Here is a 115,343-nt window from a genome sequence, read left to right as displayed (position 1 = left end):
ACAGTCTTGTTCGCGCCCGATAGCCGCCGGGGAATTGTGATGGGTTCCCTTACGCATAAGGTATGGAAAACAGGGATTCGTATGCAAAGCGAAAAAAGAGGATCAATCGATGGGCTTGATCTGTACGGCGGTGCCGTGAGTGAACTGACTCGCGATTCCCAGCCTCATGGTTATGTGAAGGGAAAGAGAGTTGAATCCCCCCTGGTATTCATCGGATTCTATGAAGACTACCGTGAAGGTCTTGAAGCCTACGGTCAGGCGAATACCTGGATTGAGGCTCAATTACCTTGGGAGGGCGGCGTTCCGATCGGGTGGAACAGCTGGTCCGCGGCCATGAGTGATCTGGACTATGATCTGTATACAGCAACCAGCGATTTTCTAAAAAAAGAAGTACAGCCGCTTGGATTCCAGAATGAGGATACGTTATATATCAACTTTGATGCGTTCTGGGACAACTTCACACCGGAAGAGATGAAGAGCGCACTGGACCGAGTACAGCAAAATGGACATAGAGCGGGAACGTACTGGACCCCATTTGCCTTCTGGGGAGGGCCCGATCAGTTCGGTCAGGTGGTCGAAGGAACGAACGGCACATACACCTATGGAGACATTCTGCTGCGTGACAGTGGAGGCGAGATCCTGCCGGATGTAGACGGTGGTCTGGCTATTGATCCGACACATCCCGGCAATCTGCAAAGGATCGACTGGTTCACCGACAAATTCATCTCGGAAGGTTTCGAATATATCAAACTGGATTTCTTGGCGCATGGCTCGCTGGAAGGACAGCACCACAATCCGGATATTACAACAGGGATTGCGGCTTATCACTATGGCATGTCTTATTTGCAGCATAAGATCTCACCAGAAGTAATCGGACGGCCATTTTTCATAAACTTGTCCATCGCTCCATTATTTCCGTATGCATTTGCCCACAGCCGCCGTATTTCCTGTGATGTCTTCGGTACACTTGCGGATACGGAATATATGCTGAACTCGTTGACACACGGTTGGTGGATGAGCAATACGCTCTATCGCTACAATGATCCGGATCATTCGGTGTTATACAAGAGCTTCAATCAGGAAGCTACTGGCTGGCATGAAGGACGTAGCCGTCTGACCGCTTCAGTTATTGCCGGTACGGTGCTCCTGCTCGGGGATGACTTCCGCAAAGAGGAAGCTGCCGAACGGGCAAGAACTTGGCTTGGTAACACGGATATTTTGAACGTTGCTCGTATGGGCAAAACCTTCCGTCCACTTGAAGGTGATCTGGGGAAGCTTTCTTCTGACGTGTTTGTCCTGGAATCGCCGGAAGAAAAGTGTTTCTATCTCGCCGTCTTCAACTTTGATGCTGCACAGGCTGCGGAGAAATCCATCTCGCTGAAACGGGCCGGGCTAAACGCCAATGCCCTATACAATGTGCAAGATCTGTGGGAAGGCTCACAAGGGGAAACGTCTGGAGGGCTCACGGTCTCACTGGAACCGGCGGAATCCAAAATCTTTAGATTGACTGTGAAGGGAAACTGACTGGGCGAAAAGACAAACCAGAGCTGTGTATCGGTTTTAGGATATAAAAACAAAGTCAAACGCGCGCTTTTGTATCTCACAGATCGCGCGTTTATCTATTTTGGGAACGAGTCTATTTTTAAAGATAATCATTATTGGACTGGAGGACATGATATGAACGATTTTACTTTATGGTATTCAACTCCTGCTGCGGATTGGTCTCAAGGCCTGCCGCTGGGCAATGGTAGGATAGGAGCAGTGGTTATGGCGTCTTCGCATCGTGAGGTGTGGAGTATGAGCGAGGTTACCTACTGGTCAGGACAGATTGACCCGGAGTATCCTCCGGCAGGAGGCAAGGCTGCATTGGAAGAGATGCGCAGCTATTTTTTCTCGGGTGATTATGATGAAGGGGATCGTCTTGCCAAACAGCATCTGCAGCCAAAGAAGCGTAATTTCGGCACCCATCTTGGATTATGTGAAGTTGTTATTGATTTTGAGAAGAGGAATCGGGGTTCTGATGAAGCTGGAAGCTTCCAACGTGAGCTGGATCTGACTCATGCACTGGCTGGGGCGTTCTGGAAAGATGAAGATACCACGATTCGACGTGAAGTTTACGCTTCTCACGCCGATGATATAGTGGCCTCCCGAATTTGGAGCGAAGCTCCTGGTGGCGTATCCTTTACGCTAGGTTTGGAAGGGGGAACGGAATCATTCAAGGTTGCAGCCTTAGATGACAACACGCTTGAATTCCAAGGACAGGCAACGGAAAATGTACATAGTGATGGAACTTGCGGCGTATGGGCCAAGGGCCTGTTAAAGTTGGTTGTATCCGGGGGGACCATCGCTAGGAAAGATGGAAACCGATTGACCGTGACCGGAGCGGATGAGGCTTGGATTTATTTTAGTGTAAGCACGGATTATCGTCGTACAGATTCGGATTGGAAAACAGAGAGCAATTATACGCTGGTGAAAGCTTTAAATAAAGGTTATACCTCACTGAGGGAGGATCATATCCGCGATTACTGTGAGCAATTTGACAAGGTAGATATTCAGCTCGGGGGCAAGGGGAAATCCAGCCTCACTATAGATCAGCGTATTCGTTTGTTGGAACAGAGTGGTGGGGATGAAGATCCGCAGCTGTTCGCCTTGTTTTTCCAATATGGACGGTATCTGACCATCGCGGGATCTCGCGAGAACTCTCCATTGCCACTCCATCTCCAGGGAATCTGGAATGATGGTGAAGCGTGCCGAATGGGCTGGAGCTGTGATTATCACCTTGACGTAAATACTCAGATGAATTATTACCCTACAGAGATTACAAATCTGAGGAAGAGTCATCTTCCGTTATTTCGGTATATTGAGGATCTGGCACAGGCGGGCAGGGAAACGGCTCGTCATGTGTATGGATGCGACGGATGGGTCGCTCATGTCTTCTCCAATGTATGGGGCTTTACGTTGCCTGGATGGGAAACCTCGTGGGGGCTGAACGTTACAGGCGGATTATGGCTGGCTGCACACCTGATTGAGCATTATGAGTACAGTCAGGATCGTGTTTTCCTAGAGAATGTGGCCTATCCTGTACTTAAAGAATCCGCGGCCTTCTACCTGGATTACATGTGTGAGCATCCTCGGAACGGTTGGCTGGTGACGGGTCCTTCCAATTCGCCGGAGAACCATTTCTATCCCGGTAATTCGAGAGAAGGGACACAACAGCTGTCCATGGGAACGACAATGGACCAGATGCTGGTGCGCAGGCTCTTTGAATTTTGTCTTAATTCAATTGAACTTTTGAACAAAGACGAAGAACTCGGACGCAAGGTGGAAGAAGCAATTGGCAAGCTTCCACCTCTACAGATCGGCAAAAAAGGGCAGTTACAGGAGTGGCTTGAGGATTATGAGGAGGCGCAGCCGGAGCATCGGCATTTGTCTCATATTTATGCGCTGTATCCGGACAGTCGGATTACACCTGACCGTACACCGGAACTCAGTGCGGCAGTACGGATAACGTTGGAGAACCGCATGGTCCAGGAAGAGTTGGAGGATGTTGAATTTACAGCTGCTTTGTTTGGACTGGGTTTTGCGAGATTGCATGATGGGGAGACGGCATATAAACACCTCTCACATTTGATCGGCGGCCTGTGCTTCGATAATCTGTTCACCTATTCCAAATCCGGAATTGCTGGAGCAGAGAGTAATATTTTTGTCGTTGATGGAAATTTCGGCGGTACAGCTGTCGTAGCGGAGATGCTGCTGCAAAGTTATGCGGGTGAGATTCACCTTCTACCAGCGCTGCCACAGGCATGGAGCACAGGCTCGATAACCGGGCTGAGAGCAAAAGGGAATGCCGAGGTTGACATCGTCTGGGAGAACGGACAGTTAATTTCTACGAACATTCATACTTTCTCTGCAGGAACGTTCACCATTTGTTGGGGCAAACATAGAACAATCCTTCATGCCGAAGCCGGCGAAAGTTACTATTTCAATAGCGAGCTGCAGTTGGTAAAATAACGATCTATACTTGAAAATAACTTTCATTTATATGGACCATGGTCCCACGGAGGGAAAAACATATAATAGAGACAGAAAGATACAAAGGGAGGGGACGTTGATGTACAGTATTTTTTTGGTAGACGATGAAGAACTGGGACTTGAGATGATGAGGGATTATATCCGTTGGGAAGAGATGGGTATCTATATCATGGGAACGGCGAGTAACGGCAGGGAGGCCTTGGAGAAGATTGAGGCCACCCAGCCTGATATTGTTCTTACCGATGTTCAGATGCCGATCATGAACGGTATTGATCTGGCGAGAAAGATACATGAGAGCTACGACTCGATCCAGGTGATGTTTCTGACCGGACACGATGAATTTCAATATGTAAAATCGGCTATCAACGTAGGGGCCGTGGGATATATGCTAAAACCTTTGGATTTAAATGAAATTGAAAGCGTTGTCAGTAAAGTTAAACAGCGTTGTGACGAAGTTGGAATTAAGAACCGTTCCATGGAGGCGGCCAAAGCCAATATCCTGAAGGAGTTATCTTACGAAAAAAATGAGGATCGTGGTATTGATCTCGCTTTTAGTTTCAGCCGTTTAACCCGGCAACCTGAGACCACCCGATATGCAATGGCCTTGTTTAGTATCGATCCCAAGGAGGCCGAAGGAGAACAGCAAAGTCTGGAGGAATGTACAGGGCGGCTGGTGTCTTTTCTCGATCATTTCTTCAAGGCGAAGAACCTGAAAGCGATCTTTGTGGATTACAAGGAAGGAGAGACCGGTGTATTTATGGAAGCGGCCCAGCAGCCGGGACATTATGCGTGGGAGGATTTGGCTGAGGCTATCCGTAGTTCCCTGGATTTTACGGTGACGGCTGCTGTAGGCGGACAAGAGACCGCGTTATCCCATATTCACTGTCTGTACGAAGAGACACGAACCATCTTGAATGAGCGTTTCTATGAAGGTACAGGCACAATTATTCATGCTGGGACCGTTTCGAATCAGTTTTATACAGAGCATATGCCCCCTTTTGATCAAAAGGAATGGTTCGATTCCATTAACCGACTGGATTTTGAATGGGCGGCACAGAAGCTGCACGGGTATATTGAGGGATTGGCAACACTGAGAGTCAAGAAAAAAATCATCTGCGACTGGTCGATAGATCTCGAGAATGAACTGCTGGAGCAGCTTCATAAACCTGTTCCGAAGCGGGCTGAGCTGTATCATTCCATCTATAATGCACTGACTCTGCATGAGATCGAGGATCTGATTCTCGGTACTGCGGAAGATGCGGTGAGCATGCTGGGCGAGCGGTTTATGGACAAAAATGCAAAATTGATTCACAAGGTCCGTACCCTCATCGATCAGAATTACAATCAGCCGATTACCATCAACAGCCTATCTGATCAGGTCTATTTGTCACCGAACTATTTGAGATCCATTTTTAAGGACAAAACAGGGATGACAATTCACGATTATCTGACACGCATCAGACTGGATAAAGCCAGGGAACTGCTGGCAGACGGCTCGCTCAAGATTCACGATATCGCGCAGACCGTGGGCTATGAGAGTACATCCTATTTTATTTCTCTATTCCTGAAGACACAGGGCGTAACACCCAACGAATACAGGAAAAGTATATGACGATAGAGGCTGTCTGGTAATGATGGTATTGATATGGCAAATGAAAGAGGCTTTCCTGTATGAATAGTAACATTGTGGTATGGAACATCCCCCTCCTCCTTTTTACAATTAGGCATATAGGAAAGGAAGGGGGAGAGAGGGGATTTAACAGCTCTTTATGAAAGCGATTACAGACAATAGCTGTGAACCACTGCAGGAATAGGCATAGGGAGACCTAACTCAATCATTAGAAAATGGAGGCATGTTATGTTGGGACGGATGATGAAAAAAGGATTTGTGTTCTTTATCATTTTTTGCTTGGTAGTTGGCGGGGGCCAGTTCGCCCGAACAGCTCACGCCGATGATATGAATACCTATGAAGCCGAAGCGGAAGGGAATACTTTGCTAGGTAACGCGATGATCTCTGATAGCCCGACGGCTTCAGGCGGCAAAAAGGTCGGAGGCATGTACCAAGGCAGTTCCTTGCAATTTAACAATGTCACTGTAAGTGAAACAGGAAATTATAGAATTTCCGTTTACTACATTTCAGGTGATTCGCGGCCATTCAATATTAGTGCGAACGGCGGGGAGAAGCAATTTGAAGAACCGTCCAAGACAGTCGACTGGGATACGGTGGGAACATATGATGTGACCCTTCCGTTGAACGCTGGAACCAACACCATCCTAATTGATGACAACAACTGGTATTCTCCCGACATCGACAAGATCGTGATCCGCGGTTTGGACAGTGGCCACCCGGGAGAAGGGGGCGGAGACGACTGGAAGAAAAATTTGCATGGTGCAATTATTGAGGCAGAAGCGGCCGACAACATTTTGAAAGGCAATGCCAAGGTGGTAGACAGCAGCATTAGTTCGGGTGGGAAGAAAGTAACCGATCTGAACAAAAACAGTTCACTGCAATTTACGAATATCAACGTACCGGCAGATGGTACATATTTGATCCGAATATCTTATATTTCCGGTGATCAGCGACCTGTTTATATGCAGGTGAACAATGACACGGACGAGATGATTGATCTGCCCAAAACGGCAAGCTGGGACACGATTGGCATGTATGATGTGGAGGTATCTCTTCATAAGGGTGTCAATACCATCACGTTCTCGGATCATGACTGGTACTCCCCTGATTTGGACCGAATTGAAGTGATTCCGTATACAATTAGTTATGAAGCCGAAGATTCGGACAATATGCTGACTGGTGAAGCGCGTGTAACGGACAGCCCAACAGCATCAGGTGGCAAAAAGGTCGGATATCTGAATGGCGGGAGCTCCTTAACGTTCAATAAGATTATAGCCCCGATGACAGGTAATTACCGTGTTACGGTCGCTTATTTTTCCGGTGATCCGCGCAGTTTCTATGTCCGCGCAAATAACGGGGAAGAGCAGTTCCACGACCTGCCCAAAACACCGGATTGGGATACGGTAGGTACGTATGATCTTACACTCCCATTAACTGAAGGCGAGAATACGATTACCTTTTCAGACAACAATGGCTATTCTCCCGATCTGGACCGGATTATCGTAGAGCCTGCGATAGAGACAGAACCCGAAAATCCAGGTGAAGGAGATGACGATCTGGGAACACCGGTTGACTCGCAACGATACGGGGATATTACGGTGACTGATTACACTCATGGTCTCTTGGTATCGAACGGACAATACGAAGTGTCTTATAATACCCAGACTGGATTCGTCGGCTATAGCTGGGCAGAAGGGCAGAAGATGCGGGGGATTTTCAGCAGCATTAAACTTGGTGAGAGCCTTGTGGAAACCAAAGGGTATGAGAGTCATACGAGCGGTGGAGCACCGGTGGAGATTCAGGATGGATTCGGCAAAGGCGTTGAGTTGAACTTTGTTCATACTTCGACTGGCAAACCAACCCTGAAGCAGGTCTATCGGTTTTATGAAGATAAATCGTATTTCCTCAACCGTCTGGACGCCATCAGTGATACAGAGATCCAGAGTAATTACATGTCACCAATTACCGTGAAAAATACGGGTGGTGTGGATATCGGCGTCAGCTCGGATAACCGCGTGCTTACGGTGCCTTTTGACAACGATGCATGGATTCGCTATAAATCTCAAACGATGAACCGGGCGGATACCAGCTACGAGATGACAACGGTATTCAATAACTCGACACGTAACGGTCTGGTGATCGGTTCAGTAACCCATGACACCTGGAAGACCGGTATTGACTGGAAAGGCTCAACTAATCGTCTGAATGAATTTACTGTGTATGGCGGGGCAGCGAGTGACGTTACCCGCGATTCCCAGCCACATGGCAGCCTGTCCGGTACTGAACTGTCCTCACCACTGATTATGGTAGGTGGTTTCAGTGACTACCGCACAGGGCTTGAAGAATACGGTAAAGCCAATGCGATTATCACACCTCCGCTGGCGTTGAATCCAGAGCTGCCACAAGGTGTTCCAGTGGGCTGGAATAGCTGGGGAGCTTATGATAGCGGGCTGTCGTATCAGAATGTAGTGGATATGTCCAATTATTTCAAGAACAATCTTAAGAAGTTCAACAATAACGGCAATGTATTCATTAATATGGATTCCTACTGGGACAATCTAAGTGATGCTGAGCTTGCCCAAGCCGTATCTGTCATTAAGGACAATGGTCAGCATGCAGGCATCTATTGGGGACCATTTGTGTATTGGGGCAACGATATGAGCCAAAAAGTAGATGGTACCAACGGGCAATATACGTATGGTGATATTGTGCTCAAGGATGCTAAGGGGGAACCTCTGCCGACACTGGACGGAGCATATGCACTGGATGTGACACATCCGGGGAGTCAAATGCGCATGAATTATTTTCTGGATAAGTTTAAATCACTTGGATTCACATTCATCAAACTGGATTTCCTAACACACGGCTCACTGGAAGGTCAGCATTATGATACAACCGTGACGACAGGAATCCAGGCTTACAATGAAGGGATGCGTTATGTCGAAGAGCGATTGGATGGGAAAATGTTTATTAGTGCGTCCATTGCACCGATCTTTCCAAGTCAATATGCGCATAGCAGACGGATCTCTTGTGACACCTATGGCAAAATCAATGAGACGGAGTATATGCTCAATTCATTGACCTATGGCTTCTGGCAAAATGGAACGATCTATTCCTATACAGACCCTGATCATTTGGCATTAAGTAGAGCATCAAGCCTGGAGGAAGCCCGCAGCCGGGTAAATTCCGGCGTGATTGCCGGTACAGTAATGCTGGATTCCGATGATGTGAACGATCCGAAGGCACAGGAATACATGACGGCATTGTACAATAACACGGATGTTCTTCAGGTGGCGCTGAAAGGGAAAGTATTCAAACCACTTGAAGGAAATACAAACGCCAACGCCGCAGATACGTTTGTTCTGAAGGACGGCAATGATTATTACCTTGCCGTATTTAATTACAACGCCAATAGTTCAGCAAACAAAACGATCGATCTGGGCCGCGCCGGATTGAATGATTCCAAAACCCTATACTTTAAAAGACTTGTGGACAGGTGAATCTTCGTCAGCCACGGGTTCATGGTCCATCTCGCTGGGTCCAGCTGAATCGAAGTTGGTTAAATTGACCGAAAAAGCAGTCACCCCGGAAAATCCAGGCAACCCAGGCAACCCAAATAACCCAAGCAACCCAGGGAACCCAGGCACTCCTGGCAACAATGGCAATAACAACAATAATATTAGCGGAAACTCCGGCAGCACCGCTGCTGAAGGGAACGATACAGCAACACTGGTCATTACAGCCGATATGCTGAAAGTGGACAGTGGGGCAGGGAAAGCCGTTGTGGACATCAAGGCTGGTACTCAGGAGCTACAATTGTCATCTGCTGTTTTACGCCAGCTCGGCGACCATACACTGGAAGTGAAATCAGGCAAGCTAACCCTGCAAGTACCTGCGAGTTTGTTCCAGCAGCTGTTGAGCAAGCTACCAGCGGGGCAACAGGAAGATCGTACGATTTCCTTGAAAATGGTTCCGCTTGGCAGCAAGGCCAAGGAGGTCGTTGCTGCAGTGGAGTCATCTTCCCGGGCAACGGTTTCCCTTAAGGGTGAAATCTATGAATTTAGCCTTTCAGCAACAACTAAATCTGGTGCAACCGAAACACTCTCTGCGTTTGATCATCCAGTTACGCTAAGTCTGGCAGCGGCTGAAGGCTTCGACCCTTCACAGGGAGGAATATATTATATTAACGAAAATGGGACATTGGAATTTCTCAAATCGGATTACGTGAATGGCGTATTAACAACTAAAGTGAGCCACTTCAGCAAGTATGCCGTTCTGGAACTGAATCGGACGTTTACCGATGTTCCGGCCAATCATTGGGCCAGCTCTGTAATCAGGGAGTTGGCAGCAAAGGGGTATGTCGAAGGCACAAATGAAGATCAATTTGAGCCAAGACGTGCCGTCACTCGCGCTGAATTCACCGCCATGCTCGTTCATTCTCTGGGACTGACCGTAGCGGGGAAAGTACAATTTACAGATATAGCGACAGATGCCTGGTACGCGGAACCCATCTCGATTGCGACCCAAGCCGGTATTGTCAACGGCCGAAGCGCAACCCGTTTCCAGCCGGACGCACGGATTACCCGAGAGGAAATCACGGTGATGCTGATGAAAGCCTATGAGCGGAATGTTGGGAAAGTACGGCCTGTTGGTTCTACAGACATCTTGTTTACAGATATGGCTCAGGTTTCTTCATGGGCAACGGCTTCGGTGAAGGATGCAGCCCGATTGGGACTGGTCCAAGGCCAAAGACAGGGACAGTTTGTGCCTAAAGGGATTGCTTCCCGGGCAGAAGCGGCTCAGGTCATCTATAACCTGATTTTGAAGTAAGCTTTAAGGCTGCGAATTATATCGCAGCCTTATTTTCATAACTTTGAAATGACAGATGATTTCCCCTATGGATTATAAGAATGCGATATGGCTAATGTAACTCCTTCTTCCTACAATAATAAGTATGTTCACAACATACAGCACGAGGGTAACAGGAACTCGAAAGGATGATAAACTTGACGATTCAATATAATGAACAGCTACGGATATTTGCAATACAGACGCAAAATTCGTCCTACATTTTCGGAATTAATGAGAGAGACCATCTCCAGCATCTGTATTGGGGTGACCCCGTTGACATTGAGGACAGCGCTCCGTTGCTCCAACTACAATCCCATAGCTCTTTTGACGCGGAAGTGGAGAGAGAGGTGGAGGAGTACAGCTTCTGGGGAGGTGCATCTTATACAGAGCCATCTCTGAAACTGCGCATGCCTGATGGTGTCCGCGATCTTCAGGTAAGGTATGACCGTCACGAGATCATAGAACAGGATGGCAGACAGACGTTGATAATCACGTTGAAGGATCAGGTGTATGCACTTGAGACGCAGCTGATATATCGGGTCATCCCGGAATTCGATCTGGTGGAGCGTTACGCCAATATCGTAAATACGGGACAGGAGGAAATCGTGCTGGAAAGCATGCAATCCGCAGCCTGGACTTTGCCATATCTCCAAGATTACCGCCTGACGCATATTACGGGGAAATGGTCGGGTGAATTCCAACTGCGCAATACCATTTTGACAGAGGGGAAAAAGGTGCTTGAATCACGGAGAGGTTTTACCGATGGCCATGCCAATCCATGGTTTGCCATAGATGATGGTCTTTCCACAGAAAGCGGCGGTGGGGTATGGTTTGGTGCTCTTGCCTGGAGCGGCAACTGGAAGATTGTTGCGGAGAAGACCCCATTCACGCATGTACGGGTAACAGGTGGCATCCATGATTTTGACAATGAATGGTTGCTGGGTGCGGGCGAAACGTTTGAGACGCCTGTCTTTGTCGGCGGATTCAGCCCAGAAGGCTTTGGCGGAATGAGCCACCGCTTGCATCAGTACCAATACAATTACATACTGCCGCGCAGTGAAATCGGTAAAGTGCTGTACAACTCCTGGGAAGCTACCTATTTCGATGTTAATGCCCAGAACCAAATGGCACTTGCCGAAAGGGCAGCCAAAATGGGTGTGGAACTATTCGTTGTGGATGACGGCTGGTTTGGGCAGCGGCATTCCGACCGTGCGGGGTTGGGCGACTGGAACGTGAATAAGGAGAAGTTCCCGAACGGACTTGTTGAGCTGATTGACCGGGTTCATGGACTTGGGATGGAATTCGGCATATGGGTGGAGCCGGAGTCGGTCAACCCGGATAGTGATCTCTACAGAGCACATCCGGACTGGGTATATCATTTTGAGACACGGGGACGTACGGAGCTTCGTAATCAGCTGCTGTTGAACATTTCCAAGCCGGAGGTAAAGCAATACATTATCGATTTTATGACCGAACTGCTTGGCAACCATGAGATTAAGTTCATTAAATGGGACATGAACCGGACCATCACGGAGCCGGGCATGAAGGGTCACCCCATTAACCGCCAGAAAGAAGTATGGGTAAGGCATGTCCAGAGTCTCTATGATATATGGGCACAGCTGCGAGCCAAGTTCCCGGATGTCGAGTTTGAGACTTGCGCAGGAGGTGGCTCGCGAATTGATCTGGGCATCTTCCGTTATGCCGACCAGTCCTGGCCGAGTGACAATACGGATGCGTTCGACCGCCTGAGCATTCAGGAAGGCTTCTCGTATACGTACGCACCACGTATGATGACCTGTTGGGTAACCGAGTCACCTACAGGAATGAACGGTCGCAACGTCTCGCTGAAGTATCGTTTCCACAGTGCAATGATGGGCACGCTTGGTGTCGGCTCCAATCTGAACGAGTGGAGTGATGAATGGATTGAACAGTCCGGGGAATTCATCGGTCAGTACAAAGCCATTCGCCACCTGGTGCAATTCGGCAGACAATTCCGTCTGACTTCGCTTCGGCATAAGGGGGTTACTGCTGTCCAGTACAGTGATGCTGCCGCAAGTGACCATGTGCTGTTCGCTTTTCTTCACTCGCAGAAGCTGGGTGAACGGTTACCTAGACTCCGTTTGGCAGGCCTTCAGGCTGACAAGACCTATCTCATTGAAGAACTGGGGTTAACGGGCAGTGGCCGTGCGCTGATGAACATCGGGGTGGAGCTGCCTCTGCGCGGCGATTTCGACAGCCTGGTGTATCGTATTCGTGAGCGGGTATAATAGGATGTTGTAGAACGGTTTAAAAGGAGTGCTTTGCAGGCCGATAACGGCTGCATCGCACTCCTTTTTTTATTGGATCTCTTTTTGCGGCAGACGGATCTGTACGGTAGTTCCCATACCTAGTTTGCTATACACTTTAACACCGTAGTATTCACCAAATTTCAGTTTAATCCGCCGATCCACATTTGAAATGCCATAACCCCGTCCTTCTTTCTCTTCAAACAAAGCCCCAAGCTTCTCTCGCCGCATGCCCATTCCGTCGTCTATAACCGATAAGATGATACTATTGTTCTCGATGACACCCTTGATATGGATATTTAGGGGCCGATCCTGATTCCAAAGAGCGTGGATCACTGCATTCTCCACAAAAGGCTGCAGCGCAAGCTTCACGGTCGAGTAGGGCAGGATCGATTGATCTATCGTGTAGATGATGTTCAGCTTGCCCTTAAACCGTATAAGTTGAATGGCATTATAACTCTGGGTCAGTTTCAGCTCCTCATTGATGGTCAGGATGCTCTTTCCTTTGTTCAGGGATATCCGATAAAACTTGGCCAGGTGAAGAACCATATCCTGAATCTGTGGATCCTGATGCTTCACGGCCAGAGAAGAGATCGAACCGAGTGTATTATACAGAAAATGAGGATTGATCTGAGCTTGAAGCAGGTCAAGTTCGGCTTCCTTGCTCTGTAGTTCCTTCTGATAAACTTCGGTAACCAGACTTTTCAACCGAGTTGTCATCTGTTCGAATGCAAAGTGAAGCTGTCCGATCTCATCACTGCCCATTTGCTCCTCATGAGTAGGGTTGAAATCCCCCCGCTCAATTCGCCGAATCATCCGAATTAACGTTCTGATGCGATTGCTAAACAGCGAAGCAGTAATATAGATGAGCAGCAGCGCCACGCCGATGAAGCCCAGAGAAATTTTGATAATAAGCTGAGAGAGGGATTTGGCATCCTTGATAATACTGTCATACGGAAAAATGGACACCGTTCTCCAGCCATTTTTGAGCGTGTTATAGACCGCTAGAGCCTTCACGTCTTGATATGTTGTATCAAATCTGCCTGAAGGCGTCTCGTCAAAATTCTGATGAAGCAATTCGGGCAGGCTTGTATTGATTAACTGTTTGTCCGCTGAAGACAGAATCATACCCTTGTCATTGATAATAAAAATATCTTTGCCACCTGCTTCTTTTTCCATGAGAGAATAGATGACTGACTCGGAAATTTGAAAGACCAGCATCCCGTAGGGGTACTGATTACTATTGTTGTTCAACAGCCGGGCGAGTGTAAACATGGCAGGACCGTTCTCTGTCTGCGGCGTGGAGAGATGAATAATGTTCCCATAGGATTGCTGCAGCTTGTGAAACAGTTCCGTGTCCTGAACTTCGGGTGTGATCGGCCGGATATAATAATTGTCTTTGGGCAGCGACGGATTATCCGAATAAATGAATGCGCTATCAAAATCAGGGTAGGCAGCCATCACAGTGTCGATTCGATTGCCAATGTAATTATAGACATCCAGATAAGATGGATCATCCTGATACTCGTTTGTAAGGTAATTGGCAAGGCGGTTATCCAAATAAATGGAGGCGGAAATGTGTTCGTAGCTATCCAGTTTGTTCTCCAGATTTTTAGTGATCTGAGCCGTTGAGTTCGTCATGTTGATGTAGATCTGCTCAGTAAGCTTCGTTTTGGTTAGCTCATAGGAAAAATAAACCAACAGCATCATCGGAATGATCGTGACTAGAACAAATACCATAAACAGTTTGGAACGAAAACTCAGGTTTACAAAAGGCATGTACATATATCTTCTATAAAATTGGCGCATCCGGAAGCCCTCTCTTGACTGAATATTCGTTGCACAGTTCATCATAGCAGAGTGAATATGGAAATCCAATCCTCACTTTGCACAAAAACATCTTTAAAAAGCGGTATCTTTCGGAGAATTCAACTATGGCGAGTAATCCGTGTCAAATTTATGATTAATAGGAGAGAAGTTGAATCAAGATATGGCCGACCATGCTGCTGTATAGAAAAAGGGAGGGTACTTAATGCATAAGGTAAGCGCTATCAAAACAGTCAGGAGCAATAATCTGATAAGCAGACTAAAAGAGCAAAAATGGTTATTCGTGCTTATGCTTCCTGCCTTCATTGCGACATTGCTATTTTCCTATGGTCCGATGTTTGGACTATATATGGCGTTTACAAATTATCAGCCGGGTGGGGGATCGTTCTTACATCAGTTCTTCCATGCCGAATTTGTAGGTTTCCAGTGGTTTGAGTATTTCTTTACTACAGGGGATTTCTATCGGGTTATGCGTAATACGCTAGCGACAAGCTTGCTGACACTGTTCTTCGGATTTCCTGCGCCAATCATCCTCGCGCTTGTACTGAATGAAGCGAGACAGGGATTTTTCAAACGTTTTGTACAGACGGTTTCTTATCTGCCGCATTTTATCTCATGGGTTATTGCAGCCAACATTGTGATTACGCTGCTGGCTTCGGATGGAATGCTTAACAATATTTTGGTTCTGCTGGGCATTGTCAAAGAACCCGTTGCATTTTTGCAAAATGGTCCTCTGTTCTGGTGGATTATCGCATTGTCGAACATGTGGAAAGAGATGGGGTTCAGTGCCATTATGTATCTGGCCGCAATCGCTTCCATTAATCCGGAGCTCTACGAAGCGGCCAGGGTGGACGGAGCCAGCCGATTCAAGCAAATGTGGCATATAACGCTGCCATCCATGCGCCCTACAATTGTCATATTGGCTATTCTCGCGGTCGGAGGCATTTTGAATGCAGGATTTGAACAGCAATACCTGCTGCAAAATAATACCGTGCTTGAATACTCCGAAGTTATTGATATTTATGCTTACAAATACGGACTACAAAACAGCATGTTCTCTTACGGGGCTGCTGTGGGAATGTTCAAATCCGTTGTCGCCTTCATTCTTGTCCTTATCGTGAACCGGATTTCCAGAAAAGTGAACGACCAGGCGTTGTTCTAACTACAGAAGACAGAGGGGAGCGCTTGTAATGATTCTGAACCGATTCGGGGATCGTATTTTCAAAATTATTGTATATTTCATACTTATTCTCGTATTACTGGTTACATTTCTTCCGTTTTGGAATATACTCGTTCTTTCATTGAACAGCGCGGAGGATACGGTGCGAGGCGGCGTTTATCTGTGGCCCAGAGATCTGACCTTGGACAGCTATCAGCAGATTTTGAAAGATAGCGAGATTTTAAACGGTCTGTGGGTAACCGTCAAACGAACGCTGATTGGCGCACCGCTATCGGTTCTCGTCATTACGATGCTTGCGTATCCGCTAAGTCGGCGGAATCTAATTGGTCGCAAAGGCTGGAACCTGTACTTTATTTTTACCATGTATTTCAGTGGCGGACTGATTCCGTTCTACATGGTGCTTAAGGCGCTGAATATGATCGATACCTTTTCGGTGTTCATTTTGCCAAGTTTGATGAATGTCTTCTATATGATCATTGTCCGTACTTTCATGGAACAGCTACCCCATGAGATTGAAGAATCGGCGAGGGTAGACGGGGCTAACGATCTGACAATTTTCTTCCGAATTGTGATGCCGCTGACAACACCTGTACTTGCAACAGTGGGACTTTTTCAAGCGATAGGGCATTGGAATGCGTGGTTTGATTCCTATGCGTTCACCTATAGTTCGGATCTGAAGACTCTGCAAGCCGTGCTCGTGAAAATATTGAATCAATTTCAGACCGGTGGCATGATTTCGCAAACGCAAATGCTGGCCAACTCGGCCAAACGAAATGCCGTTTCCAGCGATACCATTCGAATGGCTGCTACGATGGTAGCCACATTACCAATCGTGATGGTGTATCCGTTCCTGCAAAAGTATTTTGTTAAAGGTATGACTTTGGGAGCGGTAAAGAGTTAAGCGATTCCATGATCCGGTTGTGGGACGGACTCGTCCTGCGACCTCTCCTGAAAGGGGGTGGGCCAAGATTGTTTTGTAATTGCTCGATCATGCACTTTAGGAATTTATTCATTGGGAGGAATTAGGGTGTCAATGATAAAGACAAAAAAATGGATTACTATGGGTATGACTGCTGCATTAGTCGTTGGTTTGTTAGCGGGATGCTCCTCTAACGATGGGGAGAACAAAACAGCAGGTAAAGATGGGGAACAAGGCCCGATTACGCTGACCTGGTTTGATGGCAATACCAAAGGAGAACCATTTACCGATGCAGTTGCCCAGGAAATCACCAAAAAGACGGGCATAGAGATCTCCATCCAGCAGCCAACAGGTAATCCAACGGAAAAACTGAGCCTGATGCTCGCCAGTGGTGACTATCCGGATGTAGTAGTCATGAGCCGGGGAGATGCTTCCCTCGACAAATACATTTCAAGTGGGGCATTCATTCCACTGGATGAGTTAATTGAGAAATATGGTTCTGATCTGAAAGAAATGTACGGAGATACCTTGACCAAAACACGTAATACAGACGGCAAGAACTACTATCTGGCAAACTGGTATGGACTCGACAGTGATCCGGTCTTCGGTATGCTGATGAGACAGAGCCTGTTGGAAGAGTTCCTTCCGGACAAAGCAGATGGTTCACAGCCCCTCACAACAGACGAATTCGAAGCACTCCTGAAAAATTTCAAAGAGAAATACAATACGATTGATGGCAAAGAGTCCATTCCGATGACGATGAACGGGGAGAACATGGGTGCGAATCTGGGCACATTCAAAGGCATGTGGGGCTTAAAGACGTATTATGACAACAACGGACGTCTGCAATATGATGTCAAGGACCCCAAATATCGCGAGATGCTGTTATACATGAATCGCTTATATAGAGAAGGTCTGATCGAAAAGGAATTTGCGATTAGCAAAACACAGACCTGGATTCAAAAGCTGACGACTGGTGCGGTATTTGCTACCCCAGGTGCATATTGGGACCCGGGGAACGGCAATGCAGCCTTGAAGAAGGATGGCGGGGAAAAGAATCAACTCTTTGCTTACAAAGTTGTTGCTCCAGGTGTAGATCCGGCTCAAACGACGTTTGGCCCAAGAAGTTCGCTTGGATGGGATGCAATCGCCATTACCAAAAACAACAAACACCCGGAAGAAACGATAAAGCTGTTTAATTATCTGGCGAGTGATGAAGGACAGCATCTGCTGCTGTGGGGCAGGGAAGGCGAACAGTACACCATGGTGGATGGCAAGCGACAACCGAAACCTGAATTCCTTCAAAGCTTCAAGGATAATTGGGATGATACGGTGAAGAAAAGCGGCGTTCGCAAATGGTTATGGTTTATCAAAAATGGTCTGGACCCGAACGGACAGCCATATGACATGGCGGTTAAATTCCAACGCAGTGAAGTGGATGAACTGGCCATTAAGAGTCTTGGCGATTCCGTATGGGATACAGCGCAGTATGACAACCTGAATCCGGATGGGGGAACACCTCAAGCTCTGACGGCCCAGAAAGTGAAGGATATTATGGATCAGAGTATTACGAGAGCCATTATTGCCCCAAGTGAGGCCGAAGCCAATTCCGTGTTCGACAAGATGCTGGAGGATATGAAAAAGGCTGGCGATGAGAAAGTGGAAGATATCATCAACGAGAAATATGCTCAGCGTATGGAGCTGTGGTCTTCCAAATAATTGGATATCAACTTATAAATAAATACTTATGTCAAAAACCTAATTTTTTAAAAACCCGTTAATCTGTATGAGATTAACGGGTTTTTGTTGGGATCAAAATGATGGGGGGCGGCAGATATTTAAAAATACATCAGAGAATTATGTAAGGGAAATCTCTCTTTTCGGTTTATCTTCATGCAGTAGTAATATTGCAGAAACTGGTGGTCAAAGATCAACTTTCTCTTACAAATCAATGGAGGACACATGAGTCCTCCATTGAATTTACTTGGAGATGAAAATTCAAGTTTTGTGATTCCGTGGGAGTAATAGAAGAGTTTATTCTATTTTGAAATGACCGTAAGTAACCTTTGACCTCATTCACTCTACTGAGTATCGTTTGGAAGTTCATCATTGAGTTTCTGGTAACCAAGTCCCCATGTTTCCATAGAAAATATAATTGGCTTAAGTGAATTTCCTAATTCACTGATCTCCGGGATACTTTTACGAAGTTCTCTCCGAATCGTTGAGTTCCCTTCAAGAGATCCCTCACAACCAATAACTTCCACTTATTACCTATCAATCCAACTGTCGTTGCGACAGGACACAACGGCAACTCTTTTTTTGAAATCACTCCATTAGCCTCCATATAGTTACTATTAGGTTCCTATATAACAAAAAGGTGCCTACTTTCAAAACCAATTTATTGTTTATATCATAGTTCTGTCGATGAAAAAAGCAAATGAGATAAATGAAAGGAGGAGGGGGTGTGCAAGAAAGTTTATGGATGCAGTTGAGTGACTATTTTTCGAATCATATGTTAACGTTCTTGAATTCTTGGAGACAGCATGTAGAGATCAGTTTATTAGCATTGATGGGTTCCACACTGATCGGAATTACTTAGGTACCTGTTGCTTCCTATCATGGGTACTGGAATTAGGCCGGCCCTTGTCGCTCTGATTATTTATGTCTCTACTAGAATCTGCACAAGGTGTAGGGATGTCTGAACGACAAATCAGATGGAAAATCCAAAGTGGAGATAAAATTTAATTGAGGGCAGATGCTTATGAAAATAGAAAGGGGTTTAAATATGACGATTACAGAAAACAAACAATTGATGTATCGTTTCACGAACTTCATTAATACGGCATGCAAAGAACTTGCTGAAGAATTGATTGCTCCAGATGCTGTTTTTTATGTACCTACGCAAAAAGAACCAATGAATGGTCCCAGTCGGTTTTCCACCAACACAAAAAAATCGAAGTAAATGCAATGAATTTTTATCGGATCTCTAATGGCCAAATTAGTGAAGAGTATGGTCAACCCGATATGCTTGGCTTGCTTCAACAAATAGGGGCAATTCCAAAAGCATAGAAACCGACCTTATTCCAACTTTAGTAGGATTTAAGGTCGGTTTGTTCGTTTAAGTGAAGGGACACTACTAATAATGTAATAAGAAAACTCAATATTTCGTGGCGAGACATTGGTTTTAACAAATCCTTTACTAATCCTAACTGTCAATAATGCTCTTGATATTTTTAATTGTTGCAAAGTGCATTGCTTCATGGTAAATCAGAAAACCCAGTAATTGTTCTACATTTGTAAAGGTAAGTCCTGTAGAAGACTTGTAATGAGGATTGATTTCTTCTTTCAATTTGCTTAAAAGTACCGATTCAACCCTTTCAATTTGTTCAGTTAACAAGTCGATTATTTGAGACAACGTTGGAGGCTCTATATTCCATTCAGACGGTTTAGTTCCTGGTTCAAACAACTTACTAAAATTAGCAGGATATTTGGTTTCTTGCCCAGTAAGTTGGAAAGCGAACTTCTCATGTATAACATACATGTGGCCTAGATTCCATTTTATATTGTTTTTCAAACCTGTTGGAATTATTTCCGAGGCAGAGTCATTTATATTCCTCACATAATCAATTGCCTGACGGCGAACAAATCCCAATTGTTTTGCGACAAAATTGCTCATGATATTGCCCTCCGATAAAGTCGCTAATGAAATCGTTAAGAAAAAATCACTTGTTTTTTGGGGTGAAGAAATTCCGCCAGTTTAACACTTTTGTGTCAGTGACCAGAGTTGCTTTTAGATACATAAGTTGAGACTCGTTGTGACAGATTTGCCAACGTACGTTCAAAATAGGATTCATCATTAAGTGCTCTACTCAGAATTAATCCCCCTTGAATACTAGCAATTGTTTCCTCTGAAATTTGGTCAGCAGTCTCTTTAGAGATACCTGTTTGAACTAGTGCCGCGCTTAGGGCTTCAATCCATCTTATAAAATATTGCCGAATAACAGCAGCGAATCGATCTCTTGTCTCGTCCAAAGCGAATGCACCAATAAGGCATATACGCTGACCAGATTGAAAATAAGTATCGACCTCTTGCCACATATGATCAATGGCTACCCGGGCTTCATTCTTTTCGAGCGGTTCAAAAATGTTTTTGATAAACCATTGATCAATATGAGCAAGAATTTCAGCAGCCATCTCTTCTTTTCCACCCGGAAAGAAATAATATAAGCTTCCTTTAGATAGACGCGTACGGGCTGTAATTTTACTCAAAGTTGCACCCTCATAACCTAATTCACGAAATACCTCAGTAACGAGAGGGATGACATCAGATTTTTCAAAAACAGTGCGCGTCATAGGTTTAACTCACTAAGGCTTGGATGTTCAGTAGGGCGCGTACCGAGAGGCCAATGAAATTTGCGTTCTTCTTCCTTAATCGGCATGTCATTAATCGAAGCAAATCTACGTTGCATTAAGCCGTCATCAGCGAATTCCCAATTCTCGTTCCCATACGATCTGAACCAATTGCCACTATCATCATGCCATTCATATGCAAATCTTACTGCAATACGATTATCCGTATATGACCAAAGTTCCTTAATAAGGCGATAGTCCAGCTCTTTAGCCCATTTTCTAGTTAGTAAAGAGACAATTTCTTGGCGGCCTGTTATAAATTCGCTCCGATTTCTCCAATAACAATCCTCAGTATACACAAGTGCGACCCGCTGAGGGTCTCGGCTATTCCAGCTGTCTTCTGCCATACGAGTTTTTTGGATTGCTGTCTCAAGAGTAAATGGGGGAGTTAGAGTGTTCATTCATTTTTCCTCACTTTCTATACCGTTTGCACTAATATAAACCGATCGGTTTATAAATGCAAGTTTACATCCCAGATTCAATACAAATATCGAATCGGTTCAGATTCATAATGTACCAAGTAATCTTATGCATAGTGGCTCTTTCTGTGTATTACCATTGATCAAGAGGGTGTTCATTCTTCATATGCATATCCTATGAAACAATGAAAGACAGAACGTCTCCTCTATAGGAGACGTTCTACTTTTTCTCTCATTTTATTCTTTTAGCTAAAATCATCAGTCGAACTTAATTTAACCTTGCAAAAATTCGATCAATGCTGCATTAAATTGTTCGGAATGGGTCGCATTAAATCCGTGTGGTCCACCTTCGACAACGACCAGACGGCTGCCAGGGATGGATTCATGAGTACGTTGTCCACTCACCTCCAAAGGCACGATGGCATCTGAATCGCCATGGATAACCAGTGTTGGGATGTTGAACTTCTCCAGATCCTGACGGAAATCAGTAAGGGCAAAGGCCGCAATACAATCCAATGTGCCTTTTGGTGAAGCCAGAGCTGCAATATCACGGTTATAGATACGGAATGGTTCGCTCACGAGGTCTGTACGGTCTCCAGCAGCGAAAAAGTTGTTTGTGAAACCATCCAGGAAAGCTAAACGATCCGCTTTTACCCCGTTTTGGAATTCTGCAATCGTTGCATCATCCAATCCTCCTTGAGGATTGTTTTCGGTTATATAGAGATAGGGAGGAACCGCTCCCGCAAATACGGCTCTAGAAACGCGTTCTGTCCCGTAGGTCCCCACATAACGTGCAACTTCTCCGCCACCCATGGAGAATCCGACTAATGTGGCATCACGCAGATCAAGGTGCAGTATCAATTTATGCAAATCCGAAGCAAATGAATCATAGTCATAACCATCCCAAGGTTGAGAAGACTGACCGAATCCACGACGGTCATATGTGATAACACGGTAGCCTGCTTCAATTAGGGCAGGAACTTGCTTCTCCCAGGATCGCCCACTCAAAGGCCAGCCATGAATCAGAATAATTGGTTTTCCCGTACCACGATCTTCATAATACAGTTCAATTGGTTGTTCATTCTCAGCGCCTACATTTACTTTAGCCATGGAAAATACCTCCATTAGTTGTTATATTTTTGTTTAGACAGAAGCTATAAGCTCAGAAACATGAATGGGGGCTTGTTCATGGATCGCCTCACTCTCTATACTGTTTGTATCAGTATAAACCGATCAGTTTATACTTGCAAGTTCATATCCTAGCGTGGGTACTTAGTTAATCATCGACATATTCCTTTGAAAAGCGCGAAAGGTTGATGACGAATATTTGAATCTATGGGAAATGAGCATTTTGGAAAGAGATTGGCTAACACAAAGAAAGTAATTAAATGCTAAAAACCGTAATTAGCGGTTGTCGAATCCCACCCAAGATTATCAGCATTGTCAGCCTACTTCACAAGATGAACAAAAGAGAATTTAAAATGAGAAAACTCGTTTTATTTTTGCACGCATCGCTTGACGGTTTTGTAGGAAGGCCGAACGGTGAAATGGGAGTTTGGCTGGTTTCCTACGATGCTGATTTGGAGAAGCATGCGAAAGGAATTCTGAGTTCTGCCGACACTGTCATTAATCTGGCGCAATTGATCAGGGAGCGCAGGAGTATTCGTAAATGTAACTCTACGCCAGTGGATCAGGAGTTAGTTATTGAATTACTTCGTAAGGCTATTCAGCTTCAACCATTTGTTGAGGTTGGCTCGTGGCGTGTAGTATACGCCGGAACTCCTGAATCATCTAAACGGCTGGTGGACTGTATGATGCAACAGATATCACAGAGCAAGCTGGGGAAGCTGATCCCTGGAAAACTAATGGAGGTTTTTATAAAGAGATTAACCGATATTCCCGCGCATGTCATTGTTATGTCCAATGTCCGTACGGATCGACTGACCAATAGTCGGAAAAGAACGCCAGCCCAGCAGAAGTGGACCATATTGCGTGGGCAGAATACATAGGAGAGGGGGATGTAAAAATGAAATTGTCAGATCTGGAAGGAGTCATGGACGGTCCCAGTGAGTTTTTGGATCGAAAGGTATTAAACTGAATGAGCAGAGTTATCATGAAGTATGTAACGCCGATACCATTTTTCCAAAAGAACTATTAAAAGAAATACAGAAATATATCCACGGTAACATGGTTTACGTCCCAACACCTGAAGGCCAACGGAAGAAGTGGAGATGCGCTCGTGTGACTTATGTACATTCTTCTTTTCTGTTCGATATAATTGATTCAAAACACTAGTTAAGAACTGCGCTTAATTAAAAAATAGAGGAGTACTTATGAAAGAAGAAATTATAAAAAAATATTTCTTTATGTGGGTAAGTAGAGATTTTACGTTTTTAGATACGTATTTTTCTGATGATATTATCTACCGCGAATGTTATGGAGCAATGTATGTGGGTATAGAGGAAGTCCATTTGTGGATCAAAAAAATGTTACTGAAGCAAGTTGTCTTAGAATGGAAGATAAAAAATATTCATCAAGTAAATGAAACCTTATTTTTTGTAGAGTGGTATTTTGAAGCAAAAGAAAAACAACTTTATTCATTTGATGGTATATCAATGATTAGATTTGATGGAAATAAAATCCGATTAATAGAAGAGTATGAAGCTAAACATGAAACTTTTAGACCATGTAAGGTTGATTAAAGATGTCGAGGGACAAGAACATGTGCCTTTTTCAGATTAGATATATATCTAATTAATTAAGAGTGCATAACTTCGGCAAGCGCTTCCGCTACTTCCGGGGAAGGGGGAATAATCACTATGTTTATTTGCGTATTTTTTTACTTTTTGTCCTCCACATGTGTACAAAGAATAAAAAAGATGCTACATTGAAATTAGTCTAAACCCCTTTATAACAAGGTTTTCCGCAGAATGACATGTCTCCTGTACAAGGACAAACGTATATCAAGGAGGGAATCGAATGTCAAGTCAAGCATTGGACCAATTTTTAAGTTCAAACATCGAAGATCTAAAGACTAAAGGTCTATATAACTTTATCGATACACTGCAGGGTGCAAATGGTCCTGTTATTCGTATTGACGGAAAGTCCCTAATCAATTTGTCTTCTAATAACTATCTGGGATTGGCAACAGATTACCGCTTGATTGATGCTTCAGTTAAGGCGGCGCAGACATACGGGGCAGGGGCAGGGGCTGTGAGAACAATTAATGGCACGATGGATCTTCATATTGAGCTTGAAGAAAAACTGGCCCGTTTCAAAAAAACGGAAGCCGTTATCGTGTATCAATCGGGATTCAACTGTAATATGGCTGCTATATCCGCAGTAATGGACCAACATGATGCGATTTTGTCCGATGAGCTGAATCACGCTTCAATTATTGATGGCTGCCGCCTGTCGAGAGCCAAGGTGATTCGCTTTAAGCATTCGGATATGAATGATTTAAGACAGCAGGCAAAAGAGGCCAAGGAATCCGGTCAGTACCGTAAAATTATGGTCATCACCGACGGGGTTTTCTCCATGGATGGTGATATAGCAAAGCTGCCCGAAATCGTGAAAATAGCAGAAGAATTCGATCTGATTACTTATGTGGATGATGCCCACGGTTCGGGCGTTCTCGGAGCAGGTGCAGGAACCGTGAAGCATTTTGAATTGTCCGACCGCATTGACTTTCAAATCGGTACTCTTTCCAAGGCGATCGGCGTTGTCGGCGGTTATGTGGCGGGTAAAAAACAACTGATCGAATGGTTGAAGCTGAGAAGCCGTCCGTTTCTGTTCTCGACATCGCTACCTCCGGCTGCAATCGCTTCCTGTAGCGCTTCTATCGACATTTTTATGAATGACAAAGAACTGATCGAGAAGCTATGGGAGAACGGCAATCATTTGAAAAATGGCTTGAGCCGGCTTGGATATGATGTAGGCCAAAGCGAAACGCCGATCACACCTTGTATCATTGGCGATGAAGTAACCACCCAACAGTTCAGCCAACGGCTCTATGAAGAAGGCGTTTACGCCAAGGCAATCCTGTTTCCTACGGTCCCGAAAGGAACTGGAAGAATACGCAACATGCCGACAGCTGCCCATACCAAGGAGATGCTCGACCAAGTGATCTCTGTTTATGAGAAAGTTGGCAAGGAAATGAAGCTGATTTAGTGCATTCGCGGGAGTATATTTCGGGAGGAATGTCTTATGAACAAGATTTTGGTGACCGGAGCACTGGGCCAAATCGGTTCAGAGTTAGTTGTTAAATTACGTGAGATTTATGGTGCGGATTACGTCGTTGCTACGGATCTCAGGTCATCAGCCCACGAAATTACCCGATCCGGACCATTCGAGCTGCTGGACGTGACGAATGATAAGGCGATGTTCGAAATCGCCAAGCGGTACGAAGTGGATACCATCATGCATTTGGCTGCGCTGCTGTCGGCTACCGCAGAGGAGAAACCCCTGCTTGCCTGGAATTTGAATATGGGCGGATTGATGAATGCACTTGAAGTATCCAGAGAGCTCGGTTGCCAATTGTTCACTCCAAGCTCCATTGGATCTTTTGGCCCTACGACTCCGAAATACAATACCCCGCAGGATACGATCCAGCGGCCCAATACGATGTACGGCGTGAACAAAGTGTCCGGCGAACTGCTTTGTGATTATTATTTTCACAAGTACGGCCTGGATACTAGGGGGCTGCGATTCCCGGGATTGATATCTTATATGACGCCTCCCGGCGGAGGAACGACCGATTACGCAGTGGAAATTTATTACGCAGCCGTGACGGTTGGCCGGTATACATCTTATATCGCCAAAGACACAAACATGGACATGATGTATATGCCGGATGCCCTAAACGCTATCATCGATTTAATGGAAGCGGATTCTTCCCGGTTGATGCACCGAAACTCATTTAATGTCACCGCAATGAGCGTGGATCCGGAGGCGATCGCTGCAGCAATTCGAGAGGAGTTTCCCGGCTTTATCCTCGATTATGACGTTGATCCGAAGAGACAGGCGATAGCCGATAGCTGGCCGCATTCCATTGATGCGACGGCAGCAAAAACAGAATGGGGATTTCATGCCCGCTACGACTTGAAGGCTATGACGAAGGATATGCTTTCACAGCTAAGCGAGAGACAAATGCTTCGCAAAGCTTAAATTTATTATAAATTTACTGTGCAAACCGAGTAGAAATACAAAAGAATCTGCATCAAGAGGAGGTTTGGCGTTACCCGGACCTTTTGTTGCAGCTTCTTTTTTTCATCCTCCATCTTGCCAGAAGAAATATGGAATGAAAATTACACATGTAGTAAAACAGTTTGCTGTAATTCACAAATACTAGGTCCTGCTTGTAGTGTTATTGTTAGGCGAATGCAGCTTGTGTGAGGAGAATATCTGTTAAAAATTTTCGGACTGTAATAGAACTCACCAAAAAATGTCCACCCAGGTAAGCAAAATGCGAGCAATTGGTGTATATTTTCAGTGTAATGGAATGGAATAGGCGGGAAATGTACATTTTTTCGGGGGAAGATCTTTAGTATGTGTATAGGAAAGAACAAGCGGGGCTTGTACAATAACATTAGATATTGTAAACGCTTGCTTCACGCCCGAAACTGAAGGAGAACAATTCCAATACCAAAGGAGATGCCTTATGAATCAACAACAACTACCTAAACCCCACCAGCCGCTCGTAACCCACATCTTCACTGCGGACCCGTCCGCCCATGTCTACGAGGGCAAAATCTACATCTATCCTTCCCATGACCTCGATCATGACGAGCCGAGCAATGATAACGGCGACCAGTATAAAATGGAAGACTATCATGTCCTTTCGATGAACAACTTCGATTCCCCGGTGGTCGATCACGGCGAAGCGCTGCATCTGAGAGATATTCCGTGGGCCTCCAAACAACTCTGGGCACCGGATGCTGCTTATAAGAACAATACCTATTACCTGTTCTTCCCGGCACGGGACCATGACGGCATCTTCCGTCTGGGTGTGGCAACATCAGAGTCTCCGGCAGGCCCGTTCACGCCGCAGCCGAATTATATGGAAGGCAGCTTCAGTATCGATCCGGCCGTACTGGTGGATGACGACAATCAGTCATACATCTATTTCGGCGGACTCTGGGGTGGCCAGCTGGAGAAATGGCAGACCGGCAGCTTCGTGCCAGATGCAGAAGGACCGACTCCTGACCAGCCGGCGCTTGGACCGCAAGTTGCACTGCTTAGCGACGACATGCTGTCCTTCCAGGGCAAGCCTGCCGAGATATCGATTGTCGATGAAGACGGGAATCCGATTCTGGCCGGGGATGAGGACCGGAGATATTTTGAAGGACCATGGATGCATAAATATAACGGGTATTACTACCTGTCCTACTCTACAGGCACCACGCATAAGCTCGTATATGCGATCGGCAAGAATCCGATGGGACCATTCACGTTCAAGGGCGAGATTCTCTCTCCGGTTATCGGCTGGACAACCCACCACTCCATAGTGCAAGTTGAAGACAAGTGGTATCTGTTCTATCACGACAGTTCCCTATCGGAAGGCGTCAACCACAAGCGCTGCGTTAAATATTCCGAGCTGAAATACAACGAAGACGGAACGATCCAGAAGATCAATCCTTATCCGGGTGCTGAGTAAGCTGGCAGGTTAGCGGAAACAGATAAGATTACAAGATAAGGCATAACATGAGGCAGCTCCTGACGGGGCTGCTTTTTTGAGTAGAACAGTAAAAAATGATTCTTTCTATAGAGGAGAATAGGGGTAAAGTTACAGGTGCAGATGCCTTTTATTTTTACGAAACATATGTTGAGAATGATCAACGGTTCTTTTTCATAAACAGGATCAAAAAGGGCTGAGCCCGCCCTTAAATAGGATCAGACCTGTTGGAATGACAGCGCAAAACATATTATTGTTAAGTGACAATATAGCAGGAACGTTTTCATATGTCTTATGAAGAAAACAACGCAATAAAAGACAAAAGTTGGCGAATATTTGTCCATTATCCGAAATTTGACACATGAAAATTCTGTGTTATTATGTATAATAATAGAAAAATTACACATTTCAAAGAATTGTTGTAGTTAAATTCGGAAGTTTATTGGATGATTTTGTCATCGTTCTACTTAGCAATTAGCTAACTTATTTTATCCTTCGCAAAAAAAGTCAGATTAGTTTTCGTATGGTACTTTGGAAAAGGTCACAACGTAAAATTACATGACACTCTTCTTGTTCTACTCCATGTTTAAAGAGTAGGTCCACATTTTCATTATCAAATCTCAAGACAGCACTTTTATATTAACCACACTCAAAATGCACTCTCTTTCATTTCACATCATATTTGCTGGACACATCGACAACATAACACGTCAGAATTATTTAAAAAGGATGGTGTTATATATGCGTTCAAACGAAGTAGGGGATCCTTTTCTTTTTGAAAGCAAGATAAAGTCAGAATATGAAAAAATAGAGTCAAATGTATTGAGAATCCTGGAATTAAAGAGGGGACAGCTCCGCTTAAAAATAGATGATAAGATCTGGATTTACAACGGAAATATGCTCCACAAAGCTGCTTTGGCTGAGAAAATGCATACGCGATTAGCTCACAGGACGAATCTGATCACCATTGGAGGTACTTGGGAGACTCGAGGTTTTAGTTCCATCGCTCCTTTAATTTATACTATTATCTCTTTTCTACTTCACAAAGGGGAAGACAAACTTCTAAAAAATCATGCGCCAGAGATCCTGTATCTCTTTCCAGCGTTTAGTTCCGAGCCTCCTTTTGTGAATGCTCAAAAGCTCGAAGACATTGCACTTCCTCCATCACGTCGCAGATTGCATAAAGAATCTGAACAAATGTTCAGAGTTACACAGACCATTGTTAAAGTTTTATTAGACTATACCAAATATCTGGATCATACAAACACCATATTTCTGTTCGATCAGATCGACAGAATGGACGAGCATTCTCTTCGATGTTTCGCTCGGTTGTCAAAATGTATTGATGATCTGCCCGTTGTCATCGTTGCAACCGTATCCGAAGCTAGTGATCTTGATTCCCGTTTCCCAATGGCAGCAGACAGTGATATTCGTATGCACGTGAATCTGGCCGAAAACAGGAATCGACTACTTGAAAGTCTCTACAACCAAATCACCCCTACTGTACATGAGATAACCGATTGGAAAGATGGGTATGAAAGTAAATTCTCATATGGCAACTCACTAAAGCTGGAGCTTACGAACAATGAAACTCAAAAAACAACAAGACTTCTAGACTGCATGGAGAGTGGGGATACAGAACAACTAGACGAGATATTACTTGAAGCTCTGGAGACCAGTGTCTTCACACAAAATTATGAACATGTGCTCTTTCTTGTCAATAAAGTATCCCGGTATATCCATGATCTGAAAAAACAAACCACAGTTGAACTATGGATATATATGGGGTTGTGTTATGCGTATATGGTTGAATACGATAAAGCACTTAACCTTTTTAAGCATGCGCTTACCTTCACAGAAGATAAATTAAAAAAATCCGAATTACACTTGTATATCGCATTACTGTGTACAAAAAGGTTAAACACCCCATTAGTAGGAAGGGAATTTATTGATCAAGCACTCCAAAACATAGCGGATACGACCGGTTCCGAAGTAGAAGTTGAGCGAACTTGGTTACATAACCTAAGGGCACTTACCTACGTGGAAACGGGCGATTTAGCTCAAGCATTTAAAGAATGCAAACAAGGACTTGAACACATAAAGGAAGGTAATCGAAAGGAAGATGCCATCCATATAAAAATAAACTTAATATCCAATATATCTGTTTTGTTTGAATATATGAAGAAAGTGGACACAGCACTCAAACATTGGTCAAAATTCGAAAAGTTTGTTACTCATTCAAGCCCGGTTTTTACGAAGCATTATTTATACAGGAAAGCAGGGTTGCTCTTCAAACTCCAGCGATACGCTGAAGCAATCCAATCATTAAAAGATAGTTATCGCATTGCAAAAGACATGAATGATGCTTTTCATATGGACATCATTGCCAGAAGTCTGGGAGCCATATATTTTGAGCAGCGGCTTTATGATAAAGCGACGCAGTGGTACAGAAGAAGTCTTGATTCCAAGTTACTGCTTATACAGGATGAAGACCTTCCTCGGGTCGCAACGGCGCTAGCGATATGTCTAGAAAAGCAAGGAAATGGGGATGAGGGGAAGCAGGAAATTTTGAACAGCTTAAAAATCCAATCCAAAGGAAGCGCTGCGGAGAAAGCAAGTGAAATCCTTCTAAGATGGGATCAAAAGAAAGATGAGACATGGGAGAGTTACGTAACATGGTCAATCCAAAAACCAGAAACCAAATTGAATCGACCGTTTGATCTGACTAATCTTTATTCTGAAAAACCGGAGAGAATCCGTGTGGGTTAATACATCTACCTGGGAATGGCTAAAGCCATATGTATTACGTAGCACCTCTCTCCCTATAGAAAACATTCTTCAGCTAAGAGTAGTAACAACCAAGGAACATTTTAAACAATGGAAAAAGGCACGTAAAGATTATGAAGATTGGTGCGATCATTGGATTCAAGAGATCCGATCGATTCCAAAACAGAATGTTGTCCTTTCCCATCAACGTAAGATCATCCGAAGAATAGAACATAAGAATCCCTTAACAGACAATGATAAATCTATACTGCTAGACTGGCACATGGAAGAGCATATCCATAATTATTCTCTTAAACATCAACAGATCGCTCAATATGAAATGTTAAGTCGCAAAACATTTGAGGAAGAACTCGAGTTATTACAACAAAAGCTGTTTGAACTGTATCAGTCTGATCTTTATGACCGAATGCTTTATACGATTAACCCGGCATTTTGGAACTTTTATCAAACCTATAAGCAAAAAGATCAGGCGAGCTTTAGTCAAAAAAGACAGATGGGGAGAACCCTCTTCGCCTATCTTCAACGTGTTACTACAAAAAACGATACGATGGGTGAATTCGGTCCCATTAGTTATGGCATTTTAGATCAAGGATCACCCCTAAAAGAAAGAAAGATCATACAGAAAAAAGCATTCATCTCGCATCAAGCGTTGCAAAAAATATTAACTGCAATAAAGGAAGACTTGGGAGAAAAAATAGCGGAATGGAGGCTTCCTTCCTCCTCCGTAGATGGCTTAGATGAATTGCAACGTCTACTTCAATCAGGGGATTACCATTCCCATAAATGGCTCATTACTTTGTCAGAGATCGAGCACTATCTCGATAAGTATGTCAATAGTTCATCTCCTACTGAAAAGAGTAAAACCATAGCTAACCTAGAAGAAATTTATACTCGAATTACGGGAGAGAGTTATCAAGGTAAAAACACCCAATATTTTGCGGATAAAACCTTAGTTTACGAGGAGTGTTATGATCAGCAGTTTATGCCCGTCGTTATTTCGAAGGATCTTTGGCAGGAATTAGACCAAGCCATACTAATCCAAGCAAAACTTCGATTAGAACGGTGGAAGGTATTCCAAAGAACAGCCATGCAACAATTTGAAAAAGTTAGTCATGGCCGTTCATCTATACCAGCAAAGAAATGGATATCGTATTGGCTAAGGAACCCTCCAACCTTAAAAAATCAGTCCATGGTGGAATTTCTAGAGACTTGGTTGGTCGAAGATCAGGGTACTTCCTACATTCAGGTGCCTCAAAGTGTGTTGCAGGAATGGCGAGCAGAACTGAATTCATTTAGATGGCTTCTATCTCCTGACCTTATGATCGCTTGCAGTGAAAGTGACACGGGGATCGAGGTCACATCCATTGTTATAGGAGAACTTCATCATGGTTTTACGGGCGATGGGTGGATGCAATTTTTTAATAAGGAAAAAGGAAAACTACGACAAACCGTACATGAAGCCCTACATGTAGAGAATAGTGCAAAATCGTGGGCAAATTGGATATTTAAACGCACAATGAAAAGCACACCACAGGAATATCCGGGTCTTTCCGTAGAATTAACCGGTGTTTCTGCATCCAGCAAAGATAACATTTTGTCTTTAGACCAACTTGAAGTACGAATTAAAAATAATGAAGTAGCCCTTTTTATCAAAAACACTCATCATTGCTTACATTTTTATGCTCCTGCTCTTGGATTTAAAGAAGAAACTTTTTTTCCGTTTGCGCTGTTCTGTTCACCCATGTTTGATCCACCTAAATCAACATCAAAAGGTAGACACCCATCCCTTAAAGTAGGGAGGGTCACCATAATGCGTGAGCATTGGAGGTTTGAACCTTCAGATTGGGTCGGGGAGCAGAACATATCGGATTGGTTTCAACAGTTTGAACGGCTGCAGACGATCCAAAAAAGATTTCATTTACCAACCGAGGGTTTTCTTCATTTCTCACATGAACAGAAGCCCATGTGGTTTGATTTTGATAATCCTTTTTGTGCAGATATGTTTTTTAACGAAGTCAAAAAAGCAACTTCTTTTATGTTCACGAGAATGGATCCTTCTCCAAAGGATTTATTCATTAAAGATGAGAAGGGACACTACTGTTGTGAGCTGCGTACTTTTGTATATAGAAAAGAAAACTCCATTTAGCGTTAACGATAGTCTTTATTATACCTTGCAAAGGAGGTGATGAAGATGGCTGACACAGTTGAATTAGAAGAATTGGATCTGGAATTAGAAGACCTTGATGATATCGATTTCGAATTGGAAGAGATCGAGGATAAGATTGCCCCTCTAGCCCTTTAGTCACACCAATTTTTGCGTATAGGGATCGGCTTTTACAGCCGATCTTTACGCAAAAAATGAAGTAAAGACTGAACAAAAAGGGGGATATCATGCAGAATATTCACCTATTTGCTGAATACAAGAAAACGGAGCTTCGCGTATTTGACAATCTTGAAAAAAGCGAAATTAAGAACCTGACCGAGATGGGCAGTGCTGTTCGATTGAATCATGGGGCTCATCGACAAGTCATCGCGATCTCGGACTTGAATCCGGATTCACTTTATTCTGCTTCCAAACATCTTGTAAGAGGAGACCCATTACCGTTGTTTAAACATTGGGAGCCCAAACAGGAGAAAGCTTTTGAGGATGATTTAACGGACGAAATAGACAAGTGGAATCATCACATGAATCATTTAGCTCTTCATTTTTCACCAGAGGTCATATCAACAAGAGCTTACTGGAAATCTGTAAAGCAACATGTATGGTTTTTTGCGACAGAAGTCGGGCTTCGAGAAGATATCAGGCCTTGTTTCATGTTGGAGTTGGAAGTACTTGCGAGACAAAATAAGAAAACAACGAAGTCGAGTGTGACGAAGAGCTGGATTTCTCCAAAATATGTAAACCAGGCAGAACTTGAAAAGTTAGTTCTGTACGCTGCAGAATCAGCGTTGGACAAGCTCCATGCAAAACCATTTCACTCAGGAGCATACTCGTTAGTCTTAGGCCCTTTAGCAGCTCCTGGCATCTTTCATGAAGTTGTGGGTCATGGACTCGAAGCAGATATAGCTGCTCTAACAGGCGCTGCATTTCATAACAGTAAAGGTGAAAGAATTGGCTCCGACAAACTTACCATTGTAGATGATCCAACAAGTTTGGGTTTGCCCGGGAGCTATAACATAGATGACGAAGGAATCACCGCCAAGTGCACCACATTAGTGGAAGAGGGGAGAATTTCAAATTATTTAAGTCACCTGCACAGTAAAGTACAGAGCAACGGACATGGACGTGTCATAAATTATGCCCATCCTCCCCTGGTAAGAATGTCTAATACGTTCGTATTGCCCGGGGAAGATGAACCAGAAGAAATCATTTTAGAAACGAAATCAGGTATTTATATAAAAAATGCTTTTAATGGAGACGTAAATATGATCACTGGGGAATTTAAGATTCATGTTACCGAAGGTTATCTCATAGAAAACGGTAAATTAACAACGCCAATAACGCCCTCCATATTAAAGGGGAATGGGCGCAAGCTGCTTCGTTCTATTGATAGGGTAGGGAATGATTTTCAGATTCATGCGGAAGTAAGAGGTGGATGCGGAAAACTAGGGCAATCTCCTTTACCCGTCTCGGCTGGATCACCAACAGTAAGAGTACTTGATTGGGAAGTGCAGGCCATAGACTCATGAGAAGATATGCGGATTATTATGGAACAGAATTATGTCAGAAATCATGGATCATGACCGAAATGGAATCCCTTTATTCGGAGAGAAAAGGATGCGGATCATCGTTACGGAGGTGGAACGATGATCAATTCTATTCATGTATTCGTCCTTTATCCAATTATACAAATGTGAAAAATCAAAATTGGAGTCAGTGGAGCTGTGATACAGGAGTCTCAGGGGTTGTACCACACCGGTCAGACCCAAAGAATATATATCAACCTCATTTGGAAATTTACCAACCCGTCTCAACCCGTACAGTAGATCATATCCTGCGTGAAGGAAAAGAAATGATATTTTCTATCGCTGATCTTATCGTGAGCCCAACCCTATTTTTCGAAACGGAAGAGAAAACGGCCTTTTACCAAGATACGGAGGGAAGAGAACACGAGAAAAGAGAGACTCAACATACCGTTTCTGTTTTGGTTCAAGGGAAATCCAATAGAGCCAGTACAACATTCTCTTTTCGCTCCATGACAGATTTAGATTGGCAGTCACTATGTGGAGAGTTAAATAGTCAACTGCAAACTCAAGCAGAGCGCCCAAAAAGAAGTGTAAATCATTCATCCATCATATTAACGGAGCAGGGAACAGAAGAGCTGCTTAAAGCTCTCGGAAACCTTTTTATTTCTGACTATATGGATACGAATGTACCCGTACTTTGGCAGAAACAAGGGAAACGAATTGCAAGTCCAGCACTCACATTAACGGATTGCGCTCACCTCCCTAAGCTGCTGAGAAGCTCAAGTTTTGATGATGAAGGAGCCCTGTGTAAAGACATTGCATTAATTAAAAATGGTGTATTTAACGAAGCCTTGCATTCACTTTCTTCTTCAACCAGGCATAAACAGATGGCTAATGGCCGAGCGTTTCGTAAAAATTATCAGACTATGCCTAAAATTCAATATACGAACCTGAAGGTAGAGGAAGGCTCCCATTCAACAGAAGAATTGATAACTAGAAACCCATCCGGTTTCTTATTGAATCGCAGCTACGGTGGACATATTCGAGGTGGCAAGCTCGTTTTTGGAGCGGAAGGTTGGAGAATTCATAATAACACCTTGGTAGAGAGATTAACCCAAGTCCAAATTGAAGCGCCTTTATTTCAGATGTTACGTTCAATTGATCCTGCAACAGATGGATACAGCAATACATTAGGTAGAGGATTTATATCTCCATCTTTGTATGTAGAAAACGTATCTGTAATCTATTAAAGAGGTGAGATCATGAAGGTAATGAAATCCGATAAACTCGACCTTTTCAATTGGATAGACCAGGGGGCAGAGCATCAGTGGTTTTCCGCTTCTCCGAGTATTACGGGCCGGGAGCATCAAGAGCTGCCTCCTTCACACGAAAGAAAGTCCATCCTGATCGAGCTAAAAGAGGACACATATCTGCCGGCCAAGCTGCTTTATAAGGTGTGGGATGTTTTAATTGATCCTTATATTGCAAAAAGAATTACCATTCAAAATGCCTACAAAGCTTTGCATCAGGCTCTTAAAGAGGATGAGACAGGCTGGTTAACTCCCCTTCCAGCTCACCCAATGGATCGGCAATTTTCAACCAATATGGAGAAAATACTTCGTATAGCTAATGATACGGTGAGCTGTTTACTGGAGATTCGCGAGCAGACAACCGAAATACAAGTCCCCTGGATTCTACCATTAAATGTCTCTTACTTGGATAAGGTAAGTTTGATATTTTTGCAACGACTTATTTATCGGACGAAAAAACTTCCGATTGCTATAGATACGTATTACTTCTACCAAGAACACATCTCATCTAAAGATCTAGATGCAAATCAACTCATTCATATTCGTGTACGGGATTTTTATAAATCATTAGGTGTAGACCACTTAAATCAAACGGACAAGACCAGATTAAGCAATGAACGGTTCCAACTATTAAAAACACCTTTAGAAAAAGCAGTTGTTTGGTGTGACGGCTACTCAGTATTGGCACACGCAAACCAATTGCTTACTAAGGTATGCAAGGACGAAGAAGAGGCAGAGCTTTTATTCCTTGTTATGCGTGCGTACCTATTCGAGAGACAGCTCTCTGCAGCAGAATCAACACTGCAAAAAATCATTCAAACCAATAAATACTCCAGCAGTATTCGTGCAAGAGCATCGATCTACTATGCATTGTTATTAGCGAATCATATTAAACGTCCTGAAGAAGCAATTCACGTTGTAGATCAAGGGATGACGTTTCTGAGTGGAATGAATGATGAGTCGGCGGTCAGAGAGATGGCTTGGTTACATAATGTAAAAGCTTTAACTTATTACAGGCTTCAACAACTGCCCCAGGCAGCGAAATCCTTACAACAAGTTAAGGTATACATTAAGCAACTAGGGAAGGAGGATACGGTTCTGCTTTCATCTGCATATGCTCAGAACTCAAGCTACCTTTATGAAGCCATTGGAAAAATAGATGCAGCAATACAGACACAGCAGATATTTATCCAGAAAAACGCAGGCCAGGACGACAGTTTTTTAGTTGCACATTGGTTCCGTATTGGATTTCTAGCTGGAAAAAAAGGTGAACTTCATATGGCGCTAAGTTGGTTAGACAAAGCGTACGAAGCTTGTAACCGGATATCTGACCCTTATATGCAAGAATGGATTGCCAGAAGTACAGCATATATATTACTTCAATCAAAGGAGATGGATCGAGCAGCATTATGGCTACAAAGAAGCACAGATCTATGCAAAAAAATTCATTTCCTGCCTGTGTTGATAAGTGTATCTACAGCTCTATATGCAGTCCACCAAATGATTGGTGTATCAGAAGAGCCATCGGAATCACCAATCAGACGAGATGAGAGTTTATCTCCTTCTGAATTGAGGATTAGAAAAGAACAATTAGAACATATCGAAAGAGGGGAGATTGAAGTTTACCAAATCATCCCGAAACCGAATTCAAGATTTTTTTATCCTTTTCATCATTTTTGGTTTTAAGGGAGGAACCTCATTTGTCAGAAATCATACCTTTACGTAAAAATAGAAGTTTTAATTTTTGGGTATCCGCCCAAATTGTTTCGCCAATAGCGGAAAGTTTCTCAACAATTCTAATTACATGGACCATTTGGAAAGAGTCCAATTCAACTACACTCCTGGCTTTAACCCTGATTCTTACGACGATCCCACAAATTATTTTTGGAATGGTTGCTGGAGTCGCAACGGATCGGTTTAACCGCAAGAAAATTGTGATGTTTTGTAATGCAATAAGAGCAGTCCTCATGGTTGTGATGGGACTCTTAGCCTTTTCTAGTCTCTTAAATGAAATCATTTTTATGCTGGCTTCGTTCATATTGGGTTTCTTGCGTTTATTTGCAATGACCGCTTACAGAGCAGCCATGCCAGGTATCGTTCATAAAGAGCAATTAATGAAAGCCAACTCTATCACCAACAGTGTAAGAATGGGCTTTTGGCTGATTGGACCGTTATTTGCTGGATTCTCATTAACCTTACTTAGTACCGGTCAAATTATGATTATGAACGCGATCCTATTTATTATTTCTGTTTTTTTACTTATGCCTGTGCAGATTAAACAAGTGAAGGTGGAGCATAAGAACAAAAATCTCTTTAAAGAGCTAGGTGTCGGATTAAAACTGGTTTCTCAGGATCGACTTATCTTCTCCATTTTTATCACGTTTGCTGCGTTTACATGTTTCGGTCGAGGGATTGCCCATCTAGGTAATCTGATGGTCTCGAACGAAATTGGATTGGACTCGTCAGGTTTTGGTGTTCTTTCGAGTGCTGATGGATTTGGATACCTCGTTGCAGGAATTATTCTGGCTCGTCTTGCGATTAAAAACAAATATCGTACAATGATGCTCGCTTGGCTAGGCGGCGGAGTCGCATTTCTTTTCATGCCGTTTAGTGATTCTATATGGCTTCCTCTCATTCTGTTGTTCATGGTTGGTTTAACTCAACCCTTCGTCGATGTACCCTTAGTTACTTTAGTACAACAAAGAGTGGCAGATGAACATTTAGGTAAGGTTTTTGGATTTCATACGGTAACCATCTGGATTGGAGAATTCATGGCCTATGCGTTATTTGGATATTTGTTTGGGGCTTTTACCCCTACTATGGTCTATGCAACTTCCGGTTTCATCGTAGGACTTCTGGCGATCGGAATGTTGATCTTTGCTCGAATCAGGCTGAAATACACGCAAGACAACATTCAACAACCAGAGAGCATGGCGAAGAACATCAGTAATTAGGAGGTGCCACAATGACGTTAGAAATGACAACGGATAATCAACGGAAACAATTAGACCAAGGCGAATGGCGTTTCTTCCCGCATGTTATTCTTCGTAGTGCAGGGTTTCCCTTACACTGGTTAAAACAGCTTTCTTTTTCAGTCACATCCGAGTTGATTTATGAAAAGAAAAAAACATGAAGCAAAGTGTAAAGAAGCACTTCAGGATTTTAAAGTCGCACTAAGGACCATGCCTGAATTAACGAATCGACAAAGAAAGAGACTGCATCGCCAACTGGATCTTTATACATGGCCAGAGGGTGAGGGGAGTCGTGAATTACTAAGCAGAATAGACGATCATCAGCTCATAGAAGCAAAGGAAAGAATCAATACATTAAAGGAAATATACAAACAAATAAACACGGTATTTGAAGACGAGTTAATGAGAAACAGGAGACATTTGCAGCAGATATTTATTGAAAAGGTAAATCTTCAAGAAGCGACCTACCTTTCATCTCCAAATGCATATGAAAATGGATTAAACTTGTTTCTAACAAATGAGTTGGATTCATCTCGCACACATAGGCAACGAAAAAAGGAAAAGATGGCAGCGAAATATTTACAGCGGTTCACTTCCAAGAATGAAACAGCCAGTTTCTATGGCCCTGCTAACTACGGCGTGTTTACATTTCAGCCTGGCCAACTGGAGATCCGTATTAACGGTAAAATAAAGCGTCAATTATTTCTTGCTTACTGGGCAGTACAAAGCCTAGCCGACAAAATTGCACATGATTCACATGTACAGCCTTATCTTAAACCTAAACTCAGCCCATTCCTTATAAGAGAGGGATCTCGGCTTAGACAAGCAGCGAACAACAAATTAATCCGGCTTCCGGATGTATATCATCAAATTATTGAAGAATGCAATGGGGTAAAGAACGTTATTGAAATCGCTCATGCTCTGGATTTACCGGTTACCGAATGTCTGTCACGAATGATGAAATTAAAAGAAAAACGTGTACTGGTAGTGGAAGTTGATTTTCCAACTTCGGTATTTGAAACGTTTCACGAGCTAAAAGAGTGGATCAGCCGGCTACCAAAGGACTGTGCGTCAAAGGCAACCTGGCAAGAAATTGCTGATGAATGGTCTACCCTTTTAAAGGAATGGAATCAAAGCAGCCGCTTTGAACAACGCCGCAAGCTGCTAAAGTCACTTGAAACATCCTTCGAAAAACATATTGGATTATCTTCTAGGAAAGATCAGGGAAAGCATTATAGCGACAGAATGATTGTATATGAAGAGGCTTCCGGAGATGTCTCCACTTGTCTGATTGGCCAGGAATTAAAGGACAAATGGAAAGAGCAATTAACCCCAATTTTTCGATTATTGACTTGCCGTGCTGCTGTTGAACACCAGGCATTCACACAGTTTGCCTATGAGGAATATCAAAAATTTGAGAATAAACCTAACTTTTTATCCTTTGCCCTGCATATGCAACAACGCAAACAACATGCACTGGACTATGTAAACAAATCACTTCAGGCATTTGATCATAAGCTGATCACAACACTTCAAGCCTGTTCGCTTGATAGAGGGAAAATTAGTCTTACAGAAGAAGAGATTGAATCTTTTTGTTCTCAATATCCTACAACAGAGTTGGCTTTATTCAGTCCGGATGTAATGATTGCAGCGCCTCATGCTGATGCGATAAATCAGGGGAATTATCAACTGGTATTAGGCGAGGTTCACAGCGGTATTCAGGTATGGAGCGTGTTAGACTCCGTTTACCCTGAAAGAGATCAACTCAATGCGGAGATCTATCATCATTTAGGTGACCGTTTACAATCCCTTTGGCTCGAACATGTAGGACCAAGAGCACCCGGGAAAACCTTTAGACCTGAACTAAGCGGGGGCATAACCGTAGAAAACTTAGGTCGCTCAATGAAATCCCGTGGAGAAGTAAGAGTGGTTTCTGAGTTAGATCTAGTATATGATCAACGCTTTTACATTATGGAGGCCGGGCATAAAAAGATCATGGACTTAGAGACGGATGTTGAACCTCTGAATCAGATATTTAGTTTTCCTTGCGTCAAATCGTTTTCTATTCAAATGGGTGAACATACGCCACGAATCGAGATAAACGGAGTTGTTTTTCAGCGTGAACGCTGGAAACTAAACAGTCAAGAGATTTTAGAGAATGCTAGTGACAAAGCCATCAACGAATGGTTGCTTATCGAATGGGCCATTGCGTTCAAAGAGCAGTATTCTATGCCTCGGTGTGTATATGTAAGGGGAGATAACGAACCTAAACCCATCTTCGTTGACTTTGAAAACTTTTTCACCTTGGAATTGCTGATCCAGCTCCTAAAGAAAAACGAAATCGTAGTTATATCGGAGATGTTGCCCGCAGCGGATGAGCTATGGTTTGAACGTCATGAAAGTAAGTATACTTCTGAATTCCGTTTCAGTGTCATATATGAGAATCTGACCTAGCAGCATGACGTTTATGTTAGGAGGAACTTATGAGAGAGAGCTTTGATATATGTGTAATAGGAGGCGGGGTCATTGGCCTGTCTATTGCTATCCATGCAGCGCAAAAGGGAGCAAAAGTAGTCATCGTAGAGAAAGGAAAACTTGGTCAGGAAGCATCAGGAGGTCGTGCTGGCTTATTAACCACGGTCTCAGAAGGATCAAGTGAGGAACATCCTTACTCCATGTTATCCAGAGAAGCACTCCAATATCTTCTCCATTGGATTCCAGAACTACACAGCAAAACACAGATCAGTAGTGGACTTGTTCAACAGGACTTAATGCGACTTTCAATAAATCAAGAAGAGACTGTGATTCTCCAAGAGACCTTTCAAATTCAATCCGCAGCTAATTCTAAGACAACTATATTGAGTGCAGAAAAAGCTAGAGAGATTGAGCCTTTGCTGTCTAGTCATATTCAAATGGCCGTCCATAGTCCTGGGGAATACCATTTAGACCCGGTACAATTTTCTCATGCCTTAGCAAAAATGGCGAGGACGTTAGGTGTAGCGATCAAAGAACAGACCGAAGCCGTTCAACTGATTCAACAGAATCAACGTCTGTACGGAATATTAACGAATCACGGGGATCAGATCCGAGCTAAAACTACCGTATTAGCTGCAGGAGCTTGGTCTGGTTTACTCGCAAGATGGGCTAAATTAAAGCTTCCTGTGTATCCTTTGAAAGGACAGATTATGGTTCTAAAACAGGGAGATGTCGATCTGAACGTCATGATTAACACTTCTAAAGGCTATATACTCTCAAAGCCAAATGGCACCATTGTGTTAGGAGCAACCAACGAGAGAGAAAAATTCAACAAAGCCATTACGCCAAAAGGGCTTGAACAATTGCTCCCCTTATTTGACTATGTACCGGAACTTAAACAATGTGAAATACAGGAATTATGGGCTGGCCTTCGTCCAGCTACCTCAGATGGACAACCGATCATCGGTGTTGTTCCGGGATGGGAAGGGTTTTATTTAGCGACAGGTCACACTCGACACGGAGTCCTGCTCAGCGGTTTAACGGGACAATTAGTTGCGCAAGAACTGGAAAATAACAAAACTCCCCATCTGCTGAAAGCGTTCTGCTTCGAGCGGTTTGCAGCAGTAGGAATGAGGTGAAATCGACGATGTGGTCCTTTTTATCCGATTATATTGTACGTAGCACTGGATTTCCTCAACATCTGATGGACACGCTTTTATTTTCAGAGACGATAAATAAAATTCAACATACAACCCGGCTTAGAGAGAAATTAGAGAAAGAAAGACAATGGTTTCTCACTACATTTGATGAATGGCTTACTGCAGCACAAAACATCTATCCTCAGGGAGATCCAGTGTTTAAAAAGCTATACAAAGTGAAAACAAGAATGTTGAAAAACGCTCCTTTATTAACATTCGAGTGGCCTCAACATCTGCCTCCGGGGGACACATGGCTTAAAGAATACGAAAGACAAAGAGCAGAACTTGTGATGGAAGAAGAGAACACCTTAAACATTCTGCAAGAAGAGAAAAAAAGTAAAACAATTCAGCTACGATCCCTCTTAAGTCAACCTGACATCCAAGAAGCCATCGCTCACTCCAATCCTGAAGTATGGAATTCGCTGCACAGGTATCTGCAAAAAGACACAAATACAATGAAACCTTCCAGAAGGCGATATGAAGAACGAACTTACATTAGTTACTTACAGCGCTTTTTGTTCAAAAATGATACGACCAGTTTTTTTGGCCCACTGAATTATGGACTGTTCACAGAGCAAAAAGAAAATCTGTGTTTTACAAGAACAGGACAGATCCCTACTAGGCGACGTACATTTCTTGCATACTGGGTGGTCCAGTCTCTATCTCATCAGATCAATCGTGAAGAACTGTGGAACGATTACTTCCCACTATCGTTGCATGATAGTTTTTATCTCGACGAAACCGGAATCATGCACGCTCAGAGTGGGAAAAAAATAGGAATCAAACCGGAAATCATTAGCATTTTACAGCAGTGTGATGGACAGAAATCAGCATACGATCTATTAGGTAACTGTTCAGCTTCTGTAGTAAAACAAATGGAACTTTTGATCCATAAAGGTGTGGTCATTCGAGGGTACAGATTAACACCATCCACGCATCATTTACTTGAGGACTTAATCCTGTTCGTCGAAAAGTTACCCGAGAGTCCATTAAGAGAAACCTGGCTGTTACATTTAGGACAATTTCAGAGATGGCAATCGGAGTACAGTAACGGGAACGCAGAGAACAAAGTTAGGATCGTTCAAGAAGCAGGAGCACTTTTCAACAAATTAACAGGCCTGGAGCCGTATCAATCATCGGGGGAAAATTACGCGGACCGCAGTTTGTATTGTGAAGAATGTGCGGGTGATGTGACCAGTTTCACGCTATCCCACCGAGCGAAGGACGATTTACAACATCGTTTATCTCCTTTATTAGATTGGGGCTGGACAATAGCGAATAAGAAAAAAAAGCTGGCACAATCTCAAGCTAAACATCTGTTCAAACAACTAATCAACGATTCAGGATCACAACACGTTCCTTTTTTAGTGTTTTTACTTGCTCTACAGCAGCAAAAATTTCAATTAGAGCTACAGGGTGAATCTCCTTCTGAGCACTTGCAAAAGTGGATTACCGAAGAAAACCTGCAACAAAGTAAGGTTGTCGAATTGAAGGATGAATGGGTGGAAAATGTAATTGAGCTTCCAGAAGCAGAACAATATGTATGTGTCACATCCCCAGATATCATGATTCAAGCCGAAAGTATAGATGAGATTAATCAAGGGAATTTCCAGTGGATTATCGGTGAAGTTCATTGGGGTACACAAGGGATGAGCAATCTGCTGTATTATCATCCTAATCGAGATAAATGGGTTAAAGAAGTCACACAGGCGATTGAGCGTTTACCCAACGGAAAGCAAATCGTAAATGTGGTGTTAAAGCAGAGAGCCGGAAAAAACTTCTTTCTAGAAATATTTGAACGAAGTATTACACTCATGGGTCATTCGGGGAAGGACAAAGATAACGTATTGTCTTTTAGTCAACTATACGTGGTAGAAGAGAACGAAGAGCTAGTGATTCGGGATATACATCATGAGCGAATCATTCCACATATGGGAGAACCAGATGATTTGGTATCGCTAGTTTTCTCCGAACCGAATGTCGTGGTGCCCAAGTTTAAGCTTCCTGCACATACACCACGTATTCTGTTTCGTGACATCGTCCTGCAACGTGAAACTTGGACAATGTCAACCGAGGAGTGGCATACTATTTTGGCGGCGGACGAGGATAAGCGGTTTGTCGAAGCTTGGATATTAAAGGAGAAGTATCAGCTTCCTGATGAGGTGTTCGTTCGTCTGAAGGGCGAGCTAAAGCCGTTCTACATTCATTTTAAAAATTATTACTTAGTTGATCTACTACTTAAACATCTTGTTCCAGAGGAAAGTGTAACCTTTAGTGAATTACTACCGAACCGAACGTCGAATTGGTTTCAAAATGAGAAGGGAAGTTATTGTTGTGAACTCAGGGGCATTATGATTCGCCCTCCAATAAAGCAGAACAGCCTTAAGGAGGAACCTCAGCATGCTGTTATCCAATCGTGAGATGAAGTGGACGTTGATGGATAGAATGATCCTTCGTACAACAGGTTTCCCATTTCAGATGGTGGAGAAGCTGAACTCTAAAACTACAGCGGTCTCATTAGAGCATTGGGAACATATTCAACAGCGCAAAGAAGAGTTGGCTAAAACATATCTTCTAACCATTTACGATCGGATGATGAGCTGGGAATGGAGCCAGGTGGGAGAAGAGCAACAGTATAACAAGGTAAAAAAGGCCAGAAGGCACTTCCTTAAGAGAACTCCGATTCCAGAAGAATTGGTAAGTTGGTGGTTATCGAGAGATTATCCCAAGGAATGGCAAGAGATTCCTCTTATGTGGAACGCTTTTTTCCATAAAGAATCAGAGGTTTTGTTAGAGGCAAAGGGAAAATTTGAAAACGAGTTTGGCAAAATAAGAGCAGGAATCATGGAAGTTGCAGCAGATCCCCATTTCCAAGAAGCCGTATATTTTAGCAGCCCATCTGCATTTCAAGCATTGGAGCGGCATATGAAATTATGGCAACAATCTGGCGAGGAAGGGCCTGCCCTAAATAAAGAGGTTCGAAAAAATGAATCTTTAATCTTTGGATATTTGCAACGGTTTTGTACGAAAAACGATACCACCAGCTTTTTTGGTCCGATTAATTATGGACGCTTTGATCGAAATAATGCCCATTCGCTTGAGATAAAACATACAGAAGGAAGAAAATTGCAAAGAAAAGCCGCTTCCTTTAGTCAGTGGTGCATTCGTGCAATGACTTCCAGAATCAGCAGCGATCCGGCTGTACGGAGACATATTGCCCCTAGGAAAAATCCGTTAGTAACTATTGAAGATAACAGGTTGAAATATCATTTCACAGACAGAACAAGGACGCTTCCAGATGTCTATCTCTCTTTGTTACAACATATAGACGGCCAAACAAAGCCCGATGAGTTGTCTCGTTTAACAGAAGTACCGACGGAGAACATAGAGTATATGCTAGGACAACTTAGAAAAATTGAAGTGATTCGTCATGAAATTGAACTTTGTGCAACAAGGGTTCCATTATTAGAAGATTTACAGGGAATCGTAGAGCAATTGCCTCCTGCTGCTCGAGATCGTTGGGTTTCGTTTGTGAAAGAAGCTGTCACACTGAGAGATCAATTTGAAGCTTCTGATTGGCCTGAAAAAGCCCGTGTTTTTGAAGCAGCAGAACAGTGGTTTGAGTCCTGGCATCCAGATGAGGTTCGGCGTAAAGGCGGCACGCTCTATGGTGATCGGCTGATTCTTACCGAAGATTGTGTTGGCAGTGTAAACCATTTACAGATAGGCGGCAAGCTTTACGAGCGGCTATCTAAACAAAGTGTGCTTGTATTGGAATTTCTAAAGATCCCTGCCGCCTTACGCTGGTTAGATTATCAAGAAGCTGCCCTTGGTATTTTTGACGAATTAAAAGAAGAGAGAAGCTCTATAGCTTACACCGAGATCATTCATAGATTGGATGATCCTGGAGTCCCCTTTGTTTCATCGAGAGTGAAGGAATTTGAAGAAAAAGCAAGCTCTTTACTCACAGAGACATCGGAGGGGTATGTTCTTGATGAGCAACAAGTGACGCAGCTAATTCGAGAATATGAAGATACGATCGATCAAGTATATTCCCATGCACCGTTTAGTTTTCCTAGCCCAGATCTCATGATTGCAGCCCATTCAATGAAGGACTTGGAAGAGGATACCTATCAGATTGTACTAGGGGAAATTCATGATGACTGGAGCACGATTTATGATGGGGTATTTGGCTTCTATCATCCTGAAAATGAGGCACTGAAAAAAGAGATGCAGGATTTTATCTCTGCTTTCCCGATGTCACATCAAATGTCTAGCGTTGTTTCGAACCGAAGACATAAACACATCACTCCAGAGTTACCGGGTTGGACCATTGAGCTGGCCTCAAAATCGACCAAAAGCAGTAGGCAAGTTATTCCTATAGGCGAAGTGAACGTTGTAAAACAAGGAGAACGTTTAACTCTGGATTATCGAGGGAAGGAAATCATCCTGTATCCTGGGGATGTCAGAACCATAGCTCATGGGGCATTCTCTTTACCCAGAATCATTTCGATAGACCTTTTGGACACGCTTGAACATACACCGTTACCTCGAATTTATATTGGAGAAATGGTGTATCAGCGGAAAAAATGGAGGATAAACACACAGGATTATAAAAGTACAAGTACATCGATCCCCTCTGGATATGAGCTTCTAAAAGAAGGGTACAAGTTCAAGGCTGCTTATCACCTTCCAACGCAGTTCTTTGTCAAATGGTCGAATACTGAAAAGCCAGTATTTGTAGATATCCGGAATTACTGGGCTTTAGATTGGTTGTTTCGTATGATGAAAAATTCGTCTTCTATTGAGATCACCGAATTTTTACCCGGAGCAGAACAGCTATTTTGGGAAGGTGAACATGGTAAGCAAACCTGTGAATTCAGAATGGGATTTACTTACTCCCATCAACCATTTCCAACAAAGTTAGAGGGTGTGTTAGCTAATGAATCTGTTAACAGATAATTCTAAAAATACTTCTCTGCGTGAGCATAGTCATTCCGGTGGTTGGCAGTGGTTCGAACATTTTGTTCTGAGAAGCACAGGTTTCCCCTTTGAATGGTTGGCTGATTTAAGGATGGAGCAAACCTTATTTCTGTTGAGCCAAGATTCAGAGGAAGAGCGATTACAAGCGGTCTTTGAAAAAGAACTCGCTGAAAAAAGATCAAAACTTAAAGACATGTTTGATACGGAAGACTTTCGGCAGGCTATTTTTATATCGAATCCGGACATGTATCCGCATATTGATCGATATATGCATCACTTTTCACCTTCCCAAAGACCTTCCAAGGTGAAAAGGATTGAAAAAAAACTGTTCACTTATCTTCAGCGATTTTGCGCTAAAAATGAATCGGCTAGCTTTTTTGGTCCACTGAATTATGGAAAGGTAAATCGTGAAGAACCTCGCTACTGGACTGGAGAATGGGATCAGAATAGCTATTTACAAGATAGAGAGTCCTTTATATCCTATTGGGCTGTTAAGGAACTCATGAAAGCCGCGGGGGCTGAGAAGGAACTTAGTCCCTATGTCCCGTTGCACATCTCTGCTTGGACTATTTTAGAGGAAGAACACATTTTAACCTCATCAGAGAATCGAATCAAACTACCCGAACGGTTAATGTCTATTTTGCGCTATATTCAGCAGCATTCACCATGTCTTGCGCAAGTAATCGAGGCTCATATCGATATTTCACCTGCACAAATTGAAAACTGGATCAATCAACTGGTTTCAAAAGGTGTTTTACGTAAGGAATGGGTAATTCCATCCACATTGGTTCATCCACTATCTGTTTTTGTAGAACAGATTCGATCACTGCCAGATCATAAAGTAAAAGAAAAATGGTGCCGTGAATTGGAGGAGCTATCTAAGATTACGGAGCGTTTGGCCGAACAAAAAATAACGTCAAAGATTGAACTCGTCAGAAAACTTGAAGAAAAATTTGAGCAGCTGACTGGCAAGCCAAGCCGACGCGGCAAAGCATCTTTGTATGCAGACCGGTTTGTTTATTATGAAGACGCCCACGGGCATATTAAACAATTTACTTTAGGAGAACCCTTTATTCAAGATTTAGAATCCAAACTCTCTGGTGCTCTGAATCTCAGCGCAGCATATGGAGAAGAAGTATGGAACCACTATCAACTGCTTGGAAAAAATGTGTTCGAAAAAATGCAAACTGTACTTCATCAAGAAATTCCTTTTTCCAAATTTATAGAGCAATTAAGAGAACACTATCCAGATATACCAGCTCTGCCGTCATTTTCGTTTACGCAACAGCTAGAAGAAATGGTTGAAGAGAACGGATCAGAATTGAAGAAAGTTGAGATTTCTTCCAAACTGTTGCCAATACAACACTCCAATCGTTCGTTATATGCTTTACCGGATTTGTTCCTTCAGGCCAGTAATATTGAAGATTTACAAACGGGCAACGTAGAAATCATTCTGGCCAAGCTGCATCATCATTTATTGATGAATAACTGGATGACTCATTTTTATCAAGACAAAGAAAGTCTTGAGACGGAGCTGCTCCAACTATTAAGAAAGGTCGATCTGGCTGATGGGACTACGCTGGCCGGAATCGAAGTGATGAGAAGAAATAAAGCCTTTTATGACTATCCATCCAAAGTCGTTGAAATTGCGGAGAAGCCTGCACAGGGCAAGGAGTCCATCAAATTGTCCGAATTGGTTGTAACAAAGAATGATGAGGAAAACCTTGTGCTTCTGAGAAAAGGTGCTTTCGAACAAATCGAGCTCTATGTCCCCCTAGCTGACCAAGTATTTTATTTGCCTTTTGCCATGTTTAGTAAACCGATGCTGCTCCATGTTCCTATATCTACGGGAAAACATACGCCTAGAATTGTTATCGATGGTGTTGTTTATCAAAGGGAGCGTTGGAGCTTTGAAACAGCCCCCTTACATCTAGCATTCAAAGGCTTGCATAGCGTTGAGTTGATGAAAAAGGTAGAGGAATGGAGAACAAGTGAGGGGCTTCCGGACATCATTTATATGAAAGGATCTGAGGTTAGAAAACCCTATTGGATTGATTTTAAAAATTATTTTTCCCTTGAACTCATGCAACAAATTGTAATGGAAAATGCAAATGTGATGATAGAAGAGATGCTTCCCGATCCTGATCATCTGTGGTTAAGCTCTACCAAAGGAAGCCATTCTTGTGAGCTCAGAATGGGCGTATACAAAATTGGAACAAAGGAGGTGGAAGGCCATGCATAAGGAACCTTCTGCCCTTGTTACACATGATGAAATCAGGCTTGGTATTTCCTTTGAGGCCAAACTGTTCCATTCATTTTACGGGTTAAAGGAATGCTGGTGGCAGCTTCAAGATGTTATTGAGAGACATTATCCAGAGTTAAAGCAACAATTTTCAGCTGAGTTACAATTTTTGTTCCCGGAGACATCTTTAAATAAGCATACAGAACCCCTAGAAGCGCTGGCTGCAGGTTCTTCCGAAAGAAGATTATCCAAAGAATCTGAACAGATCTTTCGCCTAGTTTGGGGCATATCCAAGTTAATTCAGCTTGTGAGTTATCATAGACCTCTTCAAATCCGTTTTTATAACGTAGCCGAGGCAGACAGGGTGAGCCTTCAATTTATCAGTTATCTCTCTTCTCAGAAGGGAAATATAGATCTGCAGGTACACGTTGGCGAGGTTCCAACAAGCTGGGATGAAGAATGCAAACTTTTGCGCGATGAACTTCTACAGATGTGGAAGAAGAACCTTCATGAGACCGAAGAAAATGAAGAGAGAAAGAAGCCGGTGAACAAAAACCGGTCATTGTCCTCTGACGAGAAAACTGCATTATCGTTGTTTCAAAATAGGGAATCCATGCACGCATACGATATGGAGGAAATCATCCAACGGTTTGTTATGGGCGGGAATTATGAGGCTGCTCTAACGTTGATTCAAGGAGGAATCCATACGGTTTGCGATAAGGAACGACTAGCAACCTTATGGATGAAAAAAGGACTAGTATATGCCTTCTGCGGAAACTACAGCAAAGCAATCGTTTGTTATAAGCATCTATTTTCACTTTCAACGAGTCCTCAAAAGCGAACTGCAACCTGTATGTACCTGGCTCTGCTCTCTAGCAAACGACTAGATCAGGAAGATGAGGCTCAGTCTTGGATTGAAAAAGGGCTGCAAGAAGCTGTACTGTTGGAAGGGAAAGAAGCAGATATTGAAAAAGGTTGGCTTTATAATGTTCGGGCTTTGTCTGCTTTCCGGGAGAAGAACTATCGTGAGGCTTTACAATACAGTCAAGCTGCCTTAAAACGAATTATGAATCATCAGGCAGGAGATGCACTTCATTTAAAAATTAATGTCATTTCCAATTTGAGCGTACTTTTTGAAAAGATGGGTTTGAGCGAAAAAGCGCTGACAACCTGGCAAAAATTCGAACAATTTATAACACGAGGCACGACTGCAGCATTTAGCAAAACCTATTACTTCCGCTTGGGAGCACTTCAAGTAGCTAGCGGCCAACAAAAAGAGGGTATTGCTTATATCACGCGAGCTTATGAAATTGCCAAAAGAATTGATGACGTTTTTCATGCCGCCTTTATCGCACAAGAGCTAGCCATTTATGCATACCATGACGATGATTTTGCCCAAACTGTGCACTGGCTGGAACATTCGGCTTCTATGGCTTTAGAGTTTGGTGATGAGGCCTTTGCTTCTCTTCAGGAGAGAAGAACCAAGTTAGTCCAACAAAATGAATCCATGATAATAAAGCAAGAATTGGATCTGGGTTCACCGATCACGAAAATTGGCCGTCCCTTTTATCCGATCCATATTCCTAATCCGTTAATCCAACAGTAATTAGACCATGATGTTTGGAGGTATGAACAGGATGAATATCAAAAAGAGTGTGGACTGGACGTTTGTATCCAAACTTGTCGTCAGAAAAACGGGGTTCCCTTTTGAAACACTAGAGCAGCTCCACTGGAACGAAACCATTCAGCAGCTATCTGAGATCACTACCTTAGAGAAAGACAAGCAATCTCTCACGGAACATTTATTGCATGACATCATTCCTCAGACCGTCAACCTGCATGCAGAACAGAATCAGAAATCGATTTTACACGTATTATCCCGAGTTAGAAAATATCTAGCTAAACATACGATACGAACACGTGAATTAGAGGAAGTGAACCAATTCTTTACTATGGATCATCCTTTGCGTAAAGGTTTGCAGCAATGGCTTGATATGGATCTGCATATCCAAGAAAGCATGAGACGGACTGAGGCAATATTTTATGAAGAACTCAAAATGAAAAGGCGACAACTTCAAGAGATATTCAAAGATCCTTATCTGGCGGAGGCTGTTTATATTTCTAATCCGGATGTATTTAATATATCCTATTCCCGTTTTATATCCCATCAGGAGTATGAGAGTCGCCCTTCAAAAATCAGAACACTGGAAATGCGTTTTTACTCCTATTTGCAGCGTTTTTGTTCAAAAAATGATACGGCCAGTTTTTTTGGGCCAATGAATTATGCAGAATGGGATATGGATTTGGACAAGTCCATGCATTTTGAAGCGAAGTCGGGTAAATTTGAAGAACGTGTCATCCATTATTCCTTCTGGATGGTTAAAGAGCTTGCCAAACGTATAGCCGAAGAGCAGGAGATCAGCAATTTTCTGATCCCTAGACTGCACCCGATGTGTGCACTGCAACAAAATAAACTGTTCTTTTTACACCTGAATAAAGAAATTTCACTTCCCAATAAATACGATGCGATCATACAAGAAATATCGAGGGAAGAGCTAAATCTTCATCAATTGTCAGAAAAATTGGATCTCAGTATTTCTGAACTTCGTCGGTACATTAAACAACTGGCCGATAAAAATATAGTTCTATTTGAAATCGAAATCCCTTCCACTATTTTTGATCCATTTAGCTATTTGCTCTCGTGGTTAGAGGAGCTTCCGTTAAACGAAGAGAGGAAGAGAACATGGCTTGAGATTTTGGAACAGTTTAAACAATTGAAAGAAGAGGCATTGGCAAAAGATTTAAACCATCGGCAAGATGTCACCCGGCGCATGGAACAATTATTTGAAGAAGTTACTCATTCGTCTGCACGGCGAAGCCAAGGGCAAATGTATGCGGATCGAACGTTATACTATGAGGAATGTAAGGGAACCATTGATAAACTTTCTTTTGGCAAGACTTTTTATGATGATTTTATGAAAAAGCTCAAACCGGTGCTCGATCTAAGCGCCGCCTTCGGCGATGTCATGAGAGATTATTATCAAACCATTGCACATCGTATCTTTGAGGATATAAAGGACCATCGAAACCATATTCCATATTCAGAATTTATATATAAATCCCAGACCTTATTAGCTGAAGCAAAGGTTGACCTTTCTTTTCCTGCATTAACTCAATTTAATGAGCTACTGGATGAGTTGGTTCAGAAGCGTCAGGAAGGTTCAATCGCCCATATAACCTCTGAGGATGTCGAGCAATTTAATCGCTTCAGGAAATATGAGGAGTGTCATACTTCTCCAGATGTGATGTTTTCAGCTAAGGATCTAGATGCACTATCGAGAGGGGATTACCAAGTCATATTGGGTGAGGTTCACCAATTTATTGCGATGTGGGGCTCACAACTTCTCTTTGATGCTAGAAGAGAGCAGGTGAATGAGGAGATTAATGACATGCTCTCCGAGATGCCCATGTACCAAAACCTCTCTGTCATATTGAATACAAGAAGGCACAAAGGGCTTATCCATGAAACTTTCCCGGGTACGATTATCAAACTATTTGGCACGCCTTCAACAAGAGCGCAAGGCGTGGTGTCGATTCGTGATTTATATGTGACGTATGAAAATCAGGAAGTGAAATTAATAGATCAAGATAAAAGACAGCACCACTTATACAATAGCGGAGACGAGAACATTCATCTATGGGCTTTTGCTCCCTCGCGTGTGAGTTCACCCGTTATTCGCACTTCCAAACATACGCCAAGGATTGAAATTAACGGTGTCATTTTTCAGCGCGAACGTTGGGAGCTAGGAGACGAACAATTAGAAGGCTTACGTAACGGAAAAAATTTGTTTGAGATTTTTATTGAAATGCAGCGTCTCCGGGATAAATATCAGCTTCCGCGATATGTGTTTTTCAAGGTGAACTCGGAGAAAAAGCCGTTTTTCTTTGATTTTGAAAATTGCTTCGCGATCGAATTGCTCCATAGTTTGCTTAAAAAAAATGCAACTGTGACTTTTATTGAAATGGAGCCCTCACCCGATCATTTATGGCTTAAGGATGAGGAGGGCAAGTACTGTTTCGAAATGAGGGGAACTGTTTTTCAAAAAGGGGCATCCGCATCAGAACGATTAGGAGGTGGGCGATATCGCGACTCCAAAGTGGGAGCACTTTCCTGAGTTTATTCTACGCTCTACCGGATTTCCAGCGGAATGGATTGAAAGACTTCGTTTTGAGAAGACGGTTAAAACGTTTCATCAACGATATGAGATTGAGAGAAATATAGAGCAGCGTATCACTCATATGAAGGAATTAGAACGAGTTAACTGCATCTCAGACGCAGCACTTCCTTTTTGGAAAAAAGCACGTAAAACGATTGCCAAAAGAAAACCAATAAATCCAGAGCTCATTTCGAGCCTGGAGACTGAGGGATTAGACACAAACGTATTACATGAATTAAAGCATTATCAAATGAACGTGGAACGTTTGGAATTCATCCGTGAAGTAAGTGCTCAAGTATTCAGAGAGGAGCTCGCTTTAAAACAACGTGAACTACAGAATATCTATAAGGACGTGCGATTACAAGAAGCTGTTTTTCAACAAAGTCCATCCATGTATAAGAATGCATTACTTCCCTATTTGCAGAATGCTTTAGTGAAAAGAAATGCAGATGTTAAGCGAACAGAGAGGCAATTAATCTCCTATCTTCAGAGGTTTTGCACGAAGAATGAAACCACAAGTTATTTTGGTCCTATTCAATACGGCAGATTAGGAGAGATAAACGAAGATGTGAAATATAAAGTTTTGGATCAAGAAAGGGAACGGAGAGCTTTTCTGCCGTACTGGGCAGTTTCCAGTTTAATAAATGTATTAAAAATCAAAAAAGAGCTCAGACCCTATTGTAGCGTGAAATTATCTTACCTGCTCAAGAAGGAGGGCTCCACACTTTATTTTCCTCATTCAGGGAAACGAATTGTACTTCCGGAGCGTTATCATCCCTTAATTGCGGGATTGTCTCATGATTTTCAAACCATATCCGAGCTGGCAAATCATTTAAATTGGACGATTGAAGAAACAGAACCATTGCTGTCTCGGCTCGAGAGCAAAAAGTTGGTTGATATTGAAATACCAATTCCCGTCACCGAACCGGATGCCTTACGAAGTCTAAGAGAGTGGATCAATAACCCAACCTTACCGCCTCACCCGGACGTGATCTTATGGAGACAAAGGATCAATTGGCTATGGGACTTAAAAAGTTCATATCCCTCGTTGATGTTGGAAGACAAAATACATGAATTAACACGACTTGAGACGTCTTTCATGGAATGGACAGGGGAAAATCCTAGAAGAAGTGGTGGAGCTATATATGCTGACCGCACTCTTCTATATGAGGAGTGCCATGGTCCATTAGACGAGGTTCAAATCGGTGGGAGCATTGAAGGTGTGATCCGAGAAAGTGTGCCTAAATGGCTAAACCTCTGCGCTAAACATGGACAAGAAAAGGATGAAATGCAGCAAAGGCTCGCGAAAGAGATATTCACCACCTTGTATCCGTCAACAGAAGAGGTGCCGTACCTGAAATTTATATATGATGTCACACAGCATCCTGAAGCCCAGCACTGGGAAAATCGTTGGCGTAACATACGAACGGATATAGAGCAACAAGTGGAAGCCTTTGTGAAAAAAAGCGATGAATTTGTTGTTGCTCTTCCCGATGATACATCCTACGAGTTTGATCCAGATCTCGGCTGGATTAACTCTCCCGATCTTATGCTAGCCAAAGGGGACGATGGCACTTATCAAGTTATCCTTGGGGAAATTCACGATACCGTTATGCTATGGGGATGGGCATTGCAATTTCATCGTGATGAAGAACAGCTTACAGCACAAATAAAAGAGAAAATCAAAAACAGTACAACAAATCAACATATGTTGAATTTACTATCCAATAAAAGGTTTAAAATTGTTCCCTTCGAGTATCCTGGCATAACCGCACAAATGAGTAGTATATCGAATAGTTCAAACCAAAAGATCCCCCTGGCTCATGCGATGGTCCAGTGTTTGGAGGACGGCGTTGTTTTATCCCTACCTGATGGTGATGGAGTTTATCGTACTTACAACGGTGAGCTTCATACCATGGTGCATTCTTTCTTTTCTTTACCTAAGGCGGTGCCTTTTGTTGTCGATACAGGCGCATTTACGCCAAGAATGATGATGGGGGATGTGGTCGTGCAAAGAGCTACATGGCGGATCACAAAAGAGACCTTCTGGAATGGAGTATATCCAGGCTCTTCCATCGAACTTTTTTATGATGCATTCAAATATCACGTGGAAAACAGACTTCCCAACGAAGCATTCGTTAAAATAGCTAATCAACCGAAACCCTTTTATATTCATTTTGATAACTACTTTCTGCTTGAGATGTGGAATGCTTTTTGGACTGAAGAGGAATGTACTTTAAGTGAAATGTTACCTGGTCTGAGCGAGACATGGCTGACTAAAGGTAATAAGCAACGCCACACGGCCGAATTGAGATTAAGCTACTTTGTTGAAAGGGGAAATGGACATGACTCTTCCGATTAAAGTAATCTATCCACCTTTAAAAGATCCCTCCGAGATTCCTTTTCTGTTAACGTCCTGTATCTCTTCTGTACGAGCTTCTCATATGGAGATTGAATTAGTAGATGCAAATCTTCTGTTTTGGAACCATATGTTAGACTCGCATGCTGTAACAAAACGATACCAACATCTTGAAAATGAATGGAACAGCTTGCATACTCAAAACGAAATTCAAGCAAAGGATCAAGAGTATGTGAGAGGCCTGCTTAGAGCCTTTTTGAGAAGGGAAAGCGTAGAGAAGAATCTTCAAGAAGCTATTCAAACGATGAAGACGAAATGCGATGTGCGTGAACGAGAAGAGGCAAGGAATCTTATCCGTTATGCAATAGAACTATTTCAACTCCCTTTTCTTCCTACTCAATTAGCAATGAATGATGTTAATTTACTGTATTCCACCGAGAGTACAGAACAACTGGAGAAGAGTGTACAGGACAACAAAACGAATCCGTTTAAACCCTTCTTGGAATCGATAGTAGAACAGGAAGAGAGGGAATGGGTCATATGGATTGAATCAGATCAACAATTAGTTCCGGCCTATACATTAACTGATTTTATTCGTGAGAAGAATAAAGATGCGCGTATTTCATGGGCAGGTCCGTTCTTTTCAGATTTTGGTAAAAACGTAGTAAACCATCCTCCTACGAACATAAACCAGGTTATAGCTGTTAGACATCCTCAAGATTTCATCCAGCATAGGAGCTCCAAGCAAACCATCAGCTGGGGATTCGGAGAGTTAGAAGCAGATGAATATTGGACTCCCTATCTAGATATTCGGGTGCAGAAGAACTGGATGCACGAAGATTCACTTTTTTCTTGGTTATCCGACAGCAAGCACATCGAGAATAAACGTCTTTACTTGTACGAACCTACCACCGTAGAAGAAGCCCTATATTTTGGAGAACGCTTGGAAAAATCTCATATTAAGATCTCTTGGGGGATATATTTAAAGTTTGATCAATCCTTGAATGAGGATGAGGTGAGGTTGCTTAAGAGTAGGGGCCTAACATGGGTTCACTGGGAGTTGAAAGGTTGGCTCGTTAGAGATCATGTTGATCAGATCAAGCAGAAGATGCTTCAATCCTGGAGCGCATGTAGGTCGGAACAAATACCGATGTACCATTCCGTCGTCCTGGGTTTATCCGCTCACTTCTCCGGAAGGGTTTACGGAATTCATATCTTTTTTAAAAGAGCATTCGGAATGCACAACTCGTTATATTCGTTTCAAAATTTTCCGTCTTTATGAAGGAAGCAACTTTTGGAACGAATCTAAAGACTATGGAATTGAATGGATAGCTGAGAAAAACCCAGAGAAAGACATTCAACGCAGTTATCGTTTCCTCACTGAAACGGGTTGGGACAGTGAACGTTTTCTTCCCTTTGCCTCTTCGCTTGTGGGTGAGCTTCAGCAAAAGGAAAGATACGACTTTCCTCGTGATGTGCTGGCTGTTGATGATACGGAACTTTTCATTGAAACACCTAGGTTGGTAGATTCAGAAGCTGAACCTGTACTGAAGGAAGATTTGCAATTGTCGCTTTCTCCTTCATGTAAAATGTACACTTTGCCTTACTCACTATCTGAATTAGAAAAGAATATGCACCCCACCGTTCCAGGCCAAGAAAAAGAGTACCCGTTCGAAGTTATTCTAAGAAAAGACACACGTGTCTTATATGACTGTAAAAAAGATAGCTGTATGGTAATCTCTCCTGCCATCGGAGCAGTTCTGGCACAATTCAAAAATTCAATCACTTTACGTGATTTGCTGAAAAAGTTTCCAGAAAAGCAGGAGGCCTCCGTACGAAAGTTGCTACTCAAGTTATATACGGGGGGAATATTAGTTGAAGAAACTGGAGCAACAATCTCCTCATAACGGATTCCAGGCGAGATTTTATATCTTAACTTTCTTTTGGCGCTTTATTTATCTTTTGAGAAGAGATGCCAGCTCCCTATATCATCTTGGAAATGTATATTTTGCTCATGGACATCACATAAAAGCAATGCAATTGTGGAACAACGCCGTTGTAAAGGATCAGAATCATTCGAAGGCTTGGCATAATTTAGTACAAGCAGCAGTTTCGAAAGAAGAATGGACACTAGCAGCCACTGGTTTGTCAGCTCTTTGCCGAATGCACCCTGATCATTTAGAATACGCCACTCTCTTTTCACAAATTCTTAAAAAGCAAAATAGAACGAATGATCTTAAGGAGCTGTATCTAAATTATGTTGATAGCGTTCATAAAACATGGGCAACAACAGAACTTGCGCTGCTTTACATCCGTACACATCAAGAAAAAGAAGCATGCACCTTGCTTACTTCATATGTAAAAGATCATCCCCAGGATGCATATGGCTGGCGATTGCTCGGTATGAGTCATATGAAGGTGAAAAACTATCCGTTGGCTTTGGAAGCCTTACAAGAATCTTATCGCTTGCATGCCGACAACGAAGTGAAGTCCTGGATCGTACGGATAAAACTTGTGGAGAAGAAAGAGGGGGAGCGAAGTGGCTAAAATTGTTCTAATTAATGGAAGTATGAATCCCAACTCGTTAGGTAAAAAGCTATTAAATATGGCAAGTAGAATGCTGGAGAAGAAAGGGCACGATACAGAGATCATTTGTGTATGTGATACCAATTTTCCGTTGTACAGTCCGGTAGCACCCCTAACAGAAGAAATGATCACGGTTTCGGAAAAAATAAAGTCAGCTGATGCATTTCTTATTTCTTCTCCGGAGTATCATGGTGGGTACTCTGGAGCACTCAAAAACTTACTCGACTACCAAGATGGATCAGGATTTAAAAATAAAACGATTGCACTGATGTCAACTTCAGGTGGAATGAAGTCGGGCATTAATACGCTTAACTCGATGCGCTTGATATTTCGGTCATTGCACGCCCATGTTATCCCTCAACAAATCTCTGTGTGTGAGAAAGAGTTATTAGAGAATAACGAATTTAGTGAAGAAGCTCAATCACAGTTTAAAAGTGTTCTCTTAGGTTTGTTGCAAGAGGTTTCGTATCGATTCCAAAATAGATCGTGAGTGTGATGAAATGGAAACGTATGGTAATGTATTTGCCGGATTATATAATAAAAAATGGTCTAATTTTGCTCTGCAAGCAGCACCAAGAATTCTAAAATACTATGAACAGCAGGACATTAGCCGTAATAACAACCATGTTCTTGACTTATGTTGTGGAACAGGACATCTGGCTCATTATTTCCTAAAAAAAGAATATAAAGTGACGGGGATCGATCTGTCTTCGGGGATGTTGAATTACGCGAACCGCAACAATTGGAAGTATGTAGAGACGGGACAGGCTAGATTTGTACAAGGCGATGCAACGGATTTTACTTTGGAAGAGAAATTGGGTCTGGTTGTTTCAACATTTGATGCCCTTAACCATTTACCTGATATTGAAGCCTTAAAAAGATGTTTTCGTGCGGTTTATAACGTGACGGATGATCATGGGATCTTTATTTTTGATTTAAATACGAATAAAGGTCTTCAAGGATGGACGAATATCGTAATTGAGGACAATGAGGAATCGATGATTGTATCTAGAAGCTTCTATGATGAGATGAATTCAAGAGCCGTTACTCATATGACGGGTTTCTCGAAAAACCCAAATGGGTATTATGAAAGATTCGTACATTCGATAGTTAATACCTGTTTTAGATTAGATGCAGTGAAGGCCTCTCTTTTAGAAGTAGGATGGAAAAAAATCCGCTTTTCCAAATTGAAGGATTTATCAGCTTCGCTTGATAACCCGGAAGGGGAGGATCGTGTCTTTATTGTTGTAGAAAAGAACTGAAATCGGGACTGTGTATCATGGATGGTCAATTGCTGACAGATTAAACATCCCATTGACGTGGAATAACTTATGGTGTTATTAACCTCGAATACTTGATTTTTCGACAGGTTGAATAAAAAATGATAAAAAACAGCTAACTATGACTATGTCCTTAGTTAGCTGTTTTTTATTCATCTTTTTAATTTTCTATAAAAGTTATGAATCTCTTGTGAAATTCTCCATCATTCCAGCTGGATACCGGCTACCGGCTGATCCGTGTGGAAGGATCTCTTTAATACGTTGAAGATCAGCTTCTGTAAGTTTAGCGTTAGCAGCAGCAACGTTTTGCTCAACCCGCTTAACACTTCGTGTACCCGGGATCGGAACGATATCTTCTCCCTGGGCGAGAAGCCAAGCCAGTGCCAATTCGGCTACAGAAATACCTTTGTTAGAAGCCAGTTCATTAAGTTGTTCCGTTGCTCGTAAATTGTAGATATAATTTTCGCCTTGCCAGCGTTCGTCGTAACGGCGCATATCGTCTTCCGCGTACTCTTCGGCTGGTTTAACAGCACCTGTCAGGAACCCTCTGCCTAAAGGAGCGTAAGGTACTAAACCTATACCGAGTTCATTCAATGTCTTTCGTATATTGTTGTCCTCAATCTCGCGTTCGAATATCGAGTATTCAGTCTGAAGCATAGATACCGGTGTAACCGCGTGAGCTTTACGAATTGTGTTTGAACCGGTATTGCTCAGACCGAAATATTTAACTTTGCCTTCTTTGATAAGGTCTCCGACGACCCCTGCTACTTCTTCGATAGGAACATCGGGATCTGGGATATGCTGATAGAACACATCAATGTAATCAGTCTGCAGATAGCGAAGACTGTTCTCAGCTACCTTACGAATATTTTCTGGCCGGCTGTTAAAACGTGTTCCAATCTGCTCGGCTGTCATATCAAAGCCAAACTTGGTAGCCAGTACTACCTTGTCACGAAAATCCTTTACAGCTTTACCCAGCAACTGTTCATTGTGACCATTTCCATATCCATATAATTCTGCCGTATCAAAAAAGTTAACTCCAAGCTCATAAGCTCGACGAATAGTTGCTATTGCTTCATCTTCATTTGAAGGACCGTATGCCATTGTCATCCCCATCGTACCCAAACCAATAGAAGAGACTTTTAAACCTTGTTGACCAAGACTTCGGGTTTGCATTTTTGTTCCTCCTTAAATAATTCTATAACCTAAGTGTTTAAAGCCTAGATAAAAAGTTATCCAATCTTAGCTCGTTCAATATGAATTTTCATCACTGTTATTCATAGGAACAAAAAAAATAATAGCATGGGAGTTGAATAAAGTAAACAAAAAACGTATATAACGTCTATTTAGTATAGTTTGTTTAAAATGGTGTTTATGAGCTATAATAAAATTTATAAGGGGGCAGTTAGATGGAACGGCAGATTGAAAAACAACATCAGATGAGGCAAAAGCTTACTAATAAATTGTTATTTCACGTTAGAAAAAATGGGTTTCAAGGTTTGAAAATGGATGAAATCTCAAAGATTATGGATATAAGCAGGGCGACTTTATATAAATATTTCTCTACCAAAGAAGATATTATTTCGTTTATTGTGAGTACATTTGTCGAATATATCCACGAAATTATTGAAGATTCTGATGCTGATCAAGTTTTTGTTCAGCGATTTCAGCAAACATTTGAACAAACAATCTTATTAAAAGAGTTCATCACAGACATTTTCTTAAGGGAACTTGAAAATAGTTATCCTGAGAACTATGAGCGACTAAAAGAAGCCATGAAGCAACGAGAATATCAGGAATTGGCTTTTTATGATGAAGGAATAAAAGAGGGGTTTTTTAATAAGATTGATGGTAGGCTTATCATTATGCAAGATGAGATCCTAAGTAACGTTTTAGATGTAAAGTACCTGATGGAGAACCATTTGACAGTGTATCAGGTGCTATTTGACTATTACAATCTAAAGAAAATTCAGTTGTTTAAACCTGATAAAATTAAAATGATGGATGACAACTTGATGATCCCTAGAATTGAGTGCATGGCACAAAAAATTTCAAAAAACTTATATTAATCTTAGCAAATTTGGATTATCTAATTTTAGGACAATAACATGGTCCCATTGAAGTCGCTATTTTAGCGGCTTTTTTATTTTATCGGTACAAGAACTTGTACCGATTGCCGGAATGGACAAGAATCAAAGAAAGGTTAAACATGGTTGGATGGGTATTAAAAAAGCGAAATATCAGACTGAAACTAGCTGTTGAGACAAGAACATGTTCCTGTTTCCGGTTAGACGCATAACTAATCATCATCTTGCCCTTCAATTCATTAAACTAACGGGCAGTATAGTTCCAATATGTGGTACTATTTGTGTAGTCATTAAGGGGGCAGGTATGGCACTGGCAAAAAGACTTTCAAGCGAAGAATGGGATGTTATATTCTCCAGTAATCTAACGAGAGCTAGGCAAACTGCCGAAATCATTCAGCAATGTTTAGGAGTACCCGTATTCAATGATGAACGTATTAGAGAGATTAATTGCGGCCTAATTGAGGGCACCACCGAGGAAGAGCGTATCACTCGTTGGGGAGCAAATTGGCGTGAGCAAAATCTTGGTATGGAAGATTTCAAAATGGTCGCAAAGCGAGGTCTAACTTTTCTCGAAAAACTGATTAAAGAATATGTTGATAAAAGAATATTAGTTATAAGTCATGGAGCATTGATTGGGCTGTCATTACAACATCTTTTGCCGCAACATTTCCAAAAAACGTATATAGAAATACTTCTATAACCATTCTTACACACACTAACAACAAGTGGACATGCCAATTATATAACTGTACCAAACACCTTTAGCTATTGTGGACTAAGCTAACGGAAAACGTTAGCTCATCTGGGTCGAATTTGGTTGGCGGTAAGTTAGAATGGGGGGGGGGATAAGATATGGAAAAGTACGGAAGTGACAAGGTACGTTTTCTAAAAGAAATAATGGATTTGATGGTACCCATAGAAGGTGGATCAATTGAACTACGCGATTTTCTTAATACAAATAAATGGCTTAGTACTGATTACACTTTATCTAACCCAGGAAGTAGTAAAAAGACTATAACGTGGACTGAAGCTATAGAGCCATTCCATGTAATGAAGTATCCAGTAACACAGCAGTTATATCATTTTGTCATGCATGAAGAAGAAATAGAGCCGATTGTGAGTAAGCTGCCAATTACGGAAGTTTCGTGGATGGATGCTATTGCTTTCTGTAATGAGTTATCGAGAAAGCTTGGCAGGATGGAATGTTATACAGTTACAAACGAAAGTGAGAACACAATATATAACAAAATAGCGAATGGATTTCGATTACTGTCAGACGCTGAATGGCAGTATGCGTGCAAAGCAGGATCAACGGGATATCGGTATGCAAGAATTGATCAAATTGCATGGTATCAAGGAAATTCCAATGGATCTGTTCATAAAGTAGGACAGTTGCTTCCTAATCCATGGGGACTTTATGACTTGATCGGTAACGTCTGGGAATGGTGCTGGGATCTATATGATGCTGAACGATATGGGAACTATAGAGTTTTCAGGGGAGGCAGTTGGGCTGAAGTGGAGAACAATTGTGGTTCTACGAGTAGAAGGAAAAGCATGCCCAATTTCAAAATAGATGATCTTGGTTTTAGAATAGCACTTACAAATCCTTGAGAAAACAACACATCGAGTATGCTCAAGTCGTTGAGCTGACGGTAGGTGTACAACTATTGGGAAACTATAGCTTACTGATGACCCGAAGGCAGCCGACGACTAAGATCGGCTGCCTTCGCTGCGCTAACGGGGGCAGGGTAATTCAATATCTTTGTCTTCATATTGCTTATCCACTTTATTAACAAAGATGAGAAAACAGTTTAATGAGTAAATATTGCCAATGCAGTCGCTAGCCCGTTAGGCAATCCTGCACACATGAGACTTATGAAAAGTAAATTTGAGGTGGGAGATAGTACCATCAGGATATTAGATTATTCACGTTAATTTTTGTTTTAATCTTTTACGACTACTTATACTAGGATATTGAACTAACGGGAAACGTTAGTTCAATAAACCAAGGAAGCAGCTGACCATCGTGATCGGACGCTTTTGTTCAACTAACGGGTAGGATATTTTTAAAAACATGTACAATAATTTTGATTCAAGGCTCTTGACTATGACGTTAGGTCATAGTGCATAATTCTCTCTAAGAATACATAACTAGGAGTGAGAGAGATGAACATAAAATCACTGCGTTCAGATCATATTTATCAAAAAGTTGCCCAAGCTTCGCCCGAGGAAAAGCTTGAATTATTCAGAAACGAAATGATGGCTCCCTTTATGAAACAATGGAAAATTCAACAAATCCCTTTTAGAGCTGAAGAAGCGAATGATTTTGACGTTATTACGTTTAATAGTATGATGCATCGATCCCCTGATCTGATTACCCAGCAGATTTCACCTGAGATAGAGTTGATTTCTTCAGATTCTTTTTGGTTAGAGTGTGAGCACGCTGTAAGGAAAAGCCTCCATTTATTTATAGAACATGAAATAAGTCTCCCCGTATCTGATTATTTGTTTACCATTCAACTAGGGAATCCGGAAAACCGTGCCTTAACAATAAATGAAGGATATAGCGGCTTTGGGGGAATTCCCGGGTTTATCTGGGGGACACTCTTGCCAAATGAGTACACGGTTCCTCGAATGAAGGTTGCGCTGGCGCACGAATGCAACCATAATGTGCGATATCAATTTATTCAGTGGGATCACACCATTAATTTGGGCGAGCTCATTGTAAGTGAAGGGTTAGCTGAAAACTTTGCTACGTTCATGTTTGGAGAAGAATTGCTCGGCCCTTGGGTAACGAAAACAAATGCAGAAACACTTAACAGGTGCATTAAGCCTGTGCTCCGGAAGCAATTGCAATTGACGGGGTTTGATCAAATTGCCCCTTATCTTTACGGTGACGAGATCGCAGAACTTCAGAACTTAAAACCGGTCGATATGCCCTATAGCGCCGGTTACGCTTGCGGATATTATTTAATTCAGTATTATTTAAGAAAAACAGGAAGAACGATCTTTGAGGCAACGATAACGCCTGCTGCTCAAATACTAGACGAAGTAAAAGGATTTTGGGATGAAGAAACCATTATTAACGGTTAAAGATATTGTTCAGATAACAGGCATTACAGCTCGTACCTTGCATTATTACGATAGAATCGATTTATTTAAACCGACACATCTGACGGAAAAAGGGTATCGTCTATATGATCGAAGCAGTTTGGAAAAACTTCAAACCATTTTATTATTAAAGGAATTGGAATTTTCATTGAAAGATATTGCGGACATTTTAAAGCTGAACAAGCAAGAACAGAAACAAATATTAAAGAAGCAGAGACAAACTTTATTATCGAGAAAACAAAGACTGGAAAACATCATGACTGTTCTCGATGAATTCGTTTCGGGGAATGATATTAGTAATTTGAACATTTTAAACTGTTCTTCCGTTTTGCCATTGAAAGAACAGTACGCCAATGAGGCAAGATTCATTTATGGCGAAACAGAGGCGTACAAAGTATATAGTGAAACGATGGGAAATTTATCAGTAGATGAAAAAGAGAAACGTTTTGCCGACATTGAAGAAATATATAAACAAATTGCGTGTTGTATCCATCAGGATCCTTCCTCCGATGAAGTGCAGCGGTTAATCGAAGAGTGGAAAGAAAATCTAATGCAATTCATGACATGCGATGCAGAGTTACTGGCTTGCATTGCCCATACCTACAAATTTGATGCACGGTTCAAAAGCTACTTTAATCAATATGGTCATGAGGATTTAGCAGATTTTCTTTACAGCTCAATTATTCTAAATATCAATCGGGAATCATCTCAATGAATGGTTAATGCTTGATAGTCACTCCCTATGGTAGGTTGGACCATGACGATCGTCTATGTGGCATGGTCAGCTGCCTTTATTCAACTAAAGGGCAGGGTAGCGTAATAAATGAATATATCTATAATCGACCTTTTTTCGATTTTTCTTATCAACTATTATGTTTATATAGTTAGTGGAAAATCCAAACATCATACTCATTACAGGAATAATGGCCAGTGGAAAATCTACCGTAGCACAATTACTGTCCGAACAATTTGATAAATCGGTGCATTTACGAGGTGATATTTTTCGCAGAATGATCGTAAATAACCGCAAAGAGGTTCGTCCAGATTCAGAAAGTGACGAGTTTGTCAGTTGAGGTTACGATACCAGCTCACCGCCCAATCAGCGGGGATGTATTATAAGGCGGGATATACAGTCGTTGTTCAAGATGTTGTCATCGGACCATTACTTACTGATTTCATCTCGTTTATTAAGAGCCGGCCATTTTACTTAGTCGTGCTTTGTCCAAACTCTACAGTGGTTGCAACGAGAGAGGCTACGCGGGCAAAGAAGGGTTATGGGATTTGGAGCGTAGATGAGTTGGATCGCGTATTGCGAAATGAAACTCCACGCTCGGGTCTTTGGTTGGATTCATCTGATTTGTCCCCTAAAGAGACGGTTAAAGAAATAATCATGCGACTACAAAACGAGGCGTTGATAACATAAACGAACGGGAAACGATAGCTCAATAATACCAAGAAAGCAGCTGATCCATGTGATCAGCTGCCTTTGTTCAACTAACTGGCAGGTTAGTTGAATTTTAGTCACGGAGAAACGTAAAAAACTAAAAAGGAAGTGGTGACCTAACATTGGTACGCAAAATCTAGGCAGCCCACAGCGAGGGTGTCGGAGGACAAAAACAGAAAAGGACAAGAACATTGTGTCATCTCGGATTAGGTAGTTATCTAAATATCATCATGATGGAACTCCTGTGCGAGATTTAAGCACATTAATGTAAGACTTCGCTTGAATAATGATTTTTTTGTATCAGGAACTAGGTTTTTTCAGACCTAAGGCAAGAAATTAGTGCCATTGCTGAAAAGGTTAAGAACATGGTACCAATGTCGATTAGAATATTTATCTTTTCATTAAGCTAACGGGCAGGGTAACATAATAAATCCTCTTCAGTTAGTGAAAACTACCCTTAAAAATGCTGAGAATGAGGGTTTTAAAAATGAAAAGATGTATCGGATCACTGCTAACAGTCATCATTTTTTTTGTGACAATACAGCCCGTTTGTGCAAAGCCAAACGATGAACCATTGAAACGGCTTGTACTTACTTTGTTAGCTCCAAATATACAGGAACAGATTAACCAATACTATAAAAATAAATTAACTGTATCACCTACGTTTTCGCCTTTTTTGGATGGAACTGATCTAGACGTTAAATATCATTCTTCGTATATTGATGTTCAGGTTAAAACAATCCCGTACGTAGGACCTCATTTGGATGTTGGGATCGACTCGATGAGGTTTAGTATAGATAACTCCGGATCAGTAGTAGTTCTTGAGTATAAGCACATTAGGGATTATGACTTGCCTCCTAACTGGCAAGAAATTATTAAAACTCGTTAAACTAACGGTAAACGATAGCTAATAAAACCAATCTTCATTTTAAAATCCACTTATATACAAGTGTATAGAGACAAGAACTTGTACCAATTACCGATAAGGACAAAACAAAGTCCGATTAACCAATTAAAGCCAGTCGGCAATTCTGGAACACATTTATAAGATATATTGAGAAAAAGAAAAAATAAACACTAATGACCAGACAAGACTTTGGCAAAACATGCATTTAATATAAATCAAAAACAAAGCCCTGCTAGCTGACAGGGCTTTTATATATTATGCTTTTTCCACTTGAAGAGGTGGAGGGATAAGCCATCCTTTTTCTTTACTCATATTAAGAATGCGAAGACCTAAAGCGGTTTTAGTAAGGTGATATTTCGCAAATAAGGCTCCGATATCCTCCCTAATTGATTGTCCCATAACTTGACTACAAGCTACGAGTCCCATCGAAGTATCTGAGAAACAACCATTTAGTATATATAAGGTTCCTACATCGCTATAGTTGTGCTTGTGCTCCAGGGAGCTACAACGTTATCACGGGATCTGAATCTCTCGTTCAGCAATGTATACAAACTTCATAAATTCATTCGTTTTTATACCAGTCCTTCTTCATTTGAGTCCTGTAGTATGACTTACATCGGGATAACGAAGGAGCAAACGAATGAAGAAAACGATGATGTTAACCTTACTCATAATCATAACGGCAGGAATGATCTGGTGCAGCTGGGGGCTTGTTAGGACAGATCAGAATCACCCGGACTCTGCAGCTGGCACCAGCGGCTGGCAGGAAAATAGGCTTATTGCACATGCATTTGGTGGAGTCAACGGCGCTAGCTACACAAATTCTTATGAGGCATTTATAACCAATTACAATAGAGGGTACCGTTTGTTCGAGGTTGATCTTGTGCAGACGACGGACGGGGAGCTTGTAGCCAGACATGATTGGTCGCACAGGCTGCAGCCGGATTTGGCCGCTCATCGCGGACAAAACGTAACAAAGCTTCAGTTTGCAAACTCGCTTATAATGGGCAAATTCCACCCTCTTACACTGCCGGACATACTGCAGCTGATGCAGCAATATCCTGATTTTGACTTAATCGTGGATACGAAAGCAGGCAACAAAGAGCAAATTCAGCAGCAGTTTACGCATCTAGTCAATGAGGCGCGCCGTACGGATCCCGCACTGCTCAACCGGATTATTCCTGAAATTTTCAGCCCGGAAATGTATGACACGGTTATGGGAATCCATCCCTTTTCAAACAAAATATATTCACTTTACAAAACTGGCGCCTCCGCCGAAAGTATTGTAGAATTCGTAAGGGACAAACATTTGAAAGCTGTTGCCATGCCTGTATACCGCGTGTATCTAAACCCCAATTTAGTTCCAGCACTAAATAAGTATGGGGTGAAAAGTTATGTTCACACCGTCAACAGCAGACCGGTTATGCAGATTCTGTCCAGGTTCGGGGTACATGGATTTTACACGGATGAGGAAGAATCGCCAGAGGAGCTGATGCTTGCAGACGCTCCCCCCGGCCATGTTGAATTTTCGAGATACATAAGTTCCGGATTAGTAAGGATAAGAAATATCGTGATGAAGGTGAGAAATAATGGCTATAAATAACATTCTTGTTGTAGACGATGAACCGGAAATTCGAGAAGCGCTCGTTATTTATTTGAAAAACGAAAATGTGGATGTATTAACTGCCTCTAACGGATTGGAGGCGCTGGAAATTCTTGAACAGGAAACCATTCATCTTATTATCATGGACAACATGATGCCACAGCTCGATGGGATTAAAACGACATTTAAAATTCGTGAAAACAAAAATATACCGATCATTATGCTTTCCGCCAAGTCAGAAGATAGCGACAAGATTTTGGGACTCAACGTTGGGGCTGATGACTATATTACGAAGCCGTTCAATCCTCTAGAGCTGATCGCTAGAGTCCGATCTCAGCTGCGCCGGTTTACGAATTTAGGTTCCTTCCAGTCAAACGGGGATGAGCTCATTCAAGTAAGAGGACTCGTGCTGAACAAAAGTTCGAAGACTGTTGAGATAGATGGAGAGGACGTCAGATTGACCCCGAAAGAATACAAAATTTTGGAGCTGCTGATGGAGAACAAGGGTAGAGTTTTCTCGATCGAAGAGATTTATGAGCGCGTGTGGAATGAACTGATCTTCACTTCAGAGAATACGGTTGCCGTACATGTGAGAAACATCCGTGAAAAAATTGAAATCAATCCCAAAGACCCAAAATATTTAAAGGTGGTATGGGGAATTGGATACAAAATCGAGAAAAAATAAAGCCGATCGGAAGGTTCCAATCGACCTTATTGTCATCATTGTCGTCGCGATCTTATGGATCCTCTTACTCATAAACTCGTATTCATACACGGGGTTGAGTTTGAGCTATTCAACTTCAAGTTACATCCAGGCACTGCTTGCCTTTATTATTCTTTGCTTACTGGCAAGCAGATTGTTTCTTTATTTTAAGGCACCCCACAGTAGGCGTTCCTTCTGGCATGGCAGTCTGCTGATGGATTACTTTCATATTTGGAGAATCGGTCTTAGAGCCAGTTTGCAAAACTGGAGACTAACGTTTGGCCTCATCATGATGCTTTTGCTAACCGCGATAGCCGGCATTTGTATTTGGCAGGCAGCCACATATTACAGCATATATCAACAGGGGTTTTTCATACTTTATGTATTGCTGTATGTGCTTTTTCTGGTACCGTATATACTTTCCAAGCTTGGACGTTTCATCGCTATCATCAACGGGAGCAAAGAGATTGCTGAAGGAAATATTCAGAATACCATTCAAGATACCGGCAAGGATGCCCTATCCAAGCTTGCTGGCTATATTAACAATATGAAAGCCGGGTATCAAAGCGCGCTGGAGAATCAAATGAAGAGCGAACGGTTAAAAACAGAGCTGATTACCAATGTATCGCATGATTTGAAGACTCCGCTTACTTCTATTATCAATTATGTCGATTTATTAAAAAAAGAAGATCTGTCTACGGAGACCACCCGAGCCTATATTGAAACCCTAGACCGGAAGGCGCTACGGATGAAGCTGTTGATTGAAGACCTGTTCGAAATCTCAAAGATGGCCAGCGGTACAGTAGAGCTGGATATTGAGTACGTCGATGTCGCGACATTGTTGACACAGGCGATCGCCGAGTCCAACACCAGTATGGGACAAGCATCGCCAGTGATTCGGGAGAGGATCGCGAAATTCCCGATCCATGCACATATGGATGGCAATAAAATTTGGCGTGTATTCGAAAATTTAATTGGCAACGCGCAGAAATATTCGCTTTCAGGAACAAGAATCTATATTTATTTGGACGAGTCTGATGATCTGGTATTATTCAAAATTCAAAACACTGCTGCTTACGAGATTGATTTTGCTGCGGAAGAGTTGTTCGAGCGTTTCAAAAGAGCAGATGAATCCCGCCAGACAGAAGGCTCCGGACTAGGGCTGTCAATTGTGAAAAGCATCGTTGAGCTGCACGGCGGAGAGATCAAAATCGAGATTCATGGCGATCAATTCAACGTTATTCTGCATTTGCCCAAGCAGCGCTTAATTTAAAAGCCATAAAACTAGGTTAACCCTCATGCTCCCTTTCAGGATGTATGAGGGTTAACTTTACTTCAGGCTCTTTTCCAACCCCTTTTGTTCTAAAAATAATTCATAATATTGGAACAAAATCTTTTCCTGATTACCGAGAAGGATATGCTTGCTCACATTGCGCATTACTTTAAAACAAAAAATCATGAAATAAATAAACGATAAGACTTTTTTCTCTGAGCAGGAAAACAAACTAAACTTAAAGAAATAGCAAATGAAGATAAGGTTTCAACTTCATTACGAGGAGAAATCAAACGTGATCTAAATGAAATTAAAAGAAAAAAACGCAAAAATGTAAGAGTTCCTCAGGGATACCAGATGCAGCACAAACGTGGTTTCGAGGCAAGAAAGGGTTACGGTTACGAACACAGTGTTTTAAATATTACAAAAAACCATAAGACGCAACATAGATACGATAATAACGGAAAAATAAGATAAAACATCATTAGGAGGAAATATGAATCAGAAAGAATTTGAATCTGTCATCAATCTCCCTGCAAATATTCGTTATGAATACTTCATCAAAAAAGTAGTAGATTCAGAAGAAGTTTGGGGCCTTTATGAGAATGGTTGGTCAGTTACTGAAGATGATGAAGGTAATAAATTACTTCCATTTTGGCCTAATAAAGAATTCGCGGAATACTGTGCAACTGATGGTTGGGAATTTTACTCAAGTAAAAATATGGATTTATATGAGTTCATAGACGAGTTTCTTCCCAATTTGAAAAAAGAGGGTTTTAAACCTTCAATATTCTTAAATAATGCTGATTCTGCTGTATTAGAAGTCGATATATTAATTGAGGATTTAAAGATAGAACTTGAAAAATACTAACAGGATTGATGTTGCCGTTCCCAGAATTTCGACCGATGTCGAGGGACAAGAACATATTCCCATTGAAGTCGCTATTGAAGCGGCTTTTTTTATTTTATCGGCACAAGTTCTTGTCCCGAGCCAAGGACAAGAACTTGCAACGATTGTCGTGTCAAGGGAAGATGAGTTGCACGGGAATAATGGCGTTCTTAGGAGAATAAGTATCTTCCATCTGTTCACGTAACAGCTTTACGGCTGTTCGTGCCATTTCCTGTTCATCCTGCTGCACATAAGCTACGCCTGAAAGATGTGGATTATCGAAAGATAGCAAATCGATATTGGAGTGATCGTTCAGACGACGAATAGCGGACGATGTAAGGCGTGCTGTTTCTTCAGTCAAGGAGAAGGCTGCCGAAATTCCACTGTGGTTCTGCAAGAATTCGCTTACATAGTCCAATGCATGCTCGCTGCGTAGAATGTTGAGAGGGATGTGACACCACAAGCTCTTGTCAATCGAGATACCTTGATCTGTATATGCCTGCTCGAAGCCAAGCGTGCGATCCTCGACGGCTGTATTGGCATTTTCAGGTGAGATGAGCGCAATCTGCTGATGACTCTTGGATAACAAATGGGATACAGCCTTATACGCACCGCCGTAATTGTCGGATGTAATGGTGTACGTCTCAATGTTGCGCAGATAGCGGTCGATGAACACACACGGAAATTTGTCGAGCGACAGACGCAGTAATGATTCGTTGTACTTCTCATCTTCCGTCGGAAAAACGATCAGCCCCTTCACACCGAGTTCCGTTAGTGTACGGATGACGTTTGTTTCGATAGAGGAGGACTCTCGCGTGATGCTAAGTACCATGTTGAGGCCGGCTTCTTGCAGGAATTGTTCTGTGTAGTCAACGAGCTTTTGAATGACACGGGTTCTCATCGTCGGAATGATGAAGCCGATGAGCGGTATGGAGGACGCGCTGCCTTGGGATGGTGGAGAATGGATGCTAGAAACAACAAGACTTGAAGAGACGAATGAGCCTTTGCCTTGTACGCGTATAATTAATCCTTCGTCAGCTAGTGAGGTTAGGGCGTTCTTGACGGTTATTTTACTTACTCTAAATTCGTCCATTAGTTCTTGCTCAGAAGGAATGCGGTCTGTGGGCCGAAGCTGCCCTGATTTAATTTTCTGTATAATATTTTCTCGAATTTGTTTGTAGAGCGCCAGCTTTTTCAAAGAGTAGCATCTCCCCATAAACTTTATGATTTTATAATCAATTGGTTATATAAAGCTTATTTCATATATATTATAATACGGCATGTAAAGCGCTTACAATATGGAATCTAAGAAATTTTTGCGAAGGGGTCTTTTCTTTGAACGGTTAGAATTATGTTAAGGATGGTGGTGCCAAGGTAGATTGAAACCGCTTAAATTAACAGAACTAACTAGTCAGCCGACTTTTCAAATGCATAACACAAAAAGAGAGGATGACGAACAAATGAAGAAACGCAGTACGTTAATCTCCATCGTTACAGTCCTTATTATGTCCCTTTTTTTCACAGCATGTGGTAATCCTTCTGATTCAAAAACGGAAACACAGCAATTAGGCGCTAATGCCGGTGAGAATGCAACAGAATTGTCATTTTGGACATTCGTAGATTTGCACGGCAAGCATTTGGATAAAATGCTGGGGTTATGGAACCAAGAGAACCCAGACAAACAGATTAAGTTGAATGTAACGGTTATGCCTTACGATGATATGCACAACAAGCTCTTATTGGCAGTTACAAGCGGAAAAGGTGCTCCGGATATCGCGGATATCGAGCTTGGTCAATTCCCTAAATTCCTGGAAGGTGACAACGTTCCACTGGAATCTTTGAATGATGTATTTGCACCATACAAAGACGTTGTTGTTCCTTCGCGTGTCGAGATTTACTCCAAAGCCGATCAGGTTTATGGCTTTGATTATCACGTAGGTGCAACGCTTGCTTTCTACAACACTGAAATTCTCGAACAAGCAGGTGTTGACTACAAGAAAATCATAACGTGGGAAGATTACAAACAAGCAGGTATCAAGGTTTATGAAAAGACTGGCAAGTACTTAGGTACTGCTGATACATCTGCTACGTGGCAAGCATCGTTGCTGTTAGCTCAGCAAAACACTGATTTTACAGATGAAAATGGTAATCCAAAAGTTAACTCGCCTGAAATGATTAAAGCGTATGAAATGTTAGTTGATCTGCAGAAGAACAATGTTATTCATACGATCCCAGGCGGACAACCCGACACAGAAGAAGCAAAAGGCGAATACAACAAAGGCAACTACGCAAGTGCATTGATGCCTGAGTGGTACATGTCCCGCTTTGTAAACGAAATGAAGGACCTTAAAGGTAAGTATGCAATTGCTCCATTACCTGTATTTGAAGAAGGTAATCCTCGTTCCGTTGGCTTAGGCGGTACTGGCACAGTTGTTACTAAGAGTGGTAAAGACGTTCAATTGGCCAAAGAATTTGTAGCCTTTGCTAAGCTTTCGAAAGAAGCCACTACTGAAATCTGGAATACACTTGGATTTGACCCAATCAACATGGAAGTATGGAAAGATGATGCAGTAACGAAAAACCCTGATAACGAGTACGTACAATACTTTAAAACAAATGCATTTGATACTTTGAATGAAATCAAAGACGAAATTCAAGCGATCAAATCCGTTAAAGCTTCACCGACCATCGGCAATATCTTCAATACGGTTACTTTGAACGCCATCTTTGAAGATGGTCAAGACGTGAAGGAAGCGTTGGATGAAGCACAAGCAGCAATTGAACAAGAATTGAAATAAATATAATAAGTAAATGATTTGGTTAAACCTGTCGGCAGGTATAGTAGTCGGCAGGTTTAACCTTAGTCAAGGGAGATTGAGAATATGATAAAGAAATTTGTATACTCTCAAAAAGTTGCACCTTATGTTTTTGTGTTGCCATTTATACTCATATTTTTGATATTCTGGTTTTTTCCGCTTGTAAATTCATTCGTAATGAGCTTTCAAGATCGGATGTTGGGACAGGATCCTAAATGGATTGGTGAAGCGAATTATTCGAAATTACTTACTGATAAAGTGTTTTTGACATCTATTAGAAATAGCGTTGTGTACATGTTAGGAACCTTAGTGCTGTTAATTCCTTTCCCAATGTTATTCGCCGTTATGATAAACAGTAAGTTAATGAAGGGAAGAGAGTTTTTTAAATCTTCGTTCTTTCTCCCTGCATTGACTTCTGTCGCAGTAGCGGGTACCATTTTCCGCCTTACATTCGGTGAAATGGAAGGTTCATTAATGAATAGTTTCCTGGGGCTATTTGGTATAGAGCCTATTAAATTTTTGAAAGACGGAAATTGGAGTATGGCAGCACTGTTGATCCTCGCATGTTGGAGATGGACAGGTGTTAATATGCTTTACTATCTATCCGGTTTGAAAAGCATTGACAATGAATATTATGAGGCTGCTTCAATTGACGGGGCATCTGCTTGGCAGAAGTTCAGAACAATCACAATGCCATTATTGAAGCCGACCACGGTATATGTCACGACAATTAGTGTTTATGCAGGTTTAGCCATGTTTACCGAGAGCCTAATGATGTTTAACGGTAACAATTCACCCAAAAATATTGGCTTAACCATTGTTGGATACCTGTATAGACAAGGGATTGAGCAGAATAAGCTGGGTTACGCAGCTGCAGTTGGTATCATTCTGTTAGTCATTGCTATGGTTATCAATTTAACGCAGTTGAAATTTAGTGGAATGTTCAAAAAGGAGGAGGATTAAAGTGGGCAAAAGTCAGACGAGGAGTGATTTCATCTCTAGAATAGTAATTATTTGTTTATTCATTATACTATTCGTTTTAATTATGATTCCATTCTATGCAGTGGCCCTATCTTCCTTTAAACCAGGTGAATCATTAGTTAGATATGGTCTTAACCTAAGTTTGGATTTTGAAATCATGAGTTTTAATAATTTCATCTATCTGTTTACTGGAGAACATGATTATTTTGTGTGGTTTTGGAACAGTATGATTTTAACAATCGTTCAAGTGGTTTTAACACTTTTTGTAAGCGCATTTGTTGCTTATGGTTTTGCAGCATATGATTTTAAAGGTAAGAACTTCCTCTTTATATGTGTTTTGCTCATTATGATGGTGCCTTTCGAAATACTGCTGGTTCCTTTATATAGCCTAATTAATGATTTGGGAATGGTGAATAGCTATTCGGCAATCATTTTGCCGGGTATAGCCAATGCCGCGACAATATTTTTCTTCAGGCAATATCTAAGAAGCATACCCAAAGAGATTATTCAATCTGGGCGGGTTGATGGGGCAAACGAGTATGCGATATATTTCAGACTAATTATGCCAATTATGAAGCCATCCTTTGCGGCAATGGCCATTCTGAATGGTATGAATAGCTGGAATAATCTGTTGTGGCCATTCATGGTGTTAGGAGATCAGAGTAAATATACACTTCCAATCGGTTTGAAAACGTTATTAACTCCTTATGGCAATAACTATGATCTATTGATCGTGGGCTCCTTCTTCTCCATCATTCCAATTTTTATACTGTTCATTGCTTTCCAGAAATACTTCATAGACGGTATGACTGCAGGTGCTGTTAAAGGGTAGTAATATTATGATGAAACAGGTGATAAGATGGCAGTCCAAAAAAGAGTGTTACACGACGTACAACCACTGATTGAGCAGAAAGCTGATCCTTTTATTTACCGACATTCAGACGGTTATTATTACTTCGTAGCATCCGTTCCGGAGTATGACCGGATTGAAATCCGTAGAGCCCAGAACCTTGAGGGGCTTGTTACATCAACTCCTGTAGTGATCTGGAGAAAGCGCGAGACGGGTATCCTTAGTGCCAATATTTGGGCACCTGAACTGCATTTTATTGATGACAAATGGTACGTGTATTTCGCTGCCGCACACACGACGGAAACGAATGAAGGCTTGTTCGACCATCGGATGTACGTGCTAGAGAATGAAAATGCCAATCCGCTCGAAGGCAGTTGGACGGAACGAGGACAGGTTCGTACCGCGTGGGAAAGCTTCGCCCTCGATGCCACTACCTTTGAGCATAATGGCAGCCGTTATTACGTATGGGCACAAAAGGATCCGAATATCGAAGGTAACTCTAATCTGTATATATCCCAAATGAGCAATCCGTGGACGCTGACTGGGCCGCAAACGATGATCTCGATGCCGGAGTATGACTGGGAGATCATTGGTTATAAAGTGAACGAAGGCGCGGCTTTTCTTCGAAAGGGTAATCTGGTATTCCTCTCTTACTCGGCTAGCGCCACCGATTTCAATTATTGCATGGGCCTGCTTGAAGCCGATGCGGATGCGGATTTGCTCGATGCCGCCTCATGGCGCAAGTCACAAACAGCGATTCTCTCGACAGATGAGAGCATCTCGATGTATGGTCCCGGTCATAATTCCTTCACGGTGTCAGAGGCCGACGAAAAGACGCTATTTGTGTTCCATGCAAGAACGTACAAGAATATTATAGGAGATCCGCTGTACGATCCGAATCGTCATACATTTGTGACGGAGCTTTTGTGGACGGCTGACGGCAGACCCGATTTCCGCGGCTCTGTTGCAGCACTTGCACGTTCTGTACAGTGAACGAGTGTCCCAACAAGGTTGGTTGATGGATTTGAGTTCGTTTATCCAACTTACCAAAGAGAGACAGTAAGAACATCGAAGGCACTCTACTGGGTGCCTTCGATTTCGCTCTACAGATAATACGCTGAACCGCACCATAAGTAGTGGTAAGTTGCCTTAAAACTTGCCGCTCCAGTTAACCCGGAGAATCATATCATAAATAAGTGAATTCTTGAAAAATATATAAGAGCAGGCCGCTCATTTAAAAGCACTTGTATTTAATAAATTCGGAGGACCGTAAGTACTAAATATCTTGAAATTTCGGATCCGGTTATCGGGCCTGACGAAATATTAATAAGGATGAAAGCAATCGGACTGAATTTTACAGATATTTATAGAAGGAAAGGAAACTATCATCTTACTGGGAATTCCCCGGTTTTAGTTATGAAAGGGCAGGAGTCGTTGAATAAACGGGACCTAATGTCCAAGAAACCAGCGTTGGCGCTTGTTGCATTTGACGATGAAAAGGCACCTAGGGGATTTGTTGTATTTTATGGAGTGGCAGGGGGAGACCCTGCTCCAGTTGATCCTAGGATGTTGATGGATACGTTAAAGACTTTGACTGGTGGCAATCTTTGGAATTTCCTTACTTAGAGAAAGAATCACGATAAGCCGATTAATGCAGAGAGTACGGTATCAAAAAGAAGATTTGTCAAGGGACAAGAACATCGTCCGATTGCCGATTAGATGTATACATTAATTGAGCGAGTAAAAAAATGAAATAATAATTGCTTCTCAATCTCGTATGCGATATATTGCATATAAGAATAATTGTAAAAAGGATGAAAAACAATGCCAATTCCTAAAGATTTTTCATTACCAGTTCGCATGTCCGCAAAAGAAAGAGCGTTTTCTCAGATTCAGCGGTGGATTATTGATGGAACACTGCAACCAGGTGAAAAGCTTATTGATGCGGAAATGGCTGAATCGCTTGGAGTCAGCCGGACACCGATTCGGGAGGCATTTCAGTTACTCGAAGTTCAAGGGCTCGTGTCTATGCATCCAGGAAAAGAAACAAAAGTAACGAATATTGAGAAAAACGATATTTTTAAGATGTATTCAACCATGGCTGCTCTTCAGGCCTTGGCTGCTGAAATTACTGCCAAAATTATTGTTCCAGAACAGATCGAGAAACTAAGATCCATAAATTTGGAATTTGCAAGTTCCATTAAGAATGGCCAAGTTTATCAGGCCATGGAGGTGGATGAGCTATTTCATAATTATATTGTGGAGCTCTCAGATAATCCTTATGTGGCCACATTTAATACATCTCTTCAGATTCACATTAGGAGATTTAAATATGTGTTTTTAAAACAACCTATTACGGCTACATTCGCTTCAGTCGAAGAACATGATTTGATCATTAAAGCTTTTGAAGGCAAGAATAGCGATGATGCTCAAGTACTAATGAAACAAAATTTTATTCGTCCGATGCAGGAGCTGAACGAAATACTTTGAAGTGAGGGGTAAAAGAACATGGAAAATAAAAAAGATCTTCGTATTCGAAGCAAAGTGATCAGTGAAGGTGTTAACCGGGTACCGAACAGAGCAATGCTACGTGCAGTTGGTTTTCAGGATGATGATTTTAAAAAGCCAATGATTGGAATAGCGAGTACTTGGAGTGAGGTAACACCGTGCAATATGCACATCAATGATTTAGCGATTCAAGCCAAGATGGGAGCACGTAATCATGGCGGTGCTCCATTAATTTTCAATACAATTACCGTTTCTGATGGGATCTCGATGGGTCATGGAGGGATGTTGTTCTCGCTACCAAGTAGGGAAGCTATAGCTGATTCGATTGAAATAGTGACCGGAGCCGAGCGTTTTGACGGCATTGTTGCAATCGGTGGTTGTGACAAGAATACGCCTGCATGTTTGATGGCTATTGGACGGATGAACATTCCTTCCGTTTATGTTTATGGAGGAACCATTCAACCTGGTAATCTCGACGGTAAAAAAGTAGATATCGTTTCAGCTTTTGAAGCAGTTGGTCAATATCAAGATGGAAAAATGACAGATGAGCAGCTGCATAAGGTAGAATGTAGTGTTTGCCCAGGCCCAGGGTCTTGCGGGGGGATGTATACCGCTAATACGATGGCCGCAGCTGCAGAAGCAATGGGAATGTGTTTACCTGGTTCTTCTTCTACATCAGCCATTTCAACGAATAAAGCATTGGAATGCGCAGCAGCCGGTAAACAGGTCATATCACTTCTTGAACAGGAGATCTATCCAAGAGACATTATGACGAAAAAGGCATTTGAGAATGCAATTACTGTCGTAATGGCTTTGGGAGGTTCTACAAATGCGTTCCTTCATTTGCTCGCCATTGCTCATTCCGTAGAAGTTGATTTAACATTAGACGATTTTGAGCGAATTCGCTTGCGTGTTCCCCATTTGGCGGATCTGAAGCCAAGTGGCCAATATGTCATGCAGGATTTGAATGATATTGGTGGTGTTTCAGGGGTAATGAAGCTATTGCTCTCTGAGGGATTACTTCATGGTGATTGCCTCACCGTAACTGGTAAAACTTTGGCGGAAAATTTAGCTGAAGCTGCTCCACTTCAGAATAATCAAGAGATTATACGTCCACTAGATAATCCGCTTAAGCCAGATGGGCCACTGGTTGTGCTTCGAGGAAACCTCGCTCCTGAAGGCGCTGTTGCCAAAATGTCAGGCATGAAGATACAGCAGTTTTCCGGTCCGACAAAGGTGTACGATAGCGAGGAAGACGCGACGGAAGCGATTATGAATGATGAAATTCAGCAAGGGGACGTATTGGTCATACGCTATTGTGGTCCCAAGGGTGGACCAGGTATGCCTGAAATGCTTTCCGTTACAGCACTAATTGTAGGAAAAGGTCTCGGGGGGAAAGTTGCTCTCATAACAGATGGTAGGTTCTCTGGTGGCTCGCATGGATTTGTAGTCGGCCATGTATCACCTGAGGCACAAGTAGGTGGACCGATCTCTTTGCTGAAAAATGGGGACATTATCACCATTGACAGCGATATTCAAGAAATAAAGGTTCATGTGACAGAAGAAGAGTTGGCGGCTCGAGCGAAAGCCTGGGTACAACCTCCGCTTAAAGTAAGTTCGGGAGTACTAAGTAAGTATGCTAGATTAGTTTCTTCTGCCTCAAAAGGTGCAGTAACAGATTTGTTAGAATAGACATTTCTGTTCTGTTTTGAGTATGGTTAAGAGGCTACTCTCTCAAGAAAGTCAAACAATGGAATGATAGATTGACTTGGCCAACAGCTTCTTTAGGATGAATTGGTTTAAGCTATAGCCTGCCCTGTTATATAGACAGTAAAAAAGAACAGCACTAGAAGAGTATGCTAAACAAATAAATGAACCTGCATACGCCTATAGCACTACTAAGTATTAAATTGAATCAATGGGTTATACTATAAATAAGAAATTTAACTTAAATTAAATCTGTTATGCTATTGGTATAATTTCAGTTAATGCCGAAAGACAAGAACATATTCCCATTAAGTCGCTATTTTAGCGGCTTTTTTTGTTATCGGTACAAGTTCGTGTCCTGAGCCAAGGACAAGAACTTGTGTTTCATTAAGCTAACGGGCAGGGTGGTTTAGTGAAGGTGGAGAATAACCTTCTGATAGGACTCTATAACAAAGCCAAGGTAATTTTATAATTTTACTGTTGTAATGGGAGATCAATATTGAAACGAATGCCTTTTGAACGCCCAACGGAGCATTATGACGAACAAATTTGTGAAATGTTGAAAATTCGGAAGCAGCTTTCAAACAACAATCCTGGTTTAGCGATAATTTTTTTAATGCTTGAGAGATAGCAGGGGAGAGAAGTAAGAAAATTAGCGCACCTTCTTGGAACGAAGTGAATAAGATGCGAGATCGATCTTTTCCAAAAATAGCTTTTAAATATGATTTTATAGAGAAAAGCTCATCAAGTTAGAAGAAATACATGTTGTCGGAGGACAAGAACATTGTGTCATCTCGGATTAGGTAGTTATCTAAATATCATCATGATGGAACTCCTGTGCGAGATTTAAGCACATTAATATAAGACTTCGCTTGAATAATTATTTTTTTGTATCAGGAACTAGGTTTTTTCAGACCTAAGGCAAGAACTTAGTATCATCGCTGAAAAGGTTAAGAACATGGTACCATGTCGATTAAAATATTTATCTGTTTCATTAAGCTAATCCGACTAGTGGCATTTTCACGAGGAATGGCTGGAATGATGCTATCTGCGCGAAACATAGGTGGATATATTAATAAATTCGTTCCGGGTGGTAATGGGCCGGATCTTCAACTATATTTACCCCTTGTGTTAACTGTGTTTATTTACTCGTGCTTCATTCAAAGAAAACAAAGAATTTTTCTGGAAAAAACCTCATTTAGTTGTCTTCATATTTTCATTGCAATAATAAGCTGTTTTTCTGCTTGTGTAGTTTTACTTTTGATTTAATCCTAATTGGTGTTACGCTAGCGGGGAGCGTTAAGTTTAAACATAACAGACCAGCTGGCGAGCGGCTGTTTTTAATATGCTAAATGAGCTGTTAAGCTCAGTAGGTATGGAATTTTAAGGATACTATAAAGTCTAATAAAAGAGATTATTAGTCATAATCAACGCAAGTGTCTCAGTAAAAAAAAGTGGAAGTAAAACCCAAAATAAAGATTGCTTAATCAGTGATTGTAAGGTAAGATTCAACTATCAAAAAAATCTAAACGTTTAAACAGCTAATGAACGATGGTTCGTATGCTTAGACAGGAGAGACCTATGAGAAAAACTAGCATAAAGGACATCGCACTTAGGGCTAATGTTTCTATTGCTACAGTCTCCTATGTACTCAACGGTACTCGCAATGTGCGTCCCGAAACGCGCAGAAGGGTCCAGGAGGCCATCGAAGCATTGAATTACAAACCGAACGAGATTGCTAAAAGCCTCCAACGTAACCGTACCAACACAATTGGTGTTATTACGGAGGATGTGACTGTTTTTAACGCTCCGGATATTATCGATGGTATAAACGACTTTGGAGACCGTCACGACCTACATATCCTGCTGGTTAACCTTAGGCTCGACAAACGAATTGGCCGTAATTTTCAAGACGTCGAAGCTTACCGTAGGTATGCAGGCAGTGCTGTATCTGAACTGCTTGGTAAACAGGTGGATGGTATCATTTACATCGGAGTTCACACTCGCGACTTGACAGGTCTAATCAATGTTGAAGGTAAACCGATTATATACACCTACGGTTACACACAAGACGATATTTCAATTCAGTATAATGATGAACAGGCATCTTATGAAGCGATGTCGTACTTGGTACAAATGGGACACAGTCGCATCGCAATTATTAGTGGCTTAATGGATTCAATCCCTTCAAGACGCCGATTAAACGGTTATTACAAAGCAGTCACCGATTTTGAATTGCCGTTTGATCCTTCCTTAATAAAGATGGGGGATTGGGAAAGAAATTCGGGCTATAGGTATGCTAACGAGCTACTCGACATGGACAATCCGCCGACTGCGATCCTGTCAATGAACGATGTTATGGGCGTCGGGGTTCTTCAGGCCACGAAGGAAAAGGGGCTAAGCGTTCCTGAAGATATTTCTGTAGTTGGTTTTGATGATCGGGAATTCAGCGATTACCTGAGCCCACGTCTGACAACAATGGGATTACCGCTTCATGAGATGGGATATTTAGCGATAGAAACCCTTTACCGCCTAATCCATGGAGAAGATATTCAAAACCTAACCATGCCGGAATGTCGCTTGATCGAACGCGATTCCGTTCGGAAGCTTAAAAGCTAAAAAGGCGCATGCCAGTTTCCATATATAGAACCAACGCAGGTAGGCTTTGCAATACCAAAGAGGAATTTAAGTTTCTCTTTTCAAAGTAATTTAAACGTTTAACTTAATTCTGATCAATGAAAGGGAGATCTGAGTGACCATTCTTAGTAATGAAAAATTCAGGATCGAGTTTGGTGAACGTGGTACCGTTCAGTCCTTGGTGATGAAAGATGATCATCATGAGATGAATTGGGTAGTAGATCCTCATTATTTGCAAGAGGTTGGATTCCAAGAGGATGAGGATAAGCTCTTTGGCGAATGGAGTATGCAGTTGAATGATAGGTTTGTTCAAAGCTCGATGTTTGAGCCAAATATAACGAAACATAGCACGAACCATGTTACTGTTGAGTTCAAAGATGTACAGGTCAAGATCTTGTTTTCATATTTGTTGGAAGGCGATCAATTCCGCTGGGGTATCAAACTGACCAATGAATCGGATACGAACATTAAAATTCAAGGGTTGCATGTGTGGTTTTCTCTCGCCTACATTATGTTTCGGACGCAAGATGTTTACCGTAACATGCATGAATCCTGCGCCGTATTTACGCACATCGGTGGGAACTTTGCCAAGTTTGCTGCTGTACGACGAAGTAACGACGGACCTCATCTGGGAATCTACACGCTCAGAGGGAATACATCCACCATGGGTTCTCATTGTCGTTATTGTAACCGCTTTCTAGAGCAAGTTTCTCCATCTTTGGACGGCTTGTTATTCCACAGACTTTCTTTAGTGGAGGATGGGACCTCATTGAAAGATTTGGTACTTACCGATTGGATCTATAATGACGCTTACAACTCTTTAACGTTAACACCAGGGCAAGCGGAAAATTGGGAGTACGGATTTGTGTCATTCCAGAATCTGACGGATTTCTACCACCAAGGCAAGGTCCTCGGACATCCTCACTGGAGCTTTACACCCGTTGTGCCTGAAGGAGGACAATTCACAGCCTCAGTCCGTTTGCCTAGGGATCTTGAAATAAGGTCGTTAAAGCTATACAGTGCGCCTGGACACCAGAATGGCATTGAAGAGCAGGATATCTCCACACTACTGCTTCCTTCAGAAAAGTCTATGTCACTAGACGTAGGCTCTGATCAAATTAGCAACCTCGTCGTTGAACAGGAGTTCATAGTAACCCTACCCGCTGACGTACCAGGAGAACGTAAGCTGGAGTTGATACTCAAGGACGGACGTCGTGACATGCTGGTTTGGAATGTCCTTGAACCCGTTCATACATTGCTTGAAAAGCGAGCAGAATGGCTGGCAGTAAATAGCTATGAAGGCGGGGAGGCAGCGGTTCGGCCCCATGCGTTCCGTCCGTTATCTAACCAAGGTGAGTCACTGGGAAAATTGGCATTCTTATTGATGAAAAATGGGAGGTCTTCACCTGTTCCCGAGCAGGTTATGAGGGCGGAAGCAGCAGCGGTGCTGGATATGAAGGTGCACTGGTTCATTGAAGGTGATTTGTCCCGGCCGCAAGCTTTGTACGGTAACTTTTATCGTATCTACGATTTCGATTATATTGCGCACGTTTTTTATCTATTATCACAAATGGATGAAGAGCTGCTTCATTTGCATTCGCCTTCCGAGTATTTGAAGTGGGCCGCCGAAGTTATGTGTTTGCGACTTGATCCAGATTGCCATTCAGGTCAGCGAGAAAAGGACGAATCACGTCTAAATGGTGTGTTTATCCTTTACATACGTGAACTGCTACAAGCGTTGAAAGACAAGGGATATGCTGAATTACATAATCAACTACGACAGCTATGGGATCGCTTTGGTCGGGAAATGGAAATTGGTGTTCGGCACTACGGCGGAGCCGTTACAGAGCACTTTTATGATAATGCCGGATTTGGTCCAACGTGCACAGCATTATGTTTCCTTGGGCATACCGACAAGGCTTCACAATATGGTCAGCTTATTTTGGCAAATATCGGATTCAGCAACGACTATAGGCTGCAGAATCCGGATCGATGGTGGGAAGCACTATCTCCAATGATTCATTCCTTATGGGGCGGACTAGCGGCATCGTCGGCATTGGTTGCGTATGAACATCTCGGTAATACAGAATATCTGGAAGCAGCTTATCGCTCTACAATGGCAATCTTTCATTGCTATGACTGGAATGTAAAATCCACTCCGCGAAGGCTGGCGCAAGGTGAAGCCGCATCGACGTATAGTGTATCTGCACCCAACTTGAACATGCCGGAATTGTCGCGTAATCGTTTTGGGCAATCGGTGTTCGTGGGAGCAGACGATCCGCTGTTTGCCGCTTTGTTCTCCGATGTATCGGGGGATGATTGGGATATGGGTGAGGAATTAGTAGCTTATTTGCTGGGGTTTGGAACTACGACGTACCTCTATCGAGATGAAGGAGGCACTTTAAGATGTGTCAACGGATTCGTGACAGAAGAGCATGATGGTTGGACCGTGAAAAGTTATGCGGCGTATCCGTCCAGGTACGTATTCCGTGAAGAAGACTTAGAGTTCAGAGCTCCCCAAGGAACGTTGCAAAAGAGCATTCGCCTGGAAAATGGAAAGTTCTGCGCTTGCCTTTGACGAGTCTTCCAACTTGGCAGTTCCCACTTGTTCTATAAAAGGAAGTACAGACTTGGTTAACGAACAGCACCATATAATCATTCGGATATGAAGCAAGACCATGTTTTTAAGTTAAACGATTAAATTCGTTGACTTGAAATAAATAGCTTTGAAAAAGGGAGGAAACAAACATGAGGTTTGGTAAGCGCAAGTTGGTTCTGTCTCTCGCATTAACCTTGGCTTTCTCCACGCTGGCAGGTTGTTCTGGCAATTCGGACACTTCCGGTAATGCCAAAAATGCAGCAGAGGGCAACGGGGATCCGTCCGCTGGGGGCATCACCCTTGAGTTGTTGTATTGGGGGGATGATGTACAGAAGCAACTGGTGGAATCCGCTGCAGAAAAATATACAGCGGACACCGGGGTGAAAATTAATGCGCAGGTGTTGCCGGCAGACGGCACATTTGACACCTTCATCCAGACGAGGCTTCAATCCGGAGAACTGCCGGACATCAGTTACATGGGGGAAGCTGACATTCAAAAGTACAATGAGATGGGCATTTTACAGGACATTTCCGACCTGCTTGCGGATGGAACCATTCCGGAGAAACTTCCTGCAATCACCATCCATACTCCAGAACAGAAAGTTATCGGTGTAGGCTTGTCCAACCAAATGGAACTGCTGTTCTATAGCAAATCGAAATTTGATGAAGCAGGCGTTCCATATCCACCTTCTAAGGTTGAAGAAGCCTGGGACTGGGATACTTTTGTTGCCAATGCTAAGAAGCTAACCAAGGATTCGAGTGGTAAGACAGCCGCCGATGCTGGATTCGATGCAGCATTGACTGAAAACTATGGTCTTGGTTTTACGGCAGGGCGTGAATTTCACCATTTCTGGGCAGCGAACGCCAATGGAGGAGGCATTGTATCCCCGGATGGAAAAGAGTTTCAATGGGATTCACCACAAACGACAGAAGGTATTCAAAAACTGGCTGATCTTGTGAACAAAGACAAAGTTGCTTCGGCCTTTAGCTATACCTGGAGTTCTGGAATTGGCTCCGCTGTGGATGCGTTAAGCGGGGGTTATGCTATGGCTGTGAGCGGATCTTGGGATTTAGCGAATATCAAAGGCAATGAGGACATTGGTGTAGGTGTGCTCCCAAAAATGGAGAAAGCAGTAACCATGAATGCTGGAGCTCCACTAGTTGTGTACAATACCTCCAAACATATCGAAGAGGCTAAGAAATTCTACGCCTATATGGTTAACCCAGAAAACAGCCTAGACTTGCTGAAAAGCGGAGCATGGCTGCCTAATCAGGCGGACTGGTATACAGATCCAGCTTTAATTGAACAATGGACGGCTGATCTGCCAGCCAGCGCAAAGGAAACCATCCTTAGCTATGCTACGACAGAGGATGCCATTGTCCAATGGCCAGCGTATTATGTTCCGGCTTATTTAAAAATGAACACGGAATACGAAAAGTCGATCGACCAGGCATTATCCGGCCAGAAAAGTGTCAAAGAAATTTATGATGCGATTATGCCGGCAATTAAGTCGCTGTGGGAAAGCGGAAAGGTTTCCTAACCATAGGAAGGAAGTTTGAATTCGAAAAGAGAGGCTATGCTTATGAATCCAGAACGCAAAATCGGTTCAGAAACCGTTCCTGCCAGAAGATTTGCAAAAGGTGCCACTAAAGAGGCCATTGCCGGATATCTATTTGCTGCCCCCGCCATTATCGGATTTTTGGTGCTGACGATGTACCCAATGCTCGCCAGTTTATATTACAGTTTTCATAAAATTACGATTATGAGCGGCAGTCAGGTCATGGAATGGATTGGGCTAGATAACTTCAGGTATATTTTCAGCAATCCAAGCTCTGAATTTAAAAAATCGATTACGGTTACGCTGGTTTACGCCTTTGTCAACGTTACGCTTGTTATCGTGTTCTGCCTGATCGTTGCTTTGCTACTGAACCGAAAGTTTATTGGGAGAAATTTGCTAAGAGCTATCTTCTTTCTGCCATCTGTCATACCGATGCTTGCGACAACGATCGTATGGCAGATGTTATTGCAAAATCAGGCCAAAGGCGGGCTCGTCAACTGGGTTCTACTACAAATGGGCATTGCGCCATGGGATTTTCTCAACGACCCACTACGGATCTTTTACACCTTGTTTATCATGAGCCTGTGGACATGCGGCGGGACGATTGTTGTATTTATCGCCACGTTGCAGGATGTCCCCGGAGAATTGCTGGAGGCCGTTGAGATGGATGGAGGCAATGCCTGGCACAAGTTTTTAAAGGTGACTTATCCAACGATTAAACCTGTACTCTTTTTTCAGCTCATCATGTGTATGATGACGTCGATCCAGATTTACACCCAAAGCGTGGTGTTGTCGAGAAATGGCGCGCCTGACCGAATGACATACTTTATCAACGTCATGATCTACGACCATTCCTTTGTACAGGTGGGCATGCGAGGTTTGGCATCGGCGGAAGCTTGGATCGTATTTCTCATCACGTTGGTGATTACGGGCGTATTGTTTTACTTTCAGGGCGCGCTCAAACGTGATGATGCCATGGGCAAACGAAAGTGGGTGAGATAATGGAGACAGCACCTGCACCGATGAAATATACGAGCATCAAGCAGGCTAAAAACCGAAGAAGAGCAATTCATTTCGGCTTGATTGTGTTATCTCTCCTGCTTGCATTCATTTTTGCTTTTCCATTGTACTGGCTGTTACGCGGTGCAATGGTGAGTCATTCGGAAATTTTGGCCAGGCCGCCTGTATTTTTTCCGAAGGAGCTTGGGTTTGAGAATTTCAGGCTAGGACTGGAACGAATTCAGTTCTGGCGGCAGTTATGGAATTCGGTCTCCATCGTTGTTCCGTATGTCATTGGCACCGTCATAACGACCAGCTTTGCAGCATACGCATTTGCCAAATTACGTTTTCCCATGCGCGGCACCTGGTTTGTGCTCGTTATCAGCAGTATGATGCTTCCTAGTGCAGTTACACTACTTCCACAATTTTCGTTATATACATCGCTTGGGCTTGCAGGCAAACCTGCCCTAATTATTCCAGCCTTTTTTTGCGCAGGCGGCAATGCATATTTCGTTTTTCTGCTCAGACAATTTTTTATGACAATTCCTGCTGAACTGAGTGAGGCAGCCAAAATCGACGGCGCAGGTTATTTCCGCATCTATTACCGGATCATGCTGCCTCTCATTCGCCCTGCCATGATCGTTGTTGCACTATTCAGTTTCATTAACTGTTGGAATGAATTTTTCTATACCATGATTTATCTGAAAACAGAGGCCGATTATACCTTGCCTATGGGCTTGTACATGGTGAACGGAATGCGTATTCCAAACTATGAGCAGGTCATGGCGCTTGCACTGATCGTAACACTTCCCTGCCTGGTGTTTTTCCTGATCGGCAACAAATATTTTGTAGAAGGCATTACGTTGACGGGAATTAAAGGTTAATAAGGAGGAGACGAAGCAATGGCGACAAAGAAGAGGAAATGGGCAACAAAAATGTGGGTGGCCGCTTTGGCTACCGTCGTAACTTTGAATACAGGCATCATACCTGCATCGGCGAACTATACGACAGACTTTGTGCATGAAGGCGTAGGTACCGATTATGGCGATGCAACGTGGAAGAACAATCAGATCGTAAGCGAGCCCGTGGATTTCAGTCAGGAAACTGTCGGTCAAATGATGAAAGCGATCGAAGATTTTGATTTTGACCAATTCGCTGCAGATCATGCCGATTTGCCATGGCTCGATAAGTTGCTGGTTAACGAGGGCGTCATCCCAGACGATAACAATGATGATGGCAGTGCCAACACGCTCTTCAGCCGGGGGAGCGCGCTGTACATGAAAACGCAGGATAACCGGCAGCTCGGTTTTGTCGGGACGGTACATTATGCAGATACTCTCAACAAGGATACGATGTACAACATAACTCTTTCTACGGGAGCCGTTGTGGAAGACAAGGCTGCTCGTAAAAACTATCCTAGCCATGCTGACCAAACCTACAAGAGTGGCGGTTTGGACATCAGCCAGCGTAAATTTATTACCTCCTCTAACAGTGCTGTTACTTTACTGAAGTTAACCAATAACGGTAATGCGCCAATTACGTTAACGATGACCGTCAAATCGCCATTTGTAACCGAAACCGAGGGAGATGAATTGATCGGTAAACGGGTGGCTGCCCCGATTATGGTTGGACGTGCCGGAGAAAAGTATGTGGAAGCGATGTCCCATGTTGACGTTCATCTCAGCGGGGATGGCATGACGCCTGTTGGCAATGATTTGGTGAAAGAAATTACGGTCCCTGCAGGTACCTCGGTGGATGAAAAAGTGGTCATGGGGTGGTTGGCGGAAGAAATCCCGGCCTCGAAAACACAGTATGCTGAATTTAAAGCAAGTAATATTGAAAAGGCTTTCAATGATCAAGTAAAGGAATACAACGAATGGTGGGCACAAAATATCCCCTACATTGATATTCCAGACGAAAATGTGAAGAAGGTTCTGTATTATCGTTGGTGGTCCAACCGCTTCAACTTGCTGGAAGCAAACATTCCCGGAAACGACTGGCAATTCCCGATGAATATGGAAGGGGTGCTGGGTTATAACAACGGCATCACAGTAAGTGTTCCGTGGGTGTTGCAAGATTTGAAGTGGCTGCGAGACCCATCTTATGCATACGGGACTTGGCTAGCCCAAGGCGAATATTCTGAAAACGCCAACTACAAAAACAATCCGGGGAGACCGAATATCTGGACATGGGATATGATGCAAAATACCTCGCAAGTCGGTTGGGAAGCATACAAGATTTATGGTGGCGGAGAAAAGGTGTTGAAAAAATTCGCTGATTTCTCGGCAAACGATGTGACGGGCACACTGAATCATTTCAGGGGAACCAATCCTGATCTGGTTTATTACAATCACGGGCCAATTACCGGCAATGATGGAGACACCGTGTCCATGCACTGGAAAGGAAACGGAAACTATGCGCGTTTGGACGGTTCTTCTACAGCATATGCAAACGCAGTAGCCACTCAACAAATGTACGAACAACTGGGGGATGACGCAAACGCAAAGCGCATGGAAGAGGTGGCACAGCGAATTCGGAACGCCATTCTGAACAACATGTGGTACGACGAAGCAGATTTTGACGGTGACGGCGAAGCCGATACCAACGGAGAAGGCAGCTTTTTGCACAAAAAAGTCATCAACCAACAAGACGTATTCAATCCATGGCGTGACAACAATATGTTTGTGTTTAACTTCGGTGTAGTGCCGAAAGAAGGGGAGGCAGGATACGAATCCAAATACTTGACTCAGTTATCCGATTACGGTGATCCAAACTATTATCCGATTTTCCCATTCTTTACGGCAGATCAGCACAGTATCATGAAACGTGTGGAAGCATTCCAGAATGGAGACACCAGCGCATTCGGAACGGATCAGTTCGCTTGGTGCAACTTTGGAAATTACATCAATACAATTCGTGCTTCCTTACGTCATTATCCGGTGGAGAACATCAACACCGACACCTACAAAACATTGTTTGACTGGGGCGCTTGGTTACATACGGTTGAACCAGGCAATACCGATCACCTGGATTCCAATGAGTTTTTCTGGCTTGAGGATTATTTCTTTGGTACGCCTTGGACACCGCAAAATCCGCCAAACCCAAGTGGCAAAATGGTTCGTGCCTGGATTCACCACGATACGCTGGGCATGATGAATTATTCCGTCATGGAAGATATGGCAGGCCTTCAGCCAAGAGCGGACGATAAAATCGAGCTATGGCCACTTGATATCCAATATGACCATTTCGCCGTGGACAATGTGCGTTATCATGATGCCAATCTGTCCATTGTGTGGCAGGACCCGGCCAAGTACAGCGATAGCAATCCATATTACAAGGATATCCCCGTCGGATACTCATTGTTCATCAATGGCGAACGTGTCATGACGACGGATGAAATGTCACATCTCATTTTTGATACAGCCACGGGCAAGGTGGAAAAACCGGACGGAGACGTGCCAGGGGCGGTTGGAGACAACACAAACACCAACGTTATTTATGAAATTGGCAGCGCTGTTAATCTTGCTTCTGCAGACGATACTTCACTGGGAGGCAATGAAAAAACAGTTGATATGTTCAATAAAGCTGGAGTTGATGTGGAGCATAACGGCGTAAATCTGGCAACGGCATCTGGTACTACGGTTGAATCCAGCTATATCCATAGCAATTCCAATGTGAACAGACTGGCAGACGGTTCTACGATTGCATCCATTAACCATACCTCGAATACTGCGTTGTTCGGCGGCTCGCCGAACCCATCTGATTCAGTCACGTTTCAATTTGATGGAGCCCAAACGGTGGATAATGTAAAAATTCACTTTTATAACGACCGGCGGCCAAACGGCTATGCAGCTCCACAAACGTTTGGTGTGGAATACTTGGATGCGGACGGCACCACATGGAAGCCTGTAGAAGGGCAATTCCGTTATCCGAATTATGTGGCCTCGAATTACAATAATGTTGAATTTAATGCGGTGAACACAAAGGCTATCCGAGTCCATTTTACGCATGCATCGGGCTATTCAACAGGAATTAAGGAAATTCAAATCTACAATAATGACCTGAACGTTACGCCTTCGGAGAATCTTGCACCAAAAGTGCAACTAGACCTGCCGGTGAACGTGGAGCAAGGAGCTCCATTGAAGTTGGCGCCAGTAATTACAGATGATGGTCTGCCAAGCGGGCGTTTGACGTATGCATGGAATCTAGTATCAGGCGACGCTGGTGCAGTGCAGGCAGAGGCACTGGATCAGGCGACATTGAATGTGACATTTGACGCGGTAGGCGAATACGTCTACGAGCTGAGCATTAGTGATGGGGAAGAAGTCACGAAGGTAGAAGTACCCATCACGGTATACGTAGCTACAGCCGAATTGTCTAATGTCATTGCCAAGTTTGCAGAGCGGGTATCGCCGCAGGGCAAACTTGTCCGCAATGCCGATGATTTCACGCCGGAGTCGTGGCAGGCATTGCAAACCGTGTTGATTGAAGCCAAGGACCTGCTTGCGCGAGATGATTATTCGCTGGATGAAGTGCAGTCCATGACGAATCGAGTGCGCCTTGCTGAAGAGAGTCTTCGTTATCGTAATGCTGCTCTGTTGGCTACACCAAAAGCCTCCTACACATCAGCATGGGAATCTTTGACATCGGTGAATGACGGGTATATTCCTTTAGTCCCTGGGAGCATGGGTAGCCCAGAGATCGAAACGCAGTATGGAAACTGGGGATCGCCTAACCAGAGTCATTGGGTGGAGTATACATGGAAAACGCCTGTGACCCTGTCTGGCAGTTCAATGTACTTTTATGATGATGGAGGCGGTGTACAGGTTCCTGCCGATTACGACTTTGAGTATTGGGATCAGGAGGCGGGCGAGTATGTGGCGGTTAGCGGACTTAGTGAGAAGAAAATGGAAAAGGGCAAATTCAACCAAGTCACCTTTAATGAAGTCACGACCGACAAATTACGTTTAACGATGGAAAACCAAAGCAGTTCGGTGTATACCGGTTTAAAAGAATGGCGGGCTATATCGGCCAAACCTGACGGGGAAGAACCACCTCAAACGGACCATGGAGCGATAACAGCCATTGAGCCAGCATCAGTTAATACGACCATCAACGTCATGCCTGAGTTGCCTTCACAAGTCACGGTGACCTATGAAGACAAAACGAAAGGGCTGGCTAATGTCGTGTGGGATGAGATTCCCGAAAATAAGCTATCCATCGCAACTGATTTTGTTGTCCTTGGCAGTGTGGAAGGAACAGATCTAAGAGCAAGCCTTCGTATTTATGTCAAATACGATAAGTCCCGCCTGAAAGCGGCAATTGATGCTGCATCAGATCCTTCCGTGAACGAAGAGAACTACAGTGGCACACCGGAACAATGGCAAACGTTGCAAGCAGCTTTGCAGATGGCTAGTGACGTATATAATAATGACGCTTCAACCGAAGGAGATATCGATGCGGGCTACAAAACGTTGCTTGAAGCTTTTGAAGCTCTTGAGCCCGTAGAAGAACACAATGTAACTATTATTGGTATTAACATTCCAGGCGGTTCTGTGGATCAATTGGCCAAGGAAATTGTTATTCCTGAAACGACAACGCTGGAGGAACTTACAACGGGCTTAAACGTTCCCGCAAGTGTGACATTTGCGGTTTACGAATCTGATGGGTTGACGCCAGCTATTGATTTGAAAACAGGATACAAAGTGACGTTAACAGGTTCTGATCAAATCACGACGAAGACGTACACTGTCCTGAAGGTTACAGAAAATCCGCCAGTGAATACAGCTGCGCTTCAAGCAAAGCTGAATGAAGTAAGGGCGTTGAAGCAAGAACGCTACACTGCGGCAAGCTGGCAGAACTTAGCGGAAAAGACCTCCACTGCCGAACAATTGTTGACGAGCGGATCCGCTTCACAGGCTGACATTGATGCTGCGGTTATTGCGCTGGATTCTGCTATTGCGGGATTAAAACTGTTGCCAACACCTACACCGACTCCAAGCCCATCACCATCGGCTCCAACACCAGTTCCAGTTCCAGCGCCAGCTCCTACGCCTACGGATCCGAAAGAGCTTACGTCAGTTACCGTGAGCCAAGGCAGAATCGAAGTAAAGGCAGCTGCCACCGGCAAAGATGGTAAGGTCAAAGTTCAGGTCACAGACAGCAATATTAAAGCAGCGCTGGAAGATATGAAGGACGGGAAGTTAACCATTGTCATCCAAAAGGACTTGGAAACACAACAAGTCGAAGCCGTGCTTCCGTGGAAAACGCTTAGTACTACGAAGTCTTTGACCAGTGTAAGGATTGAAATGGGATCAGCCGTTTTGACGATACCTCATCAATTCCTGACTACGTTTAAGGACATCACTAATCTGGGAGTGGTCTTTGAAGCCGTCGAACCAAGCCAGTTGCCAGAACAAGCTGGAAAATTTCTTGAAGCAGACTTGGTCAGCAACATCACGGTGAATGCAGATGGGAAAAGTATTTCTTCTAAAGAACTACATGGAAAAGGACTTAGACTAGCCATGCCTTATCAGTTGAAGGAAGGGATAAAAGGGCATCAGGTTGTGGCCTTCAAGCTGAACGATGCCGGAGTGGCCCAAGCTATTGTCGGCGGTAAATATGATGAATCCACAAAAATGTTTGAGTTTAACATGGCGCAGAACGGCATGTTCGGAGTACTTGGCGTAAACGCTGCCTTTAAGGACTTGATCAATGTGAACTGGGCTGTGGAAGGTATTGAAGCACTTGCAGCCAGAGGAGCTGTTGAGGGAACGGGAGCTGGAGATTTTAATCCGTCATCTCAAGTAACCCGTGCAGAATTCCTTAAAACGTTAATGACTACATTCGATTTATTGGATAAAACAGCAACAACCACATTTAGCGATGTCAAAGAAGGGACCTGGTATAGCACACCAATCGCAAGTGCGCATAAGCTGGGCATTGTCAAAGGCAAAGCAAATGGCACTTTTGGTCCCAATGAACCCATCACCCGTGAGGAAATGGCTGTAATGATTTATCGGCTTGCAGAAAATTTAAATGTGACATTATCAACCGAAGGGGAAGATGATTCTGTGAAGTTTGTTGATTTGGAGAATCTTTCTTCTGAATCTTCATCAGCAGTAGAGGCTGTTCGCAAGGGTGGTTTAATTACAGGCATGCCGGATGGCCGCTTTATCCCTAATGGCCAGACCACACGTGCGCAAGCGGTGACGGTTATTTACCGATTGCTTACAAACCTAGAAAAGTAGAATCAGGACAACTCCAAAATCAACATGTGACAAAAATAATGGTTGCCCAACATATTTTTGAGGGGCAACCATTATTTACTCTATTCATCATAAGAATAGGGAGTTGTTGTACTGACCAGTTTGTTCCACACATTATGAATGATCATTGTAATGGGATACAGAACTACTCAGCGAGGTATATGGTACGGGTGGTCTTGTTCTACCAGACCAAACTGTTGAAGAGACGAAGGCTGTGGGGAACGAAGCCCGAATAAGAACAATTGTAAAAAGGAAGGCGGTCGTGAAAGGTTGTAATCATGTAAATTTCAGTTGGAAATAATGATTTCGTCCTGATGTAATTATTTGTAAAATAAGGATATTAAAATAGAAAAAGGAGAGGTTCCCATGACAAAACCAGATGTACCACACCATCCATATCCAGTGTATAGCCATACAATCAATGATCCATTCTGGTCGCATTATATCGAATTGGTCCGCAACGTCGTTGTTCCCTATCAATGGGAGGCGCTCAATGATCGTATCGAAGGAGCTGAACCGAGCCGGGCCATTCGGAATTTCCGCATCGCTGCAGGGGAAGAAGAGGGCGTTCATTATGGGATGGTATTTCAGGACAGCGATGTTGCGAAATGGATTGAGGCAGCTTCGTACCTGCTCTCCGCGAAGCCAGATCCGGAACTGGAAGTCCTCGTGGATTCCGTTGTTGAAACCATTGCACGGGCACAGCAACACGATGGTTACCTCAACACATACTTTACCTTGCGAGAACCTGGGGCTCGCTGGACGAACCTCGCCGAATGTCATGAACTCTATTGTGCAGGACATATGATTGAGGCTGGTGTGGCGTATTATCATGCCACAGGCAAGCGCATGCTGCTGGATGTGGTTATTCGTCTGGCGGATCATATAGGCACCGTGTTTGGTACAGAGCCTGGACAATTGCCTGGTTATGATGGGCATCAGGAGATTGAACTTGCACTCTTCAAGCTGTATGAGACGACAAAGGAAGAGAAGTATCTCGAACTGAGCCGTTATTTTCTGGATCAGCGGGGAGCGAGACCGCATTTTTTTGTAGAGGAATGGGAACAAAGGGGCCGTACCCTACATTTTGGCGAGTTGGATATGGTTCACCGGCACACCTACTCCCAGTCCCATCTCCCCATTAGGGAGCAGTCGACAGCAGAAGGCCATGCAGTTCGACTGGTGTACATGTGTGCGGCTATGGCAGATGTAGCTGCTGAGACGGGGGATACATCGCTGAAAGAAGCCTGTGAACGGTTATGGAGTAACACCGTGAGTAAGCGAATGTACATTACGGGAAGCATTGGTTCATCAGCCAAAGAAGAAGCTTTTACAGGAGATTATGATCTGCCGGGAGATACGGCCTACGCAGAGACTTGTGCCTCGATTGGACTAATATTTTGGGCGAAGCGCATGCTTCAGATGAAGCAGGATAGTCGGTACGCAGACGTTATGGAGCGGGCTCTGTACAATACGGTGATTAGTGGAATGTCCCTGGATGGTCAACGCTTCTTCTATGTGAATCCGCTTGAAGTCGATCCGGAGATTCAACGTGTGAATCCTAATTATGCCCACGTGCGAACACGCCGGCAAGGGTGGTTTGGCTGTGCCTGCTGTCCGCCGAACATTGCACGATTACTTGCCTCATTGGATCAATATGTGTATACCCCAGTTGAGGAACAAGCTACGTTATATGTGCAATTGTACATCGGCGGAGAAGGGGAATTCACACTAAAGGGCAGGAGAGCAGCGCTAACCATGGCCTCTGACTATACCTCCACCGGAGAAGTGAAGCTGATCGTTCGACCCGATTCCTCGGAGGGAATGCAGTTTACGATAGCTCTGAGAAAGCCGGACTGGTGCGAGATTCCCGAGCTGTGGATTAATGGGGAGAAGACGGAACAGAATGGGTTTACTTTTGAGTACGGTTACATGAAGGTGACCCGTACGTGGAAAGCCGGTGATGAGATCAGGCTTCGCTTCCCTATGGAGTTGCTGCGGATGAAAGGGCACGATCAGATCAGAGCCACTTTCGGAAAAGTAGCCATACAGCGGGGACCGTTTATGTACTGTCTCGAAGAAGTCGACAATGGCCGTGGATTGCATCGCATTCAACTGCCCCGGGACGCTGAGTTTCATATCGTTAGCGGGGATCAAATGCCTCTTGGGGTGCCGGCACTTACAACCATTGGGCACCGAGTGGTATCCCATGAAGACTGGGGAACACATCTGTATCGCAGTGATGTCCACTGGGATGCCCAGCCTGCCGAGCTTTGCTTTATTCCCTATTTCACTTGGGCCAATCGGGATGAAGGAGCAATGAGCGTTTGGATTCGGGAGTGCGAATAAGGGAGTGTCTTACCAGGAGAGAAAGTGGTGAGCGAATGTAGACGGTACGATTACCGTTCAAGGAACAGTGGAACTGAACGAGTAAAATGCTGTTGCCACAACGGATGATTACCCATCCTATGGAACAAGAACCAAAAGGAGGGCTAAAGCTTGGGCTGAAAAGCGCTTCTTCAAAAAGGTAGACAAAGAGAGAAAGCGTCCGATATATCCGGGATGCGTTGTAAGATAACGCGATCTCTGGTAAGCGGACGCTTTTTATTTTTCAGGGTATCAGTTCTGGACGAGCCGGTTTATTTTCTATGTTGGTAAACTTGCCGCGGAAGTTGGAAGGAGAGATGCCCTCTTTTTTGGAGAAACAGGAAGAGAAGTAGGATACATGATTGAAGCCGATCTCTTCGGCGATGCGAGCAACGGACCAGGCGGTTTGCAGCAGCATCTTTTTGGCCTGCTCGATTCTGTAATGCAGCAGATATTCCATGGGCGTCATCCCATACACTTTCAGCATGCTACGTGCCAGATAGTTTGGATGGTAATTGAGTTCCTTTTGCAGCAAGGGATTAGAGATCGGTAGAGGGTAATTGTGGCGAATGTAGAGTTCAATTTTCTCGGCAATCCGGATGGCGGCAACATCGGACAGTGAGGACAGCCCAAGGTCCAGATGCTGCATAAACTGCTGGAATGTCGCCTGTCGTTTCCAGTTGCGCATGGATTGAGGCTCCTGATCAAGCTGAGAGAAATGCTCCAGCAGCTCCATGTCTTTGGTTGTAATGTGCATATGTTTCGGGATGAAGATGGAACAGACATCACAGTGGTTCAGATACGCGCTTACCTTATGTGTCTCGATTAGTTCGGCCTGATTGGCAAGGCATTCGTCCATGGTCGCAGACTCTCTCCAGCTGCCATAGGTTTGAAAATGAATCCAGATCATTTCCGTTTCCGTCTCACAGGCTGCGCTGCCGTAATGGTGTCCATCCGGCTTAAGGATCAGCGCTTCTCCTTGCTTCAAAAGCCATTTCGTCCCGTTTTCACTAATGGCGAGTGAACCGCGAGTAACAACAATCAGGTCAAAGACACCGATGTCACTGCGGCTGATGTGATATTCACCTTCTTCGTAATAAGCACGTCCGCAATCAATAAAATAGGGAATGGGCGGGGTGATGAAATGAAGGATGGGCGAGTCCAATCCGGCACCTCCGAACAGGTTGAAATATTTAAAATTCATGTTGGCATCGAGCATTTATTTTTCATAATACAGCAAGTAACATATAAAATAAAGCGCTTACGAATTTTGGTTTATTATTCTTAAACAGATTCAGATTACAACCTTGGAAAGGGGATTGCACATGAAGAAAATGCAGGTATGGTTAGGGGTATGTCTTCTTGTAATAGTGATGGCTCTGAGTGGTTGCAGTACAACAAAGGAAGCATCAGGAGGGACATCTGGAGGGGGAGAAAACACAGGAGCGACCCACTTGGTCTTCTGGACTTTTGTGGATGCCCATCAGAAGTTTTATGAGAGCATGGCTGAGCAGTGGAATCAGGACCATCCTGATCAACAGATTGAACTCGAAGCAACTACGATTCCATATGACGATATGCATACCAAGCTATTGCTTGCCTTACAATCCGGTGTTGGCGCACCTGATCTGGTTGATATCGAGCAGAGCAAATTCCCCAATTTTATGAAAGGTGTACCGCAGCTGGTGGATCTGACTGACATGATTCAGCCCGAACTGAACAACATTGTGCAATCTCGTGTGGAGATTTACAGCAAGGAAGGCAAATACTACGGCATCGATTATCATGTGGGGGCAACCGTGATGTACTACAACCGGGACATTCTGGATCAAGCGGGTGTTAACGCAGATGAGATCAAGACATGGAGCGATTTCGAGCAGGCAGGGAAGCAGGTGCTCGAGAAGACAGGCAAACCGATGATCACATTTGAAGGTAACGGGAACTGGTCCTGGTGGCCAGCCATTAGTCAGCAGAAGTCGGATCAGGTGGATGCCGATGGCAACGTAACGGTGAATGCACCCATCAATATTGAAACGATGAAGTTCTTTCAGAAAATGGTCCAAGAAGGTGTTGCTGCTGTCGCGCCCGGTGCTGGACATGACACGGAAGAATACTTCGGATACATGGATAAGGGGAATGCAGCAGCAGTGTTTATGCCGTTCTGGTTCATGAACCGGTTCACCGACCACATTCCCGATCTCAAGGGCAAAATGATCATTCGTCCACTGCCGGCTTGGGAAGAGGGCGGTAATCGTTCCGCAGGCATGGGGGGGACTGCAACGTCCATTACCAACCAGTCCGCTTCAATTGAACTCGCCGAGCAATTTCTCGCTTATGCCAAACTGTCCAAAGAGGGTAACATTCAGATCTGGAAGCAGCTTGGATTTGACCCGATTCGCACAGACGTATGGACAGATGCAGCCATGAAGGAGTCAAACAAATACACGGATTATTTCGGAGATGATATTTTCGACACCCTGCTCGGGGTGAAGGATGAGATTGCTCCAGTCCACATTCGGGAGAAGTCACCTGAGGTGTTCGATGCGGTGCGTAATAAAGCGATGCCAGAGATTTTCATTAATCTGAAGGATCCTGAACAAGTGCTTAATGACGTGCAGGCTGAATTGACTCGGTAAATGGTGTGGTCGGATCGTTTTTGATATAGAGTATATAGCTTATTCCAGGTTGGAGGTTGGTCCACCGTGCAGTTGCATAAGGAAACAGCGGCTTCCATACGCGCTAGCAGGCGCAGAAGCATCAGAATGAACTCAAGAACATGGGCTCCGTATTGGTTTGTGTTACCGTTTATCTTGTCATTTCTCATTTTCTTCGCTTATCCCTTATTTCGGGCTGGAATGATGAGCTTTCAGCAGGTTCTCCCTGGAGATGTTCAGTTTGTGGGGCTTGAGCATTACAGCAAACTCTGGAACGCCGACTTTCGGGCCGCACTGTGGAATAGCACACGTTACACCTTCTGGACGCTGCTGCTGTTGGTGCCGGTACCCATGATGCTTGCCGTATTTCTTAATTCGAGTCGCATGATGGCGCGCAATCTCTTTCGCTCAGCCTTGTTTATTCCTGCACTGACTTCGGTAGTTGTAGCAGGGGTTGTATTCCGGCTCATCTTCGGAGAACTCGACGGGGCACTGATGAATTCCATTCTGAATGTTTTTGGCATTCCAAGGCAGCAGTGGTTGTACAGTTCGTCCCTCGCAATGGTTGCACTGGTCGTGCTCGCAGGCTGGCGCTGGATGGGCATTAACATACTGTACTTTCTCTCCGCACTGCAGAGCATTCCCAAGGATCTGTATGAGGCCGCAGATATAGATGGTGCTGGAGTAATGAGAAAATTCACGAGTATTACGGTGCCGATGCTTAGGCCGATCACCATCTATGTGATTACGATTACGCTGTATGGCGGGTATTCGATGTTCACTGAGAGCTACATGCTCTGGGCAGGCAAACCCTCCCCGCAAAATATCGGTCTGACGATGGTGGGTTATATCTATCAACAGGGATTCCAATATTTTAATCTCGGGTTCGGTGCAGCCATTGGCATCACATTACTGGTCATCACGCTTCTGATCAGCATGCTTCAGCTGACCGTGCTGGGCATGTTCAGGAAGGAGGATTAGTACTTGGGGACACGAAAAAATAAAATTAATGCTGCTTCGCTGCTGTTACTGGTGTTGTTCGCGGGTTTGGCTGTTTTGATGTTATTTCCGCTCTATGCACTGATGCTTGCTTCACTGAAACCTGCTGCCGAACTGTTCCGGTACGGCCTCAACGTTCGATGGGACTGGGCCTTAATGAGCCTGGACAATTATAAGACGATCTTCGCCGGATCGGGAGCAGCAGGTCACTACTTTACATGGTACAAAAACAGTCTGGTCATTACAGCGATGTTCACGGTACTGAGCCTGTTGTTTTCGTCCATGGTCGGTTACGGACTCGGCGTGTACCGCTTCAGAGGACAGAGTCTGATCTTCACCTTCGTGCTGGTTGTGATGATGATTCCGATGGAAATTATTATCCTGCCTCTGTATGAACTGACGATTAAACTGAAGCTGATTAATACGGTGTGGGGCGTCATTCTGCCTTTTGTGGTGGCCCCTTTGCCAATCTTTTTCTTCAGACAATTTGCTCAGGGGTTGCCCAAGGATTTTATGGACGCAGGCAGAATTGACGGCTGTACCGAGTTTGGCATCTTCTTCCGCATCATGGTGCCGCTGATGGCCCCGGCATTTGGCGCAATTGCCATCTTGCAGGCCATGAACAGCTGGAATAACTTTCTCTGGCCGCTCATTGTCCTACGGACAACGGAGCATTTCACTCTGCCGATCGGGCTGGCTTCCTTCGTATCCCCGCTGGGCAATCATTATGAGGAACTGATCTCGGGAGCCGTGCTTGCCATCGTGCCCATCTTGATTCTGTTTCTTTTCTTTCAGCGCTTCTTTATCTCAGGTCTCACGGTTGGCGGGGTGAAAGGTTAATGCAAACTCCCTCTAGAGGAAATTGATGTGTGAATTATCAACATCTTGTTAACTTGGTATACATGGATCTTGAACGTTTTAAGGATTCGATGACATCTTAACAATTTATTTCGCGGTTCTATTTTAACAGAAAGCATGAACGTCATTTTCTATTGATCGGTCAAAGGTATTTCGTAGAAAGACTTTACTTACCGGTTTAAGAGAATTAATCCCCTAATGGATATGATCACAGGTATACAGGAGGTTATAATGACAATGATTTCGAAGAAGTGGAAGCCGCTTATGATCGCGCTGCTACTGGCATTTCCAAGTCTGCCGTTGCAGGTTAGCGCTTTGCCTGAGGTCGCGGCGGCTGCAGTAAAGACCGGTATCTCCAATGCCAGCCTGTCGGCCAAAGTCGGCGACTTAGGCCAGATTGAAGAGCTCTATATCAACAACAATCCTGCCAATAAACAGGGAGAGCCGATCAATTTCGTCTTGCCTAACACTACATCACCGCAGAATGGTACCGAGCACCAGTGGATGGGTGAAATGATCTTCTCTTATCGTGCTGGTGACAGTGGACAATTCCCTGACAACAGGGACGGCTTTGTAGAAGTTGATACCAATAAAACATTGGCCGCCGGGGGATCTACACAATATTCGACCATCAATCCTGATAACCCCTATGTTAACAAGAACGCATCAGCAGACGGCAAGAAGGTAGAAGTCAACTTTATCGGACAGAATCTAGACTCTACAGACCAGCGGGTAATGAAGGGCTTCGATGTGAAGTCTGTTTTCGATATGGAGACCGATGACGGTTCACTGCTGTGGGAAATTACGGTGAAGAACAAGAGCAGTCAGTATATCGAATTCGGAGATATCGGCTTGCCGATGCCTTGGAATAACAAATACCAGACTTTATCCGATACGTATGATGACCGTGTGACGGTGCATAATTTCGCAGGTGCTGACAGTGGATATTCTTATGCCATCCGCACCAGTGGTGAGGGGAACTTCATGCTCTTCACCCCAGTGCCGGAAAGCGGAGCTCGGATCGAGTATGTAGATTATTGGATGCATGAAGCAGGAGAGCGGCGTGCTGCAGATACCTTTAAGAACTGGACAGGGGACAGTGGCGGTTGGTATCCGGGACTGAACGTGCTCTATATCCACTCCAAAGATATCCAAAAAACGGGACGCGGATACTTTACCGATGCTTCCAGCCTCGTACTCGGACCCGATGAGTCCAAGACGTATAAGTTTAAATTCTCAGCGGTCCGTGGAGGCGACAATACGCCGCAGGAAAGCGCCCAAAGCCCAAATAACAGTTCGACCTCGATGGAAGACCGTGAAGCCAATCTCCGGTCCATCCTATATAAATCAGGCATGATTGATGCCGTAGCGGTGCCGGGATTCCAGACAGCAATCAATATGCCTGTCAAGCTAGACCTGCACTATGACGACAGTATCATTGATGTACAATCCATCGATATTCAAAATGTGGCAGAGAATGATCCGTTTGATGAAGCGCATATTCCGGATATTAAGCCTGGGAAGAGCAGAAAGGAAATGGTTGACAACTCGCGGGCCGGACGTGGACTGCCTGACGGGAACCCTGGCTACAACGAATCGGTTGAGTTTGTGGAGACCAAGATCGTAAATGGCGAACAGCATCATATCTATTCACTTGAGTTTGATTCGATCGGCAACAACAGTGTGCACATCAATTATAAGCTGAAAGACGGTAACGAATGGGTGGATAAATTCACTCAATATGAATTCAATGTTCTAGCCGAGCTGGATGCAATCTCGGATGCCCATTCCGATTTCATGGTCCAGAAAACACAGGATAAAAACCCGGAAAGTCCGACTTATGGTAACTATTTCGACTGGTATCTGTCAAGCGGCATGGATCTCAACACAAGCCATTGGGGAGATGACTGGAGCCATGATAACATCAACTTCATGACGATGAAGAACTATCTGGCACCCAACCCTGATGAAATTCGCTCAATCGAGACATACCTGATCGACTTCATGTGGGAACGATATATGAAGAATACTCAGGACAGCTATATCGTTGCAAACTGGCTGAAAGATTCTGGAGCGTACACCGACAAAGATAAACCTTATACACGTACCTTCTCCGAAATCATGGAAGCTACCGGATTTTTCAACATGTACCGGATTCAAAAGGCGTATCCCAATCTGATCGAGTACCGTGAATCGCCTCAGTATTATCTGGAAAAAGCATATAACATCTACGATAAGCGTGTTTCCACCGAAGCCATCGGATTCTATGGTGAGCAGCAGATCCCGGATATGATTGAAGCTCTGAAGGAAGAGGGAATGCAGACCGAGTCGGCCAATCTACAGAAGAAGTTCGCCTTCGACAAAGGACGGAATATGACTAGGGCCTCTTATCCTTACGGCTCGGAATTTGAATATGATAACACTGGTGAAGAAGGAGCCTATGCAGCAGCGAAGGCGCTGCGCACTTACTATCCTACAGACACGCTTGCAGGCGCAGCTGAGAAAAGTATGGAAATGGCTGACTGGAAAACACGCGCCATGCGCGGGATTCAACCTACCTGGTTCCATTATTCAGTGCCCGTCTTCCGCGGTGGTGAAGGCTGGTGGAATTTTCAATATACTGCGTCTTTAGCAGGATATATTATGGATGACTGGCTCCGATATGAGAATGACGGCAGATCGATGGAGCAGACCGCAATTGCACAGCAGCGCAATTATGCGGGGAAGATTTCGAACTTCAACGCCGTCAATATGGGTCAGATTTCGGCGAATTCAGTTGGCAGCACCTCTTGGAGATATTCGATGTATAAAGGAGGCACGGGCACTAAGGACGTATACGATGGCGGATCACGCGTCATGAGTAACGGCTGGAATGATTTTTCGGGCGAATCGGAAGAAGGCCTCTATGGTTCCCTTCTCAGCATCAGCTCTGATATTGTTACAGATCCGATATTCGGGCTGTTCGGATATGGCGCGCTGGTCACTGACGAAGGAAACAGCTATAACATTATGCCAAAAGACGGTTTCGGCAAGCGGATCAATCTGATCGACGAGAAAATTTACTTGGAGCTGGAAAGCGATAAAATAGAAAGCGCGAAAATTCAAAAAGATGGTGAGGGTTTTACTCTCCAGCTCCTAAATCCCTCAGGGAAAGAGCATACTTCACGGATTTTGTTCGATGGAGTGGGGATGGAGAATGGCTACTATACCATGAAGCTGAATGGTGCAGCTGCCGGACAGTTCTATGTTCAGAACAATGAAGGCGTTGCCATGTTTCAGATGGGCAGTGTGCAGCGTGCCGAATTGACCATTGAAAGATCGGCCGGCGGTGAAAATGAAGCTCCCCAAATTACTGTAGAGGTGGCGACACAACATCCACAAGCGTTAATTCCATTTATGCTTAATGGTATTGTAACCGATGATGGCGCTCCAGAAGGCACTCTGTCCTATCAATGGGAAGTGGTCAGCGCCCCGGAAGGTGGCAAGTTAACCTTTAATCATCCGAAAGCAAGTATTACACAGGCTACGGGTACCAAAGAAGGCTCCTATACCGTTAAGCTTAGCGCAAGTGATGGACAACTGACTGGCTCCAGCCAGATAATCTTCGAACTGGCTTCACCGCCGGATAAACAGCCTCCAGCAATTGGCCAAGTGACTGCTGTTCAGGATGTTGCCAATAACAGTATCGTGGTATTGTCCGGGGAAGCCATTCCTGACCCTGTGCATACCGAGGCAGAAGAACCCCAGTTGAAGTACGCTTGGGCCATCAAGCAAAAGCCTGAAGGTTCAGCAGACATTTCATTTGTGGATAGTGACAAGGCAGCGGCCTATGCACGTGTAAGCAAGGCAGGCACCTACATGTTTACCTTCAGTGCGGCAGACGGAGACAAGAAGGCTAGCAAGGATGTAACGATAGAGATCAAGGAAGATACCGTTGATGCTTACCGTGCAATCAGCGTAGTGACCAAGAAGGATATTGAACCAGAACTCCCCAGACATATCTATATTCTGTCAGAGGACGGGTATCTAGAGCAGGAAATCACTTGGGATGCTATTGATCCAAGCAGTTATGCTAGTGCAGGCCAATTTGAAGCCAGAGGAAACGTCAATGGCATTGCTCTGGAGGTTTGGACTACCGTACATGTCGTGAATACTGAGCTGCAAAATGCGGCGCTGACAGCCAAGGCCTCCGTCAGCTTTTCTGGTGGCGACGGATATCCGGAAGCGATGAATAACGGCATTGAACCTAAAAGCTCGGCAGATTTCTCGCCGAACCGCAGTGCCCCCAACAGTGCATGGCATAACTGGGGTAGAGAAGGAGATCCAGCATGGGTGACGTATGAATGGGATCAGCCATTCCTGGCCTCATCCATGGATGTATATGTATTTCAAGACAACGGCGGTAACTTCCGTCCAAAGGATATGCAACTTATGCTTCGCGGCGAAGATGGGAAATGGTACACCCCGCGGGACATAAAGGGATTGGGCAATGAACTTAATAAATACAATACGACTACCTTTGAGCCCGCCTATATTACAGGTGTTCGTATGGACATGAAGCCTACCGTTAATGGCAGCGGTATTCTGGAATGGAAGGTATACGGCTATACCGGAGCGGTAGATAAGTCAGAACTGATCAAGGTCTATAACTATGTAAATACATTAAATGCTTCGAACCTTGCAGATCCTGGTCTTGCGCCAATTGAAGCGGCAAAGACAGAAGCATCTGCTGTGATCAAGAATATGAATACCACAGACGAAGAAGTTACTCTGGCGCTTGAGAAGCTGCTTACGGATTTGCGTCTTCTTAGTCCGAGAGATGGCAATATGGCCTTCCTCGCAAATGTTTCTTCTAGCTATACCTCTCCTTGGGAGAGTCTGGCTGCAGTAAACGACGGAAAGAAGGATGGCAGCAACATTTCGCATTGGGGAACCTGGGGCCATGAGGGCGCAGAGGAGTGGGTGCAATATGAATGGCCGCAGGTTGCATCTATCCGAAGTTCGAATCTGGTGCTGTGGTCAGATGCCGGCGGAATCAAGCCGCCTACCCAAATTGTATATTCCTACATCCCGGCGGATAGCGTTACTAATGAATGGGTAACAGCGGGAACGGTTACAGAAGGAATCAAAGTGGTTGATCATTCTCCGACGGAATCTTCCAATCCGTACACATTTGATCCAGTACTTGAGGTCAAGGCGCTGCGAGCCACCCTGACCAAGCAATCACAGGCAGGAGATAACGGTGTAGGCCTATGGGAATGGGAAGTTCACCAGGCCATATCCAGTCCTGATCGTGAGGCTCCAGTAACACCGGCCGGTGTGGCACCGTCCATTCCTGATGGAGATGACGGCAAACTGATCGGTGTGACAACAGAAATGGAGTATAAGAAGGAAGGCGAAGAAGAATATATTGCAATTTCAGGAATTGAGGTCACAGGTCTCACCGCCGGTAAATATTATGTCCGGTATATGAAGACCGGTTCGCTGAGCGCCAGCCTGGATAAGGAAGTCGTTATTCCGGAAGGGCAGACACAGGAGCAGGCTGCACCAGATGCGAGTGGATGGGTGATCTCACACGCCAATTCGGATACCGACATAAAAGGCATAATTGAGGGCTTGAATGATACGATGGAATACCGGAAGCTGGGCGAAGAGGACTACACGCCTGTTCCAGGTTCAAGTATCAACGATCTGGAGCCTGGCAGCTATCAGATCCGGTATGCAGCCACAGACAGCCTAAAGGCAAGTCCGTCGGTAACCGTGGACATTCGCAATGAAGCCAAGGTAGACAGAGAGGCACCAACAGCGGAAGGACTCGTCATTACACCGCCTACAGCGGCAGGCGGGAATGATGGCAGAATTGAAAATGTGACTGTCGATATGGAGTACCGAAAGGCGGATCAAGGTGGTTACATGCCGGTTAGTGGAACCAGCATTGAAGGCCTAAAGGCCGGCAGCTACGAGCTCCGGTACGCCGGAACGGATTTGAGCAATCCAAGTCTTGCTATCCTGATCGTTGTGCCTGACGGAACCAAGCAGGAGCAAAGTCCGCCGTCCAGTGCAGAAGTCAAGGCTGTAAATGTCAGTGCAGCTGGGGCCAAGGATGGTAAGATCACTGGTGCAAGTCCTGTAATGGAATATCGGCAAGTAGGAGTGGACGCTGGCAGCTGGAATGCAATCACAGGAACAGAGGTTACAGGTCTTGGTTACGGAATCTACGAAGTAAGATATAAAGAAACGGCAACTCATTATGCGAGCCAATCCCTTACTGTCGTTATCAGCAATCCAGTCATCAATCCGATGCCTACGGAAACACCGCCGTCAACGGATGCACCTGTGTCAGTGACCACACCTTCACCGACCCCTGAAAATATCAAAGTCGAAGGGAATTGGATTAAGATTGTGTCACCAAAGACGGATACCAAAACCGGTAAAGCTAAAGGAGCACCCATCCGCCAGGAAGACCTTAATAAGGCTCTGGAGCATGTAAAGGCAAATAGCAGTAATGTTAAAACGCTTATGGTGGACATACCGAAAGCAGAGGGAGCCAATTCCTATGCGGTTGAGCTTCCTGCAGCCGCACTAACCGCAGCGCATGCCAACATCAAGATCGAGATTAATACGGAATTTGGATCCGTTACAGTACCTTCTAATTTGCTGAAGTATGTATCAGGTGCCAAAAGTGTGGAACTGACACTGAACTGGCTAGATACGGCAAAGCTACATTCAGAAGTAAATTCCGTAACAGCCAGCAGACCTGTTATTGCATTCGCTGTTCAATTAGATGGAGAAGAAATGGTAGCCTTGAATGCACCGGTTGAAATCAGACTGCCTTATACTCCTGATGTTGAAGAATTGGCCAATTCCAAATACCTTACAGTTGCGTACGTGGCTGCAAATAGTACATTTGTTCAGCTACTGAATGGCAAATACGACAGTGCTCTACAAGCCATGGTTTTTCCAGCGGCAAACACAGGTCAATATGCAGTTGTTTATACGAAGAAGTTCTTCAATGATGTCATCAAGGATTCGTGGTACGCACCAGCGGTTGAAACAATGGCGTCCAAAGGATTCATCGACGGGACATCAGCAACAAGCTTTAGTCCTGGCCAAAAGGTCACAAGAGGTGAGTATCTAGCTTGGTTGGTAAGGACACTGGATCTCAAAGCAGAGTTCAACACCACCTTCGGTGATATGAAGCAAACGGACCTCTATTATGAGGAAATCGGAATCGCCAAAGCACTCGGGATCGCCCTGGGCACGAACGGCAGCTTCTATCCGGAAACGGAAATTGCTAGACAAGATTTGGCTGTGCTGACCATGCGGGCTTTGCGGGCAGTGGGGAAAACTGAGCAGACCCATACAGCTGAGGATCTCAAGAGATTTACAGATGCAGCAAACGTAGCAAAGTACGCAGTTGATGATATGGCTGCAATGGTTAAAATGGGTTTCATAAACGGGCGAAGCAATGTCACCTTGAGTCCTGACGGAACGACAATCAGAGCAGAAGCTGCTCAGGTTCTATATAAAATTTTCTTGCAGCTATAATAAAAGAAATCGACCTTGATCCTGTTTTCTTGCATTGAAGTGCGCCCCTTAGAATAGACATTGGAAAAACCCCTGGGTTTAACCGATGAAATTCTAGGGGGTGCATTTTTGTAGGGCTATGAAGGGACAAAAGGTTAAAACGTATGGGGATTCATGATCCGGAAATGAAGAGATGGATGCGAAAATATCGGGAACAAGGTGAGTTCGGCCTGATGAATCAGCAGGGTCGACGAAAAGAATAAGAAATAGTGTGTGCACTTACGTCGTTCACACATCATAAATAACATATCATTTTTCCAAAAAGGAAACCATTTTACCATATATTTAGGATCATTTAATCTACTCTTATGAAGTAACCGATTTCATTATTTGTGTTTACCAACGGAGGAGAGCGAATGAATCCAGTGATCTAAATAGTTTCATGGTGTAATTCATGTGGCGAGGCAAAAGCAAATAAACATAAAAGGTCGCTTAAATAACGTTTTTTTATGTTTATGGAACCAATTTTTTTCGATCTGAGGACAAGAACTTGGTTCCATTGCTGAAAAGGTCATGAACATTGTGTCGTCGATGATGAGACAAACCTCTAATTGTAATACAATATCTGTTTCATTAAGCTAACGGGCAGAATAACATTATGATGAGATCTGCATTTGAGCAAATTTAATAAATTCAGATACAGCTGAAGAGACATTTTGCATGGAGAGTACCGCTAAACCGATGTCTCGATTAATTGGAGGACTTAATGGTTTAATCATTATCTTTAATGGAACTGCCGTCAGGATCATGGAAGGGATGACTGCCACTCCAATTCCTGCTTCAACCATGGAGAGAATAGTCGAATGCTCTGTCACCTCGAACTGCTTATTTAGCGTAAGTCCATTCTCCTGAAACGCACGCATTACAGGACGTTCACACCCCGATTTAAGTGACAAAAACGGGTCATGCGTAAGCTGCGAGTCATTACGATGAAGCCAGCGATACAATAGTAATCCGCCTACTTCCGGTTCAGGTTGCTGCACATCTCTCTTGATTTCCGCACCATAAAAATGCTCGAAAATAGATAAGAATAATAATGTTAATGGGGGTATCATACTTTGGAAACAATTAAATATGAATGTATCTACAATCTTTCTGAAAAGCAGATATTAGACTTGCTTGAAATTTTCAAAGGAGAAACATGGACTAAAAATATGCAAATAGAGGGTATAAAGAAGATGCTTGAAAAAAGTTGGATAATTGCAATGATAGATTCAAACAATGGTAATATAATAGCTTTTGCAAGGGTATTATCAGACTTTATTTACAGAGCCTTTATCTATGACGTAATAGTTGCAAAGGAATATAGAGTGTTAAAGTTTGGAAAACTGATCATCAATAGCATATTAACTAATAAAGATTTTATTGGCGTAGAGAGAATTGAATTATATTGCAAAGATAAAAATATTGAGTTTTATAAAAAGCTTGGCTTTGAGGATATTTCAAATGGAGTAAATACGTTGAGATATGGTGGTAGCGTAATCTAATTATCGTATTCCCCCAACTGCTCCTGCAGCCGGGTGGGATTATGAAAATAAGAAGTAGCGTTAGACCAATACTACTATGTATAGATGATAAAATGGAAAATGAGCTGGATTCATGATGAGAAAAACTGTATTTTTATCCTCATTAACGATTGGAACATTACTTGTTTTTTATTGCTGTTATTACGCTCTTCTATTCCTATAAATACAATATAAAAATCGATGCCTTCACATTCATTTTAATTATGAAATAAATTTATCTGATGTTTTGTAAACCGGAGCTTAAACGCTCCGGTTTTATTGTACACCAATAAGTTTTAAGGGTGTGTTGAAAGGTGATAGCGTTCCTAATCCGTCGCATTCTAAGGATACTCAGTCAGACTGGACAAAGGAACGGTCATTTCCTGCTCCGAGTTTCCGATCGGATAGATTCGAGCCGTTTCATCCTCATTCACATGCTGGATTACGATAGGAGCATCCTGGTAAGTTACATTTTTCATAATGGCCGATTCCGAAATTTCAATCGCTCTTTGTTTGTTCATGAGAATTCTCCTTATTCTGAAAGCTTGTTCGATTGATCAAGATGACGGTGCGTGGCTTTTTTAATTTCTTGGTCGAGTTTCGATTGTCCTTGAATTTCTGCAGCCGCCTCCATCTGATGATTCAGCTGATGTTCGATCTGTCCGATTCCATGCGCCTCTTGTTGCTGTTTGCTCTTGGTCAAAACGATCCCTCCATGTTTGTAATAAGATCTTTGTAATCTCTGTATCACTACATTGCACCAAACAGTAGGAGCTTATGCAAAAGTTTTTCATGTACTGTGATTTAATTACCATGTTGTTACATTGGATATGAGAATCTTCCTAACATGTACAGAAAGAGAGAGCCGATTGGAAAGTAGGTGCATATGGTGACCCATTTCGATTTTAGTGCTGTAAAATTGTAAGCTTTCATGAATTTTTTTACACTCGGTCTAAACTTGTGGGGTATTTACCCCATACCTTCATCAAGATCAGTTCAAGTGTCCGTTACGTCTTGTTTAGTTTTTCATAACTTATAGAGTGGCAGAATTGGATGAAGACAGTAAGTTCGTTTAGACAGGAAGGGTTGCAAGATTTTAAGAGGAGGCGGAAATATGACAAGAAAAGCCGTGTTGAGATTAACTTCAACAACTACGGTTTTGACCCGCAGCGTCTGACGAGGAATGGTTGGAGCGGAGAATGGACATTTTTCGCAGATATACGCTGAACTGTCTCAAGACACAGACGAATCAGGATTTCCTGACCGTAGTAAAGCTCTCGAAGGAATCAGGAGAGTTGATGCAGGAAATTTTGGCAGAGCAGGAACCATTGCCGGCCAATATCCGTTTCGGTACGCATATCGAGAGTGTTCGCGCCACTAGATTCGGATGACCTGTACCACAGAACGTTTGTCCAGCAGCTTTATAGCGTGCAGCCAAAGCCAGAGACGATAGCACTAATCAACCAGAACGGATATCTGTGGGACAGCGTCAATAATGAGATGGCACCGACGTTCTATCGTTCACCGCAGTTCTATGTGTATCTGTATAAAACGGAGCAATACGCCTCAGGATACCGCATCAAGTTACCGGGCAGAGGCACTCATGGGAATGTCATCGATCTGCCACATGAGTTGTTGGCTCCACGCAATTATATCAATGTCGTTCATTCCAGTAATACCTCGGTAAAAAAGGTTTCACTTAAAGATCGGCTGAATGGAAGCGAGATTGAACAGGTATTACGGGAATTCATGGTCTGACCAAAGGTGTGCTTGATTGAATTCAAAGAGAGCGGAAATATCCGCTCTCCACATCCTAGATCATTCCTGAAAATCAAAGGGGGGCTAAGCGCGTGTCTAAGGAAAAAAAACTCATTGTAGAAATGCTCTTTAATAACTGGGGAGCGACAGCGGATCGACTGACTATGCGATGGATAGAATACAGAATAGATTTATTCATGAAATATGCACTCAAAAGCCTACTCCTTCAATCTTCTCAGGATTTTACCTGCTATGTGCTGTATGATCCGAAGTCAGAGAAGCTTATAAATGAGATACTAAAAAAGTATCCTTCCCTGCCTTCCAATATCTGTTTTGTAACACCTAAAGATTACCAGTCTCATATTATTCGAGATATTGAAAAGTTCAAGTATTTGTACCGCGTGTATCTGTCCAGTGACGATATGTATCACCAAGATTTTATCAAAAAGCTGCACGCCTATAAACCTCACAAAGATACGGTTGCCTTAATACCGCAATATGGTTACATCTACGACTCGGTACAAAAGCGGCTGGGAAAATTTTTTTTCTGGCTTCCCAGCTACGGTGTAACTATTATCAAAGTGGATGAGTATTTGAGAGGAAAAGCGGCCCGTTATACCTGGCGCGATGCATTTAAGGTTCCCAGGGAATTCATTCATATCAACGAACCAATATGGATTAATCATATTCATGGACAGAACACAGGTACAACTTTTGCCAATGCACTGACTTGGAAAATAGCAAATGTTCATGATGCACTTACGTTGGAGCCTTGGAATAACAATAAACAACCTAAAGCTGCTTTCGGTCCTGAGATCACAGAGCCAAATGAGATCGAACAGATCCTGAACCGCTTTTTCTAACTGTGCGTTCCTTATTTTCCTTAACCGTTCGGTTGTTGACGCTTTTGCCAAGAGCTTGGTTCCATTGCTGAAAAGGGCAAGAACATTGTGTCACTGTCTATTTATGATCCCTGTTACATTAAGCTAACGGGGATTTGGTTTCACCATGATTTGCAGTGGTGTTCGCAGTGCATGGAGGGAGGGTTCCATTCTAGGTTACATCAGTTTAAGCTCTTCGGTACATGTGCATTTCATGAAGATAAACTTATTGATACCTGCCAAAATTGTTTGCAGACAATACCCTTCTTATTGTCTAACAAACAACTGGAAAATGCTTTTCAATGTAAGTGTGGACATAGCCTTGCTACCCTTCGTTTTTCAAATTGGAACGATTGGAAGGAGGCCCCTCAAATAAATCAGTCCATTCTCAGCGGGCTTCAACTAAACGAAATGGATTGTTCATGAACAGCATTGTAATTTAAAATAGTTACTTCAAAATGAGCCAGAA

Annotated in this window: 82 protein-coding genes and 3 pseudogenes (1 of these 85 running past the window's edge); 72 read left to right on the top strand and 13 right to left on the bottom strand. The window is 43.3% G+C overall.

Annotated elements, in window-relative coordinates; all coding sequences use genetic code 11:
• From QF049_RS07070 to QF049_RS07045, 6 genes are all read left to right on the top strand, one after another.
• Positions 1–1,524, top strand: partial view of an alpha-galactosidase gene (locus QF049_RS07070; protein WP_307536028.1) — the 3' portion only. 531 nt of this gene lie to the left of the window's left edge; the window shows 1,524 of its 2,055 coding nt (coding positions 532–2,055); its start codon lies off the left edge, out of view; its stop codon occupies positions 1,522–1,524.
• Between the two features lie 153 nt (positions 1,525–1,677).
• Positions 1,678–4,011 (top strand): glycoside hydrolase family 95 protein, encoded by a 2,334-nt coding sequence (locus QF049_RS07065; protein ID WP_307536026.1) that lies wholly within the window; start codon positions 1,678–1,680, stop codon positions 4,009–4,011.
• Between the two features lie 100 nt (positions 4,012–4,111).
• On the top strand, positions 4,112–5,644 hold the full coding sequence (locus QF049_RS07060; protein WP_307536024.1) for a response regulator: 1,533 nt from the start codon (positions 4,112–4,114) through the stop codon (positions 5,642–5,644).
• A 246-nt stretch (positions 5,645–5,890) separates the two neighbouring features.
• Complete coding sequence (locus QF049_RS07055; RefSeq protein WP_307536023.1) at positions 5,891–9,163, top strand: carbohydrate-binding protein; 3,273 nt, start codon at positions 5,891–5,893, stop codon at positions 9,161–9,163.
• Positions 9,120–10,493: an S-layer homology domain-containing protein gene (locus QF049_RS07050; protein WP_307536021.1), complete on the top strand. Its 1,374-nt coding sequence runs from the start codon at positions 9,120–9,122 to the stop codon at positions 10,491–10,493. Before QF049_RS07055 ends, QF049_RS07050 begins: the two co-directional genes overlap by 44 nt.
• Before the next feature lie 167 nt (positions 10,494–10,660).
• Entirely contained in the window at positions 10,661–12,781 is a 2,121-nt protein-coding gene (locus tag QF049_RS07045) for an alpha-galactosidase (protein ID WP_307536019.1), read from the top strand.
• A gap of 69 nt (positions 12,782–12,850) precedes the next feature.
• Here the strand turns inward: QF049_RS07045 and QF049_RS07040 are convergent, their stop codons facing one another.
• Positions 12,851–14,578: a cache domain-containing sensor histidine kinase gene (locus tag QF049_RS07040; RefSeq protein WP_307536017.1), complete on the bottom strand. Its 1,728-nt coding sequence runs from the start codon at positions 14,576–14,578 to the stop codon at positions 12,851–12,853.
• A gap of 253 nt (positions 14,579–14,831) precedes the next feature.
• Here QF049_RS07040 and QF049_RS07035 point away from each other — a divergent pair, with 253 nt between their 5' ends.
• From QF049_RS07035 to QF049_RS07025, 3 genes are all read left to right on the top strand, one after another.
• Positions 14,832–15,788, top strand: coding sequence for an ABC transporter permease (locus QF049_RS07035; RefSeq protein WP_062322050.1), 957 nt, complete (start codon positions 14,832–14,834; stop codon positions 15,786–15,788).
• Between the two features lie 28 nt (positions 15,789–15,816).
• Positions 15,817–16,707 (top strand): carbohydrate ABC transporter permease, encoded by an 891-nt coding sequence (locus QF049_RS07030; protein WP_029880772.1) that lies wholly within the window; start codon positions 15,817–15,819, stop codon positions 16,705–16,707.
• Positions 16,708–16,839: 132 nt separating this feature from the next.
• A complete protein-coding gene (locus tag QF049_RS07025; RefSeq protein ID WP_307536011.1) occupies positions 16,840–18,444 on the top strand; it encodes an extracellular solute-binding protein in 1,605 nt (534 codons plus the stop codon).
• A 454-nt stretch (positions 18,445–18,898) separates the two neighbouring features.
• On the opposite strand, the gene QF049_RS07020 is transcribed toward QF049_RS07025, so the two are convergent.
• Complete coding sequence (locus QF049_RS07020; RefSeq protein WP_307536009.1) at positions 18,899–19,069, bottom strand: winged helix-turn-helix transcriptional regulator; 171 nt, start codon at positions 19,067–19,069, stop codon at positions 18,899–18,901.
• Positions 19,070–19,189: 120 nt separating this feature from the next.
• On the opposite strand from QF049_RS07020, the gene QF049_RS07015 reads away from it, so the two are divergent.
• The 3 genes from QF049_RS07015 to QF049_RS31355 all read left to right on the top strand — a co-directional run bounded on the left by QF049_RS07015 (position 19,190) and on the right by QF049_RS31355 (position 19,794).
• Positions 19,190–19,324, top strand: coding sequence for a hypothetical protein (locus QF049_RS07015; protein ID WP_307536007.1), 135 nt, complete (start codon positions 19,190–19,192; stop codon positions 19,322–19,324).
• A 186-nt stretch (positions 19,325–19,510) separates the two neighbouring features.
• Positions 19,511–19,687 carry a hypothetical protein gene (locus QF049_RS07010; protein WP_307536005.1) on the top strand — a complete coding sequence of 59 codons (177 nt, stop codon included), beginning with the start codon at positions 19,511–19,513 and terminating at the stop codon, positions 19,685–19,687.
• A gap of 5 nt (positions 19,688–19,692) precedes the next feature.
• Entirely contained in the window at positions 19,693–19,794 is a 102-nt protein-coding gene (locus QF049_RS31355) for an ester cyclase (protein ID WP_244660857.1), read from the top strand.
• Between the two features lie 136 nt (positions 19,795–19,930).
• On the opposite strand, the gene QF049_RS07005 is transcribed toward QF049_RS31355, so the two are convergent.
• The 4 genes from QF049_RS07005 to QF049_RS06990 form a co-directional block, all read right to left on the bottom strand.
• Entirely contained in the window at positions 19,931–20,401 is a 471-nt protein-coding gene (locus QF049_RS07005) for a DinB family protein (protein WP_307536003.1), read from the bottom strand.
• Positions 20,402–20,496: 95 nt separating this feature from the next.
• Positions 20,497–21,078, bottom strand: coding sequence for a TetR/AcrR family transcriptional regulator (locus QF049_RS07000; protein WP_307536001.1), 582 nt, complete (start codon positions 21,076–21,078; stop codon positions 20,497–20,499).
• Positions 21,075–21,536 carry a nuclear transport factor 2 family protein gene (locus QF049_RS06995; RefSeq protein ID WP_307535999.1) on the bottom strand — a complete coding sequence of 154 codons (462 nt, stop codon included), beginning with the start codon at positions 21,534–21,536 and terminating at the stop codon, positions 21,075–21,077. The genes QF049_RS07000 and QF049_RS06995 overlap by 4 nt, the downstream gene beginning before the upstream one ends.
• Positions 21,537–21,827: 291 nt before the next feature.
• Positions 21,828–22,664, bottom strand: a complete 837-nt coding sequence (locus QF049_RS06990) for an alpha/beta fold hydrolase (protein ID WP_307535995.1) — start codon at positions 22,662–22,664, stop codon at positions 21,828–21,830.
• A 371-nt stretch (positions 22,665–23,035) separates the two neighbouring features.
• On the opposite strand from QF049_RS06990, the gene QF049_RS06985 reads away from it, so the two are divergent.
• From QF049_RS06985 to QF049_RS06860, 26 genes are all read left to right on the top strand, one after another.
• A complete protein-coding gene (locus tag QF049_RS06985) occupies positions 23,036–23,563 on the top strand; it encodes a hypothetical protein (protein WP_307535994.1) in 528 nt (175 codons plus the stop codon).
• Between the two features lie 324 nt (positions 23,564–23,887).
• On the top strand, positions 23,888–24,256 hold the full coding sequence (locus QF049_RS06980) for a nuclear transport factor 2 family protein (RefSeq protein WP_307535991.1): 369 nt from the start codon (positions 23,888–23,890) through the stop codon (positions 24,254–24,256).
• 277 nt (positions 24,257–24,533) lie between these two features.
• Positions 24,534–25,724, top strand: coding sequence for a glycine C-acetyltransferase (locus QF049_RS06975; protein ID WP_307535989.1), 1,191 nt, complete (start codon positions 24,534–24,536; stop codon positions 25,722–25,724).
• 36 nt (positions 25,725–25,760) lie between these two features.
• Complete coding sequence (locus QF049_RS06970; protein ID WP_307535987.1) at positions 25,761–26,720, top strand: L-threonine 3-dehydrogenase; 960 nt, start codon at positions 25,761–25,763, stop codon at positions 26,718–26,720.
• Between the two features lie 493 nt (positions 26,721–27,213).
• Complete coding sequence (locus QF049_RS06965) at positions 27,214–28,209, top strand: glycoside hydrolase family 43 protein (RefSeq protein ID WP_307535985.1); 996 nt, start codon at positions 27,214–27,216, stop codon at positions 28,207–28,209.
• A gap of 759 nt (positions 28,210–28,968) precedes the next feature.
• Positions 28,969–30,996 (top strand): tetratricopeptide repeat protein, encoded by a 2,028-nt coding sequence (locus QF049_RS06960; protein WP_307535983.1) that lies wholly within the window; start codon positions 28,969–28,971, stop codon positions 30,994–30,996.
• Complete coding sequence (locus QF049_RS06955; protein ID WP_307535980.1) at positions 30,986–33,160, top strand: hypothetical protein; 2,175 nt, start codon at positions 30,986–30,988, stop codon at positions 33,158–33,160. Before QF049_RS06960 ends, QF049_RS06955 begins: the two co-directional genes overlap by 11 nt.
• Before the next feature lie 45 nt (positions 33,161–33,205).
• Positions 33,206–33,316 (top strand): ammosamide/lymphostin RiPP family protein, encoded by a 111-nt coding sequence (locus QF049_RS06950; protein ID WP_148089725.1) that lies wholly within the window; start codon positions 33,206–33,208, stop codon positions 33,314–33,316.
• Positions 33,317–33,405: 89 nt separating this feature from the next.
• Positions 33,406–34,704, top strand: coding sequence for a TldD/PmbA family protein (locus tag QF049_RS06945; RefSeq protein WP_307535977.1), 1,299 nt, complete (start codon positions 33,406–33,408; stop codon positions 34,702–34,704).
• Positions 34,701–35,951, top strand: a complete 1,251-nt coding sequence (locus QF049_RS06940; protein ID WP_307535975.1) for a TldD/PmbA family protein — start codon at positions 34,701–34,703, stop codon at positions 35,949–35,951. The genes QF049_RS06945 and QF049_RS06940 overlap by 4 nt, the downstream gene beginning before the upstream one ends.
• A gap of 12 nt (positions 35,952–35,963) precedes the next feature.
• The gene (locus QF049_RS06935; protein WP_307535973.1) at positions 35,964–37,697 is read left to right on the top strand and encodes a tetratricopeptide repeat protein; all 1,734 of its coding nucleotides are present in this window, start codon (positions 35,964–35,966) and stop codon (positions 37,695–37,697) included.
• A 14-nt stretch (positions 37,698–37,711) separates the two neighbouring features.
• A complete protein-coding gene (locus QF049_RS06930) occupies positions 37,712–38,965 on the top strand; it encodes an MFS transporter (RefSeq protein ID WP_167483575.1) in 1,254 nt (417 codons plus the stop codon).
• Between the two features lie 11 nt (positions 38,966–38,976).
• Complete coding sequence (locus QF049_RS06925; RefSeq protein ID WP_307535970.1) at positions 38,977–39,144, top strand: hypothetical protein; 168 nt, start codon at positions 38,977–38,979, stop codon at positions 39,142–39,144.
• Positions 39,125–41,437, top strand: a complete 2,313-nt coding sequence (locus tag QF049_RS06920) for a lantibiotic dehydratase (protein ID WP_307535967.1) — start codon at positions 39,125–39,127, stop codon at positions 41,435–41,437. The genes QF049_RS06925 and QF049_RS06920 overlap by 20 nt, the downstream gene beginning before the upstream one ends.
• A gap of 29 nt (positions 41,438–41,466) precedes the next feature.
• Positions 41,467–42,597, top strand: a complete 1,131-nt coding sequence (thiO, locus tag QF049_RS06915; protein ID WP_307535964.1) for a glycine oxidase ThiO — start codon at positions 41,467–41,469, stop codon at positions 42,595–42,597.
• 8 nt (positions 42,598–42,605) lie between these two features.
• Positions 42,606–45,077 (top strand): lantibiotic dehydratase, encoded by a 2,472-nt coding sequence (locus QF049_RS06910; RefSeq protein WP_307535961.1) that lies wholly within the window; start codon positions 42,606–42,608, stop codon positions 45,075–45,077.
• Positions 45,058–47,619 (top strand): lantibiotic dehydratase, encoded by a 2,562-nt coding sequence (locus QF049_RS06905; protein ID WP_307535958.1) that lies wholly within the window; start codon positions 45,058–45,060, stop codon positions 47,617–47,619. The genes QF049_RS06910 and QF049_RS06905 overlap by 20 nt, the downstream gene beginning before the upstream one ends.
• Positions 47,600–49,882 carry a lantibiotic dehydratase gene (locus QF049_RS06900; RefSeq protein ID WP_307535956.1) on the top strand — a complete coding sequence of 761 codons (2,283 nt, stop codon included), beginning with the start codon at positions 47,600–47,602 and terminating at the stop codon, positions 49,880–49,882. The genes QF049_RS06905 and QF049_RS06900 overlap by 20 nt, the downstream gene beginning before the upstream one ends.
• Positions 49,875–51,488, top strand: a complete 1,614-nt coding sequence (locus tag QF049_RS06895; RefSeq protein WP_307535954.1) for a tetratricopeptide repeat protein — start codon at positions 49,875–49,877, stop codon at positions 51,486–51,488. The genes QF049_RS06900 and QF049_RS06895 overlap by 8 nt, the downstream gene beginning before the upstream one ends.
• A gap of 31 nt (positions 51,489–51,519) precedes the next feature.
• A complete protein-coding gene (locus tag QF049_RS06890; RefSeq protein WP_307535952.1) occupies positions 51,520–54,057 on the top strand; it encodes a lantibiotic dehydratase in 2,538 nt (845 codons plus the stop codon).
• Positions 54,017–56,461, top strand: a complete 2,445-nt coding sequence (locus QF049_RS06885; RefSeq protein ID WP_307535950.1) for a lantibiotic dehydratase — start codon at positions 54,017–54,019, stop codon at positions 56,459–56,461. The genes QF049_RS06890 and QF049_RS06885 overlap by 41 nt, the downstream gene beginning before the upstream one ends.
• Positions 56,445–57,740 carry a hypothetical protein gene (locus QF049_RS06880; protein WP_307535948.1) on the top strand — a complete coding sequence of 432 codons (1,296 nt, stop codon included), beginning with the start codon at positions 56,445–56,447 and terminating at the stop codon, positions 57,738–57,740. The genes QF049_RS06885 and QF049_RS06880 overlap by 17 nt, the downstream gene beginning before the upstream one ends.
• A gap of 148 nt (positions 57,741–57,888) precedes the next feature.
• Positions 57,889–58,365 carry a hypothetical protein gene (locus tag QF049_RS06875; RefSeq protein ID WP_307535946.1) on the top strand — a complete coding sequence of 159 codons (477 nt, stop codon included), beginning with the start codon at positions 57,889–57,891 and terminating at the stop codon, positions 58,363–58,365.
• Entirely contained in the window at positions 58,334–59,005 is a 672-nt protein-coding gene (locus QF049_RS06870) for a tetratricopeptide repeat protein (RefSeq protein WP_307535943.1), read from the top strand. Before QF049_RS06875 ends, QF049_RS06870 begins: the two co-directional genes overlap by 32 nt.
• Positions 58,998–59,534: an NADPH-dependent FMN reductase gene (locus tag QF049_RS06865; protein WP_307535941.1), complete on the top strand. Its 537-nt coding sequence runs from the start codon at positions 58,998–59,000 to the stop codon at positions 59,532–59,534. The genes QF049_RS06870 and QF049_RS06865 overlap by 8 nt, the downstream gene beginning before the upstream one ends.
• A 10-nt stretch (positions 59,535–59,544) precedes the next feature.
• A complete protein-coding gene (locus QF049_RS06860; protein ID WP_307535939.1) occupies positions 59,545–60,306 on the top strand; it encodes a class I SAM-dependent DNA methyltransferase in 762 nt (253 codons plus the stop codon).
• 195 nt (positions 60,307–60,501) lie between these two features.
• Here QF049_RS06860 and QF049_RS06855 read toward each other — a convergent pair whose 3' ends face one another.
• On the bottom strand, positions 60,502–61,500 hold the full coding sequence (locus tag QF049_RS06855) for an aldo/keto reductase (RefSeq protein ID WP_307535936.1): 999 nt from the start codon (positions 61,498–61,500) through the stop codon (positions 60,502–60,504).
• 233 nt (positions 61,501–61,733) lie between these two features.
• Here QF049_RS06855 and QF049_RS06850 point away from each other — a divergent pair, with 233 nt between their 5' ends.
• The 7 genes and pseudogenes from QF049_RS06850 (at position 61,734) to QF049_RS06820 (ending at position 67,855) form a co-directional block, all read left to right on the top strand.
• On the top strand, positions 61,734–62,393 hold the full coding sequence (locus QF049_RS06850; RefSeq protein WP_307535934.1) for a TetR/AcrR family transcriptional regulator: 660 nt from the start codon (positions 61,734–61,736) through the stop codon (positions 62,391–62,393).
• Positions 62,394–62,715: 322 nt separating this feature from the next.
• Positions 62,716–63,111, top strand: a complete 396-nt coding sequence (locus QF049_RS06845) for a histidine phosphatase family protein (RefSeq protein ID WP_307535931.1) — start codon at positions 62,716–62,718, stop codon at positions 63,109–63,111.
• Between the two features lie 152 nt (positions 63,112–63,263).
• Positions 63,264–64,022 carry a formylglycine-generating enzyme family protein gene (locus tag QF049_RS06840; RefSeq protein WP_307535929.1) on the top strand — a complete coding sequence of 253 codons (759 nt, stop codon included), beginning with the start codon at positions 63,264–63,266 and terminating at the stop codon, positions 64,020–64,022.
• A gap of 555 nt (positions 64,023–64,577) precedes the next feature.
• Positions 64,578–65,504, top strand: a complete 927-nt coding sequence (locus QF049_RS06835; protein WP_307535927.1) for a DUF2268 domain-containing putative Zn-dependent protease — start codon at positions 64,578–64,580, stop codon at positions 65,502–65,504.
• Entirely contained in the window at positions 65,479–66,237 is a 759-nt protein-coding gene (locus QF049_RS06830; protein WP_307535925.1) for a MerR family transcriptional regulator, read from the top strand. Before QF049_RS06835 ends, QF049_RS06830 begins: the two co-directional genes overlap by 26 nt.
• Positions 66,238–66,445: 208 nt before the next feature.
• Positions 66,446–66,945, top strand: a pseudogene (locus tag QF049_RS06825) (AAA family ATPase).
• A 484-nt stretch (positions 66,946–67,429) separates the two neighbouring features.
• Positions 67,430–67,855, top strand: a complete 426-nt coding sequence (locus tag QF049_RS06820; RefSeq protein ID WP_307535923.1) for a DUF3888 domain-containing protein — start codon at positions 67,430–67,432, stop codon at positions 67,853–67,855.
• A 273-nt stretch (positions 67,856–68,128) separates the two neighbouring features.
• On the opposite strand, the pseudogene QF049_RS06815 reads toward QF049_RS06820, so the two are convergent.
• Positions 68,129–68,311: pseudogene (locus tag QF049_RS06815) on the bottom strand (DUF3231 family protein); the annotation flags it as partial.
• Between the two features lie 202 nt (positions 68,312–68,513).
• Between QF049_RS06815 and QF049_RS06810 the strand changes: the two are divergent.
• From QF049_RS06810 to QF049_RS06795, 5 genes are all read left to right on the top strand, one after another.
• The gene (locus QF049_RS06810) at positions 68,514–69,476 is read left to right on the top strand and encodes a phosphatidylinositol-specific phospholipase C/glycerophosphodiester phosphodiesterase family protein (RefSeq protein ID WP_307535921.1); all 963 of its coding nucleotides are present in this window, start codon (positions 68,514–68,516) and stop codon (positions 69,474–69,476) included.
• Entirely contained in the window at positions 69,463–70,161 is a 699-nt protein-coding gene (locus tag QF049_RS06805) for a response regulator transcription factor (protein ID WP_307535919.1), read from the top strand. The genes QF049_RS06810 and QF049_RS06805 overlap by 14 nt, the downstream gene beginning before the upstream one ends.
• A gap of 100 nt (positions 70,162–70,261) precedes the next feature.
• Complete coding sequence (locus QF049_RS06800; protein ID WP_307535917.1) at positions 70,262–71,452, top strand: sensor histidine kinase; 1,191 nt, start codon at positions 70,262–70,264, stop codon at positions 71,450–71,452.
• A 246-nt stretch (positions 71,453–71,698) separates the two neighbouring features.
• Positions 71,699–71,929 carry a polymorphic toxin type 8 domain-containing protein gene (locus QF049_RS31350; protein WP_366349459.1) on the top strand — a complete coding sequence of 77 codons (231 nt, stop codon included), beginning with the start codon at positions 71,699–71,701 and terminating at the stop codon, positions 71,927–71,929.
• 19 nt (positions 71,930–71,948) lie between these two features.
• Entirely contained in the window at positions 71,949–72,323 is a 375-nt protein-coding gene (locus QF049_RS06795) for a DUF2750 domain-containing protein (protein ID WP_307535914.1), read from the top strand.
• 151 nt (positions 72,324–72,474) lie between these two features.
• Here QF049_RS06795 and QF049_RS06790 read toward each other — a convergent pair whose 3' ends face one another.
• Positions 72,475–73,539 carry a GntR family transcriptional regulator gene (locus tag QF049_RS06790; RefSeq protein WP_307535912.1) on the bottom strand — a complete coding sequence of 355 codons (1,065 nt, stop codon included), beginning with the start codon at positions 73,537–73,539 and terminating at the stop codon, positions 72,475–72,477.
• Positions 73,540–73,801: 262 nt separating this feature from the next.
• On the opposite strand from QF049_RS06790, the gene QF049_RS06785 reads away from it, so the two are divergent.
• The 14 genes and pseudogenes from QF049_RS06785 to QF049_RS06720 all read left to right on the top strand — a co-directional run bounded on the left by QF049_RS06785 (position 73,802) and on the right by QF049_RS06720 (position 98,614).
• A complete protein-coding gene (locus QF049_RS06785) occupies positions 73,802–75,139 on the top strand; it encodes an ABC transporter substrate-binding protein (protein ID WP_307535910.1) in 1,338 nt (445 codons plus the stop codon).
• 84 nt (positions 75,140–75,223) lie between these two features.
• Positions 75,224–76,120 (top strand): carbohydrate ABC transporter permease, encoded by an 897-nt coding sequence (locus QF049_RS06780; RefSeq protein ID WP_307535908.1) that lies wholly within the window; start codon positions 75,224–75,226, stop codon positions 76,118–76,120.
• A gap of 1 nt (position 76,121) precedes the next feature.
• Positions 76,122–76,970, top strand: a complete 849-nt coding sequence (locus QF049_RS06775) for a carbohydrate ABC transporter permease (RefSeq protein WP_124115006.1) — start codon at positions 76,122–76,124, stop codon at positions 76,968–76,970.
• Between the two features lie 27 nt (positions 76,971–76,997).
• Complete coding sequence (locus tag QF049_RS06770; protein WP_307535904.1) at positions 76,998–77,981, top strand: family 43 glycosylhydrolase; 984 nt, start codon at positions 76,998–77,000, stop codon at positions 77,979–77,981.
• 241 nt (positions 77,982–78,222) lie between these two features.
• Positions 78,223–78,611, top strand: a pseudogene (locus QF049_RS06765) (hypothetical protein); the annotation flags it as partial.
• 201 nt (positions 78,612–78,812) lie between these two features.
• On the top strand, positions 78,813–79,478 hold the full coding sequence (locus QF049_RS06760) for a GntR family transcriptional regulator (protein ID WP_307535900.1): 666 nt from the start codon (positions 78,813–78,815) through the stop codon (positions 79,476–79,478).
• Between the two features lie 18 nt (positions 79,479–79,496).
• Positions 79,497–81,188 (top strand): dihydroxy-acid dehydratase, encoded by a 1,692-nt coding sequence (gene ilvD / locus QF049_RS06755; protein WP_307535898.1) that lies wholly within the window; start codon positions 79,497–79,499, stop codon positions 81,186–81,188.
• A 1,596-nt stretch (positions 81,189–82,784) separates the two neighbouring features.
• Complete coding sequence (locus tag QF049_RS06750) at positions 82,785–83,822, top strand: LacI family DNA-binding transcriptional regulator (protein WP_307535896.1); 1,038 nt, start codon at positions 82,785–82,787, stop codon at positions 83,820–83,822.
• Positions 83,823–83,955: 133 nt separating this feature from the next.
• A complete protein-coding gene (locus tag QF049_RS06745) occupies positions 83,956–86,418 on the top strand; it encodes a hypothetical protein (RefSeq protein WP_307535893.1) in 2,463 nt (820 codons plus the stop codon).
• Positions 86,419–86,588: 170 nt separating this feature from the next.
• On the top strand, positions 86,589–87,980 hold the full coding sequence (locus QF049_RS06740; protein WP_307535891.1) for an extracellular solute-binding protein: 1,392 nt from the start codon (positions 86,589–86,591) through the stop codon (positions 87,978–87,980).
• 42 nt (positions 87,981–88,022) lie between these two features.
• Positions 88,023–89,000: a carbohydrate ABC transporter permease gene (locus QF049_RS06735; RefSeq protein ID WP_307535889.1), complete on the top strand. Its 978-nt coding sequence runs from the start codon at positions 88,023–88,025 to the stop codon at positions 88,998–89,000.
• On the top strand, positions 89,000–89,881 hold the full coding sequence (locus QF049_RS06730; protein ID WP_307535887.1) for a carbohydrate ABC transporter permease: 882 nt from the start codon (positions 89,000–89,002) through the stop codon (positions 89,879–89,881). Before QF049_RS06735 ends, QF049_RS06730 begins: the two co-directional genes overlap by 1 nt.
• Before the next feature lie 18 nt (positions 89,882–89,899).
• Entirely contained in the window at positions 89,900–96,247 is a 6,348-nt protein-coding gene (locus QF049_RS06725) for an S-layer homology domain-containing protein (protein ID WP_307535885.1), read from the top strand.
• 384 nt (positions 96,248–96,631) lie between these two features.
• Positions 96,632–98,614, top strand: coding sequence for a glycoside hydrolase family 127 protein (locus QF049_RS06720; protein ID WP_307535883.1), 1,983 nt, complete (start codon positions 96,632–96,634; stop codon positions 98,612–98,614).
• Positions 98,615–98,876: 262 nt separating this feature from the next.
• Here the strand turns inward: QF049_RS06720 and QF049_RS06715 are convergent, their stop codons facing one another.
• Positions 98,877–99,797 (bottom strand): helix-turn-helix domain-containing protein, encoded by a 921-nt coding sequence (locus QF049_RS06715; protein WP_307535880.1) that lies wholly within the window; start codon positions 99,795–99,797, stop codon positions 98,877–98,879.
• Positions 99,798–99,957: 160 nt separating this feature from the next.
• Here QF049_RS06715 and QF049_RS06710 point away from each other — a divergent pair, with 160 nt between their 5' ends.
• The 4 genes from QF049_RS06710 (at position 99,958) to QF049_RS06695 (ending at position 110,691) form a co-directional block, all read left to right on the top strand.
• A complete protein-coding gene (locus QF049_RS06710) occupies positions 99,958–101,268 on the top strand; it encodes an ABC transporter substrate-binding protein (RefSeq protein WP_307535878.1) in 1,311 nt (436 codons plus the stop codon).
• 126 nt (positions 101,269–101,394) lie between these two features.
• Entirely contained in the window at positions 101,395–102,267 is an 873-nt protein-coding gene (locus QF049_RS06705) for a carbohydrate ABC transporter permease (RefSeq protein ID WP_307535876.1), read from the top strand.
• A gap of 3 nt (positions 102,268–102,270) precedes the next feature.
• Positions 102,271–103,125 (top strand): carbohydrate ABC transporter permease, encoded by an 855-nt coding sequence (locus tag QF049_RS06700; RefSeq protein WP_307535874.1) that lies wholly within the window; start codon positions 102,271–102,273, stop codon positions 103,123–103,125.
• Between the two features lie 249 nt (positions 103,126–103,374).
• Positions 103,375–110,691: a DUF5695 domain-containing protein gene (locus tag QF049_RS06695; RefSeq protein ID WP_307535872.1), complete on the top strand. Its 7,317-nt coding sequence runs from the start codon at positions 103,375–103,377 to the stop codon at positions 110,689–110,691.
• A gap of 635 nt (positions 110,692–111,326) precedes the next feature.
• On the opposite strand, the gene QF049_RS06690 is transcribed toward QF049_RS06695, so the two are convergent.
• On the bottom strand, positions 111,327–111,713 hold the full coding sequence (locus tag QF049_RS06690; protein ID WP_307535869.1) for a LysR family transcriptional regulator substrate-binding protein: 387 nt from the start codon (positions 111,711–111,713) through the stop codon (positions 111,327–111,329).
• 75 nt (positions 111,714–111,788) lie between these two features.
• On the opposite strand from QF049_RS06690, the gene QF049_RS06685 reads away from it, so the two are divergent.
• On the top strand, positions 111,789–112,217 hold the full coding sequence (locus QF049_RS06685; RefSeq protein WP_307535867.1) for a GNAT family N-acetyltransferase: 429 nt from the start codon (positions 111,789–111,791) through the stop codon (positions 112,215–112,217).
• A 359-nt stretch (positions 112,218–112,576) separates the two neighbouring features.
• Here the strand turns inward: QF049_RS06685 and QF049_RS06680 are convergent, their stop codons facing one another.
• Together QF049_RS06680 and QF049_RS06675 are read right to left on the bottom strand one after the other, a co-directional pair.
• A complete protein-coding gene (locus tag QF049_RS06680) occupies positions 112,577–112,756 on the bottom strand; it encodes an H-type small acid-soluble spore protein (protein ID WP_110821305.1) in 180 nt (59 codons plus the stop codon).
• A gap of 11 nt (positions 112,757–112,767) precedes the next feature.
• The gene (locus tag QF049_RS06675) at positions 112,768–112,938 is read right to left on the bottom strand and encodes a hypothetical protein (RefSeq protein ID WP_307535863.1); all 171 of its coding nucleotides are present in this window, start codon (positions 112,936–112,938) and stop codon (positions 112,768–112,770) included.
• 496 nt (positions 112,939–113,434) lie between these two features.
• On the opposite strand from QF049_RS06675, the gene QF049_RS06670 reads away from it, so the two are divergent.
• The 3 genes from QF049_RS06670 to QF049_RS06660 all read left to right on the top strand — a co-directional run bounded on the left by QF049_RS06670 (position 113,435) and on the right by QF049_RS06660 (position 114,856).
• Complete coding sequence (locus QF049_RS06670) at positions 113,435–113,626, top strand: hypothetical protein (protein ID WP_307535861.1); 192 nt, start codon at positions 113,435–113,437, stop codon at positions 113,624–113,626.
• Between the two features lie 37 nt (positions 113,627–113,663).
• A complete protein-coding gene (locus QF049_RS06665; RefSeq protein WP_307535859.1) occupies positions 113,664–113,993 on the top strand; it encodes a hypothetical protein in 330 nt (109 codons plus the stop codon).
• Positions 113,994–114,085: 92 nt separating this feature from the next.
• Positions 114,086–114,856, top strand: coding sequence for a glycosyltransferase (locus tag QF049_RS06660; protein WP_307535857.1), 771 nt, complete (start codon positions 114,086–114,088; stop codon positions 114,854–114,856).
• Positions 114,857–115,343: the final 487 nt, after the last annotated feature.

This window comes from Paenibacillus sp. W4I10 (assembly GCF_030816325.1).
In the GTDB taxonomy this organism is placed as follows: domain Bacteria; phylum Bacillota; class Bacilli; order Paenibacillales; family Paenibacillaceae; genus Paenibacillus; species Paenibacillus amylolyticus_B.
The sequence above is the reverse complement of the archived record's forward strand: the minus strand, read 5'-3'. Positions and strand labels throughout refer to the sequence as shown.

Coding starts and splice junctions, on each gene's coding strand:
- QF049_RS06750 (WP_307535896.1), top strand. CDS start 82,785: ATGAGAAAAACTAGCATAAAGGACATCGCACTTAGGGCTAATGTTTCT.
- QF049_RS06925 (WP_307535970.1), top strand. CDS start 38,977: ATGACGTTAGAAATGACAACGGATAATCAACGGAAACAATTAGACCAA.
- QF049_RS06810 (WP_307535921.1), top strand. CDS start 68,514: ATGAAGAAAACGATGATGTTAACCTTACTCATAATCATAACGGCAGGA.
- QF049_RS06990 (WP_307535995.1), bottom strand. CDS start 22,664: ATGGCTAAAGTAAATGTAGGCGCTGAGAATGAACAACCAATTGAACTG.
- QF049_RS06710 (WP_307535878.1), top strand. CDS start 99,958: ATGAAGAAAATGCAGGTATGGTTAGGGGTATGTCTTCTTGTAATAGTG.
- QF049_RS07040 (WP_307536017.1), bottom strand. CDS start 14,578: ATGCCTTTTGTAAACCTGAGTTTTCGTTCCAAACTGTTTATGGTATTT.
- QF049_RS07005 (WP_307536003.1), bottom strand. CDS start 20,401: ATGAGCAATTTTGTCGCAAAACAATTGGGATTTGTTCGCCGTCAGGCA.
- QF049_RS06980 (WP_307535991.1), top strand. CDS start 23,888: ATGAAAGAAGAAATTATAAAAAAATATTTCTTTATGTGGGTAAGTAGA.
- QF049_RS06720 (WP_307535883.1), top strand. CDS start 96,632: ATGACAAAACCAGATGTACCACACCATCCATATCCAGTGTATAGCCAT.
- QF049_RS06975 (WP_307535989.1), top strand. CDS start 24,534: ATGTCAAGTCAAGCATTGGACCAATTTTTAAGTTCAAACATCGAAGAT.
- QF049_RS06995 (WP_307535999.1), bottom strand. CDS start 21,536: ATGAACACTCTAACTCCCCCATTTACTCTTGAGACAGCAATCCAAAAA.
- QF049_RS07060 (WP_307536024.1), top strand. CDS start 4,112: ATGTACAGTATTTTTTTGGTAGACGATGAAGAACTGGGACTTGAGATG.
- QF049_RS06840 (WP_307535929.1), top strand. CDS start 63,264: ATGGAAAAGTACGGAAGTGACAAGGTACGTTTTCTAAAAGAAATAATG.
- QF049_RS06740 (WP_307535891.1), top strand. CDS start 86,589: ATGAGGTTTGGTAAGCGCAAGTTGGTTCTGTCTCTCGCATTAACCTTG.
- QF049_RS06860 (WP_307535939.1), top strand. CDS start 59,545: ATGGAAACGTATGGTAATGTATTTGCCGGATTATATAATAAAAAATGG.
- QF049_RS07025 (WP_307536011.1), top strand. CDS start 16,840: ATGATAAAGACAAAAAAATGGATTACTATGGGTATGACTGCTGCATTA.
- QF049_RS07010 (WP_307536005.1), top strand. CDS start 19,511: ATGACGATTACAGAAAACAAACAATTGATGTATCGTTTCACGAACTTC.
- QF049_RS06785 (WP_307535910.1), top strand. CDS start 73,802: ATGAAGAAACGCAGTACGTTAATCTCCATCGTTACAGTCCTTATTATG.
- QF049_RS06680 (WP_110821305.1), bottom strand. CDS start 112,756: ATGAACAAACAAAGAGCGATTGAAATTTCGGAATCGGCCATTATGAAA.
- QF049_RS06795 (WP_307535914.1), top strand. CDS start 71,949: ATGAATCAGAAAGAATTTGAATCTGTCATCAATCTCCCTGCAAATATT.
- QF049_RS06725 (WP_307535885.1), top strand. CDS start 89,900: ATGGCGACAAAGAAGAGGAAATGGGCAACAAAAATGTGGGTGGCCGCT.
- QF049_RS07030 (WP_029880772.1), top strand. CDS start 15,817: ATGATTCTGAACCGATTCGGGGATCGTATTTTCAAAATTATTGTATAT.
- QF049_RS06845 (WP_307535931.1), top strand. CDS start 62,716: ATGGCACTGGCAAAAAGACTTTCAAGCGAAGAATGGGATGTTATATTC.
- QF049_RS06835 (WP_307535927.1), top strand. CDS start 64,578: ATGAACATAAAATCACTGCGTTCAGATCATATTTATCAAAAAGTTGCC.
- QF049_RS06780 (WP_307535908.1), top strand. CDS start 75,224: ATGATAAAGAAATTTGTATACTCTCAAAAAGTTGCACCTTATGTTTTT.
- QF049_RS07045 (WP_307536019.1), top strand. CDS start 10,661: ATGATAAACTTGACGATTCAATATAATGAACAGCTACGGATATTTGCA.
- QF049_RS07000 (WP_307536001.1), bottom strand. CDS start 21,078: ATGACGCGCACTGTTTTTGAAAAATCTGATGTCATCCCTCTCGTTACT.
- QF049_RS06895 (WP_307535954.1), top strand. CDS start 49,875: ATGCATAAGGAACCTTCTGCCCTTGTTACACATGATGAAATCAGGCTT.
- QF049_RS06820 (WP_307535923.1), top strand. CDS start 67,430: ATGCTGAGAATGAGGGTTTTAAAAATGAAAAGATGTATCGGATCACTG.
- QF049_RS06850 (WP_307535934.1), top strand. CDS start 61,734: ATGGAACGGCAGATTGAAAAACAACATCAGATGAGGCAAAAGCTTACT.
- QF049_RS06830 (WP_307535925.1), top strand. CDS start 65,479: ATGAAGAAACCATTATTAACGGTTAAAGATATTGTTCAGATAACAGGC.
- QF049_RS06920 (WP_307535967.1), top strand. CDS start 39,125: ATGAAAAGAAAAAAACATGAAGCAAAGTGTAAAGAAGCACTTCAGGAT.
- QF049_RS06950 (WP_148089725.1), top strand. CDS start 33,206: ATGGCTGACACAGTTGAATTAGAAGAATTGGATCTGGAATTAGAAGAC.
- QF049_RS06970 (WP_307535987.1), top strand. CDS start 25,761: ATGAACAAGATTTTGGTGACCGGAGCACTGGGCCAAATCGGTTCAGAG.
- QF049_RS07055 (WP_307536023.1), top strand. CDS start 5,891: ATGTTGGGACGGATGATGAAAAAAGGATTTGTGTTCTTTATCATTTTT.
- QF049_RS07065 (WP_307536026.1), top strand. CDS start 1,678: ATGAACGATTTTACTTTATGGTATTCAACTCCTGCTGCGGATTGGTCT.
- QF049_RS06705 (WP_307535876.1), top strand. CDS start 101,395: ATGAACTCAAGAACATGGGCTCCGTATTGGTTTGTGTTACCGTTTATC.
- QF049_RS06735 (WP_307535889.1), top strand. CDS start 88,023: ATGAATCCAGAACGCAAAATCGGTTCAGAAACCGTTCCTGCCAGAAGA.
- QF049_RS06960 (WP_307535983.1), top strand. CDS start 28,969: ATGCGTTCAAACGAAGTAGGGGATCCTTTTCTTTTTGAAAGCAAGATA.
- QF049_RS06940 (WP_307535975.1), top strand. CDS start 34,701: ATGAGAAGATATGCGGATTATTATGGAACAGAATTATGTCAGAAATCA.
- ilvD (WP_307535898.1), top strand. CDS start 79,497: ATGGAAAATAAAAAAGATCTTCGTATTCGAAGCAAAGTGATCAGTGAA.
- QF049_RS06880 (WP_307535948.1), top strand. CDS start 56,445: ATGACTCTTCCGATTAAAGTAATCTATCCACCTTTAAAAGATCCCTCC.
- thiO (WP_307535964.1), top strand. CDS start 41,467: ATGAGAGAGAGCTTTGATATATGTGTAATAGGAGGCGGGGTCATTGGC.
- QF049_RS07050 (WP_307536021.1), top strand. CDS start 9,120: ATGATTCCAAAACCCTATACTTTAAAAGACTTGTGGACAGGTGAATCT.
- QF049_RS31355 (WP_244660857.1), top strand. CDS start 19,693: ATGAATTTTTATCGGATCTCTAATGGCCAAATTAGTGAAGAGTATGGT.
- QF049_RS07020 (WP_307536009.1), bottom strand. CDS start 19,069: ATGGAGGCTAATGGAGTGATTTCAAAAAAAGAGTTGCCGTTGTGTCCT.
- QF049_RS06770 (WP_307535904.1), top strand. CDS start 76,998: ATGGCAGTCCAAAAAAGAGTGTTACACGACGTACAACCACTGATTGAG.
- QF049_RS06900 (WP_307535956.1), top strand. CDS start 47,600: ATGAATCTGTTAACAGATAATTCTAAAAATACTTCTCTGCGTGAGCAT.
- QF049_RS07035 (WP_062322050.1), top strand. CDS start 14,832: ATGCATAAGGTAAGCGCTATCAAAACAGTCAGGAGCAATAATCTGATA.
- QF049_RS06695 (WP_307535872.1), top strand. CDS start 103,375: ATGACAATGATTTCGAAGAAGTGGAAGCCGCTTATGATCGCGCTGCTA.
- QF049_RS06965 (WP_307535985.1), top strand. CDS start 27,214: ATGAATCAACAACAACTACCTAAACCCCACCAGCCGCTCGTAACCCAC.
- QF049_RS06905 (WP_307535958.1), top strand. CDS start 45,058: ATGCTGTTATCCAATCGTGAGATGAAGTGGACGTTGATGGATAGAATG.
- QF049_RS06935 (WP_307535973.1), top strand. CDS start 35,964: ATGAAGGTAATGAAATCCGATAAACTCGACCTTTTCAATTGGATAGAC.
- QF049_RS06890 (WP_307535952.1), top strand. CDS start 51,520: ATGAATATCAAAAAGAGTGTGGACTGGACGTTTGTATCCAAACTTGTC.
- QF049_RS06855 (WP_307535936.1), bottom strand. CDS start 61,500: ATGCAAACCCGAAGTCTTGGTCAACAAGGTTTAAAAGTCTCTTCTATT.
- QF049_RS06805 (WP_307535919.1), top strand. CDS start 69,463: ATGGCTATAAATAACATTCTTGTTGTAGACGATGAACCGGAAATTCGA.
- QF049_RS06985 (WP_307535994.1), top strand. CDS start 23,036: ATGAGAAAACTCGTTTTATTTTTGCACGCATCGCTTGACGGTTTTGTA.
- QF049_RS06730 (WP_307535887.1), top strand. CDS start 89,000: ATGGAGACAGCACCTGCACCGATGAAATATACGAGCATCAAGCAGGCT.
- QF049_RS06945 (WP_307535977.1), top strand. CDS start 33,406: ATGCAGAATATTCACCTATTTGCTGAATACAAGAAAACGGAGCTTCGC.
- QF049_RS06910 (WP_307535961.1), top strand. CDS start 42,606: ATGTGGTCCTTTTTATCCGATTATATTGTACGTAGCACTGGATTTCCT.
- QF049_RS06760 (WP_307535900.1), top strand. CDS start 78,813: ATGCCAATTCCTAAAGATTTTTCATTACCAGTTCGCATGTCCGCAAAA.
- QF049_RS06670 (WP_307535861.1), top strand. CDS start 113,435: ATGGACATTTTTCGCAGATATACGCTGAACTGTCTCAAGACACAGACG.